We start from the raw sequence: 115,343 nt of genomic DNA on the forward strand, positions 1-115,343 counted from the left end.
TCGCCATCCTGCAAGACAGCCGCCACAGAACCTTTTTCCGTAATTTCCGCCTGCAAAATAGGAAACTTTGTCTCCATATCAGATATTGGCTTATTTTTATCCAGGACAAACATTTTTGTACCTTTTTTATCATAAATAACCGCTTTTTCTCCTCTTACATCCGCAGAAGGATTGCTCATCTCAAAAGTATAATTCCAGAGAATTTCGTGAGACTGAGACAAAAGATAAGCTCCATCATCCCCATATTTCAAAAGTCTGTCCCCCAACGGAATATAGCCTGATGATTGTGTATCTTCATTGCCGGAGGATGCAAGCGTGCGATAATTATGATATACATGATATTTGATGCCTAAAATAACCATCAATATAAAAATCAGTATTCCCAAGGGAATAAACCACTTCCGGTTCCATTTATTTTTATATAGCTGTATTACTTTATTATTTTCAGAAGTATGTTTTTTTACATTCATAAATTTCTTCCTTAATCGTATTTTTCATAAGTATAGCACAAATTGTTATGGTAGTAAAATTGTTTGTCCCGGATAAATCAAATCGTTTTCCTGTATTTGGTTTAATTCACAGATTTCTTTCACCCGCTTTGCATTTCCGTAATTTTTTATACTGATTTTTGTAAGAGTATCTCCCTGCTGAATGATATATGAATTTTGAGCAGATACATTTGCGGGTTGAGAATTTTGAACTTCTTCTTTGGGAATCTCTTCCTTCACTTCTTCTGTTTCCTCAGACTTTGTGTTTTCATCCGGTGTACCGTTTACCGGTGTTACTTTTACCGGTTCTTCTTCCTTCTCTTTTATGCTGGCAACAGCGGTTTTGCTGCTTTTTTCTTTTTTATAGTCATTCGCATAAAGAACTCCTACTGCCAGTGCAGCTGCCATCGCACAAACACCCACTGTCTTAAATACCGGAAATTTATATTTTTCTTCTGTCTCGCTTTTCATCTCCACTTTTTTGCGGAAGGTATGTACCGCAGAGTCGTCTACTTCTTCTGTCTTTTTCTCCTGTTTGGCATTTTGAGAAATCAAAAAACTTCTCATAGGCTCATTTTTTTCATAATATACATAAAAACCGGTCTGCCTTGACATCTTTCCGTCTTCATAGCGATAAAAAGCTTCCTCCTTTTCCAACGGCTCTCTCACCAGCAGAATTTTATCGTTCCCGCCAAAATGGTTTAAGTGCGTCTGGCAAATAATCTCATGAAGCTCCATAGAACACCCCGGTATAGATAAAAACCAGCCCACTACCTCCTGCTCCGGAAAATATTCTTTATTCTTCTCATATACATGGTTCCAAATTTCCTGCGTAAACGCCAAATGTTCTTCGCTGACTTCCATTTCTTCCAAAGCTACTGCACTTTTTATAAAAAGATAGGAGTTTCCATCCTTCCAATTCGACTGCCCCATTAAAATTGCAGCCATTCCCTTGTGAGAATTTTCAGTAGCTATTCTACAAAGATAAGTATACGCATAGTCTTCTATATAGATTTTTTGTGTTCCTGTAATTTCCCCTATCTGGCGTATGTTATTTGGAATACGAAAATATCCTTCGTTTCCCTCAGGCTTTTGTTTTTCCTTTTCATAAACAATCTCTATCATAATCAGTCACCCCTTTTTGAATGAAAGGATAACATATTCCGGTTGCGAAATTTAGCGCATTTGGTGGGCTATTCTGCTTTTTTTTACGACATTTTTTTCAGGATAAAATTCCAAAGAAACGGACAGAATAACAGCAATAGGACAAAGAAAGGATTTAAGATTATGCCAAATGAAACACAGCCTGTTTACTATATCGAAAATAAAAATTCCGGCGCAGATACAAAACTGGGCACTGTGCTTTATGATTTATTTACCTCATGCAGGAAAAATTTTGACGAATTAGTTATTTTATGTATCGGAAGCGACCGCATTACAGGAGACAGCCTTGGTCCGTTGGTGGGACACAGTCTGTCTAAAATGCCTTTAAAGTCCACTTACATCTATGGAACTCTTGCGCAGCCTGTTCACGCCTTAAACTTAAATAAGACCATAAGCATGCTGAAAAACCGGCATCCTCACAGTCTTATGATTGCTATTGACGCTTCTTTAGGAACAAAAAGCCACGTGGGCTTTCTCACTGTTTCCAAAGGAGCTCTGGAACCGGGATTAGGTGTACACAAGAGCTTACCGCCTGTGGGCGATATCTCCATCACCGGAATTGTAAATATCGCCGGAGCATTTGACCACTTTCTTCTGCAAAGCACCCGCCTTGCCACTGTGGTACAAATGGCCGACTCCATTGTCTCCGGCATTTTACTGGCTCACCGTCAATACTTTGGTCCTCGTCTGTTTCCCGCCGGTCCCTTTTTCCAGTTGCCTTCCGAACGCACTCGAAGCTTTACAAAATTCACACCGCTGTCTGCTGCTGCCGCTTCTTCCTTACCAAAAGGCAGAACATAGTCCTCATATTCATAGTCCGGACCAAATACTTTTTTCACAATCCCCTTAATTAAGGCATACGCGCCTCTCGGGAACCAGACTTTATAATAATAACGCCCAATCTCACAGGTTCCGCAATATTTATCCGTAAGAGTAATAATCCAGGTTTCCCAGTGCATGGGAGGAATTGGTGTCACAGGAAACATGTGTTTTACAATCATTTCCTCCTCTAAAGGGTTTAAATGAAAATATTTCTTTGCATTATGAAGGGCTCTGTGAGGATGCGTCATAGCATGTACCGGGTCCCCGGTTTTCTTTCTGTGCCCTCTCCAGTCGTATAAAAATAAATCGTGAAGCATTCCGGCACGTGCCGCACTTCTTGCGTCTAAATGAAAAAACTTGCAAATCCGATAGTTATAATAAGCCACGTTCAAGCAGTGCTGATAGCAACTGGTCTCACAGTGATGAGGAAACTTCTTCATTTTCAGTACATAGGGATGATGCACCAAATCCTTAATATAACTGTAAAATTCCTCATTTCCGGGAGAAAGCGCCGTATGCTTCCCCCTTTTTCTTTTTTTACCCGCTCTCATTGTATCACTCCCCTTTTTATTTCACAAAATCCCCGGCATAAAAGCCGAGGATTTTTCATACGCAGAAATTTATACAAAAGCTTTTACTTTTTCATAAATGCCTGCTGCATCAATTCCATATTTTTCTAATAATTTAAGCGCCGGCCCGGACTCGCCGAACACATCGTTAATTCCGATACGAAGCATTTTTGTAGGCGCTTTCTCAGAGAGAACTTCTGCAACAGCACCGCCAAGACCTCCGATTACAGAGTGTTCCTCTATTGTTACAACTTTACCTGTCTCCATTGCAGCTTTTACTACTAATTCTTCATCTAACGGTTTAATTGTATGGATATTGATTACTTTTGCGTCAATACCGTCTGCCGCCAGTTTTTCTGCTGCCTGCAACGCTTCGTTTACGCATAAGCCGGTTGCAAAGATTGTAACATCTTTGCCTTCTCTTAATACAATTCCTTTACCGATTTCAAATTTGTAGTCTTCTCTATCATTAATTACCGGAACTGCAAGTCTTCCGAAACGCAGATATACCGGTCCTTCATGATGATAAGCAGCCTCCACTGCCGCTCTTGCCTCTACATCATCAGATGGATTTAAGATAACCATGCCGGGAATAGTTCTCATAAGAGCGATATCTTCGTTACACTGGTGTGTTGCGCCGTCTTCGCCTACGGAAATACCTGCATGTGTTGCACCGATTTTTACATTTAAATGTGGATATCCCACAGAGTTACGAACCTGCTCATAAGCACGTCCTGCCGCAAACATAGCAAAGGAGCTTGCAAAAGGAACCTTTCCTGTTGCTGCAAGTCCTGCTGCAACACCTACCATATTACCTTCTGCAATACCACAGTCAATATGGCGTTCCGGGAAAGCCTTCTGGAATGTAGCTGTCTTTGTAGCACCTGCCAGGTCAGCATCCAAAACTACCAGATTTTCATATTTTTTTCCTAACTCTACCAACGCATTTCCGTAACTGTCTCTGGTTGCAATTTTCTTTACTTCTGACATAATGCTTCACCTACCTTTTCCAAGTCAGCCATTGCAATGGCAAATTCTTCATCGTTTGGAGCTTTTCCGTGCCATCCGGCATTATTTTCCATAAAGGAAACGTCTTTTCCCTTCACTGTCTTCATAATAATCGCCGTAGGCATTCCTTTTACTGTCTTTGCTTCGTCAAAAGCAGCCTTTAACTGGTCAAAATCATTGCCATCCTCCACATTGATTACGTGGAAGTTAAAAGCTTCAAATTTTTTATCAATCGGATATGGAGAACATACGTCTTCAATATTTCCGTCAATCTGTAACCCGTTATTATCTACAATTACAGTAAGGTTATCAAGCTTTCTATGTCCTGCAAGCATAGCTGCTTCCCAAACCTGTCCTTCCTGAATTTCACCGTCACCAAGCAGTGTATAAACACGGTAAGACTCTCCACTTAATTTAGCTGAAAGCGCCATTCCTACTGCCGCAGAAATACCCTGTCCCAAGGAGCCGCTGGACATATCAACTCCCGGAATGTGCTTCATATCCGGATGTCCCTGAAGATAAGAACCAATATGACGTAATGTCACCAAGTCCTCTACCGGAAAATATCCTCTGTGTGCTAAAGCAGAATATAATCCCGGTGCAGTATGACCTTTAGAAAGTACAAAACGGTCACGGTCTGCCTTTTTCGGATTTTTCGGGTCAATATTCATTTCTTCAAAGTACAAATAAGTGAATACTTCTGTTGCGGACAAAGAGCCTCCCGGATGTCCGGCTTTTGCAGAATGGACAGCTGTTATAATTCCTTTACGAATTTCGTTAGCCATCTTCTGAAGTTCTAACTTGTTCATTTCTTTCCTCCTGATATACAATAAAAATCCAAAATCTGATTTTCCATGTCATTATAGCAGATGATAACCGGTATGCCAACCTGCATTATTCACCAAATACCGCAATATAATCTTTTTTAAATTTTTCAATTCCGGCATCTGTCAGCGGATGATGCAGCATTTGCTCAATTACTTTGTATGGTACCGTAGCAATATCTGCCCCTGCAAGAGCGCAATCTGTTACGTGCATAGAGTGTCTTACGCTGGCTGCAATAATCTCTGTTTCAATGCCTGCAACAGCAAACATATCCGAAATTGTGCGGATAAGCTCTACTCCGCTTGTGGAAATATCATCCAATCTCCCTAAAAACGGAGAAACATAGGTTGCCCCTGCTCTGGCTGCCAAAAGCGCCTGATTTGCCGTAAAAATCAAAGTAACATTGGTTTTAATCCCTTCTGCTGTCAATACCTTGACTGCTTTTAGACCCTCTGCTGTCATAGGAATTTTCACAACCATATTGGGATGAATTGCGGCAATCTCCCGTCCTTCTTTAATCATGCCTTCTGCCGAAGTTGTAGTAGCCTTCACTTCGCCACTGATTGGTCCGTCGACAATAGACGCAATCTCTTTGATTACTTCCTCGAATTTTCTTCCTTCTTTGGCAATTAAAGACGGATTTGTAGTTACCCCGCAAATAACTCCCATGTCATTTGCTTTTTTAATATCTTCTACCTTTGCTGTGTCAATAAAAAATTTCATAATAAATACCTCCATATCACGCCCCACAGGCAACTTTATTTGATATTTACAGTTTACTCCCCTTAATGAGGTTATGCAAGCTGCGGTTTTATTATCAATAATTTTATTTACTAATAATCTGTATTTTTATTAACACTTTTATCCAAATTCTCATTATTGCTACACAACAAGCGCAATATTATTAGTAATAATTTTTGTGCTTTTATTTAATTATTTTTTTGCTTTTTCTCCCTTGCTCTGACATAAGAAGTTGTCTTTCTCACAATCAATTTGGGTTCATATTCAATGTGATAAATACTTACAGGTGTAATTTCCTGATACAAATGCGCATCTGTTGCAATCTTTTTCATGATAATGTCGCAGGCATCTCTTCCTTTTAAAGGAACAAAGTGTTCAATGGTAGTCAAAGCCATGGGCATCATACGAGAAAAGATAATATTGTCGCATCCGATTACGGATACATCTCCCGGAACCCGGTATTTCTCCTCATGCAGAGCATCTATGATACCAAAAGCAATCATGTCATTTAAACCGGCAATTGCTGTGATATCAGGCCGTTCCTTTAAAAGCTCTTTTGTCAAATTGTAGCCAATGCGGTATTCCGAGTCTACACTGGGCAGCACTTCATCCCAGTGATCATCCGCTGCCTTTATACTCACAAATTGAGACAAATTTTCCTTTTCGAATTCCTTAACAAATCCTTCTACTCTGCGAAAACGCTGTGCCTGTCTCTTTGTAAGGGGCGGCGCTATAAAAGCTACCTTTTGATGTCCAAGCTCCAGCAAATGCCTTGCCATGAGGCTTCCAATCTTTGTATTATCCTGATTGATAGCATCCACTTTTACTTTATCCCTGTTACTGATAATTACTAAAGGAATTTTTTCGGCAATTTCTTCCACCTGCTCCATGAATTGATTACTGGGATTGCAAGTATAAATAATCCCTGCCGGAGAAACACTGTGCATCATTTTCAAATACTGTTCCTCCAACTTCAGTTCCCTTTGCGTATTACAAACAAAGACGCCGTAACCATTTTCTTTTGCAACGGTTTCAATCCCTTGAAGCAGCATAACATAATAGGGATTAGTAAGAGTTGGACAAAATACCACCAGAAGTCTGCTGTCCTTCACATTCTTTCTCTGTCGTCTTTTCGGAATTGTATACCCAAGCTCGGCGGCAGCCCGCTCCACTTTTTCTATGGTTTCTTTTGAAAAAGATACATTGTATTTCTTATTCAGCACCATAGAAACTGTTGCCTGAGAAACTCCCGCTGCTTTCGCAATATCTGTTGACGTAACTTTTTTTCTCATAGCTCCACTCTGCCCTCTAAGGCTCTTAAAAGTGTCACTTCATCAATATATTCCAAATCCCCGCCCACAGGAACTCCGCTGGCAATCCGGCTGACTTTAATTCCCGTAGGCTTAATCAGTTTGCTGATATACATTGCCGTAGTTTCCCCTTCCAAACTGGAATTTGTAGCAATAATTACTTCTTCTATATCATTTTGCGATATTCTTTGCATTAACTCTTTTAATTTGATATCATCCGGTCCTATTCCCAACATAGGCGAAATAGCTCCGTGAAGTACATGATAAACACCGTCAAATTTCCCTGTTTTTTCGTATGCCGCCAAATCTCTGGTGTTTTCCACTACCATAATCACCTGATGATTGCGCTTGGGGTTTTTACAAATCGGACATATTTCCTGATCGGTGAGAGTATAACAGCATTTACAATACTGTACATTTGCTTTGGCATTGGTAATTGCGCCGGCAAGCTGCTCCACCTGCTCCTTAGGCATATTTAAAACGTGGAACGCCAGGCGCTGTGCAGATTTTGCACCAATGCCCGGCAACCTTGAAAATTCTTCTATCAATTTGTTAATGTGACTGCTGTAATATTCCATTAGAACGGGAAGCCTCCGCCCATGCCGCCAAGTCCGCCTGTTAATTTTGACATAACAGCTGCTGACTCTTCTTCCATTTTACGAAGCGCTTCATTTGTTGCGGCTACAATTAAATCCTCCAGCATTTCAATATCATCCGGATCTACTACTTCTTCTGCCAATTTTACTTTTAACACTTCTTTTTTGCCGGAAACAGTTACTTCTACTGCTCCGCCACCTGCTGCTGCCGTAAATTCCTTTTCTTCTAATGCTTTCTGATTTTCTTCCATCTGACGCTGCATTTTCTGCGCCTGCTTCATTAAATTGTTCATGTTTCCCGGCATCATACCACCCGGAAATCCTCCTCTTTTTGCCATAATAAATTCCTCCTATTCTTCCATATCTTCTACTGTAATTTCCATGTTAATATTTTTATGAATTAAATCATCTACGGAAATCTCCGCCAGTCCGCTTTTTCCGTGACCGGTTTCACTGTTTTTCAATATCATTTTTATTTCTACTTCTTTTCCGATTTTCTTTCGAACTGCATTTTTCAGCATTTCCAGATTGTCGGGATTGTCGATACAGGTCTGAGCCAGAAAATTCTGAAATTCCACATAGAGGATTGGCTCTCCTGTATTTCCGTCATACTTGGGTATGGAGTCCAAAAGCATCTGCTGCAAAAGCCCCTTGGTATCACGAATAATCGCATTCCAGTTCTTTTTTACATACTGCAAATCCTCCGGCGCTGCTTTTTCCGGCTTTACCGTCTCTTCTTTTAGAATTTGTTCCTCTGGATTTTCTGCCCTTGTCCGAACATAATTTTCAGTAGGCAAACTTTGTACTGTCACACCGTTTTTCAGCTTTTCTTCCAGAACCCGAACCCTGTCGTAAAGAGAGTCCAAATTCATCTCCATAACCGGCTGGCAAAGCTTAATCAACGCAATTTCTACCAATACCCTCTTTTGCGAAGCATATTTTATCTGGTTGGAAAGCTCCGAAAAAATGCGAATATAACGCATAAGCGTTTCCGCATCTACCATACTGCTCTCTTCTTTCATTCTCTCTAAATTTTCTGCTGATGCGTCTACTGCCTCCTCAGGATGCTCGGAGGTAGAAATTAAAAGCAAATTACGCAGATACCAGATAAAATCTGTGACAAACTGTCCCAGTTCTCTTCCCTGAATAATGATTTCATCTAAGGTTTTTATTGTGCCTGCCGTATCCTGCTGCAAAATCTGACGAAGCATGCGGCTGAACACCTGTGTATCCACTGCCCCTAAATTCTCTAAAACCTTCTCATAAGTGAGTTTTTCTCCTAAATAAAAAGCAATGCACTGGTCTAAAAGAGAAAGGGCATCTCGCATAGAACCGTCCGCTGCCTTGGCAATATAACGAATTGCCTTTTCCTCAACATCATTTCCCTCTTTATCCATGAGCTCCTGCAAGCGGGCTGCAATGGTGTCTGCCGTAATTCGTCTGAAATCGTAGCGCTGACAACGGGATAAAATGGTAATCGGAATTTTATGCGCTTCTGTCGTTGCCAAAATAAAAATAACATAGGACGGCGGTTCCTCCAAGGTTTTTAAAAGTGCATTAAAAGCTCCTGTTGAAAGCATGTGCACCTCGTCAATAATATAAACCTTATATTTACCTGTTGTTGGGCGGTATGCTACTTCCTCACGAATTTCACGAATATTATCCACACCGTTATTGGATGCGGCATCAATCTCGATGACATTCATAGAAGTACCCTCATTAATTGCCCGACAGGTTTTACAAGTATTACAGGGGCTTCCGTCAACCGGATGCTCGCAGTTTACTGCTCTTGCCAGAATTTTGGCAATGGTAGTCTTACCTGTACCTCTCGTACCGCAGAAAAGATACGCATGCCCAATCCTATCAGCTTTTATCTGATTTTTCAATGTGGTTACAATATGCTCCTGCCCCTTTACATCTTCAAATTCCTGAGGACGGAACTTACGATAAAGAGCTGTATAGCCCATGTGAATTCTCCTTTTTCTTTTAATCTGCCTTCTGTGTAATGGAGAAGGCTTTTTCTATTATATAATATTTTATATTACCTCACAACTTATATTTGACATTTTCTCCAAAAGCCGTTATACTGTTAACATCGTGCAGCCGGGGAGATAGCGGTGCCCTGTACCTGCAATCCGCTAAAGCAGGGGTGTTGCCAAACGGAGGGGCTTCTTTTTGTGAAGCTGCCCTTTATAAGTGGCGTTGACGTTTGGGTCTTACGCAACAGAAATCTGTGAACCGTGTCAGGACAGGAATGTAGCAGCACTAAGCAGAACCTTCTGTGTGCCGTGAGGGTGCCTGGGCCGAGTTAACTGTAAAGGTAACGTTCATGAAAAAGTTTCGATGGGCGGCGCACGATAAAAATAATCTTTTTACTTTTCTTTTTATATCCGCCGAATATCCGGCATCCTTTTCGCATAGACATAGAAAAAAACAACGGTGACCTTCTCATGAATGATTTGCTGGTAGAAATTCTGAACACTTACGGCTATCTTGGCATTGCCTTTCTCATTATGATTGAAAATATCTTTCCCCCTATCCCTTCTGAAGTTATTCTTACCTTCAGCGGCTTTATGACCACCTTTACCCAAATGAATTTGCCCGGGGTCGTTGTCTCCGCTACCGTAGGTAGCCTTGCAGGAGCTATCTTCCTTTATGAATTGGGCAGCGTCCTTTCCATGGAAAAAATTCAGTCTCTGGTAAACGGTCCTGTTGGAAAAGCCCTTCATCTGGACATTCACGACATCGAAAAGGCCATAAGCTGGTTTGACAGCAAAGGAAACTATACCGTATTTCTGTGCCGCTTTATCCCCATTGTAAGAAGCCTTATCTCTATTCCTGCGGGAATTGCACAAATGCGCTTAGGACCTTTTTTTCTTATGACGACCTTAGGCAGCCTGCTTTGGAATTTTATTCTGATTTTTCTGGGTGCTGCCGCAGGTTCCTCCTGGCAAAAAGCAGTACAGTATTTCCACAACTATTCTCAGGCTGCCAAAATTGTCCTTGTTTTATTCTCCCTTGTGGGACTTCTCCTTTTCCTGCGCCGTCAGTTTAAAAAGAAGACTTCAGTTTAACAAGCTGCTCAATATAAGCAGGAGTTGTTCCGCAGCAGCCTCCCACAAGATTTGCTCCGGCATCTATGAGACGTTTGATATGACGTGCAAATTCTTCTGCTCCCATAGAATACACAGGATTTCCCATGGCATCAATCACAGGATTTCCGGCATTTGGCTTTACGATTAGAGGAATATGTATTCTTTTTCTGATATTTTCTACCACGCTCAGAAGCTGGTCCGGACCGGTGGAGCAGTTAATTCCCACTGCATCTGCTCCCATTTCTTCTAAAAGCTCTGCTGAGTCATAGATATTTCCGCCAAAAAACAGACTTCCGTCTGACTCTACCGTTAAAGTACACAACACCGGTAAGCTGCACAATTCTCGGGCAGCATCTAAAACTGCCATAGGCTCTGTTACTCCCAGCATTGTTTCTGCCACAAGTAAATCAACTCCCGCCTCCAGCTGTGCCTCAATCTGCTCTTTATAGGCATCCAGTAAAGTCTCGTATTCTGCATCCTGTTTTCCGGTAGTTGTCAAATCTCCCGCTACCATGCAGTTTTCTCCCACTGCGCTGCGTGAAATCTCTACAAGCTGCTTATTCAGGCTATGCACCTGATTTTCCAATCCATGATTGGCAAGGCTGATTTTATTGGCTGAAAAAGTAGGCGCATAAACAATCTGACTTCCCGCCTGCTGATATGCGCTTTGAAGGTTCATAAGAGGCTGCGGATTTTCACAAATCCACTTCTCTGTACAAATTCCTTTGGGCATTCCCGCTTTCATTAGGTTTGAACCTGTTGCCCCATCTAAAATAACAATTTCTCTACCGATTAATTCTCTGAATTCTTCTCTTGTCATACTGCTCCCTCTCTTTCCTGCTGCTTTTTCTTTGCTTTTTCTTCCCGAAGCTCTTTAAAAAATCCACTGAGCATGCTACTGCATTCTTCCTCCAGAACTCCTCTTGTCACTTCTGCTTTATGATTAAATCCGTCCATTTCCAAAAGGTTTAAAACAGAACCTGCACAGCCTGCTTTCGGGTTCATGCTCCCAATCACTACTCTGTCCACTCTTGCCTGTATAATCGCTCCGGCGCACATTTGACAAGGCTCTAAGGTCACATATAAGGTGCAGCCCTCCAATCTCCAGTCTCCCAGCTTTTTGCTGGCTTTTCTGATGGCATTTATTTCTGCATGAGACACTGTATTTTTATCTGTATTGCGTCGATTATAGCCCCTTGCAATGATTTTCCCCTCATATACAATCACACAGCCGATAGGTACTTCTCTGAGAGCATACGCTTTCATTGCCTGTTTTTTGGCTTCCCGCATAAATCTTTCATCTTCTGTCATCTCTATCTCCTTTTGTTTCTACTGGCGGAATTTTGTATGAAATAAAACAAAAAGAGGCTGTCGCATGAAACAAAAATCATACTCGACAGCCCCTCTCCTGAAACGGAGATAGTGGGATTCGAACCCACGTGCCCTTTCGGACAACCGCATTTCGAGTGCGGCTCGTTACAGCCACTTCGATATATCTCCAATGTCTTATATTATATAACCTTCTCTTCTATACGGTCAAGTAAATTTAACACTTTAAAACGAAAACAGCCTGCCCAACAATTTTTTCTGTTGGACAAGCCTTCCTTTATTTTGTATGAACCACGCGATACCAATATCCACGAAGCTTCCCGTCCGGCTGTCTTTCCCCTGTTTCCTTGAAATAGGGAAATCCCAACATACCCGCCATTAAAGCTTCTTGCCTTTCATAAACACCCGGCACGCCCAAAATATACCTGTTATCTTCCTGTCTTATTCCCAATAGCAAATGTCCATACTGAGAAAATCCATGACGCAAAAACTGATTATTTAAAAGACCCCTGTCCTCATTTGCTAAAAGCTGATAATCCATAGGAGTAATTCTCTTACATTCCAGTACACTGCCGTCTGAAAATGGCATAAATTCTTCTGTTTCTGTTATTTCTGCCTCAAGAACAGATTGCTTTTCCTTCGGTTTTATATCCACTTCCTCTTCGGATATAATTTCCTGCTGCGTACTGATTTCTTCTGCCGGCTGTTCCTGTTCTGTCTCGATATTTTCTTCCTGTATAATAGGAATTATTTCAGGTTCTCCTATTTCTGACTGCATATCTGTTTTTTCTTCTTCGCTTTCCTTAATTGGCATATCTGTATCTGCTTCTTTTGGAAAGCGAATAGCATCCGGTTGAATAGGCTCTTCATCCCAACCACTGCCATAAGTTTCACCTGACCGACACAAAATCACCAGCCCCTTAATATCTCCTAAGCCATAGGAGCTGTCCCCTATATTAATCTGCGGTATTTCTAAGGTAAACTGCACGCTGCTTCCCGCCAAATCACACTCTCCCAGCAGGATTGCAATACATTCTCCTCTTTCCCTCACATATCCGTAAACACGGGCAGGCACATATTCCTGACTGCATATTCCTGTAAGCTTAAAATCCATTCTGCAAAGTCCGTCCTTTGCCTCTACACGGATAAAGCCTTTTCCGTTTCCCTTCTTTCCGTATGTATACTCATATACATATGCAATAAACCTGCGGTATCCTGACATAATACACTGACTCTCTTCTTTATTATTCATCTTTAAAATATATGTTTGCAGATTTTGTTTAGAACTTATAAATATTTCCATTGACAATTCCCTATATTATGTGTATAATATTTTTCGTTGGTAACAACTGAATAACGAAGCGTGGCTCAGTTTGGTAGAGCGCTGCGTTCGGGACGCAGAGGTCGCGTGTTCGAATCACGTCGCTTCGATTAACATGACAATGCTGAAATGTCTTATTCTATAAGAATTTCAGCATTTTTCTTTTTTCAAATTTCCCCTTCTTACCAAAATATCTTCCCCATTTCCCGCATTAAATTTGTTCAGGAATGAATATTATACATTTGCCTATCTACTTAATAGATGTTATAATTTGGTGTAATTTCATAATTATTCAAGTTTTGTCTGGATTTCATTTGCAATGCGCTATATAATAAAAGAGTTATAAATATTTGCATTATGGCACATAGGAGAAAATAGCGTATGGAACAAGTAAGTTTTTTTAATAGAGATAATGTACTAGAACAAATTACTTTTTACAGCCTTTGTAGCACAGAAGATCGCAAAAAAATTCTAGGTGAACTGCCTATGACTTTTAGCGATTTCAGACGTTTTTCTTTAATTTCAGATTATCTTCAATTACACGCATTTCATGAAATGCTCTGGGATTTATATTCTGATATTTATCTTGGTGATATTTTTGACTTAATGGAAAAATGTAATACAAACCACGAAGATATTCCAGATATGCTGTCTGAAGCAAAGCAATGGCTTGCAGATTTTCGTGCACAAGCCCCTAATGAAACAGTAGCTTTTCTATTAGAAAAAGTTTTTTCCAGAAAACTTGAAGCAAAGACTCTTTTTTAACAGAAAGGACTTCGTATATGAAACAACTTCCTGAAAAATTTTTATCCCGCATGGAAGCTATGCTGGGTGAGGAATTTCCTGCATTTCTACAAAGCTATGATTTTCCCAGAAAGTTCGGTTTACGGGTAAATACTAATAAAATTTCGGTTGAAGAATTTTTAAAAATATCCCCTTTTCATTTAGAACCAATTCCATGGATTGATAATGGCTTTTTCTATGATGAAAATGACAGACCGTCCCGACACCCTTACTACTTCGCCGGGCTTTACTATCTGCAGGAACCAAGTGCCATGACACCTGCAAATCGATTTTCTGTAAATCCGGGAGAATACGTACTGGATTTATGTGCTGCCCCTGGAGGAAAAGCAACAGAATTAGGTGCAAAGCTTCAAGGAAACGGATTTCTGGTAGCCAATGACATCAGCAATTCCCGAGCAAAAGCTCTTTTGCGAAATCTGGAGCTATTTGGCATAAAAAATTCTATGGTAACAAATGAAACACCCGCAAAGCTGGCAAAATATTTCCCGGAATTTTTTGATAAAATTCTTGTAGATGCGCCATGCTCCGGCGAAGGAATGTTTCGCAAAGATCCTGATGTTGCAAAAACATGGGACGAAACCCGCCCAGAATTTTTCGGTAAACTGCAAAGGGAAATTGCTACACAGGCAATTTCCATGTTAAAACCAGGAGGCGAACTGCTTTACTCTACATGTACGTTTTCACCCATCGAAAACGAGGGACTGATTTCTTTCATTTTGGAAAATTTCCCTGAAATAGAGCTTTTAACTCTTGATGACTATGAAGGTTTTACAAAAGGCTGCCCTGACTGGGGAAATAAAGATACTCGTCTAAAGAAATGTATCCGTATTTTTCCTCATCACATGGAAGGAGAAGGACATTTTCTTGCTCTCATGAAAAAAAATGGATGTTCTGTTTCCAGTAGAATTACTCCAACAACAAAACCTGATAAAACATCTAAAAAGCTTTTAGATGAATTTTTCAAAAATATGTCACAACCTTTGGACTTTAACAGAATTGATATTCGAAATGAAAACGTTTATTATCTTCCAGAAGCAGATACTGCCTCTTTAAAGGGGATTAAATTCCTTCGCAACGGACTTTTCTTAGGTGAATTAAAGAAAAACAGATTTGAGCCTAGTCAGCCTTTCGCCATGTCTTTACAGATGGAAGATTTCCATAATATTGTAAACCTGTCTTCTTCTGACGAAAGAGCGATGCGCTATCTGAAAGGTGAAACTTTAATTTTAAGTGAGGCGGAAGCTCCTCAAAAAGGGTGGCATCTTGTTTGCACTGACGGTTTTCCTTTAGGCTGGGGAAAAATTGTAGGTACAACCCTAAAAAATAAATACCCTGCTGGATGGAGACTGCATTATTAATTTAACCTGTCTTTCCGGATTATATTACTTACCGGAAAGACAGGTTTCCTTTTTTCACCCTTATTATCCAAACTGACTCATATAAAGTGCCGCATATTTCCCATTCTTTTTCATCAATTCCTCATGATTTCCCACTTCTTTAATATCTCCGTCCTCCATGTAGAGAATCATATCTGCATCACGAATTGTAGATAATCGATGGGCTATCACAAAGCTGGTACGTCCTTTCATAAGCTCTGCCATTGCTTTTTGAATTAATACCTCTGTGTGAGTATCTACATTACTAGTAGCCTCATCTAAAATCATAATTTCCGGATCAGAAGCAATTGCACGGGCAATGGTCAAAAGCTGACGCTCACCTTGCGAAATATTTTCTGCACCTTTTGTGAGCACCATATCATATCCACCAGGAAGTGTTTTAATAAAATTATGTGCACAAGCCGATTTTGCTGCTTCTTTCACTTTCTCTTTTGTCATGTTATCTTCTGCATATCCGATATTTTCACCAATGGTTCCTTCAAACAACCAGGTATCCTGTAAAACCATACCAAATCGGTTACGAAGTTCTTCTCTGCTCATATCTGTAATTCTAACGCCATCCACTTTAATTGCACCTTCATTTACTTCGTAAAAACGCATCAATAAGTTAATTAATGTTGTTTTTCCAGCTCCTGTCGGTCCTACTACCGCAACCTTTTGTCCCGGTTCCACTGTCAGATTAATACCATTCATCAACAAATGCTCCGGTCTATATCCAAATTTTACATTTTCAAATGTTACTCGTCCACTACAATCATTAGGAACGATACATTGCTGGCTATCTGGTATTTCCTCTTCTGCATCCAGCAGACTAAAAATACGTTTACCTGCTGCCGCTGCCGCACCAAAACTTCCTACCATTCCTGCAATCGCAGAAAAAGGTTCTGCAAAACGCCATGTATATTCTAGCATTGCCTGCACATTTCCCACTGCAATTTTTCCTGCAATTGCCCAAAGACATCCAATCGCTGCACAAAGCACATACCCTAAATCGTTTACAAGGGTAGTAATAGGACTTATTGCTCCCGCTGTGGTTTCTGCCTTCCGAGAACTATTTTTCAATGCGTCATTCAACTGTGCAAATCTCTTTTTTGCACGTTCTTGATAGTTAAATGTCTGAACAACAGATTGTCCATTATACATTTCTTCCACATACCCATTAAGTTTTCCAAGCAGTTCCTGCTGTTCTCCATAATGCTTTTCACTCGCCTTCATGACACCGGCAGCACTTAAAAGAGAAAGTGGTACCATAATAATCGGAATCAGAGACAAGGAAGGGCTTATCAACAACATCATCACAAGTACACCAATCGCAGTTGTCACCTGAGTTACTGCTGCTGTTAAATTTTGACTGATTGCATTATTTATAGTATCCACATCATTAGTAATAATACTGAGAATATCACCATGAGTGTGTACATCATAATAATTCAGTTTCAAGCGATGCATCTTTTCATTAATTTCCCGGCGAATGGTCTGCATAACATTTGCAGTAATTTTTGCCATCCCAAATCCCTGTAAAAAAGAAAACGTCTGGGAAATAAAATATAGTGCAACTAATGCAGCTAAAAGCCATAAAATAGTTTCCCAATAAAAAACGCCATCCTCTATACTTGCAAAAAGTGTTGTTGTTACTTTTCCCACAAGAAATGGTGCAAGAACCATAAATGCAGTACTAATAACAGCTGATAATAAAACCAAACACAAACGCAAACGATATTCCTTCAAATACTTCAATAGCCTTTTAAATATGATTGCATTTTTCATTCAAATCTGCCTCCTTTCCTAATTGTATTTCTGCGATTTCACGATAAAGAGAACAAGACTTTAACAGTTCCTCATGTGTTCCATTTCCCACAATCTGTCCATCATCTACTACCAAAATGCGATCCGCATCCACAATGGTACTAATCCTCTGCGCTACCATAATAACCGTTGCATCGCCAATATTCTTTTTTAAATTTTCACGAAGCTGACGATCTGTTTTCATATCCAAAGCGGAAAAACTATCATCAAATACATAAATTTCCGGTTTTTTCATCATTGCACGAGCAATCGCCATACGTTGTCTCTGTCCTCCTGACAAATTTGTACCACCTTGTGCAATCATATCATAATATCCTTGCTTTCTTTTACTTATAAACTCATCTGCACATGCAATACCTGCTGCCTGCTCCCAGTCTTCCTCCGTACCATTTTCTTTTCCAAAATTAAGATTTTCTCCGATATTTCCTGAAAACAGTACATTTTTTTGAGGAACATATCCAATCATAGAACGTAAATCCTCTGTACGATATTCTTTCGCATTTATACCATCAACCAATACTTCTCCGAACATTGGATCATATAATCTTGGAATCAATTTTAAAATACTTGATTTTCCTCGCCCTGTTCCTCCTATAATTGCAGTTACTTCTCCCGGTCGTGATATAAAGCTTATATCTTTCAATATCGGTTCATCTGCTCCCGGATAAGCAAATGTTACATGACGAAATTCTACTGTTGCATGCATAGTTTTCTCTTTCATTGAAAATTTTCCATCACGAATAGAACTCTCTGTTTCTAAAACTTCAGAAATTCTTTTCGCACAAGCATAACTCGTTGGAAACATCATAATTACTAACGATAACATCATCACTGAAGTCAGCACCATACTAATGTACTGACTATTTGCAACCAGAGAACCAACCTCCATAGCACCTGTATTAACATAATAAGCACCCATTCCTAAAACAGCTGCCGTAGTTACACCAAAAATCACACTAATGGCAGGCATTAAAAGGCTGGTGATACGACCTGCTGCCATTGCTGTTACGGCATAATCCCTATTTGCATTCTCAAAACGTTCACTCTCGGCTTTCTGTCTGTTAAATGCACGAATAACACGTACCCCTTCCAAAGACTCTAAAAATAAACGGTTAATCTGATCCAGCTTTTTTCGCAAACTTATAGAATAGCGAGAAGCCAATACCACAATCACAGTTAATGCTATCAGTAAGACAGGAATGGCTATCAACAGTACTGAACTGACTTCACCTCCTGTTGCAGCTGAAAAAATAAGTCCTGCTGCAGCCATCATAGGTGCAAGTAAACCAATTCGAAGCATCAGTGTCAAAAAATTCTGTACATTAGTAATATCAGAAGTGCTTCTTGTCACAAGGCTTGCCGTCCCAAATTTATCCATTTCCGCTGCTGAAAATTCCTGCACTTTAGAAAAAACTTGATTTCGTAGTTGTGCTGCAAAATCTGTAGAAATATAAGATGCTATTTTCACAGATAAAAAACTGATAATACAAGAAAATACTGTAACACCTGCCATAATTATTGCATACATCCAAATTACACGATTTTCTCCTTCTGCAACACCATGACTAATCATCTGTGCCAAAAAAGATGGTAAAAGCATTTGCCCTATCGCTGACAATAATACCAGTGCAAACAATAAAATTATTTGCCTTGATTTCAGCTTTACTTTTGAAAATATTGTTTTCATAAGAACCTTTTCTCCTCTCTTGATTTTTCCTTAATCTGGGGGTATCATATACTATACAGTTACTGTATAGTCAAGAGTTTTTTACTACATAAAACACAATTTCCTATAAAATAAAAAAAGCTGATTGATAAATCATCAATCAACTTTTTCTCACAGCTTTTAATATATATCCGCCATTCCTAATGATGCAGGAAGTCTTATTTTCTGTATTATTCCAATAATCTGCCCTGATAAAAGAACAGTCAAAAGGGAATATAAAATTTTATTTAATGGAATATAACTAAGGGATATGAAAAGCACAACAAGGTCACTGGCCAAATAAATCCACTGAATATCTACAGGCAGTACCGAAGATAAACTCATAGCAAGAGCGTCATCTCCTGTAGGAGCTCCTCCCACCCTTACACAAATTCCCACACTAATACCTACAAAAAGCGCACCTACCACAGCTGCTAAAAAAGGCATCTCACCAATTTGAGGAAACAGTGGATCAAACTGTTCAAAAATCCCATAAAAAACAGAAAATCCTATGGCAGATATAAAGGAAAATACAAGGAAACGTTTCCCTAAAATTTTCCATCCTAAGAAATAGCACAATGCCGTCAGAAGAAAACCGGAAAATGATGGTGAAATTCCAAACCAATGTTCCAAAAGAAGTGTCAATCCAAGAATACCTCCTTCTGTAACATTAGATATAGAATGGACATTATAAAGCCCAAAAGCCAACAAGGCACTTCCCGCCAGCAGAAGCAAAACAGAAGATAATTTAATTTCTTTCCAAATAGAACGCATTTTTCTTTCCTTTCTTTTGATAATTCTGAACCCATTATAAACTCTAGTATTATACTAGAGTCAAGCAGGAGAATATAAATAATGAAACAGTATTTTAAAATCGGAGAAATTTCTAAATTGTATAAAATTGGAGTTGATTCTATACGCTATTACGAAGAAATTGGTTTAATACAGCCAGAGCGTTCTGAATCCGGCTACCGCCATTACAGTATACATGATATTTGGCGATTAAATGTAATCCGTGATCTCCGCTCCATAGGCTTTACTATGGAGCAAATCCGAGAATATTTGGAAAATCACACTACTTCATCTTCCTTAAAACTTTTAGAAGAAGAACAAGAAGTAATCCAACAGCAAATGCAGTATCTCCAAAAACTACAAAAAAATGTAGCACAGCGACTAAATACCATACGCTGTGCCCAGACTCTTCCACTTTATAAAATTGAACAAATCACACTGCCTCCCCGCCGCTGTCACAATCTGTCCGAAGGTTATCATGCTGCTGAAGAAATGGACATTCTGATTGAGCGTCTTATTAACCTGGACAAAGACAGACTGTATATCATTGGAAGCAATCAAATTGGAACCAGGATTTCCCTGTCTGCCCTGCAGGATAAAAAAGTTCTTTCCTATCAATCTGTGTTTCTTATTGACGAGCAAGGTGAGAATTTCATTCCCGGAGGAGACTATCTTTGTGTCACCTACCGAGGCAGTTATTCCCAAAGCACTCAATGGGGACTGAAACTGGCAGAATATGCTAAAAAGCACCATCTCACTGTCCATGGTGAATTATTGGAACTACTGTGGGTAGATATTCATATTTCTTCAGACGAAACAGAACATATTACACAATTACAGCTCCCTGTTAAAAAAATCTCATAGAGCGTAATTTCTTATGGAATAAAAAGACTGGGGAACTTCCCCAGTCTCAGACTATATATCTAATTTTCTGCCTCTTCCACAGGCTCCTCCGCCAATACTTGTTCGTACTTTTCCAGAATAATATTCTGTATCTTTTCTCTGGTTGCTGAGTTAATCGGATGTGCGATATCTCTATATTCTCCATCTGTTGCCTTGCGGCTTGGCATAGCAATAAACAGTCCTTTTTCGCCTTCAATAACCTTGAAGTCATGTACTACAAACTCTTCATCAATGGTAATAGAAACCACTGCTTTCATTTTGCCTTCCTTTGCTACACGTCTTACTCTTACATCTGTGATGTTCATAATGTCCTTCCCCTTTCATTGCCGCCTTTTGCAGTCGTATTTTTCTGTCTTTTATTTTGGAGTCTGTTCCACTCAGGCATTTTGCCTAAAGAACATAGCGGTCATTCCTCTCAACTACGATTTTGATACCGTCTTCTCCGCTGTAATAGGAATTTGCATGAATAGTATCCCTGCTTTCCACAATACAGTTCTCAATGTGTGTGTTATCCCCTAAATATACATCGTTTAAAATAATAGAATTCTTAATCACACAATTATTGCCAACAAAAACTTTCTTAAACAATACAGAATTTTCTACCGTACCGTTGATGATACATCCGCTGGAAATCAAACTGTTTTTCACAGATGAACCCGGATTATATTTTGCCGGTGGCAAGTCATCAATTTTAGACTGTACTCCCGGATACTGACGGAAGAAATAATCTCTGATTTCCGGCTTCAAGAAATCCATATTTGTCTTGTAGTAAGACTCTACCGTAGCGATGTTGCTCCAATAAGAATTAATCTTATAGCCATAAATACGTTTCAGATTTTTATAACGGATTAAAATATCTTTAACAAAGTCATAACGACCTTCCATACCGCATTTTTCAATTAACTCGATAAGCTGTCTTCTTCGGATAACATAAATACCGGTAGAAACCGTATTAGACTGCGCTACCATTGGTTTTTCATCAAATTCTTCAATTCTGCAGTCCTCATTCATTTTAACACAGCCAAAACGAGTAGCATCTTCATCGTTCACATCTGTACATACAACAGTGATATCCGCTCTTTTGGCAATGTGATATTCCAAAACCTTATTATAATCCAGCTTGTACACACAATCACCGGAAGCAATTACCACATACGGCTCATGACTGTTTTTCAGAAAATCCAGATTTTGGTAAATGGCATCTGCCGTGCCACGATACCAAAAGCTGTTATCCGGTGTAATGGTAGGAGTAAAAGTAAACAAACCGCCTTGTTTTCTTCCGAAATCCCACCATTTTGAGGAGCTTAAATGCTCGTTTAAGGACCTCGCATTATACTGTGTCAATACTGCTACCTTTTGAATATGGGAGTTTGACATATTACTAAGAGCAAAGTCGATGCTGCGGTAGCTTCCCGCTACGGGCATAGCTGCAATCGCTCTCTTATTTGACAATTCTTTCATTCTGTAATTATTGCCGCCGGCAAGAATAATACCTATTGCTCTCATTCTGTCTCACCTTCCTTATTCAAAATTTCTCCGCTGTCCAATATTCCGTCCGGATAATCCTCAGGTGCAGTTGCACCTACAACCGCTGTATTTTTTCCAATGCTGACATTGGATGGAATTACTGTATTTGCTCCCACTGTTACCAGCCCAAAGGAGTATACGTTTGGTTTAATTTTATTCAGCACTTCTTCACCGATACCCATGACTACGTTATCACCCACTGTTACGTTTTCTGCAATAATGGCTTTGTCAATCACATCATGTTCTCCGATGATTGTCCCTTTCATAATAATGGAGTCACGAATAACCGCTCCTTTTTTAATGGTAACGCCTGCGCCGATTACAGAATTATGTACTTCACCGTAAACCTCTGTTCCTTCTCCGATAATACTCTTTTCTACAACAGCGTCTGCGGCGATATATTGTGGAGTAATTACATCACCCTTTGTGTATATTTTCCAGAATTCTTCATATAAATTAAATTCAGGAATAATATCAATGAGCTCCATGTTTGCTTCCCAATAAGAACCTAAGGTACCTACATCTTTCCAATATCCGTTGTATTCATAAGCAAACAATCTCTGTCCCTTATCTTTGCAATATGGAAGAATGTGTTTACCAAAGTCGCAGCCTGACTGGTCTTTTAAGGCAATCAGCGCTTCTTTTAAAACAGGCCAGCTGAAAATGTAAATTCCCATAGAAGCAAGATTACTCTTAGGCTCCGCAGGTTTTTCTTCAAATTCAGTAATCCTTCCTGTTTCATCTGTAATTGCCAAACCAAATCTGGATGCCTCTTCCCATGGCACCGGCATACATGCTATGGTCACGTCCGCCTTATTTGCCTTGTGGAAATCCAGCATAATTTCATAATCCATTTTGTAGATATGGTCACCACCCAAAATCAACACATAATCTGGATTATAATTTTCCATATATGCCAGGTTCTGGTAAATCGCATTCGCTGTACCTGTATACCATTCTGTATTTGTTTTCTTTTCATAAGGAGGCAAAATGGAAACTCCTCCTACATTTCTATCCAAATCCCATGGGATTCCTATACCAATATGGGTATTCAAACGCAAAGGCTGGTACTGAGTCAGTACACCAACTGTATCTACACCTGAATTGATACAGTTGCTCAGTGGAAAGTCGATAATTCTGTACTTTCCTCCAAAGGTTACTGCCGGTTTTGCTACCTTTGCAGTGAGAACGCCAAGTCTGCTGCCCTGACCGCCGGCCAGAAGCATCGCAATCATCTCTTTCTTAATCATGCCATCACCTCTTGTATCTTTCTATGATGCTACCATTATATCACACTGCATCTAAAATGTGAACATATTTACCAATTTTTTTTCGACATTTTTATACTTTTTGTTACATTTTACCTATCCTTTACAGCCGTTTTTCAAATAAGGGGTTTCCATTTTAAAGAAACTTGATTATAATAGGAAATAAAATATATTTTAAAGAAGGGATTATTATGTATCAGATTGATTTTCATAAACCGCTTCACATCCATTTCATTGGTATCGGCGGTATCAGTATGAGTGGACTTGCGGAAATACTTTTGGGAGAAGCTTTCCCAATCTCCGGTTCTGACTCCAAAGTCTCTGAACTTACTCAGCATTTGGAAGAAAAAGGGGCAAAAATTTATATCGGCCAGCGAGCTTCTAACATTACAGACGATATTGACCTTGTGGTATACACAGCGGCAATTCACGAGGATAATCCGGAATTTGCCTGTGCCAAAGAAAAAGGTATTCCTATGATTACCCGTGCAGAGCTTTTAGGACAGATTATGAAAAATTACCGTCTTCCCATTGCAGTAGCAGGAACTCACGGCAAAACAACCACGACCTCTATGATTTCTCACGTACTTTTAGAGGCTGAGGCTGACCCAACGATTTCCGTAGGCGGTATTCTTCCTGCCATTCATGGAAATATCCGTGTAGGAAATTCCGAAACATTTATAACTGAGGCCTGTGAATACACAAACAGCTTTTTAAGCTTTTTCCCGAAAATCAGCATTATTTTAAACATTGATGCGGACCATCTGGATTTCTTTAAGGATTTGGATGACATTCGCCACTCTTTCCGTTTATTTGCAGAAAAGCTTCCTGCCGACGGTACTTTGATTATTAACGGCGATATTCCAAATGTAGAAGAAATCACTGACAAGCTTCCGTGTGAAGTCATTACTTATGGACTGGAAAAAGCTGCGGACTACACTGCGGCAAATATTACTTTTGATGAAACAGCACACGCTTCTTTTGACTGTCTGCATAAAGGACAGTGTATCGGCAGATTTTCTCTTGCCGTACCCGGACTTCACAATGTATCCAATGCTCTCTCTGCCATCGCCTTAGGTGAGAAGGTTGGTTTTGACTTAGATACTGTAAGACGTGGAATTCTGCATTTTGGCGGAACAGACCGCCGTTTCCAGTACAAGGGGAAAGTAGCCGGCGTCACAATTATTGACGACTATGCACATCATCCGACAGAAATTGCGGCAACCTTAAAAACAGCCGCAAATTATCCGCATAAAACAACATGGTGTGTATTCCAGCCTCATACTTACACTCGTACAAAAGCCCTGATGGATGAATTTGCAGATGTGCTTGCAACCGCAGAGCGTGTAATTTTAGCAGATATTTATGCTGCCAGAGAAACGGATAATCTGGGAGTTTCTTCCTCTGACTTATGTGACAAAATCAACGAAAGAGGCGGAAAAGCTTATTATTTCCCTACTTTTGATGAAATTGAAGCATTTTTATTAGAAAATTGTATCAACGGAGATGTGTTGATAACTATGGGTGCCGGAGATGTGTATAAAATCGGCGAAAGTATCCTTGGTCAATAGAGTTATCCACACTATCCACTAAGTCTTCCACATGTTCATACCCCTGAGCATGTGGATTTTTTTGTGCATTATATAGTTGACATAATTCGACAGCAGTTGAAGCAAAAATATGTTAAATTCCTTATTTTTTCGACAATTTTAGGTTTGCAATAAAAAGCCATCCACTTTTTTATCCACATTATCCACATTTCCCACAAATTTCTTTATCCTCTTGTGTTTTTTGCTGTCGAAAAAAAAGCTGGTTCTCTTTTCAAAAGTTCTGTGCTATACTGAACATGATTATAAAGATAGTATGGAAACGTAAAGGAAGTGTAACATGGGACAATTTAAAGTTTATAACAGCTTTCCGGAGGAATTTACCTTTATTTCTAATTCTTTTCTGGATTTTTATATGCCGTCCGCTAATGGAGAATTTGTTAAAATTTATCTCTATCTTCTGCGTCACGCATCCGGAAAAGGAACTGCATTAAATTTATCCTCTATCGCTGATGCTTTTAATTGTACAGAGGCAGATATTCAGAGAGCTCTCCGCTACTGGAAAAACTGCGGTGTGCTGGACATTGTTTTTGACGGAAACGGAAATCTGAGGGAAATTGTATTTCATTCTCCAAAGGAAAAGCAAGCTTCGCTCAATGAAACTGCAGTCACTGCGGAAAAAACAGTATCCGCCGATTTTTCACTTACACCGGATAAAGTCAAAGAGCTGAAAAATAACAGTGAAGTGCGGCAGCTTCTGTTCATTGCGGAACAATATCTGGGAAAAAATCTTTCCCCTACCGATATGCAGACTTTACTCTATTTATATGACGAGGTAAAGCTTTCTTCAGACCTGCTGGAATACCTGATTGAATATTGCGTGTCTAAGGGCAGCACCAGTATGGCATATATTAAGAAGGTGGGGCTTGCTTGGGCAGAGCAGAATATTACCACCGTCACCGAAGCAAAAGAGGAAACAAACCTCTATAACAAAAATTATTTTACTATATTAAGAGCTTTTGGTATTAAAAACCGAAATCCTCTGGATAAGGAAATCCAATACATGAATTTATGGCTGAACCAGTATGGATTTACGCTGGAAATTATCTCCGAAGCATGTAATCGCACAGTTCTTGCAACGGGAAAAGCAAGCTTTTCTTATGCTGACAGTATTTTAGAAAGCTGGTTTAAAAAGGGGGTTCATCATTTATCTGATATCGATGCTTTAGACCAGAGCTTCCAGCAGAAAAAGGCTGCCAAAACTACGGCATCCAAACCTCAGCCTGCTCCGTCAAAGAATAAATTTAACAATTTCCATCAGCGAAATTACAACATGGCAGAGCTTGAAAAACAACTTCTGAACAAATAAGGTAAGGAGATTTACTGTGTCACTTAAAAACTTTCAATATGACGCACTTATGCGCAGCTATAATCAAAAGCAGCTTCTTCATAAGCATGAACAAAGTGAACGAATTGCACAGGCAGAAGAAAAAATGCCCAGACTGGCAGAAATCCGCAAGGAAATTGCGGCTCTTGGACTTTTAAAAGCCCGCATTGTCCTTGGCGCTGTAAAAGAGGAGGACTTTAATCTTTCTGAAAAAATACAGCAGCTTTCCAAGGAACGTGCAGCAATTCTTGCACAAAACGGTTATCCTAAGGATTATCTGGATATGCACTATGACTGTCCTCTTTGCAAGGATACCGGCTACATCGGTTCTGAAAAATGTGCCTGCTTCCAAAAGGCTGCCGTTGATTTACTGTATACCCAGTCTAATATCCGAAGCATCTTGAACACAGAGAATTTCAGTCATTTTTCTTTTGATTATTATTCTTCTGATTTTACAGATGCTTCCAGCGGAATTACTTCTTTAGACTCTGCGAAAAATGCTTATGAAAAATCATGGGATTTTATTGACGACTTCCCCTCTGGCAATAATCTCCTTATTTACGGAGATACCGGTGTGGGAAAGACTTATCTTACCCACTGTATTGCAAAAGAACTTTTAGACCGTTCTTTTTTTGTTTTATATTTTACTTCTTTCGATTTATTTGATTTGTTGTCTAAAAATGCCTTTGAAAAGGACGCAGAAGCCGCCGATATGGCACAATTTGTTTTCGACTGTGATTTGCTCATTATTGATGACTTAGGCACAGAGCTTACCAACAGCTTTATTTCTTCTCAGCTCTTTTGCTGCATCAATGAGCGAATTATCAATAAAAAATCAACTGTTATTTCTACCAATCTTACTATGGAAGATTTTCTGGATACCTATTCAGAAAGAACCTTTTCCAGAGTCACCAGCAAATACACCCTGCTGAAGCTGGTCGGAAATGACATAAGAATTCAAAAAAGACTTTTAGGAGGAAAATGAAAATGTCACCAATGCCACCAAAAACTGCAACCCCTTTAGATTCCCTTCCTGTGGGACGTCTTGGTATTATTCCGTTAAAAAGCTGTGAAAAGCTGGGAAACAAGGTAAACGATTACATTGTGAACTGGAGAAAAGACCGAGACCATCAGGAAAAAAATGACCTGAAATTTGAAGGCTATCAAAGAGAGTCCTATTTAGTAAATGCACAGACTCCTCGTTTTGGCTCAGGAGAAGCCAAAGGTGTTCTGGGTGAGTCAGTACGTGGTGATGACCTTTACCTCATGGTAGATGTATGTAACCATTCCCTTACTTACAAGGTTTGCGGACAGGAAAACCACATGTCACCGGATGACCATTTTCAGGATTTAAAGAGAATTATCGCTGCCGTAGGAGGAAAAGCCCGCAGAGTAAACGTAATTATGCCGTTTCTCTATGAAAGCCGCCAGCACAAAAGAACAGGCAGAGAGTCTTTAGACTGCGCTCTGGCGCTTCAGGAGCTGACTAATATGGGTGTAGACAACATCATTACTTTTGACGCTCACGACCCTCGTGTACAGAATGCAATCCCTCGCCACGGCTTTGAAACAGTTCAGCCGGCTTACCAGTTTATCAAAGGACTGTTTCGTGCAGAGCCTGATTTGGCTGTTGACAGCAACCATTTAATGGTTATCAGCCCTGATGCAGGCGGTACGGGACGTGCGATTTACCTTGCAAATGTACTTGGCGTAGATATGGGTATGTTCTATAAACGCCGTGATTATTCCACAATCATAGACGGAAGAAACCCTATTGTTGCTCACGAGTTCTTAGGCGCTGACGTTTCCGGAAAAAACATGATTATCATCGATGATATGATTTCCTCCGGTGACAGTATGTTAGAGGTAGCTGCACTCCTGAAACAAAGAGGCGCTGCGAAAATCTTTATGTGCTCCACTTTTGGTCTTTTCACCAACGGTTTGGAAAGATTTGACAAGGCTTACAAGGAAGGTACTTTTGACCGTCTGCTCACTACCAATCTGGTATACCAGACAGATGAGCTGTTGGAAAAACCTTATTATGTAAACTGTGATATGAGTAAATATATTGCCTTAATTATTGATACTTTAAATCATGACGGTTCTATCAGCAAACTTTTGAACCCTGTTGAACGTATCAATAAACTCCTGAAAAAACATAGCGAAAGTCTGAAAAAATAAAATCTTATCTTGAAATTAACAGATTTTAGGATTATAATAAAAGAAAAAGTTCATATATTTTTCAGCGTCAGGAGGTGCCACTATGAAAGATAAATTTATCCCTATTTTAAGTGTTTGTACTGCGTTATTTGCAATTTTGTATGCCGGCTATGTTTATCAGGTTACACAGGATATCAGCCTTGTAACTGTGGTTTTGTTAATTGCTGGTCTGGCACCTGCAATTCATACGGCATGGAATTATGTGAAGATTAAAATGGAAGAATATGAAAATACACATTTTAAACATCATTATCATTGCTAATTTTTTCTTCATACTATATCGGAGTCAACACCTCCTTTCTAACAGAAAAGAGCCTCGGCTGTATTGCCGGGGCTCTTTTCATGAAAGCTTTGATAAAGAGAAAGGTATTCCTGCCTTCTCTAAAGCCTGTATTTCCCGTTTATTGCTGCTGAATAAGATTACCTGAGATTTCCTTTGACTAATATATTTCAAAGCCTGTATCAGGCGTTTTTCGTCATACATGGCAAAAGTCTCATCAAGAATAAGAGGAAGCTCCTCCTCCTGACATAAGATTGTACCGCATGCCAGCCGAAGCGCCAAATAGACCTGTTCTGCTGTTCCGTAACTCACCTGATAAAGCTGAAGGTATTTTTCTCCTGTATCCAGATAAATTTCAAAATTTTCTGTCAAAAGAACTCTTTTATATTTCCCTCCTGTTATCTGTGCAAAAATTTCTGAGATTTCATCTTGTAGTTTTTGACCTGTAAGCTTCTGAAGATTTCCTGCTGCCTCTTTTATCTTAGCTTCTGCAATAGAAACAGCCTGTATTTCCTTGCGTATTTTTTCTATTGTATCATAATCATGCTTTCTCTCTGCTGCTGCTTCTTTCAGATTTTCAAGCTTCATTTGCCGCTCCTGAAGGCTTTCTTTTAAAAGTCTTCTCCGTTCTTCTGTTTTAGCTTTTTTCGCAGCTTGCTGCTCCCTTTTCCTTTTTTGTGACAACAGATAGGACAGTCCAAAATACATTCCCAACAGCAAAAGCGGGAGTACAATCGCCATTATCGGGCTTTTCCAAACCCATACGCCCAACACTGCTCCGACTAAAAGTAATATTGCCAAAAGAATGATTTTTCCTTTTCCCCTCTCTTGTACTTCTCTTGCAGAAGCATCCCCTGAAAGCTTCTCTTTTAATTTTCTCTGAATATTTTCTATTTCCTCTTCCTCAAGATGAATTTTTAAAGCACTTTCCCTCTCCTGCTTTTCCTTTTCTGCAAGAGCTTCCCTCTCCTTTTGCTCCAACTCTTTCCTGCGCTTCTTTAAAATCTCCACTGCCTGTTCCGGATGAAAGCGAAAGTCTCCTGTCCCCTGAAATTCAGACAGGTAATCACGGATTTCTTTTAAAAGTCCCTCTTCCGTCCGGCTTTTTGCCTGTCCGACAGAAACTGTATTTTCATAAACATTCTCTGTAATGCCTCCCAGAAGCATGTCCAAATCTCCATGCTCCACGGAAAGCATCTCTCCGTCTGTTTTACAGACAAGAATAGGCGCTTTTGCAAATTTTCCGAAGCCTCTTTCCAGACGAAACGTTCTTTCTCCACAGGTAAACACCATACTGCCTTCATACCAGTTCCCGTTTTCCCATGGCATATAGCGGCTGTAAATATCTGTCTTGGAAGCTTTTCCTCTGCCTCTTTTCATGCCAAACAGCATACTTTGAAGAAATACGTGAATAGTGGACTTTCCGCTTTCATTCTCGCCGAAAAGAATGTTTATTCCTTCTTTTAGCTCAATTTCTTTTCCTTGAAATTTTCCAAAGTTCTTTAAAATCAGACGATTGATAATCATAATAGCTCCTCCCCTGACTCTAAAAGCGCCTCTACGCCATATTGAAATGCCTTTTCCATTTCTTCTGTACGCTCTTCCTTCTCAAATAATGCAAGATATGCCTCCATAATACTGCCCTTATAATTTTCCTTTAGCTGTTCCTTGGAATATGCCATTGTGGTCTTATCTTCTATCTCTCTGACATTCCCCAGCTTATAAAAAGCATCTGTAAAAAATTCTGTATGGACAGGCTTTTTCCCTTCCAAAAGAATGGTATAAAGATGCTCCTCTCCCTGTTCCCCAATAGTTTTCCGTATTTCATTTTCTAAAGAAAACTGTGTGGTATCTTTTCCTACCTGTATGGAAACAGTTCTATATTCCCTTATAGATGAAGATACAAACTCTGTGTAAATTTCCTTTTTTCGGATTTCTCCTTTTATATAACCGTGAGCGCCTGTCTCATTTTTATCAAGAGGCTCTAAAGAGCCTGCATAAATCACTTTATTCTTCTGTAAAACCTGCGGTTTGTGAATGTGCCCCAACGCTACATAATCAAAGGGTGTATACAAAAACGTATCCCCTGAAATGGGAATATGCGTTTCGTCTCCTCCGTGAGCCAGCAAAATATTCACAGGCATAGGAGAAGAAGAAATTTGCATCTGATTATATCTTGCCTCTAAAATTTCTCTGCTATGGTAGCTGAAACCATATACTCGAACACCCAAATCAGCAAAATCCACATGGGAAAGCTCTTCCTTAGAAAGCCAGAAAACGTTTTTTGCCCATGAAATCTTTTTATAAAAGGAATTTTCCTTTATGTAATCGTGATTTCCTGCAATGAGAACAATTTTAGTATTGGGAATAGATGCAAAGAGAGCGTTTACTTCTTTTAATTCTTTTAACAAAGGCTGTCTGTGGAATAAATCTCCCGCAATGAGAAACAGACCGACATTTTCTCTGCCGGCCTGCCTGATAACATTTTGAAAACTTTCCCAAATTTCCCTGCCTCTGTCATAACTCCAAGGGAAGCCTTTATCCGGCGTTGCCCCCAGATGTACATCTGCTATATGGAAAAATTTCATAATACTCCTTTATAATTCACAGTTGTTTACAGTTCTTGGGAACGGAATAACGTCACGAATGTTCTGCATACCTGTTAAGTACATAACACATCTTTCAAATCCCAGTCCAAAACCGGAATGACGAGTAGAACCATATTTACGCAAATCCAGATAAAATCCGTAATCTTCTTCGTTTAAGTTCATTTCTTTCATTCTTTGGCTTAATTTTTCGTAAGAGTCCTCTCTCTGACTTCCTCCGATGATTTCACCAATTCCCGGAACAAGGCAGTCCATAGCTGCAACTGTTTTTCCATCCTCGTTCTGTTTCATGTAGAAAGCTTTGATTTCCTTTGGATAATCTGTAACAAATACAGGGCGTTTGTAAACCTGCTCTGTTAAATATCTTTCATGTTCTGTCTGTAAATCACAGCCCCAGTATACTTTATAGTCAAACTTGTCGTTTGCCTTTTCCAGAATTTCAATGGCTTCTGTATAAGTAACGTGTCCGAACTCGGAATTTAATACGTTGTTCAATCTGTCTAAAAGTCCTTTATCTACGAAAGAGTTAAAGAAGTTCATTTCTTCCGGTGCGTTTTCCAGAACGTAACGGATAACATATTTCAGCATGGACTCTGCCAGCGCCATATTGTCATCTAAATCTGAAAATGCCATTTCCGGCTCAATCATCCAAAATTCTGCTGCGTGACGTGTTGTGTTGGAGTTTTCTGCACGGAAAGTAGGTCCGAAAGTATAGATGTTACGGAATGCCTGTGCAAAAGTTTCTCCGTTTAACTGTCCGCTTACTGTAAGGTTTGTAGGTTTTTTGAAGAAATCCTGTGAAAAATCCACTTTTCCCTCTTCTGTTTTCGGAATGTCATTTAAGTCCATGGTTGTAACCTGGAACATTTCTCCCGCACCTTCACAGTCGCTTCCTGTAATCAATGGTGTGTGCACATATACAAATCCCTGTTCCTGAAAGAACTGATGAATAGCATAAGCAATTAAAGAACGCACTCTGAATACCGCCTGAAAAGTATTTGTTCTCGGTCTTAAATGAGAGATTGTTCTTAAATATTCCATGGAGTGGCGTTTTTTCTGCAACGGATAGTCTGCTGCTGAATCACCCTCTACCATAATCTCTGTTGCCTGAATTTCAAAAGGCTGTTTAGCCTGTGGTGTTGCAACTAAAGTTCCCTTTACTACGATAGCTGCACCTACATTCAATTTTGAGATTGCCTGAAAGTTTTCCATTGTATCATGGTATACAACCTGTAAGGTTTCAAAAAAGCTTCCGTCATGAAGCACAATAAATCCGAATGTTTTAGAGTCACGGACACTTCTTACCCAACCGCCCACAGTAACTTCTTTATCCAGATATTCTTCTCTGTTTCTGTAAATCTCTTTTACTGTTGTTAACTGCATATCTTTATCTCCTTCTTATCAATCCGTATGCTAAAAAGCTTTGCAATTTCCTTATAGTATATCTCATTGCCCTGTTCAGTGCAAGGCTAAAAAGGATGGAACAGCTATTTTAAGTTCTCCGGATTGAGACATTCCAGCTCAGGAACTACAAATCTTCCGTCTTTACGAACCAGAACATCATCAAAATAGATTTCTCCTCCGCCGTATTCCGGTCTCTGAATTAACACCAAATCCCAGTGAATGGCTGAATGATTGCCGTTTGGCGCATCATTTTCATAGCATCTGCCCGGTGTAATATGGATAGAGCCCTGAATTTTCTCATCAAAAAGTGTATCCTTCATAGGATTTAATACGTAAGGATTTACTCCGATGGCAAATTCCCCTACATAACGTGCTCCTTCATCAATGTCAAATACTTTGTTAATTCTCTCTGTGTCATTGGCTGTTGCCTTAATAATCTTACCGTCCTTAAATTCCAGACAGATATTTTCATAAGTAAAGCCCTGAAATGCGGATGGTGTATTGTAGGACAGGGTTCCGTTTATAGAGTCTCTTACCGGGGCTGTAAACACTTCACCGTCAGGAATGTTACATTCCCCGCTGCACGGAACAACCGGAATATCTTTAATGGAGAAGGTCAGGTCTGTTCCCGGTCCTGTAATGCGCACCTTATCTGTCTTTTCCATATATTTTACAAGAGGTTCCATAGCCTTTGCCATCTTGCCGTAGTCCAAAGTACATACATCAAAGTAGAAATCTTCAAAGGCCTCCAGACTTGTGTTGGAAAGCTGTGCCATAGAAGCATTTGGATATCTCAAAACAACCCATTTTGTCTTTGGCACACGGATGTTTCCATGAACCGGTGTGCTGTAATACTGCTCATAAAGATTTAATTTTTCAGCCGGAACATCAGACTTTTCAGATACGTTATCGCCTCCGCGAATACCAATGTAGCAATCCATCTGAGACATTTCCTGTCCGTCAACTTCTGCCATAAGCTGAAGCTGCTCTTTTGTGCAGTGCAGAAGCATTTCTCTTTCTACCTGTGCATCTGTAAAATGTGGAAACGGAATTCCCCCTGCCTCATATACTTCTTTTATCAGCTGTCTTGCCAGCGCCTTTGTTTCATATCCCACGTAATGAATATAAACTTTTTCTCCTTTTTGAACTCTGCAAGAATGGTTTACTAATACTTTTGCTAATTTTTTAATTCTTTCATCCATAATTTTTTCCCTTTCTTTTATTCATTAATTTTTTCCATATAACAAATGAAAACATTTCCGTTTTCCTCAAATACCTTTGTGCTGTCATTCATACCCATAGGAGCTGTTGTCTGAGAAGACGGGTCATATAAGTAAGTGTTATAGCCGTCAAAGCCTACTATAACCTTTGAAGCTCCGCCTTCACCTTTTACAATCACAGGTCTTTGTGCACCGGTTTGATATAAAATCTGAGAAAGTGTACAGCCTGTCATATCCACAGCCTGTCCCTGCTTTTGTATCTCTTTTTCCAACTCGTCTGCACTCAGAGGAGCTTTTTTCACTGCATCGGGAATATCTCCCAGAGCAAGCATTGCCTTATCTGCTGTATTGCCTCTTTCCCACACATACTGCTGTGCTCGGTTGAGTACAACTCCTGCGTTGGTATCGGCTGTCTGGATTGCCTCTGCTGCATTTTCATAAATCCCCCATAGTTTTCCCATGGCATATACATAATATTCTTCCTTGTTCTTCTCTTTCTGCTCCATATTCAGAACAACATCCTTTGTGTTCTCCATAAATTTTGCTTCCATAACAAGGGGCTCCTGTTTGCTGCCGCCTTCAAACTGCAAGCCGATAATATTTGCCTGTCTGTCAGTTGTCATAAGCGCCACAGCAAAGGTTTTATCCTGCTTATCTCTTACATTGTTTAAAATCTGGCTGCTGGTAACCGTTTCGTAGCTTTCTCCATTCCACTGCGCTCTTATAATCTCAAGCAAATTATCCTGAAACTTCACATCCATCACATAATATCCGTCTTCATGGTAGGTTTTCTTTACTTCGCCTGCTAAATTCTGAATACGGATTTCATTCATGGCAAACTGTCCGCCTACGATATCGCCGTCACCGGCAATACCATAAACAAGGTCATCGTTCATAAATCCAAACACTCGCAGCTTTGTACCTTCTTCTGCCTGAATTTTCTTCTGCTTCTGTGTTTCCATATCCATCATCGTAATAGACGTACCGTTATTTACATCCATACCATCCAGCCATGCCACATATCTGCCGCTTTCTGATACCTTGAAGCAATCATCTTTCACATTTTCCTGCAAAATTTTATATTCTTTGTCTTCCATGTGAAACTGATATAAATCTCCGTTCAAAACTCTGTAAAAATATCCGTTCTTACTGATATAAGTAAACTTTTCAAGCTCCTGTTTCAAAAATTCAAAGGATTTTATACTGGAAAGGAAAAACCTTTCTTCTACAACATTCTGCTCGGCGCTGTAATGATAAACGGCAGTTCCTACTTTTCCTTCATGCTGTCCTCTGTTCATATATCCGTATAAAACAAAGTCCATGTCACCGTTTTTCTCTACCCGCACAAGCTCAATATCATGCTGAGAATAGTCATTTCTTTCATCGTTGCTACCCAAATCACGGAAGCTGAAAATACAGCTTAATTTGTTAGTTTTTAAATTATAAGACCATAAATCACCCTGCTGTACAAAAGCTACAATCTGCCCTGTGCTGTCAGACAAATACTGCACGTCCTTATCTGTAACACCTAAATTCAACTGACCTTCTGTTACAACGGATTGCTCTGTTGTCAGCACCTGCTTTGCACTTCGGTGAAAATCAAGAAGTCTTATTCTGGTCTGGTCGTAACGCATACGATAAAACTCATCTACCTGATAACGCTCAATCTCGCCCTTTTCATTTTCAGCCGTCATGTAATACGTAATGGAAAGACTTCCTGTATTGGCATTGATATCTTTAATAGAAGGAATTCCCGGTCTGCTGACTTCCGGTTCCAGCTCTTTCCATGTAACCATGTCCAAAGTAGAGTGAATATTCAAATCGTTAAAGCTGTTATTTCCTCCGGAATTATCTGTTTCCAAATAGGTTCTCAGCTCTCCTTTTCCTTCTTCCTCGAAGGTTTTTGTATAAAAGCTGTTCACAAACTCAATGTATTTTTCTGTGCTAAGTCCTGCTCTTTGTATCAGTCTTGTATAATAATTCCAACTGCCATGCTCTGTTTTTAAGGTAAAATTCAGCGCATACTCCTGATCCATCAATATGGATTTCTGCAAAGTAAACGCAGCGCTTAATGTTCCGTCTTCCTCTTCCTCAAAATGGTTAATCTTATTATTTTCTATGACTTTGCTGCCATCGGAAGTGCGGATTTCATATACCAGACTCTCTATCTTCTGATTATACGGTGTAATGCTGACCTGCAAGGTTTTATCCGTTCCCAAAGGTGTCAGGGTATCACGCATAAAATCTGCCTGCATATCATCCTTATATCCATACATGCGGTTGACTGGCATACCGCCGATTTTCATTGCCATGCAGGGAATTGACGCCGTCTGCAAATCTGTTTTATTATCTGTATTCTGGCTGTTCATAAGGCAGCTGAAGCCTGCCACACCCAAAATAAAGATAAAAAACAAAATCAAAATTCTTCTTAGCTTTTTTTTCATTTAAAATCCTTCCTGTCTATTTCTCAAACAACAGCTTTTGGAGAGTGGGCTCTGCATGAAATGCCTTTGCACATGCTTCCCATTTTCCCTGCTGTTGTATATCATTTTTCTTATTTTCGTTTTTCACTGCACGGATAAGCAGATTTTTAGGTGTATGCTCCATATCAATAAACTCTAAAATCTGTGTATCATATCCTTTGCTCTGAAGCATCTGTGCCCGAAGACCATCTGTCAGTAAAGCTGCAAAGCGTTCTTTTAAAATTCCATATTCCAGTACCGGCTGCAACGCTTCGTTAGATACTTGTCTGTTCAATTCATGCTGGCAACATGGCACAGAAAGAATAACAGACGCTCCCCACTTCACAGCTTTCGCCAATGCATAATCCGTAGCTGTATCACAGGCATGAAGTGTTACCACCATATCCACCTTATCTGCCCCTTCATAAGAAGCAATATCCCCCTGAAGAAAACGAAGCTTTGTATATCCGTATTTTTCTGCCAGTTTGCTGCAGGTTTTAATTACGTCTTCTTTTAAATCCAGTCCTGTAACGCGGATATCGTACCCTTTCAGCTCCTTTAAATAATAGTACATGGCAAAGGTAAGGTAAGACTTTCCACACCCAAAATCAATAATCTGTACCTCTCTATCCTTAGGAAGCTTCGGCAGCACATCCTCAATAAATTCCAAAAAGCGGTTTAACTGTTTAAATTTATCATAACGTGCATTTTTCACCTTACCGTCTTGGCTCATGACACCTAAGTCCACGAGCCAAGGAACAGGTACGCCTTCTTTTAAAAGATAATTCTTGGTTCTATTATGAGAAAGCATAGGTACATACTCTTCCTTTGCCTTTCCCTTATTTTCTTTTACCTTAATGGTCACTTTGCCTTTTTTGCTCACCAGCGCAGATGCAGAAACTTCTCTTGTTTCTAACTGAAGCTGCTTGAAGTTTTCTTCCATTTGGCGAATTAAATATGCAACCACATTTTCTTTATCAAAATTTTCATGAAGCTCCTTTTGGCCTTCTGTTCTGGTCACCTGATAAACAAGCTCCCCTTTTAACAAAATGGGACGCACCTGAAGCTTTGATATTCCATCTTTTTTTCTGGCATTACTAATTACGGCTTTTTTCAGCTTTTCATTTATATATTTATCTAAAAGTTCTTTTAATTTATCCATGTTTTTCCCCTGTATCTTGTATTTCCCCGTATCCTGCACAAATGTTCGCAGGCTATTACTATTGTAAAAGCTTTGCTAAAAATCCGCAACCCCAAAACAGGCAGTTTTACAAATTTACCTACAACGTTTTCTTCTGCAACGCCTCCGATACATCTCCTGGCAGAACAAAGTCCTTATAAATTCTCCTAATAAGTTTTCGGAAACGCTCTGCGTCTGCATTTCCATCCGGCTTTCCATTCTTTGACAGGCTCTCTCTATACTCCATTTATCCGGATATTCGTCATATAAAAAGCTTCCTTCATAATCCAGTCTGTCGCAGGCATCCTCGACCATTGCCTGTATCATTCCCGCTGTCTTTGGATAGTAAGTACGCATAAGGTTTTTCTCCTCCTCCGCAGGAGCTTCTCTCATATAAAATTTACCTTTTTCTGCTGTTTTATAGAATGGTTTTTTCTCTTCCATGGATAATCTCCAAATATTTCTTCCTATTAGTATATGAGGGGGAAAATATATTGTTAGAGTACTATATAGGAATATCCCTGTATTTTACGCTCAGTCTGCGTTCCCTTTGAGCCTATGGTCTCAACGGGTACTCGACAAATTCGCTAAAAAAATAAGGACATTTTATTTATATTCCACAGCAATACATTTTCAATCTGTAAGGCGAAAGGATGAGGCGATGTAATGGTAGCGCAACAGATGAAAATTTAAACAAATCAGTATGCGAAGTGTGAATGATACAGTAAACTAGTTGGATTTTGTTTGCAGTGAAGTAAAGCTTACGTCTTCTACAAAAATGGATTGTTCTTCTAGGTTCTGAAGATAGGTCAGTATATTGTCTTTTTTTCCTGATACGCAGTAGTTTTCGCTTTCCAATGTTTTTAGTTTCTGTGCGTCCTGATATGTTTTTTCTAAAACACCGACTTCGTCTGTCCATGCTTTTCTGCCGTCACATAACCCTAAGTCTGTCCAAAGTTCAGAATTATCCAAGAGATTTTTTAAATTTGATAGATATACTTTTTTTAATTCTTTTTCTGATAAAAGCTCTCTCTCGTCTTCTTTTTCCATACATACGGTACGGTTGCTTAACTGTAAACCACCCTGAAATTCTGCATTTGGCTGATATACCTGTATCCAGTCTATCTGAACAGGCAGATTTTGAAGCTCACTTAAAGTCTTTGCCTTGCTGTCGCTGACAACTAAGTATATCATAGCTGACTCCGGCAATTCTTCTATCTGCTCCACAATTTCCTCTTTATTACTATATGGCTGCTCAAACCGCCCGAAAATATGGGTAAAATATAATTGATTAGGCTCTATCATGTCTGTATATTTTCCACATTTTACATGAAAACCTGCGTTTGGAGTTCCCAACTGTACCTCCGACTTTCCATCTGTTACCTGTACCTGAACTTCATAATTGGCAAAGCCTTTTGGCGTAACCTCCATATCCATGATTTCTGTATAAGGTTTGGAAAGCTCCCAATAGTCCCTCATCACATTTGTATAAATTTTATCCGGCTCTTTGTTTAGCTTATAGGGATTGAAATATAAACAATTCATGACCGGACTGATAATGGCAAAAATCAAAAGCAAGAAAATAAGCGTTGCCGAAACCGTAGTGATTATGATTTTGCGAATTCTCCTATTGATACTCTGGTTAATCTTCTTTTCTAAATCATCTTTAAGCGGAAGCTCCTCCACAAGAGCATTTAATTCTTCATCTAATTTTTTCTCGTTCCAGTCTTTCATCTACATCCCCTCCTTCATACTGCTGATTAATTTTTTCTTTGCCCGACAACGTATCTGCCTTACATTCTCTTTTGTCAGCCCGTGAGCTTTGGCAATCGCCTCATCGCTTAATTGAAAATAAATGCTTTCCATTAAAATTTCTTTCATTTGCACCGGTAAAGCTGCAATCGCCAAAAACAAAGCTTTTCGCTCCTCCTGCTCAATCATGCCTGCTAATAAGTCCTCTTCTGAACTCAAATACTCGCAAATCAGTTCTCCATCATCTAAAAGCTCTTTTTTACGCTTGTAGCATAGATTGTAAAATTCATTTCTTAATACCTTTACCAGCCAGCCTTTTAAACTCCCTGTGTTTTCGTATGACAGAAATGCTTTTACAAAGGTTTCCTGAAGCAGGTCTTCTGCATCTGTCCGGTTCTTGGTAAGAGACAGAGCATATAAATATACAGATTTATGGTATTTTTCATAAATCAGTTGCCATTCATCCTTTTTCATACGCTCCCTCCCTTCCTTCTATTATTAAAACACATAACGCAGGGATTTGTGACAGTTTTTATGGGAATTTTGTATGCAAAAAGCCCCTTGCATATACAAACAAGAGGCTAAAAATCAATTTCTTATCCTATTATTATTTTGTAGTTTCTATTTATTTCATAAAATGAACTTGTTTCCCTTTATCTTCAAATACACATTTTTTATTCTCTACATCAACATAATTATAACCATAATATGTTTGAAAACGTACACATCCATCTGTATATTCTCCTACCTTTTCATACGGCACATCTATAGTAAATACAATTTCTCCAGTTTTATCTATAAAAGCAGTAGAATGGTCATCAACCGGATATGACAGCATTCCATTCGAAACTCCTAAGTAATTTTTAAAGTCTCCCTCAACCTTAATCGGTTCAAATGCAAATTGTCCGTTTTCATCCAACATTGTTACGTATTTACCATCTGAACCGAAAATTTCTACTGATGCATATCCTCCCGAATACTCTCCGATATGTCTTATATCCACATCCGGGAAAGCTTCCTCAGAAATCATGTTTCCATTAAAGTCATATACTCTAATGGTTGTTTCATCATTTGTACGGATACCACTAAATGTTAATACTGTATTATCTGAAACCAACATATCAGCTACTCTATAATCATATGGAGGATTAAACTCTGCTATTAAGTTCCCTTCCAAATCACAAATACCTCCTTCTGCAATTAATTTATTACCTCTTTTTGCATGAATTCTTGTACTGTATCTTCCTCCATTAAGATTATTAATTTCAGTCACCTTGCCATCCTCTCCAGAAATACAAACATTTCCCGTTAATATTATCCCGTTTCCAAGTATTCCATCTGTGTACTCCCCTAACTCAGCTGACAAAGGAATCACTTCTTCTCCGTTATTATTTACAACACCATATTGCACTTCTTTTGTTTGGTATCCAGAAGGCCGTTTTTTAACAAGATAATATCCATTTCCCATCTTCTCCACTTCACTATATTTCTCGCCTAAATCCACAATAATATTTCCTTCCACGTCATAGATTTTAGCAAATTCTCCCAGGTCTTCCCATAATAATCCTCCACTTTGAAAAGTAGCGCGATATCTTGCATCACGATCTGTTATCCCATACGGATATTCTCCTGCATCTTCTAATTCAAATACAACACTTCCTTCTTTATTTATCACTACCGGTTTGTCTCTGTCCTCATCTGTCCGAATTAGTACTGCTGCCATTCCTTCTGAAAAATTTTCTCCATCAATTATATGGATTTCCTCTTCTGAAGAATCTGTTTCAGACTCTACATTTTCTCCTTTTTGTACTTGTTTCATCTCGTTTTGTATATCTTCCAATTTTTTATCTGTTTTGGTAAATATTTCATCTATCCACTCCGAATTATCAGCTTCAAACAATAATTCATCTGTCTCCTGTTCTAATTTTGATTGAATATTATAATCTAAGCATCCTGATACCACAAGAATATCATTTTCCAGATCCCATGTTCCTTCCACTATTTCATCATCACTGCCGTCTTTATACATACATGTTTTATCTTCATATAAAATCAAAACACTTCCCGCTTCCCCTAGCCAAGTTCCCTCATAATCTGCATATCTCTTTTCTCCACAGGCATTTATCATAGATACTATACATACCATTAGAACCATCACTACTATTTTTTTACATTTTCTCATATTTTTTCTCCTTTTAATAGTTCGTCTTTCATATTATCACTTTTTTCATATTCTACGTTCCTGTTCCTACATAACTATATTCAGCCTGAAACTCTTTTCCTTCCTGCTGCATCCCTGCTCCATAGTATAATACTCCATCCTGATTTTTTATGGTAATAGCAACTGTCTCTCCCTGTATATCAAGTTTTACTGATAAAGTTTCTCCTGACCTTCGTCCTTGAACTTCATACTCTGCTTTACCGTCTTCCCAAGTAAATACAAAATCTTCTACGGAAGCAGACGCACCATAATTGTACCATTCTCCCCAGTAACATTGCTTTTTGTCTCCCTCCGTACACACTTGTAATTCTGCACGAAAGTCCCCATCCGAATATCTATAAACTCCTTCTTTTAAAACACTTTCTGTATTAGGAGTATTCTCAGTATTATTCTCAGAAGCATCCACTCGTTTCCAGAATATTTTCGTTCCATCTCCAAATTGGTCGAAAGCAATTCTTGAAATGTCTTCTGTTTCCATGTATAATTCTAGCTCTCCTGTATTTGGATCTCCTTCTGCCAAATTCACCTTAATAATTTCATTTTCCACTTTAAAATTACCTTTTCCATAATATTCTGTTACTCCATATTCAAAAGTACCATCTTCTCTAAATACCATCTGGCTCCATCTTCCAGCCATATAATATAATGAACCATAAATCTTTTTCATACTTTTATTGTTGTATTCCATAGTGTATTTTTCATCTATCGTCCATTCACCAATTAAATCTCTCAGAGTATCATTATTATCGCTTAATATTTCAATAATTTTTTTGGGGTTATAGGTTATAAGATCATATTCATCTAATGCATAATCGTACTGTTCAGTTTCTTTTAATAATGTCAAATATGTATACATTTTGTTAATCTTATCTTTTACTTCTTTTCCTCTATCAGACTCTTCCCATTTACCATCACTATTCAAATAATAAATATAACTCCAACACCTCAAATTACTTTTTATCGCAGTTCTCATAGACTTTCTAAAGTTTTGTGCTTCACCGGAATTTACATTTTTTAAATTCAATGCATCATGTTCTATTTCCGCATCTATTCTCGAAGCTACTGCCACATTAATCAAACATGTAACCATATAAGATAATTCTGCTTTATCCATTTCATCTGCAATATTTCCAAAGCATTTCGCAACACTTGTTCCTGTATTTATAGCTAAAATAAAATAATCTGTAATTCTCCCATATACCGAAGTCTCTGTCAATATTTTTTCAAGCATAAGTGTTGCTATTTTTTCTAAAGTATATTCTGTTGTTGTCTTGTCCTTATTAATGCTCTCCTGATAACAAGATTCAGCAACTTTTTTTATCCTTTTTATATACCCTTTATGATTTGCATAATTAGTTTCGTCTAAATTTTTAAGAACTTCTAAATCTTCCAAACACTCTTTATTCCAGTTTTCAGCGCGACTATAAGTTTCATAAGAAGAAACCGCTATTTCCGCCAAACTAATAGCATCAGATAATTTACTTGCATATTTATTCCAAGCCCTAAGTTCAATAGAAGCATCATATTCTTTTCCATTCCAATTCACTAATTCTAGGTATTTACGTATTTTTTCTGCTGGAACGCTTTCTAAATCATTCATGATTTCCTCTGCTGTCTCAATAGTTTTTCCACCTATTGACAATACATTTACTAAATCTTTCCCAGAAGCTAATACACCTGTAAAGCCTCGATTATATAATTCTTTTTTCAGGTATTGGTTTGTATTTTTATCATAGAAAACTTCATCTTCTTCATTTAATGTTTGAATTGCTTTGACATATTGTTCATCTTTCAACTTATCAGCACCCCACACTGGAATTAATAACCTAAAATCAAAATTATTACATGCTAAGCTTAATGCATCATAAAATCCTGATGAACCAATGCTCTCTTTTGGATTCAATAAATCTAGCTGTGAAACAGAGTCTGCAAGAATAGATGGATAATCATAAGCCATAAAATCAAGAAGTGTATAGACTGGAATATTAATCAATAATTCACCATCTATGATTTCTGCTTTAACACGCAAATAATTAAAAATTTGTACAATATCAAGAAATACATTCCCCTCCCATTCTATATATCCTTCAAATTCCTTTTCTCCATATTGCATAGAACTTATTTTCTTTAATTTAGGAAAAATAGTAATATCCTGACTACATTTCTTTTGATTTTCTCCTTTTCTTTTTAAAATAATTTTTCCATCAGATGAGTCTATAACTTTTTTATCAAAATCTGCCACTTGTACTAAATCATCTATATTTATATAAACATTTTTTCTATCTGTAACAACTTTACATGTCATTCTATTGTCATCATTCAATCTCCGTATAGGCAAATATTTTATTTCATATTCAGAGGCTTTTACCTCCACTATTCTAGCTGGTATCAACATGCAAAAACATAAAATAAATGCTAAAATCTTCTTTAACATTTCTATCCCTCCTCTTGTAATGAAAACAAATATTTATTCATTCCACCTGTTAATGCATTAGCAAATACATCATCGATTTGAATCTTAAATTCTCTCTTTATTTTTCTTACGGTTACATTACAGTCAATTTTCTTAAAGATACATTCTTTTCTTTCTATTTCCTGTTTCATTTCATTCAAAAAATTTTTTCTAATTCCCTCTTCACCATATTTTTTAATTGTTTTCTGGTATGCATTATTAAACGCTTTCTCAAAATCTATAGTTTCTATCTCTACTTCCACGCTATAAATATTTTCATCTTTTCCTTGACACGATTTAATCTCATATTTCAAGCGTTCTGCAAAATTTGAAGATATACCATCAAAACTCATATAATCACTTTCTATCGTCCCCAACAATAATTCAGAAACGGACTTATCTTTCTGTTTATATCCATCCAAAAAGGATATAACTACTTCTTTAGCACGTTCCTTATCTGTTTTATTACTTAATCCACAACCTTCTAATAAAAAGCACATTACAAATATCATTATTATTAAACTTTTCTTTCTCATATAATCTTTCCTTCTTTAAATATCGTTTATTACAGTTTATATTCAAACTTTAAGGGCTTCAATATGTGCTACTTATTGTGCCTGACTTTTTTGTCGTAAAATATTGCAGTGTCCCAGAAGTGTTTGTATAATTTTATTGTTTATTGTAATGTTTAAGGAGGAATAAAATATGTCAGAGTTCAGCGAATACTGCCGACATCTTTTAGCCAACAGCGGAAGCAATGTTTATCAAATTGCAAACCATTCTTCTCTGGACAGAACTTCTATCCAAAGAATGATTAGAGGTGAACGACTTCCCAGCCGCAAATTTGTAAAGGATTTTTGTTCTTATCTCAGGATTAATCCTATTCAGCAAGAAGAAGTATTAAAGTTATATGATATAGAGAAAATTGGAAAAACAGAATATTTAAAGCGATGCTATATTAAAGATTTGATAGAACGACTTTCATTCTTAGAAAATGACAATTCGGATACGCTTTCCGGTTCAGAAGATTTTTCTAATGCCTTTTCTGTAACGCCTTGTGTAGAAAATAAAATTTTCTTTACATTGCAAAAAGAATTAGAAACAAATACAAACCCCGAAATTCTCCTGAATGTTCCGACATCGTACCGTTACGTTTTCTTTGTATTAAAGAAGCTTTTTTCACAGTTTAGCGGACACGCAGATATTAAGCATTTAATCACTTTAAACAGCAATCCGTCAAACTCTTTACATCCTTGTCAAAATCTTGAAATTATGTCTGATGTTTTGCCAACCATACAATTATTAAAAGACATTTATCATCCTTCTTATTTATACAGTAATATAACCTGCGATGATGAAAAGCTTATGGTAATGCCCTATTACATAATTACTTCGCAAAATGTCCTGATAATTTCTTCAGATTTTAAAAGTGCTGTTTTGTATCATTCTTGGGATATTGTTAAAGAATATCGAGATGAATTTTATCGAATTTTTCAGATGGCAAAACCGTTTATGGAATATGCAGATAATCCTATTTGCATTATGAAAGCATTGGAAAAAAATTATATGGATTTTGGGCTTCCTTCTCACACATTGGAATTTCATCCGTGCTTGTTTTTTATGAATGTACATTTTAATTCTGAAAAAGACTCGTTTAGTGAACTTCCAAATGCAGCAGAATATATTGATGCACTTCAAAAAATGTATAAAGTAGTTGCTGCCTCTCCCCCCCCTCCCCAGAAAAATGAAGAACACGGTTTCTTTCTTTTCCGAAGAGGGACTAAATATGTTTTGTCAAACCGGAAAATGTTTTGGACAGTATAAAAATTTAAAAACCGGATTTTCAGCTATCGAAAGAAAATCCATGATGCAAAATTACTTTCACCATAAAAAAGAAGGTGATTTTACTCCACATATTTTAAAACCGGAATTTAAGCTTCCGACTTATTTGAACATAGAATTGCATGATATCCATACCTTGACTATATTTATTATAAAAGAAAACTTCCAATTTTCTTTTATACAAATAAATGAGTCCAGTTTATGTAATGCTTTCTACTCTTTCTTTGAATATCTGGCAAGTTCAGATTTCGTTTATACAAAAAAAGAGGAAGACATTATTTTTCAAAATGCCTTTTCCTCCATTTCCTAAGTATGCAAAAAATGATTGCAATTTCCTTTTCTCTATTCTATAATGAAGAAAAGGAACAATCGCCCACAAGGGGTTGACCAATATTAGACTAGCATAGAAAATGCCACCCTAAACCGGTCAAAGTTTTTATGAGGGTGGTATTTCTATGCCTTAAATTATCAGTGACAAATCAAATAAATGAATGTCAGTAGTGATAAAATGAACATTCCAAATGACATTAAGTCTTTAAAATCAAAATGTTTCATTAGCACCACCCCCATTCTATGTATCATAAAATAGAGGTCAACCACCCTGTAACACGATTGTTCCTAAAAATTATTCTATCATTTATGATAGGAATTTACAATTAGGCAATTTCACCAATCAAATTCCCTTTTTATAAAGTACGAAAGAGTATACCATCGGTACAACTGCAATTAAAATAATTACCACAAACAGCACTTCTGTCATCTTGAAAAATCCATTGATACAAAACAGAATACCGCCGATAATAAACAGCCATGAAGACATACGGTGTGTTTTATTCCAGTTTGCTTCGCTGCTTAAAGTCCATGGAATTTTAATTCCAACCGTGTAATTCTGTTTGATTTTGTGCATATAATTTCCAATACCTATAAATACAATTCCCATGAGGAAATTGACTATCATTCCAATATCCACAGAATATCCAAGGGCAATGGTATAAGTTGACATCATAACAATTAAGGAAATAATGGGAACAAGCCATAAAACAAAGGTAAACATCTTTTTATTGATATTTCTCTTTTTCGGATCATTTGATGTAATAAGGAAGCAAAACCACTGTAATGCCAGCATCAAGAGGGGCATTCCAAAAACAGTCATAGGTTTGCTGCTCCATCCGTTTGCCTGATTATCTGTGCCAAAATGTGTTGCAATCTCACTTGGGAGTTTATCCCATAAAACAACTCCTATAATCATAGGAAGTAATATCATAATTGATGTTATTATCATAATTCCTTTATATTCACTTTTCTTCATCATTTTCATCTTCCTTTCTTAGCTGCGCTAGCCATGCCATAATTTCTTCTACCACAGATGTATTCAAATCGTAATAAATAAAGTTTTTTTCTTTTTCTTCCCACACCAGTCCTGCTTTCTTCAAAACATTTAAGTGATTAGAAATAGTTGCACTAGTTATATCAAAGTGACTGGCAATTTCTCCTGCAGACATCCTTCCTTTCTTGAGCATTTGTAAGATTTCCCTCCTTACGGGATTTGATAACGCTTTAAACGTATCCGCAAAACTCATTTTCTCACCTCTCCTTCTCGTAAGTATTTAGAAAATAATCTAATTAGATATTTTTCTAAATAGTAGCAGATTTTTTTCATTCTGTCAATAGAAAAAAGAGCCATTATATTCTCCTGAATATAATAACTCTTTTTATCTTATTTCTTATGCACTTACTTTTCCAAGTCCCATTTCCTGACCAATATTTAAAATATGATCTCCAATTCGTTCAAAGTCTGTAAGCATCTCTGCATAGATAATGCAGCCTTCTTCTGAGCAGGTTCCTTTCTGCATACGAACTAACTGTTTCTTTCTATAATCCTCAGTCATATCATCAATCTTCTGTTCAAAGTCCTCAATAGCTTTTACGTTCTCCATGGTATTATCTTTAATTTGACCAAGGAAATCTAAAGCTTCCCCGCAGATATCACGCATTTCATCAATTTCTTCTTTAACTTCGTCTGAAAAAGAAATACCCTGTTTTTCAATCATTTTTGTATATTCACAAATGTTCATGGCATGATCACCAATTCGTTCTACATTACCACAAACCTTAAACAGAGCACTGATATACTGAGAATCATCCGGATTACTTTCATTTACCAGAACTTTGGAAATGTATTTAGAAATTTCCTTGTTCAAATAATCAATGTAGTCTTCACGTTCTCTTACTTCTTCTAAAAGTTCTTTCTTTCCTTCTTTCACACAAAGGAAACTGCTGTCTACATTCTGTTTTGCCATATTGATCATACGATGTAACTCATTTTTAATGCCTGTTACAGCAATGGCAGAAAGACCAATCTGTGTATCTCTTTTTGTTTCCATCGGATGAATAAATTCCATGTGCATAACGCCTTCCAACTCTTCTTTTTTCTCTGGAAGAATTTTTACTGCCAATTTAGCAAGGTATGTTCCAAATGGAATTAATAACAAGGTTGTTGCAATATTAAATAATGTATGCATATTTGCAATCTGCGCAGATACATTACCCGGTGTAAAGCTTTCTACCAGAGATGTCAGCGGTGTCAGCAGACATACAATCGTAAAGATTGTTGTACCGATAATGTTAAATAACAGGTGAATAACTGTTGTACGTTTTGCGTTTCTGCTTGTACCGATTGCCGCTAATACAGCAGTAATACAAGTACCGATGTTCTGTCCGAACAATACAAATACTGCATTTGGCAGTCCAATCAATCCGCTGGATGCAAGAGCCTGTAAAATACCCACAGATGCGGATGAAGACTGAATAAGTGCTGTAAAAATCATACCTGCTAAAATTCCCAATACCGGATTAGAGAATTTTGTCATAAGAGAAACAAAAGCTTCAGATTCTCTTAAAGGCATCATTGCACCGCTCATCATTTCCATACCGATAAACAGAATACCAAGACCTGCTACAATTAAACCATAGTGATGTACTTGCTGTTTCTTAACAAAAACAATTGCTGCAACACCACAAAAAGCAAATAACGGTGCCAGTGCTCCAATATCAAGAGCAATGAGCTGTCCTGTTATGGTTGTACCAATATTAGCACCCATAATAATCCAAACAGCCTGCTTTAATGTCATCATTCCAGAATTAACAAATCCAACTACCATAACTGTTGTTGCGGATGAAGACTGAATAACAGCCGTAATACCTGCACCTACCAAAACTCCTAAAAAACGATTTGCTGTAAGCTTCTCTAAAATCTGTTTCATACGGTTTCCTGCTGCTGCCTCTAAACCGTTGCTCATCATCTGCATTCCATAAAGAAATAATGCCAGACCGCCTAAAAGGCTGAAAAAATCTGTAATTTTCACTTTGTTCCTCCCATTTTGTCTTAACAAATTTTTTATTCTTTTTTTAAGCTTTCCTTACATTTATACCTTTTATAAAAGAATACTGCAAGACATTGAACAAAGATTTTACATTGTTTTACATAGATTTAACATAAGAACAAATTATGCGCCCATTCCAATAAATACCCCAAGCACATAAGGAACTAACCAAATCAGCCATACCACAATACTAAATTTGTGGAAATTCTCCAGCTTTTTGCGTTCCTGTCCTTTGAATACAACAGTTGCCCATATTGCGTGAAATAACATGAGAATAATTGCCAATGCACCTGTAATTCCATGAGGACTTAAAAGACTGGCCCCTTTTGCCATAGAGGACATAATCGTTGTTCCTATGGTATCAAAAACAAGTCCCATCCAAAAAATAATCAAATGTGGCTTTTTCAAAATACCACTTTTTCTCTCTGAAAATACACCGATTGTATAAAATACCAGTGCCAATGTAATTGTTATAATTGCCATAATTAATTTTGTGCTCATTTTTCTACCTCCTTAAATTGAACATTGTTCATTATAGTTTCCATTCCTCCTATTGTCAATATCTTTTTAATTATTTTTATTGACTTATTTTTTAAAAAGGCATATAATGAACATTGTTCAAGTAAAGAGAGTACAAAATGCAAGGAGTTTCTATATATGAATACAAATAATACATTACATGATAAAATTCTTGCCGCCAGCAAAGAAATTGCTGCTGACAAAGGTTTTCAGGCTATCAATATTCGAGCAGTAGCCAGTAAAGCAAAAATTTCCGTTGGTTCTGTATATAACTATTTTCCGGACAAATCCGCTTTATTACAGGCTACCATTGCGGATATCTGGTGTGATGTCTTCCATCGCACAGGACAATGCACTGCTTTAAGCTCTTTTCACGACTGTCTGCTTTGGCTTATTGTTTCCATTGACAAATGCAGCTGCCAGTATCCGGACTTCTTTGCTTCTCACGCCGTCTGCTTTCAAAAAACAGACAACATAGAAGAAAGCCGTGAAAAAATGAGCGAATATCTGGAACATATTCACAAAGGAATGAAACTTATTCTGCAAAAAGATAAAAAAATAAAAGCCGGTATATTTTCCGAGACTTTTACAGAAGATGATTTTATTGATTTTATATTCTCCAATATTATTTCCGGATTAAGCGGAAAAGACAAATCCTGTTCCTTTCTGCTGAAGCTCACGGATAAATTATTGTATGACTAAGGAGGTTCTATGATTTCTAAAAAATATTTATTGTTTCTTGCCGGAATTGTATGGTCTGTTGCCGGATATAACGTGCTTCATATTGGTTTACAGGCTTATGCGGGTTATTTGTCACCTGTCTTGTTTTTCGGCTCTGCTCTGGTGTTTCTGTTCTTCCAGTTTATGATATTCGGCAGACTGGTGAAAAAACATACGAAACGTATTCAGGGCTATCAGGAAGAAAAAAAGTGGTTCTGGAATTTTTTTGATTTAAAATCCTTTCTGATTATGGCATTTATGATAACAGGAGGAATTCTCATTCGCAGCCTGAGCCTGTGTCCGGAATGGTTCATTGCCTTCTTTTACACGGGACTGGGAACATCCCTGTTTCTTGCAGGACTTACCTTCTTTTATCAGTTCTTTCACTTGCGCACCACAATTTAAGATACAATCAAAAAAGGAGATGCACATTAAGTAATGCTCAGAACTATTTATACAATTTTAACAAATTTGTTGAGCACGCTTTGAGATTACAAGCTCAAAGTGAGCGCAAACTGAGTTTAAAATGTATAAATATTTCCGGATATACACTTAATATACATCTCCTTTTTTCTTATATAATCATGGTAATTACACGGAACACGAACAGTGCACATACCACGTACATAATCGGATGAATTTTCTTAATCTGACCTGTACATACTTTAATACCAAACCATGCCAGCATACCGAACATAATTCCGTTTGCAATAGAATATGTAAGCGGCATGATTAAAAATGCCAGATATCCGCCTACGCAGTCTGCGGTATCTCCTTCAAAGTGCATCTTTTTAATAGATGACGCCATGAAAAATCCTACAATAATCAGCGCCGGAGCTGTTGCAAATCCCGGAATTGCAAGGAAAATCGGTGACAGAAACAGGGAAACTAAGAACATAAATCCTGTTGTCATAGCTGTAAGACCTGTCTTTCCGCCTTCTGCAACGCCTGCACTGGACTCTACAAAGCTTGTAATGGTAGAAGTACCCATCATAGAACCTGCTACTGTACCTACCGCATCTGCCATAAGCACACGTCCTACACGGGGAAGTTTGCCGTCTTTGTCCAGAAGGTTTGCTTTATCGGCAACGCCGATAACTGTTCCGATTGTATCAAACATATCTACAAATAAGAATGAAAATACAATAATTACAAACTGTGATAAGTTTTCTCCAATCCAGCCAAAATCAAATTTAAAGAATGTCGGTGCAATGGACTTTGGAATAAAGGAAGATGCTGTAAAAGACGGAATTAAAGAAAGAGCTCCCGCTTCCGGCTCTACTACATACCATCCTATCATTTCTGCGCCAATACCTAAAACCCAAGTAATGAGAATTCCCCACAAAATATATCCCTTCACCTGAAAATGATACATCACCGCAGTAATCAATACACCAATCAGACACAACGCCACTCCCGGTTCAGAAAAGTCGCCTAATTTTACCAGAGTAGACTCATCTGCTACCACAATGCCTGCGCCCTGAAGTCCGAGAAATGCAATAAATAAACCAATACCTGCCGTAATACCGTATTTCAGGTTTGCAGGAATTGCATTTACAATGCTTTCACGCACTTTAAAGAAAGATAAAAGGATAAAGATAATTCCTTCTACTAAAACGGCTGCAAGCGCCACTTTCCAAGGCTCATCCATACCCTTTAAATCGCCACCACATACAGTAAATGCAAAATAAGCATTCAAGCCCATCCCTGCGGAAAGGGCAATGGGATAGTTCGCCCAAAAGGCCATAATGAAAGTTGCCAGAGCAGATGCCAATGCTGTTGCTGTAAAGACCGCACCGGAGTCCATACCACATACAGGATTTCCCAGCAAGCTTGGGTTTACAGCCAGAATATACGCCATGGTAAGGAATGTTGTCATACCGGCCATAATCTCTGTTTTCACAGTGGTATTATGCTCCTTCAGTTTAAAAAATTTCTCCATGTTTTTCCTCCTAAAATATGAAATGCTGCAACCTCTCCATTCTATTAGGAAAAACAACTTTCGTCAAGCAATCTGAACGATTTAACGAATTATTAGGCTTTTTGTCAAAAAACTCCTTGTATAAAAATTTCTATTCCTATCAATAACAAAATAACTCCGCCAAAAATCTGAGATTTTCCGGAAAGCTTTGTTCCGAATTTGCGCCCAATCCGAATACCGGCTGCACAAATCACGAAAGTAACTGCTGCAATCACAACTACTGCCAAAAGCATCATTCCCCAGTTGTATTCTGCAATGGTAAATCCCACAGATAAGGCGTCAATGGAAGTAGCAATTCCCTGTATCATAATTTCCGTTGCTCCCACAGTCTTTGCCTGTTGTGTGTCACCATCCTCATGGCGCCCTTCAAAAATCATTTTTCCACCGATATATGCCAGCAAAATTAGAGCTATCCACGGGATACACTTCTCAAAAGCTGTAAAATACTGCACAATGGTATGCACGCACAGCCATCCAAGAAAAGGCATTACTCCCTGAAATACTGCAAAAACTCCTGCCATGCCGTACATCCTAGTTTTCTTCATTCTAGGCTCACTCAATCCATTTGCCATAGAAACAGAAAAAGCATCCATGGCAAGCCCTACTCCCAACATTGTATTGTTCAGTAAAAACGATATCATGTTCTTCCTCCTGTTGTAAAATTACTTTCTTATGCAATAAAAAAAGACGCATGTATAACCTGACAGTTACACATGAGTCTTGCAATTTAAAGCAAGCCAGACCATAAGGTCAGTATGTTGACTTGCTGCGCATTCTTACGCCTGCTACTCCCTCAAGGAAATCACTTTTCATATTATAAGCTTTTTCCTTAGGAGAAGCAAGGCTTTTTTCATTTTACAAAAAAGTTCTACAATACCGATTTCACCAGCATCTTTGTATACTCGTCTTTTGGATACATAATTACTTCATCCGGCGTTCCCTCTTCTACAATTTTGCCGTCATTCATAACCAATACACGGTCGCAAAACATCTGCACCAATGCCAGATTATGACAGATAAAAAGATACGCAAGATTTCGTTCCTTTTTCAGCTCCCTTAAAAGCTCTATAATCTGCTGCTGCACAGTCACATCCAAAGCGCTGGTTGCTTCATCGCAAATTACAATTTGAGGTTTTACCGCCAATGCTCTGGCAACAGCGGCTCTCTGGCACTGACCTCCGCTCACTTCATGAGGATATCTCTCATAAAATTCCGAAGAAAGACCGCATTGTTGCAGCAAACATAAAGCTTCCTTCTTCGCCTCTTTTTTTGAAAGCCCTTGATTTCGCAGGCTTTCTCCAATTCCGTCACCTAAGCTTCTTCTGGGATCAAAAGAGGTAACCGGTGATTGAAAAACCATCTGAATATCTTTATAATAAGTACGCAATTTTTTCCCTTTTATCTCTGTAACATCCTGTCCGTCTAAGAAAACACTGCCCTCCGTAGCATCAATAAGACGGGAAATTATCCTTGCCAATGTACTTTTTCCGCTTCCCGACTCTCCTACAATTCCCAAAGTTTCTCCCGGATAGAGCTGAAAACTCACATGGTCTACTGCTGTAAAGTCAGACTTTCCTTCTGTAACAAATGTTTTTGTTAAATTTTTTATTTCTAAAACCGGTTTCATCTATGCCCTCCGCAACTTTGGCACTGCTGCCAGCAATTTTTGTGTATATTCCTTCTCCGGGTTATTTAATATTTTGGCAGCTTCTCCGTATTCAACTATGTGCCCGTCTTTTAGAACCAAAACTGTATCTGCCATTGCCGATACGACTCCGATATCATGCGTTACCAGAATAATTGCCGTTCCAAAAATCTCTCTAAGCTGAAGCATTTCCTGTACGACCTGACGCTGCACTGCCACATCCAATGCACTGGTGGGTTCATCTGCCAAAAGTATCTGCGGCTGCATAAGCATTGCAAGGACAATCCCCACTCTCTGGTTCATTCCGCCGGATAATTCAAAAGAATAACTATCCCAAATCCGTTCTCCGTCCTTAAAATTCAACTTTTCAAACAATTCCAGCGCCTTTTCCTTCGCCTCTGCCTTACTTATTTTTCTATGTGCACACATACTTTCATATATTTGCTCTCCAATAGTTCGAATAGGGCACAAAGAAGCGCCTGCATCCTGAAAAATCATGTCGATTTTTTCTCCTCTGATTTGTCGCAGCTCTCCCTCCGGTAAATCAGGAATGTCCTTTCCCTCAAACCAGATATCGCCCTTTGTCACCATTCCTCCGTTTCCAAGAAGTCCCATCGCAGCCTTTAACAGGGTACTTTTTCCACTGCCTGACTCTCCTACAATTCCCAAGATTTCTCCTTCATGGAGGACAAAGCTGTTATCATGTATGACCGCTTTTCCGTTAAAACAAACTTCCACGGATTGATAGCTTAATATTTCCTTCATAGTGCTTCTCCTTCCGACAGAAACCATTCTATTCTGCCGGTGCTAAATCTACCGTAATTTCATAAAAATCACATGGATGAGCGGTAAGTCCTGTTACATTTGCCTTGCTAATCATGCTCATCTTTAAGTGAGAACAAAATACAAAAGCATTATCATCCAAAATTGTCTGCTGCATCTCTACTGCCAGCTCTCCTCTGCGTTCTGTGTCAAAGGTTTTTGCCATTTCTGCCTCTAACTGTTCTAATTTGTCACTGTGGTAATGACCATTGTTTACTGCTGAGCTGTCCAGACAATGTGTCGTAAAGAAATATTCCGGATCTCCGGTAGGCGCTGTTACCATAGCGCTGGCATATACGTCCCATGCAGAAGAGTCTGCTCGAATACTGTTATGGTCTGCTGTGCTGTTAATTACAACGTCCATACCAATCTCCTTTAACGTAGCCTGCACAGCTTCTGCCAGCAATGGAAGCTCCTGACGGCTCGGATAAGTAAGCCAACGAATTTTCAAAGCTTGTCCGTCTTTTTCACGAATTCCGTCTCCGTCTAAATCCACCCATCCGGCTTCCTCCAGCACCTTCTTTGCCTCCTCGGGATTATAACTTTCTGTTGTAACTGCATCTCCGCCAAAAGAGAAGTTTTCCGGATAAGTTCCCACTGCCGGATAACCGTTTCCGTCTAATAAAGTATTCACAAAGCCTTCTTTATCAATTCCCATAGCAATCGCTTTGCGCACTGCTGCATCTTGGATAATCGGACTTTCAAAATTCATGTGAGCAAAAAATGCACGACTTGTGGCACAGCTTGAGAAAGTATATTCATCATTTTCAAACAGTGGATAGCTTGCGTAAGGCATACCATAGGCAGCATCTATTTCACCGGACTGCAATGCCATGGTAAGGGTATCTCCGTCTGAAATAGTACGGACGGTAATCTCATCATATCCCGGTTCTCCGTTCCAATATTCCTCATTCTTTACCAATTTAAGTTCTTCTCCCGATACCAGAGACTCTGCTTTATACGGTCCTGTGCCCGCTACAATTCCGTCCTCTGTCACTCCTGCCGCAACGTCTACGATACAACCGTATGGATCGCTGAGATAGTTTAATAATGTTGGTTTTGGCTCTGTTGTCTTAATCGTAACAGTTTGTCCCTCTGCCGTAATCGTATCAATCATTAAATCGCCTTTTGCGCGCTCATGTACTTTGACCAAATCCTCCAGACACTCTTTTACAGCCTGACCATCCATAGCTCTTCCGCTGGTAAATTTCACATTATCCTGCAATGTGATTTTCCAAGTCAGTTCATCTACATTCTCATAGCTTTTTGCCAGCCAAGGCTGGATTTCCATGTTGTCTGAATATTTAAAAAGTGTCTCTCCGATACCATATCGAATACAAGCCCAGCCGGAATAGGTATTATGTGGGTTCACGTCAGGTTCTTCATTTTCAGGATTAAAGGTGGTATCTCCGAATACAAACGTCTTTTTTCCTGTTTCCGCTGTTTTTTCCGTATCTGCTTTCTTGGTATCACCGGAAGAACAGCCTGCCAAAAGCCCTGTTCCCATGCACACTGCCAAAAACAATGCGGATATTTTTTTCATTTTTCTCATTTGTTCTTTCTCCTTTTCTAAATATTTTCTTATTTTCTGCTGTTACGGGGATCTAAATAATCCCTTAAGGTATCTCCCAAAAGATTAAAAATAACTACAATAATAAAAATCGCAATTCCCGGCCCGATGATTACCCAAGGATAGGTTTGCAGCATGCTTCTTCCACCGCTCATCATATTCCCCAGTTCAGCAACCGGAGGCTGTGCTCCCAGCCCCAAAAAGGATAATCCTGCTAGCTCCATCAGCATTGTTCCGATATCCAGCATAGCCGTAACTAAAATCGGTCCTATACAATTCGGCAGAATATGCTTCACTATCACCTGTATGGAATTATTTCCGGCAAGCTTTGCGGCAGCAATATAATTGACGCTCTTTTGTGCCAGCGTCTGACTTCTGGCAATTCTGGCATATTTAGGCCAACTGATAACTGCCAACGCCAATACCGCATTATGTAGCCCTCCGTTTAATAATGCTGCAATAGCAAGCGCAAAAACCAAACCCGGAAATGCCAGACATATATCGGAAATACGCATGATTACAGAGTCCCAAATACCTCCATAATAACCGCATAAGACGCCTACCGCAGTTCCAATCACCGTGATAATCACTACCAGAGAAAGTGTTGCCAAAACACTTGTCTGAAGCCCTACAAGAATACGTGAAAACATATCCCTGCCAAACCGGTCTGTTCCGGCAGGATGTGCCGCACTTGGCGGGCGCAATGACATGGCGGTATCCTGTGCATTTGGATCATAGGGGCAAAGCTGCTGTGCAAAAACAGCAACCAAAAGCAACGCCAGCGCTAAAATCAGGAAAATAATCAATCTGGTTTTCGTGTGATTTTTCTTAATCTTCTGTTTTCGAACAGATGGCACTCTATTCTCTACGCTCATGCTTTTTCACCTCCTAATCGAATTCTTGGATCCAGAATACGGTAGGAAAGGTCTGTGATTAAATTCACACATACATAAATAATTGCCATCCAGATAACATACGCCTGTATCATGGGATAATCCCTCATATTGATAGCATCTACCGCCAATTTACCTACTCCGTCCCACAGGAAAATGGACTCCACAATAGCTGTACCGCCCAGCAAGCTTCCGATAGAAAGAGTCAGTAAAGTAAGAATTGTCACTAAGCAGGCTCTTAAAACACTTTTCCATAAGGTAACCGAGAAGCGCACGCCCCTTGCTTTTGCGCCAATTACATAATCCTTGCTCAGTTCATCTAAAACCGCAGCCCTCACCTGTCGAAGGTACTTCGCAGACATGGCAATGGCAAGTGTAAAGCTGGGCAGCGCAACACTTTTTATGCTTACTTCCGTAGCGATAACCGGAAAAACTTTCATACGGATTGCAAAAAAATACATAAGCAGCAACGCCACAAAAAAGTTCGGCATACTGTTGCCTATGAAACTGCAAACACGAATAAGGTAATCTGTAAAACGATTTTGCTTTACAGCAGCCAATACTCCCAAAGGAACAGAAATAATTATAGTAAGCAAAATGGAAACCACTGTAAGCAGTAAGGTTGCCGGAAGCTTAGAAATAAAGGTTGGGAAAACTTCTTTCCCTGATATATAGCTGGTTCCCATATCTCCCTTCAGTAAATTTCCAAGCCATACAAAATACTGTGTTAAAAATGGTTTATCCAAGCCTAATTCCGCCCTTGCCTTATCCATTACTTCTTCTGAAACCACCATACCTGTATTTTCCATCTTTTGCATTACTGCGTCACTTCCGGCAAGACGCATCATCCCAAAGGATAAGAAAGTGATTACCAGCAAAATAGGAATTAGCTGTAACAGTCGTTTGACTACATATTTTTTCATTCTACTCTCCTTTCCGCACATAAATCATAAAAAGAGGATCCGGATTGTAAAATTCATCTTTCTCTATATAAATTCTCTGGCTCACATGAAAATCAATCTTCAATTCTGCCGCCCCCAGTTTGCCAAGAGCTCCTACATCCCATGCAGGGCGCTGATAAGAACTGATGGGAAGCTGTCTCTTAATTTCCTCACACTCCTGCAAAAGTTCAAATCCCAACTGATTATGCGCATGATTTTGAGGTAACTGAGAAGTATCAGAGCAATCACTTATTCCATAATTGGCGTCAAAATTCAAAAGGCAGCCGCCTTTTTTCAAAACTCGCAGCCATTCACTGTATGCCCTTTCTGCATCCGGCAATGTCCATGTAAGGTTTCTGGAAATGACCATGTCAAAAGCTTCATCTGCAAATTCTAAATTTTCTGCATCCATGACCTGAAATGTGCAATCTGCCTTTTCCTCTGCCGCCAATTCCTTTGCTCTTGTTATCATATCCGCTGTCAAATCTACACCGATAACCTCATGACCCTGCTGCGCCATTAAAATAGTAAAAAAGCCGGAGCCACAGCCTACGTCAAGAATTTTCAATTTTTTCTTTGGAACATATTGCAAAATTTCCTTCAGCCACCTTTGGGCTATATCATCGTGTAATTCTGCACGCCTTTGTTCCTGAAAACTGTCGCTTCTCTTTGTCCAATATTCTGTAATTTTCTGCTTTCTGTCATCAGACTCTTTGGAAATTTTTCCATAAGCAATCATAGGACCGCCTTCTTTTACCTGTAAGCTTCCTGTCTGGTACAGAATAACTCCGTCATATTCTGCCCTGCTGACTTCCAGAACTCTGCCTTCATAATCCTTGACTACACCAAGCACTTCTCCCTGCCGTATCATTTCTCCCGGCTTTTTATAGGGATACCACATTCCCATTTTTGTGGCTGCCTGATAGCTGACATCTGTCACTTCAAGAGGGTAATAATTTCTATAATCCTTCTGTCCCAAATATCCCCCCAGACAGCACAGAATATTTCTGACATCTCTTCTGGTAGAATGGGCTTCTTCCTTTGTCCATCCTCCCATCTGTCCTCTCTCAATTAAAACAGACGGTATACCCAGACAAGCGGCATAATTATAACATCCTCCCTTTGCTACGCTGGAGCGTACCATATATGGCACATCTGCCTGCTCTGCCATTTTCCTTGAAATTTCTACTACATCCGTTTCTGCTATACCTGCATAATAAATGTATGGCGTTAATTGTTCATAGCTGTCCCCGCTATGTAAATCAATATAAAAGTCCGCACAAGGAAACAGTTCTTTTTCTATGGCATACGCTAATCGTTCCATTTGGCTTCCTGTTTCTTTCCCCGGAAATACTCTGTTTAAGTTCACGCCATCTTCAAATCCTTCACTGCCGCTGCGCATTTCAAATGCCTGTCGATTGACTACCTTTATAATTACAATCGTACCGACGATTTTCTCAATTTTCAAATGCTCTGCCAGTTCTATGGAAGATTGTATTCCCACATATTCCGCTCCATGAATACCGGCTGTAATCAGCACGGTCTTTCCTGATTTTTTACCGTTTAAAACGGTTATCGGCAGTTCAAATTCGCCATTTCCGATTAAAATATAACCACTTTTCTTTTCACCCGGCTCTACCTGAAAATCCCCGAGGCAAAACGTTTTGTTTCTCTCCATATATTTGTATCTCTCCCTATTTTACGGCAACAATCATAAATCCCGGTGTTGACGCATAGTTAATTTTCTCCTCTGCATTCCACACACGTTCTCCTACGGTAGTATCTGCGGAGACCGTTTTAAAACCACATTCTAGCAAAACAGCTAAATCCCACTGAGGACGTTTTACCTTTCCCATAGGCAAGCATCTGGAGATATCCTCCATCATATCGCCCTCCTCATAAGCGCCATGGTCTTCTACACCTGCTTTTACCGTATTTAAGCGGTCCTGCTGATATTCCTTTTCCTTCTCTTCATCAAACAGATAAGAATACCAATTTGCATCAAAATTCAAAAGTATTCCGTTTGGTTTCAAAACTCGCTTCCATTCTTTATACGCCTCTGCCGGCTTTGGTAAATTCCATGTCAGATTTCTGGTTACGATTACATCAAACGTATTATCTTCAAAGTCCAGCTTCTGTGCATCCATACAAAGGAACTCTATATTATCCGCCAACTCCCCTGCATTATGCTTTGCTTCTTCCAACATTCCTTCGGAGCTGTCAACAGCCGTCATCTGATATCCTCTTTTTGATAAAATAATAGAATAAAAGCCCGGACCTGTTCCAATATCTAAAATTTTCATCTTACTGCAAACTTCTCCCTTTGGAAAATAGGAAATCAGCTCATTCGCCCATATATCTTCCCAGCCATCCGCCAGATTTTTCTTAATTACATCTGTATAAGATGATGCACGCCTTGTCCAATATGCTTCAATAGATGGCTGCAATTCATTTTCATGGTATATCATTTCATTCATATCAATCTCTTTCCCATATTCTATATATGTAAATTCATGTATATTTTCATCATTCAGTATACAATAAACTAAAAAACTGTATAAGCCCCCTAGGGGGATATTATAAACAAGAATTCTGCTTTGCAGAATTCTCCGCCTGCGGCGGGTTGCTTCAGAAATATGATACCTATCTGCCGCAGTGCGATCCTTGCGGAGCAGTTTTTATTTCATAGGACGCAATTTCCTATGAAATAAAAAAGCTGTTATATTAAGCAGTACCAAAATCTGAATATTGCTTAATACAACAGCTTCTTCTATAATACAATTCCTGTCAATTCAATGAAAATCCCCCAAAAAACGCTAACTCCATAAAGCAAAGCCGCTATCTGCAGATTTTCTTTCATATCTCTATTGCTCTTAAACAGCACCAAAATTCCTACTCCTGCTCCTGCAAGTAAGCCTGCTATCATCTGTCCCACTCCCAGAATACCGCCTAAATACATCTGAGTAATAATAACAGATGCGGCACAGTTTGGTATCATCCCAATAAGTGCAGCTAAAAATACTCCTATAACAGGCTGGCGGCTTATCAGACCTCCAATTCTGTCAGCTCCGATACTTTCCACACAAAATCCAATAGCTGCAGAAACCAGAAAAATAAACAAAACAATCTGCAATGTATGCCAAAGAGCTGATTTTAAAATACTTCCCTGTTCACAATGGCAATGTTCACTTTCGCACAAATCATGAATATCTTTCTCATGATGTTCTTTATGATTATGAGGACTTTTCTCATATTTTCGCCACAAAAAATCAATACTGAAACCAGATACGATACCAATTCCCACTTTCATGGCAAGAACCTTGAAAATCACACTCAGGCTAACTGCTTCTGATATAAAAATCGGAAGCATTTCATCTGATGTAGAAAGAAAGATTGCCAAAAGCGTTCCCAGAGATATAACTCCGCCTGCATAAAAACCTGAAGCTGCTGCTGAAAACCCACACTGAGGAAATGCTCCCAGAACACCTCCCATAAAAGGGCCAAATTTGCCGGCTTTTTTTATCATACTTTTTGATTTTTCTTTTGTTTTATGTTCAAGGTACTCCATTAAGAAATACGTCAGAAACAAAAAAGGAATCAATTTTACTGTATCCAACAAAGCATCTAATAATACATCCACAATCATGGTAAAAACTCCTTACTCTAAAACTTTAACTACAGAGTTTGAATTTACCACAAATCCTGTAAAAATACAACCCTCCCCTTTATTCCAGCATAATTTTAATAATTTCTTCATTAGTTCCCTTCATTCCGTCTTTGCCTAATCTGCCTACACTTTTCAGGGTATCTTCAATGCCTTTCTTTACAATTCCGTCACCACCATAGAACTGTTGTCCCTGCATATACATATTATAACCTAAAATTCCTGCTTCAACTGCAAATGCAATTTTCCCTGCGCAAGACGCCTTTGCTCCATCACAAATAATTCCTGATACGATTGCCAAAGCATTTACTACTGTATGAATAACCGCTTCATAATCACCGCCTGACAAATACGCAATTCCTGCTCCTGCTGCTGCTCCTGCGTTTACAGCACCACAATATGCAGAAAGCCTTCCTATAGGTGTTCTCTGATGAATAGCAGTTAAATTAGACAACGCCAGAGCACGATATAACTGCTCATCTGTGGCTTTCAGTTCTTTTGCATAAGTAATTACAGGCACAGAAACCGTAATTCCCTGATTTCCACTTCCTGAGTTAATAATAACCGGCAATTCACAACCATTCATTCTGGCATCGGAACCGGCTGCTGCCATAGCTGCTGCTCTGGCTTTTAGGCTGTTTGCATCACTGGAAAGAATAACTTTTCCAATATTTGCCCCGTAATCTGCCTGTAACCCTTCTTCTGCAATAGCCATATTATATGCAATCTGTCTATCCAAAATATCTTTTATATCAACTAGCTCCACATGGTTAATATAATCCCAGATATCTTTCATATTCAACAATTCATACTTCACTGTATCAGAAGGCATATCATTTAAGCAGTCTGAGCTTTTCAAAATCTGATGATTATGCTCCACCAAAACTACGTTTGTGTGGGAATTAATAATATGTACCTTTGCATAATCCTCTCCTTTATACAGAGTAATTACAATATCGAAAATAATCCCCTCATCAAGATGCTCAACGACAATTTCTTTCTCTTGCATAAATTTCTCAATATTTTTTATATCATCTTTTGAAACATCTGCAATAACTTCCAACTCTTTATCTGGGTTTCCTGCAACAATTCCCGCTGAAACTGCTGCCGGAATTCCCTTTAAATGACCTGTATTTGGCACAATCACAGACTTCACATTTTTAATGATACTTCCGCTTGTCTGAACCAAAACTTTATCCGGAAGGTCGTTTAATTCTCTCCTTGCTATTGCTGCCGCATAGGCCAACGCAATCGGTTCTGTACAGCCCATTGCTGCCATCAGCTCTTCTTTTAAAATTTCTGTATATGCACTATAGATTTCTTTCTTCTGTTCCATATTCTGCTTCCTTTGCTTTCATTCATGTTTTTTATTATTCTACCATGATTTTCTGCAACTGACTATTACATCTCGCCTATCTTTAATCTATGATTTCTTCTTCATAGTGCAAAATTTCCTTTGTAACAGCATCTACTTCCACGTTAATTTCCTTGTTGCCGTCATGTATTTCAATCTCATATCGAACATTTCCATCGTCTGTGTCCAACTCAGATTTTACTACACTACCTGCTCCGCTTCGTGCCAGCGCTGCTTCCTTTGCTTCATCTTCTGTAATAATTTCTTCGCTGTTCTGTGGCTGTGAACTCTCTTGTGAAGGTTCTTCTGATGGCTGAGGAACGGTTCTCAATCGACTATCTTCCAACTCACTTTTTAAGACCTCTCCTGTATTTCCATCAATTTCTACCTCACACCGGTTCGGTCCATTATCAATAATAAATTCATATACTACCTTACCGTCATCTTCGTCTTTATTAGACTGTATGATATCTCCCTGAAACGCTTTTAATGCTGCCTCTTTTGCTTCTTCCATTGAAATTTTTGCTTCCTTGGTCCCACATCCGCAAAGCAATGTCACTGCAAGTAATCCCAATGCTAATTTCTTCATATCTGATTTCCTCCTCATCATTACTGATTTTTCTCTACTATAATTATTGTGCCCTTTATAAATTTCCCTATAACTGGTTTATGCTGTTCTCTCTTTCTAAATTCAACAGATATCTTTTTGCCTCTACTCCACAGGCAAAACCGGAAATATCCCCATTTTTGCGAATAACTCTGTGACATGGAACAACAATCATAATAGGATTTCTGCCATTTGCCTGTCCAATTGCCCGAACTGCTTTTTTATTGCCTATGGCAACGGCAATATCCTCATAACTTCTTGTTTCTCCATAAGGAATTTTCTGTAATTCTCTCCAGACTGCCTTTTGAAATGCGGTTCCTTTACCATCTACAGGCAAATCAAAAATTTTTCGCTTACCGGCAAAATACTCGTTTAGCTGATGATATACTTCATGCAAAAAGTCCGAATGATACTCAAAGTTTCGACTTTGCAAAATTCCCCTATCCTGATTATCCAAATATAAACGTATCAACTGATTATCCTGCTCACAAATTGTTAAAAATCCAATAGGACTCTGGAAACTATAACTGTTTTCCATGTTTTCACCACCTATTCTATTTCATGGTGCTATTTTATCATATTTTTATCTTCTTATCCTTTTCTGCTTTCTAAAATCTCTTTTATAGTTTTTTCGCTCTCTTCTAATTCCTCTGCAATCTCAGCTATCGTTTTCCCTTTTCTTAATTTTTTCTCTGCAAGCTTCAAAAGCATATCACGCTCTCCCGCTTTTTTTCCTTCTTCCCAAGCCGCTTCTCTTTCCTACTTTATATGCTTTTCCTGGTCATATTCAAATATGCTCATATTTTTTGCCTCCGCTCGATTTTTTTCCAGAAATTCTTTGAGAATTCCTTCCTGAATACACTCCTTTATGGCTCTCTCAACTGCTTCTTCCAGTTCCAAACTGCATTCCTCTTTTATAGTATACAAATCGGATAATTTTAATATCTGTCTATCCGGCTGTTCCACCTTCCCGTTATAAAAAATCACAAAACGTGGCGGTGGCAGTTCTATAGGTTTTGTCCCATATAAATTAGCTTCTCTGGTCATAGACGAATATAGCGCAGAAATATAAAGCAGAAATCGAAGGGGTAAATTAAGACTATATGTAGACTGATGCTCATATAGCGATAATCGGGCATCTATAAGAAACGAAATATCATTTCTCATAGCCATATAGATAGCGTTTTCTAGCGTATTAATCTCCAACATTTCCGGATTAGTGTAATGTTTACGCTAATTGCATTATAAAGCTCCAATAAATGCTCCTTGTCTTCAAACAGCATAGCAAAGATAGTCGCTTTGTATGTTCTGTTCGGAATACTGTCTAATGTTTTCATAAAATCACTTCCTCCTTTTTATGTTCGCAGGAGATTTTCTGAAATCATTCATTTCCAGCTTTTTCCTTACATGTCTGAATCGTCGTTTACAATACACATTCAAAAATCTCTCTGCATTTTTCTTTTTTACTGCGAATAAAAGCATTGAGATTTCCCTTGATATGCTGTTAGATTTTCAGACACGGTCAGATACCGCAACAGACGTATTAGACTATCGAAAATATAATGCTTTGAAATTATTGTAGCATATCATAATTAAAATTTCTATAGACTTTTCAACTTTCATTTTCCTCCCCAACAGAAAAACCCCGGAAACCTTACGGTTCCGGGGTATCTTACGCTTGGACACAATGTATCTTTCGATACTCTATATTTTATTCTAATTACTCGATGATTGTAGCAACACGACCTGAACCTACAGTTCTACCACCTTCACGGATAGCGAATGTAAGACCCTGAGCCATAGCGATTGGGTGGATCAGTTCGATTGTCATTTCTACGTTATCACCAGGCATGCACATTTCTGTACCTTCTGGTAACATACAAACACCTGTAACGTCTGTTGTTCTGAAGTAGAACTGTGGACGGTAGTTGTTGAAGAATGGAGTATGACGACCACCTTCATCTTTTGTTAAAACGTAAACCTGAGCTGTGAATTTTGTATGGCATGTGATGCTGCCTGGTTTAGCGAGAACCTGTCCTCTTTCGATTTCGTTTCTCTGAACACCACGAAGAAGTGCACCGATGTTATCACCAGCCTGAGCTTCGTCTAACAGTTTACGGAACATTTCGATACCTGTTACAACTACTTTACGTGTTTCTTCTTTAAGACCAACGATTTCAACTTCGTCAGATACATGAAGTGTACCAGCTTCTACTCTACCTGTAGCAACTGTACCACGACCTGTGATAGAGAATACGTCTTCTACAGGCATGATGAAGTCTTTATCTGTGTCACGCTGTGGGTTTGGAATCCAGCTATCAACAGCAGCCATTAATTCCATGATTTTGTCGCCCCATTCGCCGTTTGGATCTTCAAGAGCTTTTAAAGCAGAACCCTGGATGATTGGTGTATCATCGCCTGGGAAATCATATTCGCTTAACAGTTCACGGATTTCCATGTCTACTAATTCAAGTAATTCTTCATCGTCAACCATATCACATTTGTTCATGAATACAACGATGTAAGGAACACCTACCTGACGAGATAACAGGATATGTTCTTTAGTCTGAGCCATAACACCATCTGTAGCAGCTACTACTAAGATAGCACCATCCATCTGAGCTGCACCTGTGATCATGTTTTTAACGTAGTCAGCATGTCCTGGGCAGTCAACGTGTGCGTAGTGACGGTTTTCTGTTTCATATTCTACGTGAGAAGTAGAGATTGTGATACCACGTTCTCTTTCTTCTGGAGCTTTATCGATATTTTCGAAATCTGTAGCTGTGTTACCAGCAACTCTTGCAGCAAGAGTTTTTGTGATAGCAGCTGTTAAAGTTGTTTTACCATGGTCAACGTGTCCGATAGTACCAATGTTACAATGCGGTTTGCTTCTTTCAAATTTAGCTTTAGCCATTTTGAATGTCCTCCTTGTTTAACATGCGCCCCGTTTGGGCATATATTATTTTGATTTTGTTGCCTCATAACGAGGCGGTTGATATAGTCAACCTGCTATCCTTGATTATATTGCAAATCAAGGATATTTGCAAGTTTTATTTAACTATTTAATTATTTGTCTGCTTTTCCAGACAGAACCTTTTCCTGTACAGATTTTGGAACTGGTTCATATTTTTCAAAGAACATGGAGTAGTTACCACGGCCCTGTGTTCTGGAACGTAAGTCTGTTGCATATCCGAACATTTCAGCCAAAGGAACGAATCCGCGGATCATTTTACCACCGCCGATATCATCCATACCTTCGATACGACCACGACGGGAGTTGATATCACCGATAATATCACCCATGTACTCTTCCGGAGTTGTAACTTCAACTCTCATGATTGGCTCAAGAAGTACTGGTGACGCTTTTGCCATAGCATCTTTAAATGCAAGAGAACCTGCAATGTGGAATGCCATTTCAGAAGAGTCGACTTCATGGTAAGAACCATCATATACGTTAGCAGAAACGCCAACTACTGGGAAGCCGCCCAGGATACCAGCCTTCATAGCTTCTTCGATACCTTCACCAACAGCTGGGATGTATTCTTTAGGAATAGCACCACCAACAACTGTGGACTCGAACTTGAACAGTTCTTCTCCGTTGGCATCCATTGGCTCGAATTTAACTTTACAGTGACCGTACTGACCACGACCACCAGACTGTTTTGCATATTTGCTGTCAACATCTACTGCTTTTGTAAATGTTTCTTTGTAAGCAACCTGAGGAGCACCTACGTTTGCTTCTACTTTGAATTCACGAAGCAGACGGTCTACGATGATTTCCAGGTGAAGCTCACCCATACCAGCGATGATTGTCTGTCCTGTTTCTTTATTTGTATGAGCACGGAATGTTGGGTCTTCTTCAGCAAGTTTTGCTAAAGACTCACCTAATTTACCCTGACCAGCTTTTGTCTTAGGCTCGATAGCAAGCTCGATAACTGGTTCTGGGAATTCCATAGACTCCAGAATTACCGGATGCTGTTCGTCACAGATTGTATCACCTGTTGTTGTAAATTTCAAACCAACAGCTGCTGCGATATCACCGGCATATACTTTATCTAATTCCTGACGTTTGTTAGCGTGCATCTGAAGGATACGTCCAACACGTTCTTTCTTTCCTTTTGTAGAGTTCAGAACATAAGAACCGGAGTTGATTGTTCCTGAATATACACGGAAGAATGCAAGCTTACCAACAAATGGGTCAACCATGATTTTGAATGCAAGAGCTGCAAATGGTTCATCATCTGAGGAATGTTTTTCCATTGGGTTTCCATCTAAGTCTGTACCCTGAATAGCAGGTACGTCTACCGGTGATGGCATGAACTCAATGATAGCATCAAGAAGCTTCTGAACACCTTTGTTTCTGTAAGCTGTACCACAGCAAACAGGAACAGCAGCACATTCGCATGTACCTTTTCTTAAAGCTGCTTTTAATGCTTCGTTAGAAGGTTCTTCTCCTTCTAAGTATTCCATCATAAGGTCATCGTCTAATTCGCAGATTTTTTCAACCAGCTCTGTACGGTACAGTTCTGCGTCATCCTTCATATCTTCCGGAATATCTACGATAGAAATGTCATCACCCTTATCATCATTGTAGATGTAAGCTTTCATTTCGAATAAGTCAACGATACCTTTGAATTCGTCTTCTTTACCGATTGGTAACTGAATGCAGATAGCATTTTTACCTAATCTTGTTTTAATCTGTTCTACTGCGTTGTAGAAGTCTGCACCAAGGATGTCCATCTTGTTGATGAAAGCCATACGAGGTACATTGTAAGTGTCAGCCTGACGCCATACGTTTTCAGACTGTGGTTCAACACCGCCCTTAGCACAGAATACACCTACCGCACCATCAAGTACACGAAGAGAACGCTCAACTTCTACTGTAAAGTCAACGTGTCCCGGTGTATCAATGATGTTGATACGATGCTCTAATGCACCAGCTTTTGGTTTGCAGTTTTCCTGCAGAGTCCAGTGGCATGTAGTAGCGGCTGAAGTAATTGTGATACCTCTTTCCTGTTCCTGCTCCATCCAGTCCATGGTAGCAGTACCTTCATGAGTATCACCGATTTTATAGTTTACACCGGTATAGTACAGAATACGCTCTGTTGTGGTAGTTTTACCAGCATCAATATGAGCCATAATACCGATGTTTCTGGTTCTCTCTAATGGATATTCTCTTCCAGCCAATTGGATTTCCTCCTCTTAGAAACGATAGTGAGCAAATGCTTTATTTGCTTCAGCCATCTTATGCATGTCTTCTTTCTTCTTAACAGATGCTCCTGTGTTATTCATAGCATCTAATAACTCATTAGCCAGTCTTTCTTCCATTGTTTTTTCGCCTCTTTTACGAGCGTACAATGTAATCCAACGAAGAGCTAATGCCTGACGTCTGTCTGCTCTTACCTCGATTGGCACCTGATATGTTGCACCACCGATACGTCTTGCTTTAACTTCTAATACTGGCATGATATTGTTCATTGCTTCTTCAAATACTTCGATTGCTGGTTTTCCAGCTTTTTCTTCCACTCTGGCGAATGCACCGTAAACAATTTTCTGAGCTACACCTTTCTTACCATCTAACATAATGCTGTTGATAAGTTTTGTAACTACCTTGCTGTTGTACATTGGATCAGCCAGAACGTCTCTTTTCTGAGTATGTCCTTTACGTGGCACGTTACTTCCCTCCTTAATCATATCCGATTAAATCATAGGTACTCACACAAACTATCCTGTATGTTCGCACTCGGTAAATCCTATATCTAAACCCGCAGCCACTACTGGGCTTATGGAATCCCGGTACAATTTTAATAGTTCTTTGTGACTTCTATGAATTCATCATAGCAAATTTTGCTTTGCTATTTCTGGATTTTTAAAAGTTACTAATTTTTATTTATTTTTTCGGTCTTTTAGCACCGTATTTAGAACGAGCCTGGCGTCTGTTAGCAACACCTGCTGTATCTAATGTACCACGAATAATGTGATATCTTGTACCTGGTAAGTCTTTTACTCTACCGCCGCGGATAAGAACAACGCTGTGCTCCTGTAAGTTGTGACCTTCTCCTGGAATGTAGCTTGTTACTTCAATTCCGTTAGAAAGACGAACTCTGGCGATTTTTCTAAGAGCAGAGTTAGGTTTTTTAGGTGTAGCAGTCTTAACAGCTGTACAAACACCTCTCTTCTGTGGAGAAGACATATCAGATGTCTTTTTCTGTAAAGAGTTGTAGCTTTTCTGGAGTGCAGGCGCAGTAGATTTTTTAACTGTTGTCTGACGTCCTTTTTTTACTAACTGGTTAAATGTTGGCATTCCTTTCACCTCCTGTAAAATTTGCACATTCTTTTATTTTCATAAAAGAAATAAGTGGCTGCCAGTTATTCATCACCGTGAATAATCTTTTTTGCGCACAAAAAAATTTACGTTTCTTATGCACGCTTTTTCATTATATCTATGAACTTTTCCCGTGTCAAGGGATTTTTTCTATTTCTTACAGAAACTTTTCCTTTCTGCGCACAAAAAACGAGGCATCCCTTTTCCCAAGGAAATGCCCCGCCCAAACAGGAGTCTATCGATTGTTATAACTTTCTGTCGTATAATCTTCCAATGGGTTCCAATTTGCAAATTCAAAGTCTGCTGCTGAAACGTCAGCGCCACCTTCTTGTGCTTTTGCAATCGCTTCATCCCATGCCTTCTGGGTATTGTCGGATAAGGTCTGTAAAGACTCTTTATAGTCTGTTTTTCCTGTCAGCACACCCTGAACAATCTGGCCAAGGTTTGGTGAAACTTCTGTTACATTTGCGTAAACCTTCGCTGCATCTGCTTTTGCTACAATCGGATCCGGACATAATTTACCCTGTTCTTTTGCGATTGTATAATATTCTTTCATAACGCCGTCTTTCATATATTTTTCATTGATACCTTCAATCGCAGATACAAATCCACCGTCTTCCACTACGCCTGACTGATATTCTTCTGAATACAATCCTTGAAGATATTTTGCTGCCAGTTCCGGATTATCGGAGTTTTTAGAAATACCCATCCATGGCTGTGCTCCGATATATGGAAGACCGCCTTTTGCACCGTCATCCGGTTCAGGCATTGGCATAACACCGAATTTTAAATCCGGGTTTTCTTTTTCCCATGTTGAAATACACCAAGCACCCTGAATTAAGAATGCAGCCTGATTTTGTGCAAATAAAGCTCTTGCTTCCGGAGCTGCAAGGTTTGCAGAGTCCGGATGGAAGCTTCTGTCCTGTACTAATCCGCTGTAAAAATCAAATGCCTGAACCATTGCATCGGAAGCTAAAACGTTTTTTCCGTCTACCATACTGATAACCCCAATATCATTGGATTTACTTCCTGCAAGGTTGGATAATGCACGAATTGCAATTTCCAGACGATTAACCTGTTTTCCACCCTCAATCATTCCGTAATATTTACCTTTTCCTGCTTCTGTTACCTGTTTACAGACTTCTCTGAATTCTGTCCATGTTTTTGGAAGATTATTCACATCAACTCCTGCATCTTCTAAAACTGTTTCATTATAAAAAACAAGAGTATTTACAATATTCGCTGCTTCAGGTAAAACATATACCTGTCCATCCATTGTAGTAACACCTTCATTTAAAGAACCTTCTGAAAATGTATCAAAAAATCCCTCTTCCACATAATCATTCATTGGCATATACCAGCCCTCTTCCACTGCTGTGGAAAGTTTTACACCACTTGGCAAAGCAAATAAGTCAGGAGCTGTATTTGCTTTAATAGAAGAGTTGATAGTTGTCTGATACTGGTCACCAGAAAGAACGGTATATTCCACCTTACAGTTGTTTTCTTCTTCAAACTTTTTGTTGTACTCTTCCCTTCTGGCTTTTGTACTGTCACTCATATCTACGACCTGAAGAACTTTTTCTCCGCCTTTGTCATCGTCCTTTTTCTCCGTAGATGCTTCTTCTTTCTGTGTTTCCTTTTCTCCGCTTACGTTTGGTCCGCATCCTGCTGCTGAAACCACCATAAGACCTGCCATAAATAATGCTGCAATTCGCTTCTTCATTTTTTTCCTCCTTATTTTAAATCATAATGATTTTTTCACTTAATAAAATTTCTCAACTCTTAACTGCACCTGCTACGCCGTCCACAAAATATCTCTGTAAACATATAAAAATAATAATAATCGGAAGAACTGCAATACATGCACCAGCTGCAATTCCTGTCCAGTCTACTACATTTTCACCTCTTAAAGCATAAAGACCTACTGCTAATGTTCTAAGCTCTGGTTTACTAAGTGTTACAATTAACGGCAGAAGGAAAGAGTTCCATGTCCAGATGAACTGCATAATCACTACAGTAGCCATAATAGGCTTTGCAAGAGGGAACATGATGCTGGTATATGTTTTCATAAATCCACTTCCGTCAATAGTTGCCGCTTCTTCCAGTTCCTTGGGAAGACCTCCGTAAAAACTGGAAAACAGCATCAGGAAGATTACATGTCCTCCTCCGGCTTCTGCCAGAATTAAGCCTAACAGATTGGACTCTAATCCCATTTCTTTTAATAATTCGTAAATAGGAATAACTGTAAATACCAACGGGATTGTGATACTTGCCATAAAAATTCCCATAATCAGCTTTTTACCGACAAATGCGTAACGCCCCATAACATAACCTGCCGCTGATGTAGCCAGCAATACGATTACAACAACGCTGACCGTTACAATAATAGAGTTTTTAAAGTATACGCCGAAGTTGGCATTGTTCCACGCTCTTACATAGTTTTCAAAATTTAAGCTTTTCGGTATCAGACTCAATCCGCTTGCAAAAAATTCATCCTGTGTTTTCAAGGAAGCTGTAATCATCCAGATAAACGGATATACCCAGACAAACGCCACTACCGCAAGCAATATGTAAATGATAGATTTTCCTACTTTTTTCATAGCGTTCTCCTTTCTCACACATTTCTCTTCTTATTAAAGTAGTTCTTCACAAGATTAAGAACCACACCAATTGTTACTACCATCAGACCAAACAGCAATGCCGCCGCACTGGCATATCCCAGCCTTGGGCTTCCTGTTGTACTAGAGTATGCAGTACGATATACAAAGGTTGCCACCACATCGGTTGCAAAATATGGTCCTCCGTTTGTCATCGTTTGAACAATATCAAATACTTTCAAAGAACCGATAACACAAAGTACAGCAATAACTCCTCCAATAGGAAGAATTAATGGAAATACTACATCCGTAAAAGTTCTGAATTTGCCTGCTCCATCAATTTTAGCTGCTTCATATACATCCTGAGATACGCTTTGCAAAGCCGCAATCCAATAAATCATATAGGTTCCCAAATCTTTCCATATTCCTATAAGAACCACAGTAAATAATGCAGTCTTTTCATCTCCCAAGAAGTTAATAGTATCAATTCCCAAAAGAGCAAGCACCTGATTGATTGGTCCTGTTCCTCCAAAAATAAAAATCATAATAATTCCTACAATAGATGCCGTGGTAATAACCGGAATAAAGTACATCGTACGAAACACCGTAGCGCCTTTTCTGATAATACTTGTCAGTATGTAAGCAATTACCAATGATAAAATCAACTGTATCGGCACGCTGAATATCATATATTTAAAGCTGTTTACAACAGAATTCTTAAATAGCGGATCCGCCAATAGCTCCTTAAAATTCTGTAAGCCTACAAAAGTTGCATTCATAGTCATTCCTGACCAGTCCAGCATGGAATACCATGCGCTTGTAATAATCGGATATCCCTGAAAAAGAATATATAAAAGCAATGTAGGCAGCATAAAAACCCAGCACCACATATTCTTTCGCACAATCCTTTTTTTCTTTACAGAATTCATTTTTCGAAATTCTGTCAAAGTAGTTTTTCCCTCCATATCTTCCTCCTATATTTATTATTTAATATAAATTATTAAACCTGTTTTTCTCTGGTTATAATATACTATATTTATTTCTATAAATCAATATATTTTAAACATTTCGTTAATTATAGTCAATAATCACCTTTTATTTATGTGCATTTTTAACATATACTTTTCAATTTCTTTCCGATATAATTTATCTATAATTTTTTATTTTAAATAATAATAAATAATAATTAAACGGAGGAAATACCATGTATATCAGATTAGTATATTCAAAAGAGTCAGAAACTATTTCTTTCGCTGCTTCGGAGTTAAAATATTATTTATCAAAAATAACTAATTCAATTGTTTTTGTTGACGACAGCACGATACAGCACTCTACTATTGCACTTGAGCTTTTCCCTGACTCTCAAAAACATTCTGATACAGATGATGAATATCATATCGAAGTCTCTAAAGGAAACGGACATATTTATGGAAGTAATTCTCGCTCAGTCCTGCTGGGTATTTATAAATATCTGACACTTTTGGGTTGCCGCTTTCTAAGGCCCGGAAAAGCTTATGAATATCTTCCGATGCTTTCTTCCACGGAAGACTTGGATATTTGCTGTCATGAAAAAGCAGAAAATAAATACCGCGGTGTTTGTATTGAAGGGGCAGATTGTCCTGAAAACATTTTTGAATTTATTGACTGGCTTCCAAAATTGGGTTTCAATACTTTTTTCTTACAGTTTGAGCTTCCCTATGCTTTCTTAAATTTATGGTACAGTCACAAAAATAACCCTATGCTCTCTGCCGAAGAATTTTCATTAGAAAAAGCTGCTGAAATTTCACTTCTGATAGATAAGGAATTACAAAAACGTAGCTTAAAGCATCATCGTGTAGGGCATGGCTGGACTTGTTCTGTTTTAAATCAAAACACACTAGGCTGGGTAGAGGCAGATAACACCTTGGATAAATCTCAGCTCCCCCTCACAGCATTGGTAAATGGCGAAAGAGGCTTCTTTGGAGGCATCCCTATTAACACAAACTTATGCTATTCCAACCCTGACGTAGTGGAAAGTTTTGCCGAAAAGGTTGTAGCTTATGCTAAAAAACACCCTGAGGTTGATTACCTTCATGTATGGCTGGCCGATGCTGCCAATAACCATTGTGAATGTGAAAATTGTCAAAAGTCCATACCGACTGATTTATATGTGCGTATACTGAATAGAATTGATGCTCTTCTCACAGAAAAAAAATTAAAAACAAAAATTGTCTTTTTGATTTACGAGGAATTGCTTTGGGCGCCTCAAAAAGAAGAAATCCTAAACCCTGACCGATTTGTTATGATGTTTGCGCCAATCAGCCGTACTTTTAAGAAATCTTACCAAATGCCAAAAGAGCTTCCTGCTTCTCCTGCATATGTGCGTAATAAAATTACTCTTCCTGTTAATCTGGAAGAAAATTTGTCTTTCTTAAGCCAATGGCAAAAAACCTTTAATGGCGAATGTTTTGACTATGACTATCCTTTGGGACGGGCGCATTACGGTGATATGGGGTATGTGCATATTTCAAAAATCATTTATGATGATATTAAATATTTAAAAGCGCTTCATTTAGACGGTTATATCAGTTGTCAGGAGCTTCGGGCATTTTTACCTAACGGACTCCCCAATTATGTAATGGGCAAATGTCTTTTCGGAACAACACAAACCTTTGAAGAACTGGCTGAAGAATATTTTTCTGCAGCATACGGCGAAAACTGGAAAATTTACTACCAATATTTAAGTCAGGTTTCTGCTCTTTGCGACTGTGATTACTTTAACGGAAAAGGTCCTCGTGAAAACAAAACCGTACAGGAAAATATGATGAAATTAAAAGAAGTTTTGCTGCGCTTTAAGAAAAATCAGGAGACCTTCCCTGCCACACATCCATCTGCTATAACTGACATTTTCTGTAAACATCTTGACTACCATAATGAGTATTGTATACTATTAGCAAATGCACTTTATTATTTAGCAGGAGGGGAACAGGAAAATACCCAAAAGGCATGGAAAGATTTTCATGATTTTATTTGTTCACACGAGCTTGACTTCCAGAAGGCGCTTGACGTTTATCGTGTTATAGAGGTTTCTACCAATTATGCCGGTTTCCCTGTAATAGGAGGTTAAACGTTTATGACTAATCAAGAAAACCGAAGTACCATATTGGAATACATTTTCCGCAATGCACCTGTTGCACGCTCCACGATTGCCAAGCAAACACAAATTACTCCGGCAACAGTAACGTCCATTTCCGGAAACTTTATTCAAGAAGGCATCATACAGGAAATCGGCGCAGAGGATAATGCCGCCGATTGTTCCCCCGGAAGAAAAAGAATTTTGCTGGATATTGTTCCGGACAAGGTATATGCTATGGGAATTGAATTTACTTCCCGACATATCCGTTTTTCTATTTGCAACTTGCGAGGTGATACAGTATTTCAGTCTTCGTTTTCTGTCAAGGAAACCGATAATGGCAATATCACTGATTTTATAGCAGAAAAAGCAGAAGATATTTTAAAAGAAAATCCTTCCTTCGCAGCTTCCATAGTCGGAATGGGAATTGCCGTTCCCGGGCATATCGATGCGCATCAGGATAAGGTAATTACCAATTCCTCTCTGTGTCCGCAGTTTAGCGGAGAAGCTTTGAAAAAGCGGTTAAACATACCTATTATCTGCGAAAACAATGTGCGCTGTATGGCATTTGGAAGATATTTATTTGACCGTTCCTCACCTGATACCTTTGCTTTTTTTCATGTGGGCGCCGGTATGTTCTGCGCTCTCATAGAAAACTCAAAGCTTTTTCAGGGAACAAATTACTATGCCGGCGAAATCGGACATACCATTGTAAATCCAAACGGCAAGAAGTGTGAATGTGGAAAGTATGGCTGCCTTCAAACATATTGCAGCGAAACATGGCTTTTAAAATATTGCCGTCTGTTGTACGAAAGTAACGCAGACACAATTTTGCCCTCACTGAAACCCTGTGCAGATGCGTTGACCATTGAAGATATTTCCAACGCTTTTTCTCTAGGGGACACTCTGGTTGGAAATTATATTTCTACTGCTTTAAAATATCTGGGCATCACTGTATCGAATTTAGCAATTATTACTAATCCGGATAAAATTTATCTTCACGGCAATCTTTTTTCAAATACAGAAATTAAAGAAGAGCTGATGGATTATATCACAAAACAGCTCCTTTTTGTAGATGACCCATCCGACCAAACAGTTCAAATTTTAGACTATGATACATACGCCGGAGCTTCCGGAGCTGCTGCCTATGCAATCAAACATTTTTATATCTCTAATATCTAAAAAGGCGGTGTCCGAATTACCGGACACCACCTTTTCAATTTATTCCTCTTCAGTAATTTCTTCTTCCACTTCGTCCGCTTCTTCTGCGTCCTCAGCTTCCATTTCTTCTACTGCTTCTGTTTCTTCAACGATTTCTTCCTCTTCGAAAAATTCGTCTTCTAATTCTTCTTCATCTTCTCCGTCTGTATCCAGTTTAATATTAGCATATTTCTTCATACCTGTTCCGGCAGGAATTAACTTACCAATAATAACGTTTTCTTTCAGACCGATAAGTGGGTCAACTTTTCCTTTAATTGCTGCTTCTGTCAGAACCTTTGTTGTTTCCTGGAAGGAAGCTGCAGATAAGAAGGAGTTTGTTGCCAGAGAAGCTTTTGTGATACCCAGCATAACCTGTTTTCCGTCTGCCGGCTCTTTTCCTTCTTTAATAAGTTTTTCATTCTCTTCTTCAAAATCAAGAACGTCAACCAATGTTCCCGGAAGGAATTCTGTATCACCATTGTTCTCAATGCGGATTTTCTTCAGCATCTGACGAACAATAACTTCAACGTGCTTATCATTGATTTCTACACCCTGCAGGCGGTATACTCTCTGAACTTCACGGATCATGTAATCCTGTACCGCACGAACACCTTTAATTCTAAGGATATCATGTGGATTTACAGAACCTTCTGTCAGCTCATCTCCGGCTTCCAGATAATCTCCGTCCTGAATTTTAATACGGGAACCGTAAGGAATTAAGTATGTCTTACTTTCTCCGCTTTCATTGTCCGTTACAATGATTTCACGTTTTTTCTTTGTATCTTTAAGAGTAGCAACACCCTTAATTTCAGTAATAATTGCAAGACCTTTTGGTTTTCTTGCTTCAAAAAGCTCTTCGACACGAGGAAGACCCTGTGTGATATCGCCGCCGGCAACACCACCGGTATGGAAAGTACGCATAGTAAGCTGTGTACCCGGTTCACCGATAGACTGAGCAGCAATAATACCAACAGTTTCACCAACCTGTACAGGTTCACCTGTTGCCATATTTGCACCGTAACATTTTGCACAAACGCCAATGTGGCATTTACAGGTAAGAATTGTACGGATTTTAACTGCATCGTAAGGCTTGCCTTCTGCATTTACACCTTCGTTTACTACACGAGCAGCACGTTTTGGTGTAATCATGTGGTTTGCTTTCACGATAACATTTCCGTCTTTATCCTTAATTGTCTCGCAGGAGAAACGTCCTGTAATACGTTCCTGAAGACTTTCGATTTCCTCTTTTCCGTCAACAAAAGCTTTTACCCACATTCCCGGAATTTCGCCTTTGCCTTCGCAACAGTCTACTTCACGTACAATCAGTTCCTGTGATACGTCAACAAGACGTCTTGTCAGGTAACCGGAGTCGGCTGTACGCAGCGCTGTATCGGACAGACCTTTACGGGCACCATGTGCAGACATGAAGTACTCCAATACGTCAAGACCTTCACGGAAGTTGGACTTAATAGGCAACTCGATAGTATGACCTGTTGTATCGGCCATCAAACCACGCATACCTGCAAGCTGTTTAATCTGCTTGTCTGAACCACGGGCACCGGAGTCAGCCATCATAAAGATGTTGTTGTATTTATCAAGACCTGTAAGCAGCGCTTTTGTCAAAGCATCGTCAGTCTTTTTCCATGTATCAACAACTTCTTTGTAACGTTCTTCTTCTGTAATAAGACCACGTTTGAAGTTCTTTGTAATCAAGTCTACGGTATCCTGTGCCTGTTTAATCATTTCCGGTTTCTGTGGAGGCACTGTCATATCAGAAATGGAAACTGTCATGGCAGCTCTTGTGGAATATTTGTATCCCATTGCCTTAATTGCATCCAGCACTTCTGCTGTCTTTGTTGCGCCATGTGTATTGATAACTTTTTCCAAAATCTGTTTTAACTGTTTTTTACCTACAAGGAAATCTACTTCCGGAAGAAGTTCATTTCCCGGAATTGTTCTGTCTACAAATCCTAAATCCTGCGGAAGGATTTCGTTGAATAACAGACGGCCCAATGTAGACTGTACTTTTCCTCTTAATACGCTTCCGTCTGCCATGTGTTTTTCCATGTAAACGAAAATCTTTGTCTGTAAAGTAATTGCCTGATTTTCATAAGCAAGGATTGCTTCGTTCAAGTCTTTAAATACTTTACCTTCACCCTTATATCCCGGTCTTTCCTGTGTTAAATAGTAAATACCGAGAACCATATCCTGAGAAGGAACGGCAACCGGACCACCGTCAGATGGTTTCAGAAGGTTGTTTGGTGAAAGCAGAAGGAAACGGCACTCTGCCTGCGCTTCTACGGATAATGGAAGGTGAACAGCCATCTGGTCACCGTCGAAGTCCGCATTGAACGCTGTACATACCAATGGATGCAGCTTAATTGCTTTACCTTCAACTAAGATTGGCTCAAACGCCTGAATACCTAATCTATGCAGAGTAGGTGCTCGGTTCAACATAACCGGATGCTCTTTAATAACGTCTTCTAAGACATCCCATACTGCCGGCTCAAGCTTTTCAACCATTTTCTTTGCATTTTTAATGTTGTGTGCAGTACCGTTGCTTACCAGTTCTTTCATAACAAACGGCTTAAACAATTCGATTGCCATTTCTTTTGGAAGACCGCACTGGTAAATTTTAAGCTCAGGTCCTACAACGATAACAGAACGTCCTGAGTAGTCAACACGTTTACCTAACAGGTTCTGACGGAAACGTCCTGATTTACCTTTCAACATATCGGAAAGAGATTTCAGTGCTCTGTTACCAGGTCCTGTTACAGGACGACCGCGGCGTCCGTTATCAATTAAAGCATCTACCGCTTCCTGTAACATTCTCTTTTCATTACGAACGATGATATCCGGTGCACCCAGCTCCAACAGTCTTTTCAGACGGTTATTTCTGTTAATAATTCTTCTGTATAAATCATTTAAGTCAGATGTTGCAAAACGACCACCGTCCAACTGTACCATAGGACGTAAATCCGGCGGAATAACAGGAACAACTGTCATGATCATCCATTCCGGTCTGTTTCCTGACTCTCTGAAAGCTTCAACAACTTCCAGACGTTTTACAATACGTGCACGTTTCTGTCCGGTAGAGTCTTTTAAACCGGCTTTTAACTCTTTGGACTCTCTTTCTAAGTCGATAGATGCCAGAAGCTCCTGAATAGCTTCTGCACCCATACCGACTCTAAAACTGTCACCGTATTTTTCTCTTGCATCCTGATATTCTTTTTCTGTCAGAACCTGTTTGTACTGTAAATCTGTTGTTCCTGCATCTAAAACGATGTAGTTCGCAAAGTACAATACCTTTTCCAGTGTTCTTGGAGACAGGTCAAGAATAAGTCCCATTCTGGAAGGAATACCCTTAAAATACCAGATATGAGAAACCGGTGCGGCAAGTTCAATATGTCCCATACGTTCTCTACGAACAGATGCTTTTGTTACTTCAACGCCACATCTGTCACAGATAACGCCTTTATAACGGATTTTCTTATATTTACCGCAGTGACATTCCCAGTCTTTACTTGGTCCGAAAATTCTTTCGCAGAAAAGACCGTCTTTTTCCGGTTTTAATGTTCTATAATTGATGGTTTCCGGTTTTTTCACCTCACCATGAGACCATTCACGGATTTTCTCCGGAGATGCCAGTCCGATTTTGATGGCATCAAAGGTCATCGGCTGATATACCTCTTTGTTTGCTGTTTCCGGCATTGTGGACTCCTTTCCTAATTACTCATCAAGAGCATCTTCATCTAAGTCTAAGAAAACATCTTCGTCTGTGTCTTCTTCCACATCTACTAATTCTTCGCCTTCAAATTCCTGTTTGGAAAATCCGTGGCTTCCGTAGTCCTCATTGTCATTGCCTCTGGAGTCCCCTTCGATAATGGAACGCATATCTGTGTCGCCATAATCAATGTTCTCCATAATTTCAACTTCTGTCATATCTTCTCTAAGAACTCTTACATCAAGTCCTAAGGACTGTAATTCTTTCAAGAGTACCTTGAAGGATTCCGGAATACCCGGTTCAGGAATATTGTCACCCTTAATAATTGCTTCGTAAGTTTTAACACGTCCGATAACATCATCAGATTTTACTGTCAGGATTTCCTGCAGTGTGTAAGATGCACCGTAAGCTTCCAGTGCCCAAACCTCCATCTCTCCGAAACGCTGACCACCGAACTGAGCTTTACCACCCAGAGGCTGCTGTGTTACTAAGGAGTATGGACCTGTGGAACGTGCATGGATCTTATCATCTACCAGATGATGCAGTTTCAGGTAGTGCATGTGTCCGATTGTTACAGGGCTGTCGAAGTATTCACCTGTACGTCCGTCACGCAGTCTTACTTTTCCATCTCTGGAGAGAGGAACACCTTTCCAAAGCTCTCTGTGTGCTTTGTTTTCGTCTAAGAACTGCATTACTTCAGGTCTTAATGTATCTTCGTATTTTTTACGGAATTCTTCGAAATCTTCTGTATTTACATAATCATTTGCTAATTCCAGTGTATCCTGAATATCGTTTTCGTTTGCACCATCGAAAACAGGTGTCGCGATATTAAATCCTAATGCTTTCGCAGCAAGACTTAAATGGATTTCAAGAACCTGTCCGATATTCATACGAGAAGGCACACCAAGCGGATTTAATACGATGTCCAGAGGACGTCCGTTTGGCAGGAATGGCATATCTTCTACTGGGAGTACACGGGAAACAACACCCTTGTTACCATGACGACCAGCCATTTTATCACCAACAGAGATTTTTCTCTTCTGTGCAATATAAATACGAACTGCCTGATTTACACCAGGAGATAATTCATCACCATTTTCTCTTGTAAATACTTTTGCATCCACTACGATACCGTATTCACCATGAGGTACTTTCAGGGAAGTATCACGAACTTCTCTTGCCTTTTCACCGAAGATTGCACGAAGCAGCCTTTCTTCCGCAGTAAGCTCTGTTTCTCCCTTTGGAGTAACCTTACCAACCAGAATATCACCGGCTCTTACCTCTGCACCGATACGGATAATACCTCTTTCATCCAAATCCTTTAACGCATCGTCACCGACACCCGGTACGTCTCTTGTAATTTCTTCCGGTCCTAATTTTGTATCTCTGGCTTCTGCCTCATATTCTTCAATATGAACAGATGTATAAACATCGTCCATAACCAGTCTTTCACTTAAAAGAACAGCATCCTCGTAGTTATAACCTTCCCATGTCATAAATCCGATAAGAGGGTTCTTACCAAGAGCTAATTCACCATTAGAAGTAGATGGACCATCTGCAATAACCTGACCAGCTTCTACGTGCTCGCCTTTTACAACGATTGGTCTCTGGTTGTAGCAGTTACTCTGGTTACTTCTCATGAATTTTGTCAGATGATAAACGTCTTTTGTTCCATCATCATTTTTCATAATAATTTCTTTAGAAGCAGCACATTCTATAGTACCGGATTTTTTTGCAACAACACAAACACCGGAGTCTACAGCTGCTTTTGATTCCATACCTGTACCAACCACAGGAGCTTCTGTTGTAAGAAGCGGAACTGCCTGACGCTGCATGTTAGATCCCATCAGCGCACGGTTGGCATCGTCGTTCTGAAGGAAAGGAATTAATGCAGTAGCAACGGAGAACACCATCTTAGGTGATACGTCCATGTACTCAAACATCTGTCGTTCGTATTCCTGTGTTTCTTCTCTGTAACGACCGGATACGTTTTTATGAATGAAATGCCCTTCTTCATCCAATGGCTCATTCGCCTGAGCAACATGATAAATATCTTCTTCATCTGCTGTCATGTAAACAACTTCGTCTGTTACTCGTGGATTTTTCGGATCAGTTCTGTCAATTTTTCTGTATGGTGCTTCTACAAAACCATACTCATTAATTCTTGCGTAAGATGCAAGAGAGTTAATCAAACCGATGTTTGGACCTTCAGGAGTTTCAATCGGACACATTCTTCCGTAATGGGAATAGTGAACATCTCGAACTTCAAATCCAGCTCTGTCTCGTGACAAACCACCAGGTCCCAATGCAGATAAACGTCTCTTATGTGTCAGCTCACCCAATGGGTTGTTCTGATCCATGAACTGAGACAACTGGGAAGAACCAAAGAATTCTTTCACCGCTGCTGTTACCGGTTTAATATTAATCAGGGACTGTGGTGAAATTCCCTCTAAATCCTGAGTTGTCATTCTTTCACGTACCACTCTTTCCAATCTGGAAAGACCAATTCTATACTGGTTCTGTAAAAGTTCACCAACTGCTCTGATACGTCTGTTTCCTAAGTGGTCAATATCATCATCTGTACCAAGACCATATTCCAAGTGCATGTTATAGTTAATGGAAGCTAAAATATCTTCTTTTGTAATATGCTTCGGAATAAGCTCGTGGATTTCTCTCTTAATTGCATCCTTGATATCATCCAGCTCTTCATTTTCTTCTAAGATTTTCGCAAGTACCGGATAGTAAACTAATTCTGTAACACCCAGCTCTTTTAATTCTTCATCGCTTAAATCTACATAATTCTTCAGGTCTACTGCCATACTGGACAGCACTTTGATATTACGCTCTTCGCCCTGTATCCATACATAAGGAACAGCTGCATTCTGAATGGTATCAGCCAGCTCCTGACTCACAACAGTACCTGCTTCGGCAATAATTTCACCGGTTGTCACATCAACCACTTCTTCCGCAAGCATGTGTCCTGCAATACGGTTACGAAGAAGAAGCTTCTTATTAAATTTGTAACGACCTACTTTTGCCAAATCGTAACGGCGAGCATCAAAGAACATACTTGTAATCAAGCTCTCTGCGCTTTCTACTGCCAGAGGTTCACCCGGACGGATTTTCTTATATAATTCCAGCAGACCTTCCTGATAGCTTTCGGAAGTATCTTTTGTAAAGCTGGCTAAAATCTTTGGTTCTTCGCCGAACAAATCTATAATTTCTGCATTCGTACCAATTCCTAAAGCACGAATCAAAACGGTAATAGGGACTTTTCTTGTTCTGTCTACACGTACATAGAATACGTCATTGGAGTCTGTTTCGTATTCCAGCCATGCACCCCTGTTCGGGATAACTGTTGAGGAATACAGGGTTTTACCCAGTTTATCGTGTGCGATTGCATAATAAATACCTGGTGAACGTACTAACTGGCTGACGATAACACGTTCAGCTCCGTTAATTACAAACGTACCAGTTGCTGTCATAAGTGGCAAATCACCCATGAAAATTTCATGTGTGGTAATTTCGCCGTTTTCTTTGTTGTGTAATCTTACCTTTACCTTTAAAGGTGCAGCGTATGTTGCATCTCTTTCTTTACATTGCTCGATGGTATATTTCTTTTCATCTTCACACAAAGTAAAGCCAACAAATTCCAAGCTTAATTTACCGCTATAATCTGCGATTGGAGAGATATCTTCAAAAACTTCATTTAAGCCTTCGTCCAGAAACCACTGGTAAGAGTCTTTCTGAACCTCAATGAGGTTCGGCATCTCCAGTACCTCTTTCTGGCGCTGGTATGACATTCTCATGGCCTTACCATTAGTTACGGAACGGATTCTGTTTTTCTCCATTGACGTTTCACCCCTTGTATGTTTTAATTTAAATTAATGCAGGAGTCTCTTTTTTATAGACTCCTAGGCATAACTTGCCATAATAGTGCATTTCTCACTATATCACCTTTTGTCAACAGTGTCAATAGCTTTCCTTATTTTTTTCGTAACAGTTCAGCCATGCACAAATCCAACAAAAATGGATTAGCAAGCTTGCTTGCAACAAGACAATTTTGTTGGATTTGTATATGGCGCTCTGCCATAAGCGAGAATTTGCGCTGCATTGCAGCGTATAGGTGGTGAAACCACCAATTCGAGCTGATATGGCTGAACTGTTACTTTTTTCAAATCCAATGTAACAAACCATTCAGAGTAATCGGCTGCGCAAAAAGAGCCTGCGCCTTTTACAAGACGCAGACCCTCCTTTTCATCTCTTATTTATCCATACCATGACTTTCACAGTCGCATCCCCCATGGCAGCCGCCTTTTTTAGAACAGCAGCCCCCTGACGGACACCCGATACATTTTGTACCGCTCTTTTTCGCTTTTACAATATAAGCCACTGCCACTCCCACTGCCAAAAGCAAAATTCCTGCCACCAATAAATTTGCCATATATGCTCCTTTCCAATATATGCCGCTATACGTGCAAGCTGTATTTTTCACCAAATGTTTTCTGTGTTTTCCTTGATAATACAACCAAAACACCTGCCATGGCAAGCACTGCCGCCAATCCCGGAAGAAAACCTGCTCCCAACGAACCTGTTGTTATCAGTGTCCCAATCTGATATACCAAAAACGCAACGCTATATCCTGTTCCCAGCTGTAAAGCAATACCGCCCCACAGCCATTTTTTATCCTGCATTTCCGAGTTCATCGCTCCGAGAGCCGCAAAGCAAGGCGGTGTAAAAAGATTAAACATCAAATATGCCAAAGCCGCAACTTTCGTAAGTCCCATAACCGCGGCAACTTCGTTTCCGCCTCCCACTAACGCCAATTTATCTGTGTCAATAAAGTTTGTAAGCCCATATACAACTGCCAATGTTCCCACCACATTTTCTTTTGCAATAAATCCGGTAATTGCCGCTGCTGCCAACTGCCATACACCAAATCCCAAAGGAATTAAAAGCACAGCAAAGGGAGATGCAACAGATGCTAAAATGGAAGTGTTTTCCATTCCTTCTTCCACAACCTGAAACTGCCAGTTAAAGCTCTGCATAATCTGTACCACAGTATTACATACTAAAATAATTGTTCCCGCTTTTACAATATATGCCTTGCCACGGGAAAGCATAGATAAAGTCGCTCTCTTTAAGCTTGGAACTTTATATTCCGGAAGCTCTATAATAAAGAAGGATTTCCTGAATTTATATCCTGTAATTTTCTTTACCAAAAGTGCCCCTAAAAAAATCAACACAATTCCCACCAGATACATCGTAGGTCCTACCCACGCCGCATCTGCAAAAAACGCTCCTGCAAATAAAGCAATAACCGGTAGTTTTGCCCCACAAGGCATAAACGGTGTCAGCATAGCCGTTGCTCTGCGCTCTCTTTCATTACGAATGGTTCGACAGGACATAATTCCCGGAATTGCGCATCCTGTACCGATTACCATAGGAATAACAGATTTACCGGAAAGTCCCACTCTTTTAAAAATCGGATCCAGTACCACCGTTGCCCTTGCCATATATCCGCAGTCTTCTAAGAGAGCAATCAGGAAATACATAACCATTACAAGAGGCAGAAATCCTACCACAGCGCCTACCCCGCCAATAATACCGTCTACCAAGAGCGCCTGTAAAAATGGATTTGCATTTTCTACCATTCCCGCTGCCCAGCCTTGAAAGGTTTCTATCCAACCTACCAACCAGTCAGCAATCCAAGTCCCTACTGTGGACTGGGAAATGTAAAACACAAGAAACATCACCGCTGCGAAAATGGGAATTCCCACAAACTTATTAGTAAGAACAGCATCAATTTTGTCCTGCTTGTTTTTGTCCCTTGTAAAAACTTTTCTCTTTTCTACTTCTTTTACAATACTGTTTACAAAAGCAAAACGCTTTCTGTCTGCCGCTTCTACTTCTGCTTTATTCTGAAGATTAATATCTCCCTGAACATAAGGCGCTTTTTGCTCACAGCCCTTTAACGCCGCCGCTTTACTTACCACCTGTTTTAATCCTTCATGCCCTGCTGACGTGGATACCGTTTGAATAACCGGACACCCCAACCTCTCAGATAACAGACGGATATCAATTTCTGTCTTTTTCTTCTGTGTGATATCACTTTTATTCAAGGCAATTACCATAGGAATTCCCAATTCTAAAAGCTGCGTAGTAAAAAACAAGCTCCTGCTTAAATTTGTAGCATCTACAATGTTAATTATCGCATCTGGACTTTCATTTTTTACATAACTGCTGGTAATGCTCTCCTCTGATGTAAAGGGTGACATGGAATATGCCCCCGGCAAATCTACGGCAATTAATTCTTCCGCTCCCTCAAAATAACCTTTCCGAATAGAACTTTCTTTTTTGTCCACCGTAACACCTGCCCAGTTTCCCACTCGCTCATTTCTTCCTGTGAGGGCATTATACATCGTAGTTTTTCCACTATTGGGATTTCCCGCTAACGCAATTCTCATCATTACTCTCCTTCTTTCAATTAGTTCATGCTAACTCACTCTTTTAAAAAAAGAACTCCGCTTTGCAGAATTCTTTTTTCTGCGACAGACCATTTCGCAAACCCTGTCTATATTAGAATAGCCTGTGCCAAATCTGTATCCATATTATATCTGGCATCTTTTAAGGAAACTACACAGCCGCCTTTCCGCTTTGAAATTACGGTAACAGGCTCACCACTGTAACATCCCAAGGAAAACAAGAACGCATCCAGTTCCTCATCTTCTGTGGCAATACCTTTTACAATATATTCTTTTCCTTCTTGCGCTTCTGATAAGTTCATAACTATTGACACACTCCATTTCTTTTGAGTTATTCGCAACTTACTAAAGTTAGTTTATACTAATTTTTTATATTTGTCAATAGTCTTTTTTTATTTCATTCCCATAAACACTGCCTGTTTCACCATCAAACGTTTTGTATGATATACCACGCCCACTCTCTGTTTTTTCATAGCTGCCATATAAAATACAACTCCCAATGCAGCCCACAACAGAACAATGCTCCACTCATAAACAGACATAGCCGCCGGCGCGCCCGGTATATACATAAAAAGCATAATTCCACAGGAAACCACTGCTGCAACACCTGTAAACATACCATATTTTACTTTGTACGGTCTTTCCATCTTAGGTTCTTTTCTTCTCAATTTAATGAAAGAAGCAGATACAAGGAAATAAGCAATCACAATGGCAAAAGCCCCCGCATTTGACAACCACGTCAACATATTTTCACCTAAAAACGGCGCAAGTGAGGTCACTGCCGCAATTAGTAAAATAGCATTCACCGGTGTTCCATACTTTTTATGCTTCTTAGCCAGAAATGACGGAAGCATTCCTTCTTCTGCCATTGCACAAATGGCATGGCTGCATCCCACATAAAAGGAGTTCCAACTGGTAATAATTCCGCAAATACCACCCATAATCAATACCTTTGAAGCAATGGCGCTGCCCATATAAGCTTTCTGCATAGCATCCGCAGATGCCATTCCCGATACAGCAAGCTCACCGCTTGTCATAGAAAGAGAAACTCCGAAAATAATCATCGCATACCAAAAGATTGCCATTACAACAGATAAAACCAAAAGCTTTCCTATCTTCTTATAAGGAATATTCATCTCTCCTGCCGCCTGAGGAATAACATCAAATCCCATAAGCATAAACGGCGTCATTACTGCCACGGTAATAATTCCTGCCGCTCCGTTTACAACCGGAGCATCAATATTTGCCATGCTTCCATTTACTGCCGAACCACCCATCAAAGCCAACCCTACCGCTGCAATAATTAAAGTACAAACCGTCTGAAGCAAAGCTGCATTTTTTGTGCCGAAATAATTCACTGCTGCCACAGACAAGGAACTGATAACACCTACCAGCACCCATGTAACATAAATATCAGAACCGTTCACAGTGTACATATACCCTTTTACATAGCCGGGGAAAAGATACTGCAAAACACTTGGAAAAGCAACTGCTTCAAAAGCAATTACCGCAATATATCCCAAAATCATGCTCCATGTACAGATAAAGGATGCCTTTTTTCCAAATGCACGTTTAGAAAATTCCTGACATCCTCCGTTTCTTGGCATAGCTGACGTAAGCTCTGCATAGACCTTTCCAACAAACAAAACCATGATACCGCCTAAAATAAAAGCTAAAATCGCACCAAAGGTGCCGGCCTTTGTAATCCATTCGCCGGACATGACTACCCAGCCCCAACCAATCATTGCTCCAAATGCAAGCGTGATTGCATCTAATTTTCCTAATCCTTTTTTCTTCATAACCAACACCTACTTTCCTCTGCTAAAACACTACCTCGTTACCTTTGACAACTTTATTATATTACTAAGTTGTCAGTTTTGCAAGATGTATTTTGCAATAATTGTAAAAATGGTTTAAAATAAAAAAAGACTACAAAACAGATGAGGGAAGCTTATGGAAGGAAAAAAAGAAAAAACAGGCAATATTCCAAAATATGAACAAATTGCCGCAGACATTGCATATCAGATAGTGGAAGGTACTTACAAGGAAGGGGAAAAAATTTATGCCCGCTCCTCTATCGGAAGCAGATATAATGTTTCATCAGAAACTGCCAGACGGGCGGTTTGTGTATTGGCAGATTGGGATATTGTAGAAGTAGAGAAAAACAGCGGCGTAATCATTACGTCGATATTAAACGCCAAAAATTTTCTGTCTCAGCATCAACAGACACAGTCTATTTATTCTCTGAAAAGCAAGATTATGGACAGCGTGGAACGGCAAAAACAGGAAAATAAAGAGCTGCAAAAACATTTAACAGAATTGATTGAGCAAATAGAATGTTACAGAGCCACGAACCCCTTTATCCCGCATGAATTGATTATCTCAGAAGAAACACCTTATTTAAATAAATCCATTGCAGAGGTTAATTTCTGGCAGGAAACCTTCGCTACCGTCATTGCAATAAAGCGAAACGGAAACATTATTATGTCTCCGGGGCCGAAAGCCGTATTCCGCCTAAATGACATTTTTTATTATACCGGAAACGAAGACTGTTACAGAAGAGTACAGGAATTTATGTACCCGAAAATATAAACAGGAATTATGCCGCAGTACAATTTCCTATGAAATAAAACAAACCCCATTGTCATTGCGACAATGGGGTTCAATATTTTACTCAAATTATTTAAGAGTAACTTTAGCGCCTTCTGCTTCAAGTTTTGTTTTGATTTCTTCAGCTTCTGCTTTAGATGCGCCTTCTTTTAATACTTTAGGAGCTCCGTCTACAACTTCTTTAGCTTCTTTTAAGCCTAAGCCTGTTGCTTCACGAACAACTTTGATAACTTTAACTTTGTTTGGTCCAACTTCTGTTAATTCTACGTCGAACTCATCTTTTTCTTCTGCTGCTTCTGCTGCACCGCCTGCTGCTGCAACTACAACACCTGCTGCTGCAGATACACCAAATTCTTCTTCACAAGCTTTTACTAATTCGTTTAATTCTAATACGGATAATTCTTTGATAGCTTCAATAAATTCAGCTGTTGTTAATTTTGCCATTATTATTTACCTCCAATTTTTCATTTATAAATTATTTTTCTTTGCCTTTTCGGCGTCTCATACAAACTTCTGATTAAGCCTGCTGCTCTGCAATCTGGTTAAGCACACGAGCGAAGTTTGCAATAGGTGACTGGATACTTCCAAGCAATTTTCCAAGAAGTTCTTCTCTTGAAGGAACCTGGGAAAGTGCTTCGATTCCTGCCTTATCATAGTAAGTGTCTTCTACAACACCTGCTACTAATTCCAGTGTTGGAACTGTTTTTGCGTATTTAGCCAGAATTCTTGCCGGTGCTGTTGCATCTTCTGTACATACAGCTAAAGCATTTGTTCCTTCTAAATGCTGGCATAAATCTTCACAAGCTGTTCCTTTGAATGCAAAGTTCATCATTGTGTTTTTGTAAACTTTGTAAACAACTCCAGCTTCTCTTAATTCCTTACGCATCTGTGTATCCTGTTCAACATTGATACCTTTGTAGTTTACTAAAACTACTGCTGCTGCATCTTTAATGCTGTTGGAAATCTCTTCTACGACAGGTTTTTTAAGTTCTACTTTTGCCATGAATTAGTGCACCTCCTTGTTTTTTTAGGCTGCGCTGCTCAAAATTAAGAAAACCTCTTTGCACAAGACAAAGAGGTTTAAAAATCAATCTTATCTATAAAGAATGAATCTTTCCTCGGCAGGCGTTTTTATCCTTATGCCTTACGGCACCTGCTGTCTTCGGCAGCTATTCCTTTGATAAGGTAACATATATGAGGTCACTTGTCAACTACTTTTTTTGTAATTCATAAACTTGCAAAAAATCACTGCCACAATGGTACTTACTGCCGTTGCTACAATCCCCGGTCCTACAATCGCCGTTGGATTGACGCTTCCATACTGGCTTCGATAAGCAATAATATTCACCGGTATCAACTGCAAGGAAGATATGTTCAAAATCAAAAAAGTACACATTTCATTACTTGCAATACCTTTTTTCCGCACAATTCCTAAAGCTCTGCCCTGCCTTCGGTCATCCTCCAAATTTCCCAATTCCTCCATTGCCTTTAATCCAAAAGGTGTAGCTGCCCATCCAAGACCTAAGAAATTGGCAATCATATTTGCGGAAATAAATTCCATTGCCTTATGTTCCATAGGAATTTTAGGAAAAAGAAACCTCAGAAGGGGCTTCATTGCCTTTGTCATACGCTCCACCAGTCCGGAGGCTCTGGCAATTTCCATAACCCCTACCCACATTGCCACAATCCCTGCCATTGCAATACACAAAGATACCGCCTCCTTCGCAGAAGAAAGGGCTGCATCTGTTATTTTACTCATATTTCCTGTGGCAGCACCATATAAAATCCCAATGAGGAGCATCATACCCCAAAGAATATCCAGCATACGTCCTCCAAATATACTTTTTCTTTAGAATATGCTGCAAATCAGGTTGTTATTCGCCGCCGTTTTCACTGTTTTCATCTTTATCTTGTACAGCACTCTCCTGTGCAAGGCGGTCTCCTGCCTCTTGTGCCTTTTGACTATACTCCGAAAGTCTCTCAAATATTTTTTCCTTCTGATCCCCTTCTGCCAAAATCGGCTGATAATTATTATAGCCCTCCTCATAAGCAGAGGAAATTTTGCACGGAAGGATATTGGTTACATTATCTTCCTGCAATTTTCCGTCTTTAACAGTAAAAGTCTGCTGGAAAATCATAGTATCCATATCGCTGGGCGCTGAATTTCCTCCGAAACAGAAATTCCCCAGACTGTATACAATATTCTTGCCTTTATATTCTTCAATCCCCTGCAACACATGAGGATGATGACCTAACACTAAATCGGCTCCATTATCAACAGCTGCGTGGGCAAGCTCGACCTGTACATCATTGGGAACATTTTCTTTTTCCTGCCCCCAGTGAAAGCTTACAATGATAATCTGTGCACCCTGTTCTTTCAAAGAGGCTATATTATCAAGCAAGTCTTGTTTACAGTCTATATGCTCTGCCAGCTCATAAACTCCTGCAAGTCCTACTTTCACGCCTTTTATGTCCATGACCGCAGTTCTCTCATATCCAAAAGAGGAAATCCCTTCTGCTTCAAGGGCTGTGATTGTGTCCTCATAACTCTTTTTGCCATAGTCAAAGCTGTGGTTGTTTGCCAGATTTGCCGTTTCCACCGCTCCTGCCGTAAGAATTTTCGCATACTCTGCATCCCCTTTAAACGCAAACTGCTTTGGTTCTCTTGTAGTTTCTTCCGTCAAAGTTCCTTCCATATTTACAATCGTTAAATCATCCTGCGCAAAAACAGGCTGTACATTTTGGAAGAAATATGCAGGGTCCTGCACTGCATCATATTTTCCCTTAAAGCTTCTTTTGTAGTTAAAGCCTTCATCCGTTCCCAGAGTGCAGTCACCCGCTGCACTGATGGTAATTGTTGTTTCCTGTACCTCAAGTGTCTCCTGTTTTTCAGGCTTCTGTCCTTCTTTATTCGCACTTTCTGTTTTCGTTTCAGGCTGCGGTTCTTCTTTATTAGATTTATACAAGCCCTTCGCTAATAACGCTCCGCATAAGATTACCAGCAGAATAATATCTGTGGTTATAATCACCTTCAAACGCAATTTTTTCTTTTGTCCTTTTCTTTTCATAAATGTTCCCTCAATACGTAACTCCTCTTATTCTTGGTTTAAAAGTGCCTGATATACATCACGCTTCCGTATTCCTCTGTCCTTTGCCACCTGCTTCATGGCATCTTTGCGGCTCATTCCTTCCTTCTCATAAATAGCCAGGTGTTCCTCTAAAGACATGTTTTCCCATTTCTGGCGTTCTTCTAAAACCAGTTCTTCTCTTGGACGTCCTGCCAAAACCATTACACATTCCCCTTTTGGCGGATTTTCCTTGTACCACGCGATCGCCTGAGATAATGTATCTCTGAAAACTGTTTCATACTTCTTCGTAAGCTCCCGGCAAAGAGAAATTTTTCTGTCTCCCAGCTCTGCATAAAGCTCCTCCAGCGTTTTTACCAGCCGATGAGGCGCTTCGTACAGAATAATCGTTCTTGTTTCGTTCTTCAACTCCTGTAAAATACAGGCTCTCTCTTTCTTGTCAGAGGGCAGAAAAGCCTCAAAAGCAAAACGCCTTGTAGGAAGTCCTGACAAAGTTAATGCAGTAATACAAGCTGCCGCTCCCGGAAGAGATGTAACCTCAATACCCGCCTCACAGCACATTGCCACCAGTTCTTCTCCCGGATCAGAAATCCCCGGTGTTCCCGCATCTGTAATCAAAGCAATATTTTTTCCGTCTAAAAGCTGCCCTACCAAATATCTTCCCTTGTCAAATTTATTATATTCGTGATAACTGGTCATTGGTGTTTTGATTTCAAAATGATTTAACAGCTTAATACTGTTTCTGGTATCTTCTGCCGCAATCAAATCCACCTCTTTTAAAATTCGCAGCACCCTGTATGTGATATCTTCTAAGTTTCCGATGGGCGTTGCACATAAATACAATTTTCCGCTCATTTTATCACCTCCTGCCCGTAAATTTTCTGTATTTCCTCTGTATAAATCCCCTGTTTTTCATACACGATTAGCGGCTTTTCCACAAGCATGCGTGAATTTCCTCCACGCAGCCCTTCAATCAGCACCATATTCGGCTCTTTATCCGCAAAAGGCTGTACCAATCTCATTCTTTTAGGCTCTATCCGATATTTCACCATAACTGACATAATCTCTGCCAGACGAAATGGTCTGTGCACCATATAAAAGCGCCCTTTTGGCTTTAAAACCTTTGCAGCCTGAGAAATAATATCCTCTAAATTGCAGAGGGTTTCGTGTCTTGCAATAATTTTCGCCTCATTGCTTCCCGTCAACCCATGATGCCCTATCATATAAGGAGGGTTGGTAGTCACAACGTCAAAAAAAGCCCCTCCATAAATGGAAGCGGACTCTTTAATATCCCCTGTGGTAATCGTTATATCCTGCTCCAGATGGTTGTACGCAACGCTTCTCCTTGCCCTTTCTGCACTTTCCTCCTGTATCTCAAGTCCTGTAAAATGCTCTCCCTTCGGATATCGTGCCTTTAATAAAATGGGGACGATACCTGTACCCGTCCCCATATCCAGCACTCGTTCTCCCGGCTTTACCTGCGCAAACCAGGATAAGAGCACTGCGTCAATCCCAAAGCAAAACTGCTGAGGATTTTGTATCAAGCTATATCCGTTTTGGAGGTCATCCAGTCTTTCTCCTTCTCGAAGTATCTTCTCCATAATCGTGAATGTCCTCTTTATTTATCTCTTTCCAGTTCTTTTAATGCTTTCATTTCTTCTTCTGTCAGCTTCAGTTTTTCCCGTTTCTGACGTGCTTTAAACTTCAATTCTGATGCCTGATATTCTCTGATTTCTTTCTCGTCCTCCACATCCACAATTACTTTGACATACTGGCGGAGTACATTTACACTCTGTACTTCACCTTTCAGTCCTTCCGGTGTGGTCACCCTGTCTCCCGGATTTGGCAATTTTCGATTTAACTCTTCGTAAGTCTCTTCCTCATTTTTCAGACAGCACATCAGTCTTCCGCATACACCTGAAATCTTTGTAGGATTTAAAGATAAATTCTGTTCTTTTGCCATTTTAATGGAAACCGGCACAAACTCTGACAGATACGTATGACAGCACAAAGGTCTTCCGCATATACCGATACCTCCTAAAATCTTTGTTTCATCCCTTACGCCAATCTGGCGAAGCTCTATTCTTGTCTTAAAGATTGCTGCCAAATCCTTTACCAGCTCACGGAAATCAATACGTCCGTCCGCAGTAAAGTAAAAGAGAATTTTATTATTGTCAAACGTGTACTCTACATCAATCAGCTTCATTTCCAGATTATGCTCTCTGATTTTCTTTAAACAAATCTGAAATGCCTCTTTTTCTCTTTTTCTGTTCGCTTCCTCTTTTTTATCATCCTGAGGCGTTGCAATACGGATAACCTCTTTTAGCGGCTGTACCACTTTCTCATCCGATACCTCTCTTGGCGGCAGCACAACACTTCCGTATTCCACACCTCTTGCGGTTTCTACAATGACATGCTCTCCTGCCTTTATCTCTAAGTCTTGCGGTGAAAAATAATAAATTTTTCCCACGTTACGAAATCTTACTCCAATTACCTTTGTCATAACTAGTTCTCCCTGATTGTAAGGAACAAAAGTTCCATGGTTAAATCAAAATTTACATTTGCCTGCAAACGTGCTTTTGCTGTTTCGATAGCCCGAATAATTTTCTCCAAGCCTTCATAAGAGCTTCTGTCAGCACGGCTTTTAATATCATTATACTCCTGGCGAAATACAAGTCCGTCAATCTGTCTGGTTGCCTTAAACATCAAAACATCTCTGAACCATACCAGATACAAATCCAAATACTCATATATGGTATGCTTTTGCTCGGAAAGAAGTTTAATAGCATCTACCATTTCGTAAACTTCCATATCCTGACCTCGTTTCAGAATACGAAAAGCCGCATCCATCATCTCCGTGAAATCCTCGGCAGTGGCAATCTGCTTTGCTTTTCCTACATTTCCCTGTGCAAAGGCAACACTGACCTCCGCCTGATAATCCGGCACATGAAGCTCTTCCATTAAATATTTCTTAATTACTTCATCTCTGACCGGTTTAAAATTCAATGTCACACATCTTGATGCAATCGTGGGAAGCAAGGTACTCCCGTTATTTACCAACAAAAGAATGACTGCGTAAGCCGGCGGTTCTTCTATGGTTTTCAACAGAGCGTTCTGCGCCTGCACAGTCATCTTCTCCGCTTCATCTACAATATAAATTTTATATGGTCCTGTGTATGGTTTAATAGAAACATCAGAAATTAACTGTTCTCTGATATCTTCAATACCTATGGAATTTGGTTTCTCGTGACTAATGTAAATAATATCCGGATGGTTCCGGTTCATTGCCTTTTTGCAGGAACTACACTGCAAGCATGGTTCATCTCCATGCTTTTCACACTGCAACGTCATAGCAAACAACTTTGCCAGAAGCTTCTTACCGCTTCCCTTCTCTCCTGCAAAAATATAGGAATGGGAAACCTTATCCATTGCTGCTGCATTCTTTAAATGTTTCACTACTTCTTCATGTCCCAATACTTTTTCTACTTCTTGCATTGCAATTCACCTCAATTCCTGCGCTCTTACGAGAACAACTTTCGTTCATTATATCACATATTTTTTCCCTACTGCAACTTTTGTATATAGTTTTTAATTTCTTTTATACAATTTTCCAGCTCCGTATTATAAAATCTCTTTGTAATGCCTGCCTCCCGTAACTTTTCTTCTGAAAAATCCTGTGCGTCTGTCAGAAATCTCCGGCACATTTCCTCATATTTGGGAGTTTTTTGCTGTTCTTCTCTGGCGATTGCTCTCTTTAAACGCTCTCCATCCTCCACTTCTATATAAATAGGGCAGATTTTTTCTTCTCCGTAATAATTTTTCAGCTGCATATAAGACTCTAAGGTTCCAATTCCCAGATAATTTTTTTCATCGTCTGCAATCTGACCGTCATCTGCGGTAAAGTATGTCCAAGGCCCATATACTGTTTCATAAGTTCGGGACTCTATTACTTTTCCATCTTCTTTCAGCCGGCAAAAGCGTTCTTCCTGCACAAAATGATACTCCCGCCCCTGCATTTCCCCTTCTCTCATCGGTCTGGTGGTATATAAAATCAGTTTTGAAAGCTCCAGTGTTTCATCTGTACGCAGGCGGTTATAAATTGTATCCTTCCCTGATGAACTTTTTCCCATAATATAAAAAATCTTTCCCATAGTCGCTCCTTTTATCTTCCTGTTTTATCTGTCTAAAACCCATATAAATTCCTGTGTATAATCCTGTAAACCCTGAAGGTAAATCCCCTGCTTTTTCCACTTCAGCGCCTGCTCAAGAAACTGCCTGTCAATCTTTTCTCCCGGAGTTAAAAGCGGTATTCCCGGTGGATACAGATAAGCATACTCGCCTGAAATCAGCCCTTCACTTTCTGAAAATAATACTCTCTGTTTTTTTCCTTCCATCCCTTCATAAATAGGACAAGCCTGCTCGGCACGAAACACCTTACTGCTGTCCTCAAAGCAAAATTTCGGTTCAAAGCTCCTAGATAACCCTGCATCAATTTCCAAAAACGCCTGTGTTAATCTTTCAAATCCTTCCTTATTATCTAAGACACCGGTAAGAGCAATAACGTAGTTTTCCGCCTCCATTTCCATTTCTAAATGATATTTTCCCCTTAAAATATCATGAAGCTTTACTCCTGATATTCCCGTACCAACTGTGGAAATCACAAGCTTGGAAATATCAAAAGCAGAATAAGTATTTCCAAGTTCTTGCTCCAGCATCCGAAGGGACTTCATTTTACTTAACTGCAATCGACATTCTTTTAAATTATCCACATATTCCTCAAACGCTTCTTCTCCCTTTTCTTTTATAAATCTCAGACAAGCGGAAATGCCACCCATTAACACGTATGAAGGACTGCTGGTCTGATAAATCCCCAAAAAAGTTTCTACTTTATTGATATCTATGCGTTTTCCTTTCACGTGCAAAAGAGCTGTCTGAGTAGGTGACGGCAGGGTTTTATGCAGGCTGTGAATAACCACATCCGCTCCCAAATCAAGGGCAGAAACAGGAAATCCATCATGAAACGAAAAATGTGCCCCATGCGCTTCATCTACAATGAGAGAAATATTATATTTGTGCACAATTTCTGCTATGCTTTTCACATCGGATACTATTCCTTCATAGGTGGGCGAAGTAATTAAAACAGCCTGAATGTCTCTATCTTTTTCTAATGCTTTTTCCACATCAGCAGGTAAAATCCTGCCATTTAATCCACAAGTCGGCTCATAAGACGGATAAAGATACGTGGTCTTCAAGCCTCTTAAATATGCAGCATGATACACTGCCTTATGACAGTTTCTGACCATCAAAAGCTTCCCGTTTCTCTTCGTGCAGGCTGAAACTGCTGCCAAAATTCCTGCCGTACTGCCATTTATAAGAAAATACGTAAAATCAGCTCCATAAAGGCTTGCTGCCAGTTGTTGATTTTCCTTTAAAATCCCCTCTGCATGATGAAGATTATCAAAATCTGTTATCTCCGTAATGTCAATATCATAAAAATTTTTCATTGTGTCCGGCAAAAAATTCCGCTTGTGTCCGGGCATGTGAAAAGGATAAAAATCTGTCTGGCTGTATTCATACAACGCCTCATCTAAATATTTCATATATTCCCTGCTCTCCTCTATACGCATTTTCATTAGTACATTTCTTACGGAACATTATTATTGTGTAGTACCTGACCTCCTATTGCAATAATAAAGCGACTGCTGCATTAAGACTAACACAACAGTCGCCTACTTAAAAGAAATAATTTCTAAGTTTACACTTTAAATCGATATCCCACTCCCCAAATTGTTTCTATATATTGAGGTTTCGCTGTATTAAATTCAATTTTCTCACGAATTTTCTTAATGTGCACAGTAACTGTTGCAATATCTCCGATAGACTCCATTGCCCAGATTTCTTTAAACAGCTCATCCTTTGTAAATACTCTGTTTGGATTTTGTGCTAAAAAGGTAAGAAGATCAAATTCTTTCGTGGTAAAATTCTTCTCCTCGCCGTTTACCCATACACGTCTGGCTGTCTTGTCAATTTTCAACCCACGAATTTCAATAATGTCATTTTCCTGAATTCCTGTTCCAATCAGACGCTCATATCGGGCAAGGTGAGCTTTTACTCTGGCAACCAGTTCACTGGGACTGAATGGTTTTGTCATATAGTCATCTGCTCCAAGACCAAGACCTCTGATTTTATCAATGTCGTCTTTTTTGGCTGAAACCATGATAATCGGCGTGTTTTTCTGATTACGGATTTCTCTGCATATTTCAAATCCATCCACCTCCGGAAGCATTAAATCTAAAATAAACAAATCATAGTCTTCCTCTAAGGCTCTTTTTAATCCTACATCGCCTCTATTCTCAATTTCTACTTCAAAACCGCTTAATTCCAGATAGTCTTTCTCTAAATCTGCAATCGCTTCCTCATCTTCCACAATTAAAATCTTACTCATTTACCGGTACCTCCTGATATTTTCTTAGAACAAAGTACATCACTGTTCCAATATTTTCTTTACTTGTTGCCCAGACCTTACCTCCATGGTCCTCCATAATCTTTTTAACAATAGAAAGACCAATGCCGCTTCCTCCCTTAGAGGAATTTCGGGAAGCATCTGTTCTGTAAAATCTGTCAAATATATTAGGCAAGTCTTTTGCCGCTATTCCCTTTCCGTTATCCTCGATTTCCACCTGAATAAAGTCTCCCACATCCTTTACCCGCAAATTAATTCGCTTCTGTTTTCCATCGCCGGTATACTTCAAAGAATTGCTCACAATATTATTTACAACACGCTTAATCTGCTCCGCATCTGCAATTACCATAACTTCCGGTTCTACATAGTTGGAGTAAGAAAACTCTACATTCTTGGCGCTAAGCTCTACATTCAAATCTTCCGCACAGTCATCAAAAAATTCTGTTACATAAATTTTATTAAACGTATACGGAATTTTATTCGTATCCATTTTTGAATAGAAGGTCAGTTCATTAATTAATCTGTCCATTTCATTGGCTTTATTATAGATGGTCTTAATATAACGCTCCATTTTCTCCGGCGTATTGGCAACTCCGTCCATAATTCCCTCAACATAGCCTTTTACCGCTGTAATCGGAGTTTTTAAATCATGGGAAATGTTGCTGATAAGCTCCTTACTTTCCCTATCAAAAACAACCTTTTCTTCTGCATTTTCCTTCAGACGGCGGCGCATATCCTCGAAATCCTGACATAAATCCGCAATTTCACTGACGCCTTCCGTAGATACAGAGAAATTCAAGTCACCCTCCTTAATCCTTCTGGTAGCTGTCCGAAGTCTGTCAAGAGGAGCAATCACCCCTCTGTAAATCCACCATGTCAGACCTAATGCAGTAGCAGACAGAATTACAATTACCGTTACCAGCATGTTTTTGAAAAGCTCCTTCAACTGAGGAAGCGTTTCAAAAATATTAGAAATAATAAATGCGCTTCCGTCCTTGACTGTATCCGTCTGAAAACTAATCTGTTTTACAAGTGCCTGAACTCTGCCTCCCATGTAAACACTGTCGCTGCTTCCGGAATTAAAGTTTTCATAACGCTCCAAACGTTTTACTACCTCTGCCGGATAGTTTTCGCAGCCGTAATAAGTCACTCTGTCTCCTTCTTTCACCAACAGATACGAGTGCATCTCCTGAAGCTCCTTATTCATTTCATCCAAATACACAATGTCTTCAAATTTATATGGCTCTTCCTCTGCTACTTTTTGCATCATCTCTGCCTGTTCATTACTAAGATGATTTACAATCTCCGCTGTGTTGGAAAGACTTTTATATGTGGGGTCTTCTATTCCATATTGTTCTTCTATGACACCAAACTGATACTCCGAAAATGCCCAGAAAGCCAAACCCGTAAAAAGCAAGGGTTCTAAAACAATAATAAAGAAAGAAATAATAATTCTGGTTTTAAGTTTCATAATCACTGCCTCTCTAGCCGGTTTTTCTATATTGTACCACGTCGACTACCGTCTCCGTGAGCTTTTCGCCTTATATAGCTCTTTGCATACACGCAGGGCTCTGCAAGGCTTATTATACCATATTTTTTCTCTTTTTCCCCTAAATAATCCGGAATTAAATCTAAACTTTCTATAAAAAACCTTTGAAAATACTTTGACTTTCCTGAAAACTCCACCTAAAATAAAGTTAACTATTATTTTACAAAATCCAAGGAGATATTATGTTTTTAGACAAAGGGAATATTCTTTCCAATTTCAACCATTTATTTGATACAGAAGCTTCCTGCCATATATCTTTATACTCCCATTTCGGTATGGGAAAAACCAGACTCATTCAGGAGCTTTCTAAAAGCAGAAAAACTTTATATTTTAAAGCTGCCCCTCTATCTTTTGAAGAAAATATCCGTATGCTAAAAGCATTATGCACGCGGCAATTCCACAAAGATTTTCAACAGGCAAAAAAACTGACTGATGTTCTTAAATTACTTGCCAAACACGCTGAGCAAGAACCGTTGTTAATCATTTTTGATGACTTTCCACATCTTGCTGCCGGAAACAGAAGGATTTCCACATTGATTACTTCTTTTTTCAACCGCACAAGCAACGCTGCAAATTTATTTCTGGTGTTATGCAAGCCCGCTTCTGCCTATGAAAAAGAATGTACAAAGGAACAGCATGCTTTCCTTTTAAGACCGTTTCGCTTTTTTGAAATGCGGATGCTTTATCCTGAAATGTCCTTAGAAGAACAAATGCTATTATATAGCGTTACCGGCGGTGTACCTGCTTATTTACGTTTTTTTAACCCTGAAATATCGGTAAAAGACAATCTTTACCGACTTTTCTTTCAGGAAAACGGCAGTTTTTATCGCCTTGTACCTTCCAGAACAAAAGAATTTTACTCTGCGTCTTCCGTTATGCGCTCTATTCTCCTTTCCCTGGGACAGGAGGAGAAAAAGCTGCAGGAAATTTGTGACGATACAGGGCTTACACCCAGCGCTGCCAGCAGTCTTCTGCTCTCTCTATCTTCCCATAATCTGGCAGAGCGAAAAGTACCGGTAACCGAAGACCAGACAAGCCGCCGTGCGGTTTATTCCATCTCGGATGGTATTTTTCGTTTTTGGTACACCTATGTCTTTCCTTATCAGTCAGAAATTGAATTTGGACAGGGAGAGACCGTTTTCAATACTTTTGTTTTGCCTGCCTTAGATAACTATACTAAAAATACCTTTGAAACAATATGCAGAGAATTTCTGGTTTTAACGGATGAAATGAGAACATCTCCTTTCCCTATGAAAAATGTAGGCAAATGGTGGGGACAGCATCCTACAAAAAAACGTACAGAAGCAATTCCTATTGCCGCTTATGACAATAACAAAGTCTTACTAGGAACCTGTTTCTGGACAGATGAATGGCTCGATATTGATGCACTTTACAAGCTGCAAAAACATTCTTCTCTTTTCCCGGATATGGAAGAATGGTATTATCTGTTTTCCAAATCAGACTTTGTAAGTGGTTTTGAAGTGATTTCCGGAAGCCATGTACATGTGTTCAGCTTGGAGCAAATGTGTGGTATTGCAGACAAATATCTAACTGTATACTGCAAAAATGATTTATAATACGTCTTTTTACAATATGTATCTATAATTTGCAACTTTACACTTTACTTCTGCATATTTTAGGTTTGTTTTTATCCATTTATGGCAATGCTATATTTAGCAAAAAAGGAGATTTGCCTTTATGGACGAAAAAAGAACAAGACAATTTCGTGAATTAGGACTGACTATATCTTATTATCGGAAATTAAAAGGATTAACGCAAACTCAGCTTGCAGAAAGTGTAGGACTTAGCAGAACACATATTAGTAATATTGAAGCACCAAGGGTAAAAACTTCCATTTCTCTGGACAGTCTTTTTGACATCGCAGAAGCATTGGAAGTACCTGTTCGTGATTTATTTGATTTTAAATGCTAAGAAAGAAGGAAAAATTATGCAGCTACGGAAAGGACACCCTGCTCTTTTAGACAGGCGTGAAGAAAAGGAAATAAAGGTTTACAATTTGCTGGAGCAGTTGAAAATCCCTTATGAACAGGCAGACCACGAAGCAGCCTCTACTATGGAAGCCTGCGAACGGGTGGATGAGCTTATGCAGGTCACTATGTGTAAAAATCTATTTCTATGTAATCGCCAGCAAACAGACTTTTACCTGCTTTTAATGCCCGGAAACAAAAAATTTAAAACAAAAGACCTTTCCAAACAAATCGGCTCTGCAAGATTATCCTTTGCAGGACCGGAATTTATGGAAAAATTTCTGAACATTTCTCCCGGTTCTGTCAGTGTATTGGGGTTAATGAATGATTTAGAAAACCGTGTACAATTATTGGTAGATGAAGAGGTTCTGGAAGATGAATTTATCGGCTGTCATCCCTGTGTCAATACTTCCAGCTTAAAGCTTTTGACAAAGGACTTAACAGAACGTTTTCTTCCTGCAGTACATCATGAAATGAAAATTGTGCATTTGCCAAACCCTGAAGAAGAATAAAAATCTTCTTAAAATGTGGCTGCTGCTTTAAGCTTACACGCCATCTGTATCTTAAAGCAACAGTCTTCTTTTTACAGATTTTCCTTCAGAAATCTCTTTACATTTTTAAAAAATACTTTTTCAACCTGACTGTATAGCATACCTTCCCTTTCCATTGCTTCTGCCAAAAGCGGAAGACCTGCTGCATTTTTCATCTCAGAAGGCGCTTCTTCAATCCCGTCAAAATCACTGCCAAGCCCGATACATTCTTCTCCGCCTACGCAAATAATATATTTTATCTGTCTGATGAGTTCCGACAAAAGCGCACCGTCTTCCTTTGGCTTCCAGTTCTCTCTTACAAAAGAAACACAGAAATTCAATCCCATGACACCGCCTTTTTCAGCTAAAATCCGTATCATATCATCCGTTAAATTCCGAGCTGCATTAGGGGCAATTCCCCTTGCATTAGAATGAGATGCCAAGAAGGGACGCTTTGCGTATTTTGCCACGTCATAAAAGCCGCCGTCTGAAAGATGTGAAACATCGGGAATAATACCAAGCGCTTCCATTTCCTCCAACATTTCAAGTCCTTTTTCTTTTAAACCTGCTGTTTCTCCTGCACTCCACATTTTTTGTTCCAGAGGATTATAAAAACGATTGGGATATCCTAAATCATTTTCATAATTCCATGTAAAAGTTGCCATACGCACCCCTTGCTCATAAAATTTACGCAGCATCTGCGGTTCTCTCTGGTAAATAGCTCCTTCCTCCAAAGATAACAGTGCGGAAATCTTTCCGTTCTTCTCGTTTTCTTCTATATCCTTATATGTAAAAACCTGTGCAATATCCTGACTGTTTTTCTTAATTTCCTCCTGAAACAGCGCTGCCATCTCCTGTGCAGTACAAAAGCTGTCTTTTTGTGCCTCCTTGTCTACGAAAAGCGCAAAAGTCTGAAGTCCATAATCTCCTTTTCTCATCTTTTCGATATCTAAATGGAGATTGTTCTTCCTAAGCTCTACTGCATCCTTACTCTTCCTCTTTTCATATATAGCGCTGATTGTATCGCAGTGCATATCAAAAACCTTCATTGATTTTCCTCTCCTTCTGGCTGTATTTTACTTTAGTATAAAGCATCCTCTCTTCTTTTTCCAGATGAACAGCCCCATTAAAAAGAGAATAACTATGATTATGTTTACTCTGTTATTTTCCGGCTTTGCTTTTTGGAAAGAAGTGAGGATAACCAGCACACGAAGCTCCTCCTGTTGTATGTTTTGTGCCGCATCTGTGGCAGATACTTTTATTTTCTGCCAATTTCCATTTTTGGAAATCTGCTCTTTCACAATTCCGTTTTTTTCTTTTAGTTCTTCTTTTCCATAGTGTATTTTCCTGTCTCCGATTTGAATATCTAAACCTTCTAATGCCAGATTATCTGTAACTTCAACGACAAGCTCCTTTACCGCACTCTGATATTTTCCTTTATCTTCTACTCCTGATACCAGAATAGTTGGCGAGGTTCTGTCCACAGTAAAAGAAAGCGGCAATGGTTCTGCCTTTCTTTTCAAACTTATATTATTCATGCTGTTGTCGGCATTATCCTTGGAATTTAAAATAACCGTATAATTTCCTTCTTTTTTAAAGTTTTCCGCTTTTATTTTATAATAATTTTTCTTCCACTTTCCTTCCTGCTCTAAAACTTTTGCTGTATAATCCTGTCCTTCTTTTAAGTCTTTCAATTCTCCGTCACAATTTACAGTAAGCGTTCTTTCTTTAATCGTATCTACATTGTATTCATAAATCCCGATTTCTTTTCCTTCCCTCAAATATGTATGGCTTCCTTCCTTCACATTCAGCCATTTTCGTGTGTCTAAATCTGCCTCATACACAGAGCCATACCGATTTACAGAAAATATGAGCTCTTTTTTTGCCCAATTTCCCGCTTTATCTACTGCTGCTACGGAAAGTGTATAAATATTATCTGTTTCTTCTGTTCTGGGTAAATCGGCAATCTGTATTTTTTGTCCTCTTTTTATATTCTTTACACTCTTTTTCAGCTTTAATTTTTTCTCATTGCTTCCTGTAATATTTATGGTAAAACCGCCTGTTTGATAATTTAAATCTCGAATTTCTATCATCGGCGCCACCTTATCCTTATTCGCTGATTTATTCTTTATATTGGAAATTTTAATTTCCGGAAGCTCTAAATCTACACAAAAACCTTTTCCTTCAAACTCCTTTGCCTGATTTCCCGCTTTATCTCCACAAGAAACCTTTAAACAATATTCACCGCTTTCTTCATAAAAAACCTTTGCTTTATGAACACCTTTATGAGAAGAGAACTGCGTAATCTGTGGCTTTTTTCCTGATATATTCTCAAGCTCTGTACCTATTTTAACCTGATTTTCATCAAAATTTTGCTCACGAATAACAATTTCAGCTGTACGAGGATGATTAAAATACCTGATGTTAGAAGCACTTTCGTCTTCATAAAAAACCTCAATTACAGGAGCTGTCCTATCTATAACAAAATTCTCCTTCTCCTCATATTTTTCTTTATTTCCTGCCTTATCCTCACAGGAAAAATGCAGTCCATAACTACCGTCTTCCGAAAAAACAACCTGACAGGAATGTGTATTTCCCTTTGACTTCCACTTTCCCACTTGCGCTTTTCCTTGCATTTCCCATTTCACAGAAGAAGGCTCAAAATTTTCCTCTGTTATCTCTATCTGTGCCGTACGCTGCGTATTATAATAGCTCTTTTCATTTGCTTTCCCTACACTCCACTGCACGGAAATCTTAGGATTTGTTATATCTATGCTTAATTTTATCCTCTCACTTTTTCCTATGTTACCTGCTCTGTCTTCTGCAAAGGCTTGTATTTCAAGCTCTCCATCCCCATACACTGCAACAGGCACAGTGATTTCCTTCGAGAAGGCTTGTATCCCTTCTTCTGTTTTCTGAAGCAAAGAAATTTTCTCATTCTGTTTTCCCTTGGAAATAATGTAATAAATTTCTTGCAAACCGGAGTTTCCGTATTTCCTGTCCGCATCTGTTCCTTGAATATGCAGCTTAATATCCTCACGAAAAAAGTAATTCTTCTCTTCCTTTCCATTGACAAGCTCCATAACAGGCATTGGACATTGCGTATCAACGCAAAGTGAGATTTCTTCTCCCTGTACAATGCAATCCTGTGTTGTTCGCTGAGATAAGTCTTTGACAAAAGGACAAATCTTATATTCCCCCTCCTTCAATGTCATTTCCAGTATGTGCTCTTCCCCTTTTTCTATCCATTTTATCTCTTTCATAAGCTTATCTTCCAGCTCTGCCAAAGAACAGCTCTTTTTTTCTCCGTTTATCTCTGTTTCAAACCATAAATACTCTTTTTCTTTTGAAAAATTCTGCTCCCTGTACAAAATTTGAACAGTCATCGGATTTTTAGAATAATATTCTGAAAAAGCATTCCCTTGACTAAAACACTGTACTTTTACTTCAGGCAAGATGGTATCCGTCTGCAAGCTTAACTCTTTTTCTGTTTTGTTGCCCGCATAATCAGTAACATTAACGACAACCTGAACCTCCATACTGCTATCTTCTTTTACTACTACCGTATATGGCAGTAGTATTTCTTTGTATTTTTCTCTTTCTTCTAAAGAACTTTCTTTAAAAAGGATTTCCCTTGCAAGCTCCTCTCCGTCACCTCTTACCAAAATCTCAATTTGAGCTATGGCAGCTTTCTCATCTTGGACAACAAATTCTAAATCCACATCTTCCCCGTAAATGCCTGTCTTCGCTATTTCCTGTGTCCCTGCAAATGCAATTTGTAATTGCGGTTCTTCCCAATCTGTCATAATGCCGTCAGAAACATAAATTTTCTCATGCCCCAGATAGTCCTCCGTTCTTATAAAAACAAGATAATTCTTTTCTTCCTCAGGAATTGGAATTTCTCCGTTTTGAGGCAACAAATCCCATTTCTCTTTTTTCAACTCCTCATCAAGATACTTCTTAACCTCTTTTCCTGTAAATTCCCCTTCTTTTTTCATAATATGATACTGACTTTTCTTCACACCACAGCCATTTTTATCTTCTATATGAAAACATTCTTTTCCTGCATCTGCTTTTCCGTAAAATCTGCTAAACCTTATGATTTCCGGCAATGCTTCGCAGTCATTTATCCTGTCACTTACCGTATTTTCTGTCACCTCAGGAACATCTGTATCGAGAAAAACCGAAATCTCAAAGGGCTTTGACTTTACCTTATTCTTCTGATGAACAAGAAAAAGTGAAATCTTTCTTTCCTCTCCCTCTTGGAAATCCTCCTTTGAAAAATCCAGTCCCTTTCCATTCTTACTGATAATTTCTCCTGACTCTGTGCATACATCTGTATAAAAGCTTGCCTTATTGTTCTGTTTCAGCAACACATGAAAATCCTGCATTTTCCCGTCTGCCCAGAGCTTTCCGGTATTCTCATCCAAATACACTTGTTGCCTGTCTGTCTCAAACTCGATATATTCCGAATGTTCCTCTATTGCCTCCGGCTCTATTTGTAAACTGCCGCAAGTAACCTCATCATAATTAAAATAATAATTTTCCCCTGACTTGCCGTCCTGTTTTACGGTTATTCTCTCCTTCCATTCTCCCAATGAATAATCCGGCAATTTCTCTTTTTCTATGGGCTTTTCCACAGGTGTAGGATAAACGACAGCATCTCCCTTTAGCAATCCCTCTGTTTCAGAATTTTTATAACTCTCCGTGTTTTCCTGTACCGGCGTATCTGATGCAAAATTTATTTCATTGTAATGCCCATATTCCCGCCATCCTCGCTCTACCCTTAAATTTATCTTACGCTTCTTTATAGTGAGCGCACATTCTAAACAAACCTGTTGCTTTTCTAAATCCACTTTATATTTAGAGGCGTCTTTTCCTCCCAGTTCAACCTTGGTAACAAGGACAGAAGTCTTTTTTCCCTCTGTTACATCTTTTATTTTTTCCTCCAGCACCCCTTCCAGATTTTTTACAAAAACATCTTCTGATTTCTCTGCGCTTTCTATTTCTATATCCTCTAAATTTTCCAAAATATCTCCTGTTTCAGGATTTTGGAACACCGAAAAATCATCTCGGTCATATATCTTTGTATATTTCAGACAGACTCCTTCCTTCATTTTAAACGTAACTGTTTTCTCTTCCTGAACAGATGCTTCTGCTTTCTGCACGAAAACAAAGCTTCCTACAAACAAAAACACAGTTATAACCAATATTCCCTTTAATTTTTCGCTTCTTTTTCTGCCATAAGCTATCCATAATGTAACAAAAAGGCAAAAAATACTAATCCCGAAAAAGACATTTTTAAGACACTGATAAAAATAAATCTGATTTTGTATCTCATTCATTTTCCCCACTCCCCTCTTCAAAGGCAGCCTCTATACTGTGATGTGCTGCGGATAAATTTTCACACAGATTTCTTTTCATTTCTTCCTCATAAACCGCATTTGCGCTTCCCTTTTCTATTTTCATTGCATCTAACCCCTCTTCTATTTCTCTAAGCTGCTTTTCCATTTCTGCTTTCGTCACTCCTGCCCTTGCAAACTGAAAAGCAGAAGTAATCATTTGCGACAATATCTCTTTATAGGCAAACAGCAAATCTTTTGATTTATACCTGTTTTTCTTCTCATGTTTTACAATCTCTGTTAAATCCCCCCAGTAATCTTTATAAGAAATACGCACATCTCCTCCTTGATGATACATGCCCAGCCGGTCATAGTATGATGCGATTTTCCAGAGCTTTTGTGCTCTTATAATTTCAGCCTCCTGTAAGCCTTGGGATGGTTTCCCTTCTCCTGCAATTTTCAGCCATTTCTCTGCTGCCGCCTTATTTCCCGTACCGTTATAAGAGTAAAAATAAGCAAGTCCCAAGATGTATGCAAAGCTCTCATACTCTCTTTTACGTGATTTTAAATATTCTTCATTTCTCTTATTTCCTTCTTTGGTAATTCCCAGCATTTCACGGATAAATTTTTCCTCTTTTTCTGAAAAAAAACATACAGAATATCCCTGTAACTCCTCCTGTTCCTCATTGTCTTTCCAGAGAAAAGTCTCCAAAAGCGCTTTATATGCTCTGCTGTCCTTGGGCTTTAAGGTAATTGCTGCCTGATAACACGCCTGATACTGTTCTTTTCCCCTTTGACGCTGTGCTTCATACAGGCAATCCTCATACGCATTTTTTACCAGCTCCTTTTCTTCTCGATAAAAAACAAGGCTTAAAAATCCGGAAACAATGGTTAATCCCAAAAAGCAAAACAGCATTAGCTTTTTTATCTTTTGAGACTTTTGATATTCTATATCCAATTTATAATAATGAGAAAGCTCCTGTTGTAATTCCTCACAGGACTGATAGCGTTTGGAAGGATTTTTCCTTGTACACTTTAAGATAATCATTTCAAGACCGGATGACAGATTTGTATTCCAATATCGAATAGGATAGATTTCATAGGGCTTACAAATAGGGTTATGCCCTGTAAGAAGATAATAAAGCGTAACGCCCAGACAGTAAATATCTGTCCGAATATCGGACTGTCCCTGCCCTTTATACTGCTCAGGCGCTGCGTAACCGCAAGTTCCCAGGCACAGGGTATCCTCCGCCTGACTTTCTTTAAATTCTCTGGCAGTACCAAAATCAATAAGTACCACTTTTCCGTCCTTTTGCACCATCACATTGGCAGGCTTCATATCACGGTAAATAATAGGCGGATTTTGAGAATGGAGATAAGACAGCACATCACACAGCTGTTTTCCCCAATTTACAACGGTTTCCTCTTTCTGCGGTCCGTATTCCTGCACAATACTTTCCAGCTGCCGCCCTTCTATGTAGTCCATTACCAGCAGAAAGGTTTCCTCGTTTTCAATAATATCTACAATATCAGGAAGATTGGGGTGATGCAGCCTTTTTAATATATCTGCCTCTGTTAAGAGTCTCTGATGAACGGTTTCAAAATTTTCCACGCCCTCCTTTTTTACTTCTTTAATTGCCCAGTGTTTATTTACCTTCTCATTTACTGCCAGATAAACAACGCTCATGCCGCCTTCGCCTAATTTTCTCAGGATTTTATATCTGCCGTCAATCAGCTCACCTGTTTTTCGCATAGTATCACCTTCCTTTTATCAATAAAGCATCGGCCAGTCCAAAAAATATTGGGGCATAAAGGCATTTTTTTAAATAATCACATGGAATATTCTTGACAGAGCTGTCAAAAAGAGTTCTTAGAATTGTTTTTGTGAATATGAGAATATCATAATTTCTTTGCATTTGCAATTAGCAATATTGCCAAAAATATTGATATCCGGTGAAGCTGTCTCATTAAGAGATAACCCCACCGGACAAATCTGCCAAAGAACTTTATGGTTTAAAATCTGAATACTGCAACTCCATAGGCCGGTAATGGATATGCAAAGGAAAATGGTCTTCCGTCACATTCTTTTTTCACTGCTTTATAATCTACCACTTCTTTATGTACATCACCGCCGAATTCCGGTTCCTTGCTGTTTAAAATCAGCTTATACTGTTTTCTCTTCGGTACACCTACCCTATAATCATCTCTTGCTACCGGTGTATAGTTAATTACAAATAACAAATTGTTTCTGCCTGTAGGTGACCAACGTACAAAACTGTAAATACTTCTGCTAGCATCATCAGCATTAATCCATTCCAGTCCCTGATAATTGCTGTCATTTGCATATAGAGCAGGGTACTTTTTATACATTTTAAGTAATTCCTTTACATAATTCTGAAGCTGCTGATGGTTTTGTTCTCCCAGCAAGTACCAATCTAATTCTCGTTCTTCGCTCCATTCCTGATACTGTCCAAAATCCTGTCCCATAAACAATAATTTCTTACCCGGATGTCCAATCATATAAGAATATCCGGCTTTTAAGTTCTCAAATTTATCCTGTCCAAGCCCCGGCATTTTGTTTATCATAGAGCATTTCAGATGTACTACCTCATCATGAGAAAGCACCAATACGTATCTTTCGCTGTACGCATAAGAGGTGGAAAATGTCATTTTATGATGATTGTATTTTCTGAAATACGGGTCCAGCTTCATATATTCCAAAAAGTCGTGCATCCATCCCATATTCCATTTCAAGGAAAATCCCAGTCCGCCGTCCTCCGGTTTGCCTGTTACCATCGGCCATGCGGTAGACTCCTCGGCAATCATGACAACGCCCTTATGTTTCCCTAAAACAACGGAATTCAAATGACGGAAAAATTCAATGGCTTCCAAGTTCTTGTTTTCTCCGTATTGGTTCGGAACCCATTCTCCGTCTCTGCGTCCGTAATCCAGATAAAGCATAGATGCAACTGCGTCTACACGCAGACCGTCAATATGAAATTCCTCAATCCAAAACAGCGCATTGGCTATGAGGAAGTTTTTCACTTCATTTTTACCATAATCAAAGACTTTTGTTCCCCAATCAGGATGTTCTCCCTTTCTGGGATCTGCATATTCATAAGTCGGAGCGCCGTCAAAGTCTGCCAGCCCATGAGCATCCTTTGGAAAGTGTGCCGGTACCCAGTCCAGAATAACACCGATTTTATTCTTATGTAAATAATTGACAAAGTAGCGAAAATCTTCCGGTGTACCATAGCGGGAAGTAGGTGCATAATAGCCGGTTACCTGATATCCCCATGAACCGTCAAAAGGATGTTCTGCAATTCCCATAAGCTCCACATGGGTATAGCCCATTTCTTTCACATATTTTGCCAGTTCATGTGCCAGCTCCCGATAATTATAAAAACCGGGATCATCCTCTCCCTGTGACGGATGTTTTTTCCATGAGCCGGGATGCACCTCGTAAACAGACATGGCATCCTTGTCCACATCAAATTCCTGACGTTTTTTCATCCAGACACTGTCTGACCATTTATAGCCGGTTAAATCCACAACCCTTGAAGCATTTCCCGGACGAAGTTCGGAATAATTTGCATAGGGGTCTGCCTTATATAACAACTCGCCGCTTTGGGCGGTAATGCAGAATTTATACAAATCCCCTTCTCTTACCTTCGGAATAAAAAGCTGATAAAGCCCCATATTATTATCGCATTTCATAATGTCTGCTTTTTCATCCCAGTTATTGAAATTCCCCACTACGGAAACTGATTTTGCATGAGGCGCCCATACTGCAAAGAAAACGCCTTCCTTCTTTCTGTTCACACCCACATGTGCCCCCAACAGCTTATAAATTTCGTAATGAGTCCCCTCTCCGAACAAATATCGGTCCAACTCTGTAATTTTCATATTAACGCCCATAAAAATCTCCTCCTTTTATGAATAAATTCCATACAGAAACTGACGAACAACTTCCCTTGTCGTTTCATCTGAAATTTTAAACATTTCATTCTCCAGCATCCCGTAGCTGGCAGTCATAATATGATGGTTTAAAACACCTGTAAATCCCACCGCATACATTTTTCTCTGAGCTGTATCTCCCTTTAGAGAAGTATCTCTTTCAAAGACACCTGCAATGTATCCGTAATAATTTTCTATAAAGGGAAGCACCATTTGAAAGGCTTCGTTTTCTCTCCCTGAATAGAAAAGTGACAGCATAAACAGATAAAACTTCTCATGAGCAGATGCAAAGTTAAAAAATCTTCTAGCAATCTGATATAGGATTTCCGGCAGTTCCTCATTCACCTGCACAACCTCTGCAATATCCTCCTGCAAAATCTTGTAGCCGCTTTCTAAAAGATACTGCAAAAGTCCCTTCTTACTTCCAAAGTAATAGTACAAGGTGGGCTTCGTCACTCCGGCTTTATCAACGATTTCCTGTATTCCCACCGCATCATATCCTTTTGCGTGAAACAAATCCAGCGCTACTTGCAAAAGCACCTCTTTGTTGTCCATTCTGTTCACCGCCCTTCTACCTTCAATTATACTTATCGGTATATAAAAAATCAACTGTTCATTTTTTATTTTCTTTTTTGTTTTAAGTGTGATACAGTATATTTAAACGCAGCAGACAGCGAAGACAACGAAAAACTTCATGTCAGAAAAGCGAGTCGCTTTTCTATGTTATAAATTAAGCGATGGCTTATGCCAGCTCTGCATTGGCTACGCCGTACATCGGCACATTTCATGTGCTTTTGCCTGCGGCTTGTACGGCTTCGCCAATTTCTTTATCACCATTTTGTGTCTGCTGTGTCTTTTATATAAAGGAGAGGAAGTTTCATGGAAAATAGCCTATGGAAATACAATACACATAATGATTCTTTAGATTTTTTGCGTTCTCTGCACTTAACAGATGGTTTAAATCTTGCTTCAGACAACCAGCTCGCTTTTCTTTACGCTCTATCTAATCACGCCCAAAATCACTACTCTCAAGTATTTATTCCTAAGAAAAACGGAAAGAAAAGGAAACTTCTTATACCTGATTACCTATTAAAACAGGTGCAGACAAATATCTTAAAACACATCCTTGTCCAGTTTCCTGTTTCTCCTTATGCAACAGCTTACAAAAGCGGCTGTTCTACTGTTTTCAATGCTTTTCCTCACTTAAATCAAAAACTCCTTTTGAAATTAGATATCCATGATTTCTTTGGCAGTATTACCTACATTGATGTTTACCAAAAAGTTTTTAAAAGCGAACTGTTTCCTCCTTCTGTACGGACACTTCTGACACACTTATGCTGCTATCACGATGCTCTGCCTCAAGGTGCGCCCAGTTCCCCCTATATTTCCAATCTTATTTTAAAACCTTTCGATAATTATATCGGAAACTGGTGCAAAAAACAGCAAATAACTTACACACGATATTGTGACGATATGACTTTTTCCGGTGACTTTAATCCTGTACTTGTAAAGAAAAAAGTGCAGTCTTTTCTTATGCGTTTAGGATTTTCTCTAAATCCTGAAAAAACTCATGTATGCTCACAAAAAAATCGTCAGGAAGTAACCGGACTTGTGGTTAATCAAAAACTGCAGACATCAAAAGAATACCGTCGCCGTATCCGACAAGAATGCTACTACATCAAAAAATTCGGTCTAAAAGACCATCTTGCACACATCGGATACAAAAAAGGAGAAACCCACTATCTGCAAAGTCTCAACAGTAAAATCAACTACATACTTTACGTCAATCCCTCAGACAGCGAATTTCTCCTATTAAAGAAAGAACTTTCCTCTTTTTTTCAAGTCTAATTCCAAACGAGGTTGTCGCATTAAACAGCAATTTGGAATATTTATACATTTTTCCAATATGCACTTAATGCAACAGCCCCATATCATATTCCAAATAACCTTTTGGCGTTTTCTCTTGTTACCTCTGCAACCTTATTGAAGGAAACGCCTTTTATTCTGGCAATTTCGTCCATGACAAACCCCAGCTGAAGAGAGTTGTTTCTTTTTCCTCTGCGTGGTACGGGTGATAAATACGGAGCATCTGTCTCTAAAAGCAGATAATCTAACGGTGCGTATTCTACCACTTCTTTTAGCCTCTTAGCATCCGGAAAAGTAACTACACCGCCAATCCCCAGATAATATCCCATATTCATGTATTCTCGTGCATGTTCTTTGGAATAAGCAT

General features: G+C 39.1%; 99 protein-coding genes, 2 tRNA genes, 1 other RNA gene, 2 pseudogenes and 1 other annotated feature (2 of these 105 only partly in view). Of the genes and pseudogenes, 22 read left to right on the forward strand and 82 right to left on the reverse strand.

Annotated features, from left to right (window positions below; translation table 11 throughout):
- Positions 1-470, reverse strand: the 5' end (the start) of a protein-coding gene (locus tag CGC63_RS14060; RefSeq protein ID WP_003022370.1) for a DUF5711 family protein. 691 nt of this gene lie to the left of the window's left edge; 470 of the gene's 1,161 nt are visible here — the first part of the coding sequence; it begins with the start codon at positions 468-470; the stop codon falls past the left edge of the window.
- A gap of 45 nt (positions 471-515) precedes the next feature.
- On the reverse strand, positions 516-1,613 hold the full coding sequence (locus tag CGC63_RS14065) for a LysM peptidoglycan-binding domain-containing protein (RefSeq protein ID WP_003022367.1): 1,098 nt from the start codon (positions 1,611-1,613) through the stop codon (positions 516-518).
- Positions 1,614-1,775: 162 nt separating this feature from the next.
- Between CGC63_RS14065 and yyaC the strand changes: the two are divergent.
- Positions 1,776-2,294 (forward strand): annotated as a pseudogene (gene yyaC, locus CGC63_RS15750) (spore protease YyaC); the annotation flags it as partial.
- A 26-nt stretch (positions 2,295-2,320) separates the two neighbouring features.
- Here yyaC and CGC63_RS16030 read toward each other — a convergent pair.
- The 8 genes from CGC63_RS16030 to dnaX form a co-directional block, all read right to left on the reverse strand.
- Positions 2,321-3,025, reverse strand: coding sequence for an HD domain-containing protein (locus CGC63_RS16030; protein WP_003022366.1), 705 nt, complete (start codon positions 3,023-3,025; stop codon positions 2,321-2,323).
- A 69-nt stretch (positions 3,026-3,094) separates the two neighbouring features.
- A complete protein-coding gene (locus CGC63_RS14080; RefSeq protein WP_003022364.1) occupies positions 3,095-4,033 on the reverse strand; it encodes a transketolase family protein in 939 nt (312 codons plus the stop codon).
- Entirely contained in the window at positions 4,021-4,860 is an 840-nt protein-coding gene (locus CGC63_RS14085; protein WP_003022362.1) for a transketolase, read from the reverse strand. Before CGC63_RS14085 ends, CGC63_RS14080 begins: the two co-directional genes overlap by 13 nt.
- 85 nt (positions 4,861-4,945) lie before the next feature.
- The gene (gene fsa, locus CGC63_RS14090; protein ID WP_009246863.1) at positions 4,946-5,599 is read right to left on the reverse strand and encodes a fructose-6-phosphate aldolase; all 654 of its coding nucleotides are present in this window, start codon (positions 5,597-5,599) and stop codon (positions 4,946-4,948) included.
- A gap of 206 nt (positions 5,600-5,805) precedes the next feature.
- Entirely contained in the window at positions 5,806-6,909 is a 1,104-nt protein-coding gene (locus CGC63_RS14095) for a LacI family DNA-binding transcriptional regulator (protein ID WP_003022357.1), read from the reverse strand.
- The gene (gene recR / locus CGC63_RS14100) at positions 6,906-7,505 is read right to left on the reverse strand and encodes a recombination mediator RecR (RefSeq protein WP_003022355.1); all 600 of its coding nucleotides are present in this window, start codon (positions 7,503-7,505) and stop codon (positions 6,906-6,908) included. The genes CGC63_RS14095 and recR overlap by 4 nt, the downstream gene beginning before the upstream one ends.
- A complete protein-coding gene (locus tag CGC63_RS14105; protein WP_003022353.1) occupies positions 7,505-7,861 on the reverse strand; it encodes a YbaB/EbfC family nucleoid-associated protein in 357 nt (118 codons plus the stop codon). The genes recR and CGC63_RS14105 overlap by 1 nt, the downstream gene beginning before the upstream one ends.
- Positions 7,862-7,873: 12 nt before the next feature.
- Positions 7,874-9,490, reverse strand: coding sequence for a DNA polymerase III subunit gamma/tau (gene dnaX, locus CGC63_RS14110; protein ID WP_003022351.1), 1,617 nt, complete (start codon positions 9,488-9,490; stop codon positions 7,874-7,876).
- A 128-nt stretch (positions 9,491-9,618) separates the two neighbouring features.
- Between dnaX and ffs the strand changes: the two genes are divergently transcribed.
- Positions 9,619-9,881: signal recognition particle sRNA large type (gene ffs / locus CGC63_RS14115), an RNA gene on the forward strand.
- Between the two features lie 92 nt (positions 9,882-9,973).
- Complete coding sequence (locus CGC63_RS14120; protein ID WP_003022346.1) at positions 9,974-10,597, forward strand: DedA family protein; 624 nt, start codon at positions 9,974-9,976, stop codon at positions 10,595-10,597.
- Here the strand turns inward: CGC63_RS14120 and CGC63_RS14125 are convergent.
- From CGC63_RS14125 to CGC63_RS14140, 4 genes are all read right to left on the reverse strand, one after another.
- Positions 10,575-11,438: a homocysteine S-methyltransferase family protein gene (locus tag CGC63_RS14125; RefSeq protein WP_003022344.1), complete on the reverse strand. Its 864-nt coding sequence runs from the start codon at positions 11,436-11,438 to the stop codon at positions 10,575-10,577. The two genes, CGC63_RS14120 and CGC63_RS14125, sit on opposite strands and share 23 nt — an antisense overlap.
- A complete protein-coding gene (tadA, locus tag CGC63_RS14130; protein WP_003022342.1) occupies positions 11,435-11,929 on the reverse strand; it encodes a tRNA adenosine(34) deaminase TadA in 495 nt (164 codons plus the stop codon). Before tadA ends, CGC63_RS14125 begins: the two co-directional genes overlap by 4 nt.
- A 103-nt stretch (positions 11,930-12,032) precedes the next feature.
- A tRNA-Ser gene (locus tag CGC63_RS14135) sits at positions 12,033-12,118 on the reverse strand.
- Positions 12,119-12,224: 106 nt separating this feature from the next.
- Positions 12,225-13,199 carry a hypothetical protein gene (locus CGC63_RS14140; protein WP_242970498.1) on the reverse strand — a complete coding sequence of 325 codons (975 nt, stop codon included), beginning with the start codon at positions 13,197-13,199 and terminating at the stop codon, positions 12,225-12,227.
- Between the two features lie 105 nt (positions 13,200-13,304).
- Here CGC63_RS14140 and CGC63_RS14145 point away from each other — a divergent pair.
- The 3 genes from CGC63_RS14145 to CGC63_RS14155 all read left to right on the forward strand — a co-directional run bounded on the left by CGC63_RS14145 (position 13,305) and on the right by CGC63_RS14155 (position 15,430).
- Positions 13,305-13,378: transfer RNA gene (locus CGC63_RS14145), tRNA-Pro, on the forward strand.
- 271 nt (positions 13,379-13,649) lie between these two features.
- Entirely contained in the window at positions 13,650-14,033 is a 384-nt protein-coding gene (locus CGC63_RS14150; protein WP_003022338.1) for a hypothetical protein, read from the forward strand.
- Between the two features lie 17 nt (positions 14,034-14,050).
- A complete protein-coding gene (locus CGC63_RS14155; RefSeq protein ID WP_003022336.1) occupies positions 14,051-15,430 on the forward strand; it encodes an RsmF rRNA methyltransferase first C-terminal domain-containing protein in 1,380 nt (459 codons plus the stop codon).
- 63 nt (positions 15,431-15,493) lie between these two features.
- Here the strand turns inward: CGC63_RS14155 and CGC63_RS14160 are convergent, their stop codons facing one another.
- The 3 genes from CGC63_RS14160 to CGC63_RS14170 all read right to left on the reverse strand — a co-directional run bounded on the left by CGC63_RS14160 (position 15,494) and on the right by CGC63_RS14170 (position 19,754).
- Complete coding sequence (locus tag CGC63_RS14160; protein WP_003022334.1) at positions 15,494-17,236, reverse strand: ABC transporter ATP-binding protein; 1,743 nt, start codon at positions 17,234-17,236, stop codon at positions 15,494-15,496.
- Positions 17,214-18,962 carry an ABC transporter ATP-binding protein gene (locus tag CGC63_RS14165; protein WP_089438712.1) on the reverse strand — a complete coding sequence of 583 codons (1,749 nt, stop codon included), beginning with the start codon at positions 18,960-18,962 and terminating at the stop codon, positions 17,214-17,216. Before CGC63_RS14165 ends, CGC63_RS14160 begins: the two co-directional genes overlap by 23 nt.
- Positions 18,963-19,121: 159 nt before the next feature.
- Positions 19,122-19,754 (reverse strand): YitT family protein, encoded by a 633-nt coding sequence (locus tag CGC63_RS14170; RefSeq protein ID WP_003022329.1) that lies wholly within the window; start codon positions 19,752-19,754, stop codon positions 19,122-19,124.
- Between the two features lie 81 nt (positions 19,755-19,835).
- On the opposite strand from CGC63_RS14170, the gene CGC63_RS14175 reads away from it, so the two are divergent.
- A complete protein-coding gene (locus tag CGC63_RS14175; protein ID WP_003022327.1) occupies positions 19,836-20,636 on the forward strand; it encodes a MerR family transcriptional regulator in 801 nt (266 codons plus the stop codon).
- A gap of 59 nt (positions 20,637-20,695) precedes the next feature.
- Here the strand turns inward: CGC63_RS14175 and spoVG are convergent, their stop codons facing one another.
- The 3 genes from spoVG to CGC63_RS14190 form a co-directional block, all read right to left on the reverse strand.
- On the reverse strand, positions 20,696-20,980 hold the full coding sequence (gene spoVG, locus CGC63_RS14180; RefSeq protein ID WP_003022325.1) for a septation regulator SpoVG: 285 nt from the start codon (positions 20,978-20,980) through the stop codon (positions 20,696-20,698).
- 85 nt (positions 20,981-21,065) lie between these two features.
- Positions 21,066-22,181 (reverse strand): glucose-1-phosphate adenylyltransferase subunit GlgD, encoded by a 1,116-nt coding sequence (glgD, locus tag CGC63_RS14185; RefSeq protein ID WP_003022324.1) that lies wholly within the window; start codon positions 22,179-22,181, stop codon positions 21,066-21,068.
- The gene (locus CGC63_RS14190) at positions 22,178-23,452 is read right to left on the reverse strand and encodes a glucose-1-phosphate adenylyltransferase (protein ID WP_003022323.1); all 1,275 of its coding nucleotides are present in this window, start codon (positions 23,450-23,452) and stop codon (positions 22,178-22,180) included. The genes glgD and CGC63_RS14190 overlap by 4 nt, the downstream gene beginning before the upstream one ends.
- A gap of 209 nt (positions 23,453-23,661) precedes the next feature.
- Here CGC63_RS14190 and murC point away from each other — a divergent pair, with 209 nt between their 5' ends.
- The 5 genes from murC (at position 23,662) to CGC63_RS14215 (ending at position 28,886) form a co-directional block, all read left to right on the forward strand.
- Entirely contained in the window at positions 23,662-25,041 is a 1,380-nt protein-coding gene (murC, locus tag CGC63_RS14195; protein ID WP_009246871.1) for a UDP-N-acetylmuramate--L-alanine ligase, read from the forward strand.
- A gap of 316 nt (positions 25,042-25,357) precedes the next feature.
- Complete coding sequence (locus CGC63_RS14200) at positions 25,358-26,386, forward strand: DnaD domain protein (RefSeq protein ID WP_003022319.1); 1,029 nt, start codon at positions 25,358-25,360, stop codon at positions 26,384-26,386.
- 16 nt (positions 26,387-26,402) lie between these two features.
- Entirely contained in the window at positions 26,403-27,389 is a 987-nt protein-coding gene (locus tag CGC63_RS14205; protein ID WP_003022318.1) for an ATP-binding protein, read from the forward strand.
- 2 nt (positions 27,390-27,391) lie between these two features.
- Positions 27,392-28,585 carry a ribose-phosphate pyrophosphokinase gene (locus CGC63_RS14210; protein WP_022239522.1) on the forward strand — a complete coding sequence of 398 codons (1,194 nt, stop codon included), beginning with the start codon at positions 27,392-27,394 and terminating at the stop codon, positions 28,583-28,585.
- An 82-nt stretch (positions 28,586-28,667) separates the two neighbouring features.
- On the forward strand, positions 28,668-28,886 hold the full coding sequence (locus CGC63_RS14215) for a hypothetical protein (protein ID WP_003022315.1): 219 nt from the start codon (positions 28,668-28,670) through the stop codon (positions 28,884-28,886).
- Between the two features lie 78 nt (positions 28,887-28,964).
- Here the strand turns inward: CGC63_RS14215 and CGC63_RS14220 are convergent, their stop codons facing one another.
- The 12 genes from CGC63_RS14220 to CGC63_RS14275 form a co-directional block, all read right to left on the reverse strand.
- Entirely contained in the window at positions 28,965-30,431 is a 1,467-nt protein-coding gene (locus CGC63_RS14220; RefSeq protein ID WP_003022314.1) for an AAA family ATPase, read from the reverse strand.
- Entirely contained in the window at positions 30,428-31,492 is a 1,065-nt protein-coding gene (locus tag CGC63_RS14225) for a metallophosphoesterase family protein (protein ID WP_003022312.1), read from the reverse strand. The genes CGC63_RS14220 and CGC63_RS14225 overlap by 4 nt, the downstream gene beginning before the upstream one ends.
- Positions 31,493-31,501: 9 nt before the next feature.
- Complete coding sequence (gene asnS, locus CGC63_RS14230; protein ID WP_003022310.1) at positions 31,502-32,893, reverse strand: asparagine--tRNA ligase; 1,392 nt, start codon at positions 32,891-32,893, stop codon at positions 31,502-31,504.
- A gap of 104 nt (positions 32,894-32,997) precedes the next feature.
- The gene (locus CGC63_RS14235) at positions 32,998-34,116 is read right to left on the reverse strand and encodes an aminopeptidase (RefSeq protein ID WP_003022308.1); all 1,119 of its coding nucleotides are present in this window, start codon (positions 34,114-34,116) and stop codon (positions 32,998-33,000) included.
- Positions 34,117-34,133: 17 nt separating this feature from the next.
- Entirely contained in the window at positions 34,134-36,578 is a 2,445-nt protein-coding gene (locus tag CGC63_RS14240) for a hypothetical protein (protein ID WP_003022306.1), read from the reverse strand.
- 16 nt (positions 36,579-36,594) lie between these two features.
- On the reverse strand, positions 36,595-37,758 hold the full coding sequence (locus CGC63_RS14245; RefSeq protein ID WP_040351191.1) for a class I SAM-dependent methyltransferase: 1,164 nt from the start codon (positions 37,756-37,758) through the stop codon (positions 36,595-36,597).
- A gap of 114 nt (positions 37,759-37,872) precedes the next feature.
- On the reverse strand, positions 37,873-38,220 hold the full coding sequence (locus tag CGC63_RS14250; protein ID WP_003022303.1) for a hypothetical protein: 348 nt from the start codon (positions 38,218-38,220) through the stop codon (positions 37,873-37,875).
- Positions 38,221-38,505: 285 nt separating this feature from the next.
- Positions 38,506-39,510 (reverse strand): sigma factor regulator N-terminal domain-containing protein, encoded by a 1,005-nt coding sequence (locus CGC63_RS14255; RefSeq protein WP_003022301.1) that lies wholly within the window; start codon positions 39,508-39,510, stop codon positions 38,506-38,508.
- Positions 39,511-40,002 (reverse strand): RNA polymerase sigma factor, encoded by a 492-nt coding sequence (locus CGC63_RS14260; protein WP_003022299.1) that lies wholly within the window; start codon positions 40,000-40,002, stop codon positions 39,511-39,513. It lies immediately after the preceding gene.
- A gap of 151 nt (positions 40,003-40,153) precedes the next feature.
- Entirely contained in the window at positions 40,154-41,710 is a 1,557-nt protein-coding gene (locus tag CGC63_RS14265) for a WG repeat-containing protein (protein WP_003022297.1), read from the reverse strand.
- Positions 41,711-41,762: 52 nt separating this feature from the next.
- The gene (locus CGC63_RS14270; RefSeq protein WP_040351190.1) at positions 41,763-44,183 is read right to left on the reverse strand and encodes a hypothetical protein; all 2,421 of its coding nucleotides are present in this window, start codon (positions 44,181-44,183) and stop codon (positions 41,763-41,765) included.
- A 2-nt stretch (positions 44,184-44,185) separates the two neighbouring features.
- Positions 44,186-44,737 (reverse strand): hypothetical protein, encoded by a 552-nt coding sequence (locus CGC63_RS14275; RefSeq protein WP_003022293.1) that lies wholly within the window; start codon positions 44,735-44,737, stop codon positions 44,186-44,188.
- Between the two features lie 169 nt (positions 44,738-44,906).
- Between CGC63_RS14275 and CGC63_RS14280 the strand changes: the two genes are divergently transcribed.
- Positions 44,907-46,025 carry a hypothetical protein gene (locus CGC63_RS14280; protein WP_040351189.1) on the forward strand — a complete coding sequence of 373 codons (1,119 nt, stop codon included), beginning with the start codon at positions 44,907-44,909 and terminating at the stop codon, positions 46,023-46,025.
- 691 nt (positions 46,026-46,716) lie between these two features.
- Here CGC63_RS14280 and CGC63_RS14290 read toward each other — a convergent pair.
- The 4 genes from CGC63_RS14290 to CGC63_RS14305 form a co-directional block, all read right to left on the reverse strand.
- The gene (locus tag CGC63_RS14290; protein WP_326929157.1) at positions 46,717-47,355 is read right to left on the reverse strand and encodes an SdpI family protein; all 639 of its coding nucleotides are present in this window, start codon (positions 47,353-47,355) and stop codon (positions 46,717-46,719) included.
- Positions 47,339-47,623, reverse strand: coding sequence for an autorepressor SdpR family transcription factor (locus CGC63_RS14295; protein WP_003022286.1), 285 nt, complete (start codon positions 47,621-47,623; stop codon positions 47,339-47,341). Before CGC63_RS14295 ends, CGC63_RS14290 begins: the two co-directional genes overlap by 17 nt.
- A 144-nt stretch (positions 47,624-47,767) precedes the next feature.
- Positions 47,768-49,408, reverse strand: coding sequence for a Na/Pi cotransporter family protein (locus CGC63_RS14300; RefSeq protein WP_003022284.1), 1,641 nt, complete (start codon positions 49,406-49,408; stop codon positions 47,768-47,770).
- 141 nt (positions 49,409-49,549) lie between these two features.
- The gene (locus tag CGC63_RS14305; RefSeq protein ID WP_003022282.1) at positions 49,550-49,927 is read right to left on the reverse strand and encodes an HsmA family protein; all 378 of its coding nucleotides are present in this window, start codon (positions 49,925-49,927) and stop codon (positions 49,550-49,552) included.
- Positions 49,928-50,083: 156 nt separating this feature from the next.
- On the opposite strand from CGC63_RS14305, the gene CGC63_RS14310 reads away from it, so the two are divergent.
- Together CGC63_RS14310 and CGC63_RS14315 are read left to right on the forward strand one after the other, a co-directional pair.
- The gene (locus CGC63_RS14310) at positions 50,084-50,647 is read left to right on the forward strand and encodes a TetR/AcrR family transcriptional regulator (protein WP_009246888.1); all 564 of its coding nucleotides are present in this window, start codon (positions 50,084-50,086) and stop codon (positions 50,645-50,647) included.
- A gap of 9 nt (positions 50,648-50,656) precedes the next feature.
- Entirely contained in the window at positions 50,657-51,070 is a 414-nt protein-coding gene (locus CGC63_RS14315) for a hypothetical protein (protein ID WP_003022278.1), read from the forward strand.
- A gap of 169 nt (positions 51,071-51,239) precedes the next feature.
- Here CGC63_RS14315 and CGC63_RS14320 read toward each other — a convergent pair whose 3' ends face one another.
- The 21 genes and pseudogenes from CGC63_RS14320 to CGC63_RS14420 form a co-directional block, all read right to left on the reverse strand.
- Entirely contained in the window at positions 51,240-52,607 is a 1,368-nt protein-coding gene (locus CGC63_RS14320) for an NCS2 family permease (RefSeq protein ID WP_003022276.1), read from the reverse strand.
- 104 nt (positions 52,608-52,711) lie between these two features.
- On the reverse strand, positions 52,712-53,287 hold the full coding sequence (locus CGC63_RS14325; RefSeq protein WP_040351188.1) for a manganese efflux pump MntP: 576 nt from the start codon (positions 53,285-53,287) through the stop codon (positions 52,712-52,714).
- 227 nt (positions 53,288-53,514) lie between these two features.
- Positions 53,515-54,273: an ABC transporter ATP-binding protein gene (locus tag CGC63_RS14330; RefSeq protein WP_003022271.1), complete on the reverse strand. Its 759-nt coding sequence runs from the start codon at positions 54,271-54,273 to the stop codon at positions 53,515-53,517.
- Complete coding sequence (locus CGC63_RS14335) at positions 54,274-55,056, reverse strand: ABC transporter ATP-binding protein (RefSeq protein WP_003022270.1); 783 nt, start codon at positions 55,054-55,056, stop codon at positions 54,274-54,276. It lies immediately after the preceding gene.
- 28 nt (positions 55,057-55,084) lie between these two features.
- Positions 55,085-56,665: an ABC transporter substrate-binding protein gene (locus tag CGC63_RS14340; protein ID WP_003022268.1), complete on the reverse strand. Its 1,581-nt coding sequence runs from the start codon at positions 56,663-56,665 to the stop codon at positions 55,085-55,087.
- 29 nt (positions 56,666-56,694) lie between these two features.
- On the reverse strand, positions 56,695-57,558 hold the full coding sequence (gene nikC, locus CGC63_RS14345) for a nickel transporter permease (RefSeq protein ID WP_003022266.1): 864 nt from the start codon (positions 57,556-57,558) through the stop codon (positions 56,695-56,697).
- Positions 57,555-58,499, reverse strand: coding sequence for a nickel ABC transporter permease (nikB, locus tag CGC63_RS14350; protein ID WP_003022264.1), 945 nt, complete (start codon positions 58,497-58,499; stop codon positions 57,555-57,557). The genes nikC and nikB overlap by 4 nt, the downstream gene beginning before the upstream one ends.
- Before the next feature lies 1 nt (position 58,500).
- Positions 58,501-60,195 (reverse strand): M14 family metallopeptidase, encoded by a 1,695-nt coding sequence (locus CGC63_RS14355; protein ID WP_003022263.1) that lies wholly within the window; start codon positions 60,193-60,195, stop codon positions 58,501-58,503.
- Positions 60,196-60,211: 16 nt separating this feature from the next.
- Positions 60,212-60,994, reverse strand: a complete 783-nt coding sequence (locus CGC63_RS15755) for a class I SAM-dependent methyltransferase (protein ID WP_003022261.1) — start codon at positions 60,992-60,994, stop codon at positions 60,212-60,214.
- Positions 60,995-61,287: 293 nt separating this feature from the next.
- Complete coding sequence (locus tag CGC63_RS14365) at positions 61,288-62,163, reverse strand: putative manganese transporter (RefSeq protein WP_003022259.1); 876 nt, start codon at positions 62,161-62,163, stop codon at positions 61,288-61,290.
- Positions 62,164-62,242: 79 nt separating this feature from the next.
- Entirely contained in the window at positions 62,243-63,517 is a 1,275-nt protein-coding gene (locus CGC63_RS14370; protein WP_003022257.1) for an L-cysteine desulfidase family protein, read from the reverse strand.
- An 82-nt stretch (positions 63,518-63,599) separates the two neighbouring features.
- Positions 63,600-64,124, reverse strand: a complete 525-nt coding sequence (locus CGC63_RS14375) for a PepSY domain-containing protein (protein ID WP_154965474.1) — start codon at positions 64,122-64,124, stop codon at positions 63,600-63,602.
- Positions 64,125-64,191: 67 nt separating this feature from the next.
- Positions 64,192-64,680 carry a methylated-DNA--[protein]-cysteine S-methyltransferase gene (locus CGC63_RS14380; protein ID WP_003022253.1) on the reverse strand — a complete coding sequence of 163 codons (489 nt, stop codon included), beginning with the start codon at positions 64,678-64,680 and terminating at the stop codon, positions 64,192-64,194.
- Between the two features lie 53 nt (positions 64,681-64,733).
- A pseudogene (locus CGC63_RS16035) lies at positions 64,734-65,479 on the reverse strand (hypothetical protein).
- 383 nt (positions 65,480-65,862) lie between these two features.
- Positions 65,863-67,056: an elongation factor Tu gene (tuf, locus tag CGC63_RS14390; RefSeq protein ID WP_003022245.1), complete on the reverse strand. Its 1,194-nt coding sequence runs from the start codon at positions 67,054-67,056 to the stop codon at positions 65,863-65,865.
- 152 nt (positions 67,057-67,208) lie between these two features.
- The gene (gene fusA / locus CGC63_RS14395; RefSeq protein ID WP_009246896.1) at positions 67,209-69,329 is read right to left on the reverse strand and encodes an elongation factor G; all 2,121 of its coding nucleotides are present in this window, start codon (positions 69,327-69,329) and stop codon (positions 67,209-67,211) included.
- 15 nt (positions 69,330-69,344) lie between these two features.
- Positions 69,345-69,815, reverse strand: coding sequence for a 30S ribosomal protein S7 (gene rpsG / locus CGC63_RS14400; protein WP_009246897.1), 471 nt, complete (start codon positions 69,813-69,815; stop codon positions 69,345-69,347).
- 217 nt (positions 69,816-70,032) lie between these two features.
- Complete coding sequence (gene rpsL / locus CGC63_RS14405; protein WP_009246898.1) at positions 70,033-70,446, reverse strand: 30S ribosomal protein S12; 414 nt, start codon at positions 70,444-70,446, stop codon at positions 70,033-70,035.
- 256 nt (positions 70,447-70,702) lie between these two features.
- Entirely contained in the window at positions 70,703-72,190 is a 1,488-nt protein-coding gene (locus CGC63_RS14410) for an ABC transporter substrate-binding protein (protein WP_003022233.1), read from the reverse strand.
- Positions 72,191-72,242: 52 nt separating this feature from the next.
- Positions 72,243-73,067, reverse strand: coding sequence for a carbohydrate ABC transporter permease (locus CGC63_RS14415; protein ID WP_009246899.1), 825 nt, complete (start codon positions 73,065-73,067; stop codon positions 72,243-72,245).
- Positions 73,068-73,081: 14 nt separating this feature from the next.
- A complete protein-coding gene (locus CGC63_RS14420; protein ID WP_003022230.1) occupies positions 73,082-74,029 on the reverse strand; it encodes a carbohydrate ABC transporter permease in 948 nt (315 codons plus the stop codon).
- Positions 74,030-74,268: 239 nt separating this feature from the next.
- Between CGC63_RS14420 and CGC63_RS14425 the strand changes: the two genes are divergently transcribed.
- Together CGC63_RS14425 and CGC63_RS14430 are read left to right on the forward strand one after the other, a co-directional pair.
- The gene (locus CGC63_RS14425; RefSeq protein ID WP_003022228.1) at positions 74,269-76,170 is read left to right on the forward strand and encodes a DUF4838 domain-containing protein; all 1,902 of its coding nucleotides are present in this window, start codon (positions 74,269-74,271) and stop codon (positions 76,168-76,170) included.
- Positions 76,171-76,176: 6 nt separating this feature from the next.
- The gene (locus CGC63_RS14430; RefSeq protein WP_003022225.1) at positions 76,177-77,358 is read left to right on the forward strand and encodes an ROK family protein; all 1,182 of its coding nucleotides are present in this window, start codon (positions 76,177-76,179) and stop codon (positions 77,356-77,358) included.
- Between the two features lie 39 nt (positions 77,359-77,397).
- Here CGC63_RS14430 and rpoC read toward each other — a convergent pair whose 3' ends face one another.
- From rpoC to CGC63_RS14460, 6 genes are all read right to left on the reverse strand, one after another.
- Positions 77,398-81,087 (reverse strand): DNA-directed RNA polymerase subunit beta', encoded by a 3,690-nt coding sequence (gene rpoC / locus CGC63_RS14435; protein ID WP_003022223.1) that lies wholly within the window; start codon positions 81,085-81,087, stop codon positions 77,398-77,400.
- Between the two features lie 18 nt (positions 81,088-81,105).
- The gene (rpoB, locus tag CGC63_RS14440) at positions 81,106-84,951 is read right to left on the reverse strand and encodes a DNA-directed RNA polymerase subunit beta (protein ID WP_003022221.1); all 3,846 of its coding nucleotides are present in this window, start codon (positions 84,949-84,951) and stop codon (positions 81,106-81,108) included.
- Between the two features lie 413 nt (positions 84,952-85,364).
- Entirely contained in the window at positions 85,365-85,544 is a 180-nt protein-coding gene (locus CGC63_RS14445; protein ID WP_003022219.1) for a FeoB-associated Cys-rich membrane protein, read from the reverse strand.
- Between the two features lie 25 nt (positions 85,545-85,569).
- The gene (gene feoB, locus CGC63_RS14450) at positions 85,570-87,567 is read right to left on the reverse strand and encodes a ferrous iron transporter B (RefSeq protein ID WP_003022217.1); all 1,998 of its coding nucleotides are present in this window, start codon (positions 87,565-87,567) and stop codon (positions 85,570-85,572) included.
- Between the two features lie 107 nt (positions 87,568-87,674).
- Entirely contained in the window at positions 87,675-87,887 is a 213-nt protein-coding gene (locus CGC63_RS14455; protein ID WP_003022215.1) for a FeoA family protein, read from the reverse strand.
- 90 nt (positions 87,888-87,977) lie between these two features.
- A complete protein-coding gene (locus tag CGC63_RS14460) occupies positions 87,978-89,384 on the reverse strand; it encodes an APC family permease (protein ID WP_003022213.1) in 1,407 nt (468 codons plus the stop codon).
- 154 nt (positions 89,385-89,538) lie between these two features.
- Here CGC63_RS14460 and CGC63_RS14465 point away from each other — a divergent pair, with 154 nt between their 5' ends.
- Positions 89,539-90,177 carry a GntR family transcriptional regulator gene (locus CGC63_RS14465; RefSeq protein ID WP_003022212.1) on the forward strand — a complete coding sequence of 213 codons (639 nt, stop codon included), beginning with the start codon at positions 89,539-89,541 and terminating at the stop codon, positions 90,175-90,177.
- Between the two features lie 87 nt (positions 90,178-90,264).
- On the opposite strand, the gene rplL is transcribed toward CGC63_RS14465, so the two are convergent.
- From rplL to CGC63_RS15565, 13 genes are all read right to left on the reverse strand, one after another.
- Entirely contained in the window at positions 90,265-90,639 is a 375-nt protein-coding gene (gene rplL / locus CGC63_RS14470) for a 50S ribosomal protein L7/L12 (RefSeq protein WP_003022211.1), read from the reverse strand.
- 73 nt (positions 90,640-90,712) lie between these two features.
- Entirely contained in the window at positions 90,713-91,198 is a 486-nt protein-coding gene (rplJ, locus tag CGC63_RS14475; protein ID WP_003022209.1) for a 50S ribosomal protein L10, read from the reverse strand.
- A gap of 38 nt (positions 91,199-91,236) precedes the next feature.
- Positions 91,237-91,379: a sequence feature (ribosomal protein L10 leader region), on the reverse strand.
- 23 nt (positions 91,380-91,402) lie between these two features.
- Positions 91,403-92,020, reverse strand: a complete 618-nt coding sequence (locus tag CGC63_RS14480) for a nucleoside recognition domain-containing protein (RefSeq protein WP_003022207.1) — start codon at positions 92,018-92,020, stop codon at positions 91,403-91,405.
- 49 nt (positions 92,021-92,069) lie between these two features.
- The gene (locus CGC63_RS14485; RefSeq protein WP_003022205.1) at positions 92,070-93,263 is read right to left on the reverse strand and encodes a CapA family protein; all 1,194 of its coding nucleotides are present in this window, start codon (positions 93,261-93,263) and stop codon (positions 92,070-92,072) included.
- A 27-nt stretch (positions 93,264-93,290) separates the two neighbouring features.
- On the reverse strand, positions 93,291-94,136 hold the full coding sequence (gene rsmI / locus CGC63_RS14490; RefSeq protein ID WP_003022203.1) for a 16S rRNA (cytidine(1402)-2'-O)-methyltransferase: 846 nt from the start codon (positions 94,134-94,136) through the stop codon (positions 93,291-93,293).
- Complete coding sequence (locus CGC63_RS14495) at positions 94,133-94,882, reverse strand: tRNA1(Val) (adenine(37)-N6)-methyltransferase (RefSeq protein WP_003022200.1); 750 nt, start codon at positions 94,880-94,882, stop codon at positions 94,133-94,135. Before CGC63_RS14495 ends, rsmI begins: the two co-directional genes overlap by 4 nt.
- Positions 94,883-94,899: 17 nt before the next feature.
- A complete protein-coding gene (locus tag CGC63_RS14500; protein WP_003022199.1) occupies positions 94,900-95,784 on the reverse strand; it encodes a PSP1 domain-containing protein in 885 nt (294 codons plus the stop codon).
- 2 nt (positions 95,785-95,786) lie between these two features.
- Complete coding sequence (gene holB / locus CGC63_RS14505) at positions 95,787-96,776, reverse strand: DNA polymerase III subunit delta' (protein WP_003022197.1); 990 nt, start codon at positions 96,774-96,776, stop codon at positions 95,787-95,789.
- A gap of 68 nt (positions 96,777-96,844) precedes the next feature.
- On the reverse strand, positions 96,845-97,432 hold the full coding sequence (locus tag CGC63_RS14510; protein ID WP_003022195.1) for a nucleoside/nucleotide kinase family protein: 588 nt from the start codon (positions 97,430-97,432) through the stop codon (positions 96,845-96,847).
- A 24-nt stretch (positions 97,433-97,456) separates the two neighbouring features.
- Positions 97,457-98,881, reverse strand: a complete 1,425-nt coding sequence (locus tag CGC63_RS14515) for an aminotransferase class I/II-fold pyridoxal phosphate-dependent enzyme (RefSeq protein ID WP_040351187.1) — start codon at positions 98,879-98,881, stop codon at positions 97,457-97,459.
- A 155-nt stretch (positions 98,882-99,036) separates the two neighbouring features.
- Positions 99,037-99,726: a response regulator transcription factor gene (locus CGC63_RS14520; protein WP_003022191.1), complete on the reverse strand. Its 690-nt coding sequence runs from the start codon at positions 99,724-99,726 to the stop codon at positions 99,037-99,039.
- Entirely contained in the window at positions 99,719-101,215 is a 1,497-nt protein-coding gene (locus CGC63_RS14525) for a sensor histidine kinase (RefSeq protein ID WP_003022189.1), read from the reverse strand. The genes CGC63_RS14520 and CGC63_RS14525 overlap by 8 nt, the downstream gene beginning before the upstream one ends.
- Before the next feature lie 26 nt (positions 101,216-101,241).
- Positions 101,242-101,430, reverse strand: a complete 189-nt coding sequence (locus tag CGC63_RS15565) for a hypothetical protein (protein WP_003022187.1) — start codon at positions 101,428-101,430, stop codon at positions 101,242-101,244.
- Positions 101,431-101,475: 45 nt separating this feature from the next.
- Here CGC63_RS15565 and CGC63_RS14530 point away from each other — a divergent pair, with 45 nt between their 5' ends.
- The 3 genes from CGC63_RS14530 (at position 101,476) to CGC63_RS14540 (ending at position 103,793) form a co-directional block, all read left to right on the forward strand.
- On the forward strand, positions 101,476-102,870 hold the full coding sequence (locus CGC63_RS14530; RefSeq protein ID WP_022239269.1) for an ATP-binding protein: 1,395 nt from the start codon (positions 101,476-101,478) through the stop codon (positions 102,868-102,870).
- Between the two features lie 121 nt (positions 102,871-102,991).
- Positions 102,992-103,225: a helix-turn-helix transcriptional regulator gene (locus CGC63_RS14535; RefSeq protein ID WP_003022182.1), complete on the forward strand. Its 234-nt coding sequence runs from the start codon at positions 102,992-102,994 to the stop codon at positions 103,223-103,225.
- Between the two features lie 16 nt (positions 103,226-103,241).
- Positions 103,242-103,793 carry a prolyl-tRNA synthetase associated domain-containing protein gene (locus CGC63_RS14540; RefSeq protein ID WP_009246912.1) on the forward strand — a complete coding sequence of 184 codons (552 nt, stop codon included), beginning with the start codon at positions 103,242-103,244 and terminating at the stop codon, positions 103,791-103,793.
- 71 nt (positions 103,794-103,864) lie between these two features.
- Here the strand turns inward: CGC63_RS14540 and CGC63_RS14545 are convergent, their stop codons facing one another.
- The 5 genes from CGC63_RS14545 to CGC63_RS14565 form a co-directional block, all read right to left on the reverse strand.
- Positions 103,865-104,860, reverse strand: coding sequence for a dipeptidase (locus tag CGC63_RS14545; protein ID WP_003022178.1), 996 nt, complete (start codon positions 104,858-104,860; stop codon positions 103,865-103,867).
- Positions 104,861-104,887: 27 nt separating this feature from the next.
- Complete coding sequence (locus tag CGC63_RS14550; RefSeq protein WP_003022176.1) at positions 104,888-109,156, reverse strand: Ig-like domain repeat protein; 4,269 nt, start codon at positions 109,154-109,156, stop codon at positions 104,888-104,890.
- Positions 109,149-110,906, reverse strand: coding sequence for a serine/threonine-protein kinase (locus CGC63_RS14555; RefSeq protein ID WP_003022174.1), 1,758 nt, complete (start codon positions 110,904-110,906; stop codon positions 109,149-109,151). Before CGC63_RS14555 ends, CGC63_RS14550 begins: the two co-directional genes overlap by 8 nt.
- Positions 110,907-111,166: 260 nt before the next feature.
- On the reverse strand, positions 111,167-113,071 hold the full coding sequence (gene glgB / locus CGC63_RS14560) for a 1,4-alpha-glucan branching protein GlgB (RefSeq protein ID WP_003022173.1): 1,905 nt from the start codon (positions 113,069-113,071) through the stop codon (positions 111,167-111,169).
- Between the two features lie 15 nt (positions 113,072-113,086).
- Complete coding sequence (locus CGC63_RS14565) at positions 113,087-113,665, reverse strand: TetR/AcrR family transcriptional regulator (protein ID WP_003022171.1); 579 nt, start codon at positions 113,663-113,665, stop codon at positions 113,087-113,089.
- Between the two features lie 324 nt (positions 113,666-113,989).
- On the opposite strand from CGC63_RS14565, the gene CGC63_RS14570 reads away from it, so the two are divergent.
- Positions 113,990-114,958 (forward strand): reverse transcriptase family protein, encoded by a 969-nt coding sequence (locus tag CGC63_RS14570; RefSeq protein ID WP_003022169.1) that lies wholly within the window; start codon positions 113,990-113,992, stop codon positions 114,956-114,958.
- 83 nt (positions 114,959-115,041) lie between these two features.
- Here CGC63_RS14570 and CGC63_RS14575 read toward each other — a convergent pair whose 3' ends face one another.
- Positions 115,042-115,343, reverse strand: partial view of a TatD family hydrolase gene (locus CGC63_RS14575; RefSeq protein ID WP_003022167.1) — the 3' end only. It continues 463 nt past the right edge of the window; 302 of the gene's 765 nt are visible here — the last part of the coding sequence; its start codon lies beyond the right edge, outside the window — the gene reads right to left on this strand; its stop codon occupies positions 115,042-115,044.

This window comes from Blautia hansenii DSM 20583, from assembly GCF_002222595.2.
GTDB classification, from domain to species: domain Bacteria; phylum Bacillota; class Clostridia; order Lachnospirales; family Lachnospiraceae; genus Blautia; species Blautia hansenii.

What these genes read in the sequence shown, in the direction of transcription:
- CGC63_RS14065 (WP_003022367.1), bottom strand. Translation starts at nt 1,613, where the DNA reads ATGATAGAGATTGTTTATGAAAAGGAAAAACAAAAGCCTGAGGGAAAC.
- CGC63_RS16030 (WP_003022366.1), bottom strand. Translation starts at nt 3,025, where the DNA reads ATGAGAGCGGGTAAAAAAAGAAAAAGGGGGAAGCATACGGCGCTTTCT.
- CGC63_RS14080 (WP_003022364.1), bottom strand. Translation starts at nt 4,033, where the DNA reads ATGTCAGAAGTAAAGAAAATTGCAACCAGAGACAGTTACGGAAATGCG.
- CGC63_RS14085 (WP_003022362.1), bottom strand. Translation starts at nt 4,860, where the DNA reads ATGAACAAGTTAGAACTTCAGAAGATGGCTAACGAAATTCGTAAAGGA.
- fsa (WP_009246863.1), bottom strand. Translation starts at nt 5,599, where the DNA reads ATGAAATTTTTTATTGACACAGCAAAGGTAGAAGATATTAAAAAAGCA.
- CGC63_RS14095 (WP_003022357.1), bottom strand. Translation starts at nt 6,909, where the DNA reads ATGAGAAAAAAAGTTACGTCAACAGATATTGCGAAAGCAGCGGGAGTT.
- recR (WP_003022355.1), bottom strand. Translation starts at nt 7,505, where the DNA reads ATGGAATATTACAGCAGTCACATTAACAAATTGATAGAAGAATTTTCA.
- CGC63_RS14105 (WP_003022353.1), bottom strand. Translation starts at nt 7,861, where the DNA reads ATGGCAAAAAGAGGAGGATTTCCGGGTGGTATGATGCCGGGAAACATG.
- dnaX (WP_003022351.1), bottom strand. Translation starts at nt 9,490, where the DNA reads ATGGGCTATACAGCTCTTTATCGTAAGTTCCGTCCTCAGGAATTTGAA.
- CGC63_RS14120 (WP_003022346.1), top strand. Translation starts at nt 9,974, where the DNA reads ATGAATGATTTGCTGGTAGAAATTCTGAACACTTACGGCTATCTTGGC.
- CGC63_RS14125 (WP_003022344.1), bottom strand. Translation starts at nt 11,438, where the DNA reads ATGACAAGAGAAGAATTCAGAGAATTAATCGGTAGAGAAATTGTTATT.
- tadA (WP_003022342.1), bottom strand. Translation starts at nt 11,929, where the DNA reads ATGACAGAAGATGAAAGATTTATGCGGGAAGCCAAAAAACAGGCAATG.
- CGC63_RS14140 (WP_242970498.1), bottom strand. Translation starts at nt 13,199, where the DNA reads ATGAATAATAAAGAAGAGAGTCAGTGTATTATGTCAGGATACCGCAGG.
- CGC63_RS14150 (WP_003022338.1), top strand. Translation starts at nt 13,650, where the DNA reads ATGGAACAAGTAAGTTTTTTTAATAGAGATAATGTACTAGAACAAATT.
- CGC63_RS14155 (WP_003022336.1), top strand. Translation starts at nt 14,051, where the DNA reads ATGAAACAACTTCCTGAAAAATTTTTATCCCGCATGGAAGCTATGCTG.
- CGC63_RS14160 (WP_003022334.1), bottom strand. Translation starts at nt 17,236, where the DNA reads ATGAAAAATGCAATCATATTTAAAAGGCTATTGAAGTATTTGAAGGAA.
- CGC63_RS14165 (WP_089438712.1), bottom strand. Translation starts at nt 18,962, where the DNA reads ATGAAAACAATATTTTCAAAAGTAAAGCTGAAATCAAGGCAAATAATT.
- CGC63_RS14170 (WP_003022329.1), bottom strand. Translation starts at nt 19,754, where the DNA reads ATGCGTTCTATTTGGAAAGAAATTAAATTATCTTCTGTTTTGCTTCTG.
- CGC63_RS14175 (WP_003022327.1), top strand. Translation starts at nt 19,836, where the DNA reads ATGAAACAGTATTTTAAAATCGGAGAAATTTCTAAATTGTATAAAATT.
- spoVG (WP_003022325.1), bottom strand. Translation starts at nt 20,980, where the DNA reads ATGAACATCACAGATGTAAGAGTAAGACGTGTAGCAAAGGAAGGCAAA.
- glgD (WP_003022324.1), bottom strand. Translation starts at nt 22,181, where the DNA reads ATGAGAGCAATAGGTATTATTCTTGCCGGCGGCAATAATTACAGAATG.
- CGC63_RS14190 (WP_003022323.1), bottom strand. Translation starts at nt 23,452, where the DNA reads ATGATTAAGAAAGAGATGATTGCGATGCTTCTGGCCGGCGGTCAGGGC.
- murC (WP_009246871.1), top strand. Translation starts at nt 23,662, where the DNA reads ATGTATCAGATTGATTTTCATAAACCGCTTCACATCCATTTCATTGGT.
- CGC63_RS14200 (WP_003022319.1), top strand. Translation starts at nt 25,358, where the DNA reads ATGGGACAATTTAAAGTTTATAACAGCTTTCCGGAGGAATTTACCTTT.
- CGC63_RS14210 (WP_022239522.1), top strand. Translation starts at nt 27,392, where the DNA reads ATGTCACCAATGCCACCAAAAACTGCAACCCCTTTAGATTCCCTTCCT.
- CGC63_RS14215 (WP_003022315.1), top strand. Translation starts at nt 28,668, where the DNA reads ATGAAAGATAAATTTATCCCTATTTTAAGTGTTTGTACTGCGTTATTT.
- CGC63_RS14220 (WP_003022314.1), bottom strand. Translation starts at nt 30,431, where the DNA reads ATGATTATCAATCGTCTGATTTTAAAGAACTTTGGAAAATTTCAAGGA.
- CGC63_RS14225 (WP_003022312.1), bottom strand. Translation starts at nt 31,492, where the DNA reads ATGAAATTTTTCCATATAGCAGATGTACATCTGGGGGCAACGCCGGAT.
- asnS (WP_003022310.1), bottom strand. Translation starts at nt 32,893, where the DNA reads ATGCAGTTAACAACAGTAAAAGAGATTTACAGAAACAGAGAAGAATAT.
- CGC63_RS14235 (WP_003022308.1), bottom strand. Translation starts at nt 34,116, where the DNA reads ATGGATGAAAGAATTAAAAAATTAGCAAAAGTATTAGTAAACCATTCT.
- CGC63_RS14240 (WP_003022306.1), bottom strand. Translation starts at nt 36,578, where the DNA reads ATGAAAAAAAAGCTAAGAAGAATTTTGATTTTGTTTTTTATCTTTATT.
- CGC63_RS14245 (WP_040351191.1), bottom strand. Translation starts at nt 37,758, where the DNA reads ATGGATAAATTAAAAGAACTTTTAGATAAATATATAAATGAAAAGCTG.
- CGC63_RS14250 (WP_003022303.1), bottom strand. Translation starts at nt 38,220, where the DNA reads ATGGAAGAGAAAAAACCATTCTATAAAACAGCAGAAAAAGGTAAATTT.
- CGC63_RS14255 (WP_003022301.1), bottom strand. Translation starts at nt 39,510, where the DNA reads ATGAAAGACTGGAACGAGAAAAAATTAGATGAAGAATTAAATGCTCTT.
- CGC63_RS14260 (WP_003022299.1), bottom strand. Translation starts at nt 40,002, where the DNA reads ATGAAAAAGGATGAATGGCAACTGATTTATGAAAAATACCATAAATCT.
- CGC63_RS14265 (WP_003022297.1), bottom strand. Translation starts at nt 41,710, where the DNA reads ATGAGAAAATGTAAAAAAATAGTAGTGATGGTTCTAATGGTATGTATA.
- CGC63_RS14270 (WP_040351190.1), bottom strand. Translation starts at nt 44,183, where the DNA reads ATGTTAAAGAAGATTTTAGCATTTATTTTATGTTTTTGCATGTTGATA.
- CGC63_RS14275 (WP_003022293.1), bottom strand. Translation starts at nt 44,737, where the DNA reads ATGAGAAAGAAAAGTTTAATAATAATGATATTTGTAATGTGCTTTTTA.
- CGC63_RS14280 (WP_040351189.1), top strand. Translation starts at nt 44,907, where the DNA reads ATGTCAGAGTTCAGCGAATACTGCCGACATCTTTTAGCCAACAGCGGA.
- CGC63_RS14290 (WP_326929157.1), bottom strand. Translation starts at nt 47,355, where the DNA reads ATGATGAAGAAAAGTGAATATAAAGGAATTATGATAATAACATCAATT.
- CGC63_RS14295 (WP_003022286.1), bottom strand. Translation starts at nt 47,623, where the DNA reads ATGAGTTTTGCGGATACGTTTAAAGCGTTATCAAATCCCGTAAGGAGG.
- CGC63_RS14305 (WP_003022282.1), bottom strand. Translation starts at nt 49,927, where the DNA reads ATGAGCACAAAATTAATTATGGCAATTATAACAATTACATTGGCACTG.
- CGC63_RS14310 (WP_009246888.1), top strand. Translation starts at nt 50,084, where the DNA reads ATGAATACAAATAATACATTACATGATAAAATTCTTGCCGCCAGCAAA.
- CGC63_RS14315 (WP_003022278.1), top strand. Translation starts at nt 50,657, where the DNA reads ATGATTTCTAAAAAATATTTATTGTTTCTTGCCGGAATTGTATGGTCT.
- CGC63_RS14320 (WP_003022276.1), bottom strand. Translation starts at nt 52,607, where the DNA reads ATGGAGAAATTTTTTAAACTGAAGGAGCATAATACCACTGTGAAAACA.
- CGC63_RS14325 (WP_040351188.1), bottom strand. Translation starts at nt 53,287, where the DNA reads ATGATATCGTTTTTACTGAACAATACAATGTTGGGAGTAGGGCTTGCC.
- CGC63_RS14330 (WP_003022271.1), bottom strand. Translation starts at nt 54,273, where the DNA reads ATGAAACCGGTTTTAGAAATAAAAAATTTAACAAAAACATTTGTTACA.
- CGC63_RS14335 (WP_003022270.1), bottom strand. Translation starts at nt 55,056, where the DNA reads ATGAAGGAAATATTAAGCTATCAATCCGTGGAAGTTTGTTTTAACGGA.
- CGC63_RS14340 (WP_003022268.1), bottom strand. Translation starts at nt 56,665, where the DNA reads ATGAGAAAAATGAAAAAAATATCCGCATTGTTTTTGGCAGTGTGCATG.
- nikC (WP_003022266.1), bottom strand. Translation starts at nt 57,558, where the DNA reads ATGAGCGTAGAGAATAGAGTGCCATCTGTTCGAAAACAGAAGATTAAG.
- nikB (WP_003022264.1), bottom strand. Translation starts at nt 58,499, where the DNA reads ATGAAAAAATATGTAGTCAAACGACTGTTACAGCTAATTCCTATTTTG.
- CGC63_RS14355 (WP_003022263.1), bottom strand. Translation starts at nt 60,195, where the DNA reads ATGGAGAGAAACAAAACGTTTTGCCTCGGGGATTTTCAGGTAGAGCCG.
- CGC63_RS15755 (WP_003022261.1), bottom strand. Translation starts at nt 60,994, where the DNA reads ATGAATGAAATGATATACCATGAAAATGAATTGCAGCCATCTATTGAA.
- CGC63_RS14365 (WP_003022259.1), bottom strand. Translation starts at nt 62,163, where the DNA reads ATGATTGTGGATGTATTATTAGATGCTTTGTTGGATACAGTAAAATTG.
- CGC63_RS14370 (WP_003022257.1), bottom strand. Translation starts at nt 63,517, where the DNA reads ATGGAACAGAAGAAAGAAATCTATAGTGCATATACAGAAATTTTAAAA.
- CGC63_RS14375 (WP_154965474.1), bottom strand. Translation starts at nt 64,124, where the DNA reads ATGAAGAAATTAGCATTGGGATTACTTGCAGTGACATTGCTTTGCGGA.
- CGC63_RS14380 (WP_003022253.1), bottom strand. Translation starts at nt 64,680, where the DNA reads ATGGAAAACAGTTATAGTTTCCAGAGTCCTATTGGATTTTTAACAATT.
- tuf (WP_003022245.1), bottom strand. Translation starts at nt 67,056, where the DNA reads ATGGCTAAAGCTAAATTTGAAAGAAGCAAACCGCATTGTAACATTGGT.
- rpsL (WP_009246898.1), bottom strand. Translation starts at nt 70,446, where the DNA reads ATGCCAACATTTAACCAGTTAGTAAAAAAAGGACGTCAGACAACAGTT.
- CGC63_RS14410 (WP_003022233.1), bottom strand. Translation starts at nt 72,190, where the DNA reads ATGAAGAAGCGAATTGCAGCATTATTTATGGCAGGTCTTATGGTGGTT.
- CGC63_RS14415 (WP_009246899.1), bottom strand. Translation starts at nt 73,067, where the DNA reads ATGAAAAAAGTAGGAAAATCTATCATTTACATATTGCTTGCGGTAGTG.
- CGC63_RS14420 (WP_003022230.1), bottom strand. Translation starts at nt 74,029, where the DNA reads ATGGAGGGAAAAACTACTTTGACAGAATTTCGAAAAATGAATTCTGTA.
- CGC63_RS14425 (WP_003022228.1), top strand. Translation starts at nt 74,269, where the DNA reads ATGTATATCAGATTAGTATATTCAAAAGAGTCAGAAACTATTTCTTTC.
- CGC63_RS14430 (WP_003022225.1), top strand. Translation starts at nt 76,177, where the DNA reads ATGACTAATCAAGAAAACCGAAGTACCATATTGGAATACATTTTCCGC.
- rpoC (WP_003022223.1), bottom strand. Translation starts at nt 81,087, where the DNA reads ATGCCGGAAACAGCAAACAAAGAGGTATATCAGCCGATGACCTTTGAT.
- rpoB (WP_003022221.1), bottom strand. Translation starts at nt 84,951, where the DNA reads ATGGAGAAAAACAGAATCCGTTCCGTAACTAATGGTAAGGCCATGAGA.
- CGC63_RS14445 (WP_003022219.1), bottom strand. Translation starts at nt 85,544, where the DNA reads ATGGCAAATTTATTGGTGGCAGGAATTTTGCTTTTGGCAGTGGGAGTG.
- feoB (WP_003022217.1), bottom strand. Translation starts at nt 87,567, where the DNA reads ATGAGAATTGCGTTAGCGGGAAATCCCAATAGTGGAAAAACTACGATG.
- CGC63_RS14455 (WP_003022215.1), bottom strand. Translation starts at nt 87,887, where the DNA reads ATGAACTTATCAGAAGCGCAAGAAGGAAAAGAATATATTGTAAAAGGT.
- CGC63_RS14460 (WP_003022213.1), bottom strand. Translation starts at nt 89,384, where the DNA reads ATGAAGAAAAAAGGATTAGGAAAATTAGATGCAATCACGCTTGCATTT.
- CGC63_RS14465 (WP_003022212.1), top strand. Translation starts at nt 89,539, where the DNA reads ATGGAAGGAAAAAAAGAAAAAACAGGCAATATTCCAAAATATGAACAA.
- rplL (WP_003022211.1), bottom strand. Translation starts at nt 90,639, where the DNA reads ATGGCAAAATTAACAACAGCTGAATTTATTGAAGCTATCAAAGAATTA.
- rplJ (WP_003022209.1), bottom strand. Translation starts at nt 91,198, where the DNA reads ATGGCAAAAGTAGAACTTAAAAAACCTGTCGTAGAAGAGATTTCCAAC.
- CGC63_RS14480 (WP_003022207.1), bottom strand. Translation starts at nt 92,020, where the DNA reads ATGCTGGATATTCTTTGGGGTATGATGCTCCTCATTGGGATTTTATAT.
- CGC63_RS14485 (WP_003022205.1), bottom strand. Translation starts at nt 93,263, where the DNA reads ATGAAAAGAAAAGGACAAAAGAAAAAATTGCGTTTGAAGGTGATTATA.
- rsmI (WP_003022203.1), bottom strand. Translation starts at nt 94,136, where the DNA reads ATGAGCGGAAAATTGTATTTATGTGCAACGCCCATCGGAAACTTAGAA.
- CGC63_RS14495 (WP_003022200.1), bottom strand. Translation starts at nt 94,882, where the DNA reads ATGGAGAAGATACTTCGAGAAGGAGAAAGACTGGATGACCTCCAAAAC.
- CGC63_RS14500 (WP_003022199.1), bottom strand. Translation starts at nt 95,784, where the DNA reads ATGACAAAGGTAATTGGAGTAAGATTTCGTAACGTGGGAAAAATTTAT.
- holB (WP_003022197.1), bottom strand. Translation starts at nt 96,776, where the DNA reads ATGCAAGAAGTAGAAAAAGTATTGGGACATGAAGAAGTAGTGAAACAT.
- CGC63_RS14510 (WP_003022195.1), bottom strand. Translation starts at nt 97,432, where the DNA reads ATGGGAAAGATTTTTTATATTATGGGAAAAAGTTCATCAGGGAAGGAT.
- CGC63_RS14515 (WP_040351187.1), bottom strand. Translation starts at nt 98,881, where the DNA reads ATGAAATATTTAGATGAGGCGTTGTATGAATACAGCCAGACAGATTTT.
- CGC63_RS14520 (WP_003022191.1), bottom strand. Translation starts at nt 99,726, where the DNA reads ATGAGTAAGATTTTAATTGTGGAAGATGAGGAAGCGATTGCAGATTTA.
- CGC63_RS14525 (WP_003022189.1), bottom strand. Translation starts at nt 101,215, where the DNA reads ATGAAACTTAAAACCAGAATTATTATTTCTTTCTTTATTATTGTTTTA.
- CGC63_RS14530 (WP_022239269.1), top strand. Translation starts at nt 101,476, where the DNA reads ATGTTTTTAGACAAAGGGAATATTCTTTCCAATTTCAACCATTTATTT.
- CGC63_RS14535 (WP_003022182.1), top strand. Translation starts at nt 102,992, where the DNA reads ATGGACGAAAAAAGAACAAGACAATTTCGTGAATTAGGACTGACTATA.
- CGC63_RS14540 (WP_009246912.1), top strand. Translation starts at nt 103,242, where the DNA reads ATGCAGCTACGGAAAGGACACCCTGCTCTTTTAGACAGGCGTGAAGAA.
- CGC63_RS14545 (WP_003022178.1), bottom strand. Translation starts at nt 104,860, where the DNA reads ATGAAGGTTTTTGATATGCACTGCGATACAATCAGCGCTATATATGAA.
- CGC63_RS14550 (WP_003022176.1), bottom strand. Translation starts at nt 109,156, where the DNA reads ATGAATGAGATACAAAATCAGATTTATTTTTATCAGTGTCTTAAAAAT.
- CGC63_RS14555 (WP_003022174.1), bottom strand. Translation starts at nt 110,906, where the DNA reads ATGCGAAAAACAGGTGAGCTGATTGACGGCAGATATAAAATCCTGAGA.
- glgB (WP_003022173.1), bottom strand. Translation starts at nt 113,071, where the DNA reads ATGGGCGTTAATATGAAAATTACAGAGTTGGACCGATATTTGTTCGGA.
- CGC63_RS14565 (WP_003022171.1), bottom strand. Translation starts at nt 113,665, where the DNA reads ATGGACAACAAAGAGGTGCTTTTGCAAGTAGCGCTGGATTTGTTTCAC.
- CGC63_RS14570 (WP_003022169.1), top strand. Translation starts at nt 113,990, where the DNA reads ATGGAAAATAGCCTATGGAAATACAATACACATAATGATTCTTTAGAT.